Origin of the sequence: Shewanella seohaensis, from assembly GCF_023283775.1 — a bacterium.
Lineage (GTDB): Bacteria > Pseudomonadota > Gammaproteobacteria > Enterobacterales > Shewanellaceae > Shewanella > Shewanella seohaensis.
Genome location: NZ_JAKILE010000014.1, coordinates 57,672 through 155,393, shown reverse-complemented (window position 1 = coordinate 155,393; position 97,722 = coordinate 57,672). Strand labels below are relative to the sequence as shown.

At 48.0% G+C, this 97,722-nt stretch carries 82 protein-coding genes, 1 tRNA gene and 2 pseudogenes (1 of these 85 cut by a window edge); 45 read left to right on the top strand and 40 right to left on the bottom strand.

Annotated elements, in window-relative coordinates:
• The 4 genes and pseudogenes from L2713_RS16250 to L2713_RS16235 form a co-directional block, all read right to left on the bottom strand.
• Positions 1-70: pseudogene (locus tag L2713_RS16250) on the bottom strand (valyl-tRNA synthetase); the annotation flags it as partial.
• Between the two features lie 150 nt (positions 71-220).
• Positions 221-4,102 (bottom strand): ATP-dependent RNA helicase HrpA, encoded by a 3,882-nt coding sequence (gene hrpA, locus L2713_RS16245; protein WP_248968584.1) that lies wholly within the window; start codon positions 4,100-4,102, stop codon positions 221-223.
• Between the two features lie 128 nt (positions 4,103-4,230).
• Positions 4,231-4,647 carry a CBS domain-containing protein gene (locus L2713_RS16240; RefSeq protein WP_011716896.1) on the bottom strand — a complete coding sequence of 139 codons (417 nt, stop codon included), beginning with the start codon at positions 4,645-4,647 and terminating at the stop codon, positions 4,231-4,233.
• Positions 4,648-4,898: 251 nt separating this feature from the next.
• Positions 4,899-5,930 carry an isoaspartyl peptidase/L-asparaginase family protein gene (locus L2713_RS16235; RefSeq protein WP_086903498.1) on the bottom strand — a complete coding sequence of 344 codons (1,032 nt, stop codon included), beginning with the start codon at positions 5,928-5,930 and terminating at the stop codon, positions 4,899-4,901.
• Positions 5,931-6,050: 120 nt separating this feature from the next.
• Here L2713_RS16235 and L2713_RS16230 point away from each other — a divergent pair, with 120 nt between their 5' ends.
• Both L2713_RS16230 and L2713_RS16225 read left to right on the top strand, forming a co-directional pair.
• Entirely contained in the window at positions 6,051-7,907 is a 1,857-nt protein-coding gene (locus L2713_RS16230; RefSeq protein ID WP_248968583.1) for an autotransporter assembly complex protein TamA, read from the top strand.
• On the top strand, positions 7,904-12,184 hold the full coding sequence (locus L2713_RS16225; protein WP_248968582.1) for a translocation/assembly module TamB domain-containing protein: 4,281 nt from the start codon (positions 7,904-7,906) through the stop codon (positions 12,182-12,184). Before L2713_RS16230 ends, L2713_RS16225 begins: the two co-directional genes overlap by 4 nt.
• 109 nt (positions 12,185-12,293) lie before the next feature.
• Here L2713_RS16225 and rplY read toward each other — a convergent pair whose 3' ends face one another.
• Positions 12,294-12,581: a 50S ribosomal protein L25 gene (gene rplY, locus L2713_RS16220; protein ID WP_011622605.1), complete on the bottom strand. Its 288-nt coding sequence runs from the start codon at positions 12,579-12,581 to the stop codon at positions 12,294-12,296.
• 312 nt (positions 12,582-12,893) lie between these two features.
• On the opposite strand from rplY, the gene L2713_RS16215 reads away from it, so the two are divergent.
• Positions 12,894-13,328 (top strand): hypothetical protein, encoded by a 435-nt coding sequence (locus tag L2713_RS16215; RefSeq protein WP_248968581.1) that lies wholly within the window; start codon positions 12,894-12,896, stop codon positions 13,326-13,328.
• On the opposite strand, the gene mepK is transcribed toward L2713_RS16215, so the two are convergent.
• From mepK to L2713_RS16165, 10 genes are all read right to left on the bottom strand, one after another.
• Positions 13,279-13,827 carry a peptidoglycan L,D-endopeptidase MepK gene (gene mepK / locus L2713_RS16210; RefSeq protein ID WP_011622603.1) on the bottom strand — a complete coding sequence of 183 codons (549 nt, stop codon included), beginning with the start codon at positions 13,825-13,827 and terminating at the stop codon, positions 13,279-13,281. The two genes, L2713_RS16215 and mepK, sit on opposite strands and share 50 nt — an antisense overlap.
• A 123-nt stretch (positions 13,828-13,950) precedes the next feature.
• Positions 13,951-15,627, bottom strand: coding sequence for a L,D-transpeptidase family protein (locus tag L2713_RS16205; RefSeq protein ID WP_248968580.1), 1,677 nt, complete (start codon positions 15,625-15,627; stop codon positions 13,951-13,953).
• Between the two features lie 231 nt (positions 15,628-15,858).
• The gene (mdoH, locus tag L2713_RS16200) at positions 15,859-18,042 is read right to left on the bottom strand and encodes a glucans biosynthesis glucosyltransferase MdoH (protein ID WP_011716890.1); all 2,184 of its coding nucleotides are present in this window, start codon (positions 18,040-18,042) and stop codon (positions 15,859-15,861) included.
• A gap of 23 nt (positions 18,043-18,065) precedes the next feature.
• A complete protein-coding gene (locus L2713_RS16195) occupies positions 18,066-19,703 on the bottom strand; it encodes a glucan biosynthesis protein G (RefSeq protein WP_011716889.1) in 1,638 nt (545 codons plus the stop codon).
• Positions 19,704-20,147: 444 nt separating this feature from the next.
• A complete protein-coding gene (locus L2713_RS16190) occupies positions 20,148-21,542 on the bottom strand; it encodes an ATP-binding protein (protein WP_248968579.1) in 1,395 nt (464 codons plus the stop codon).
• A gap of 113 nt (positions 21,543-21,655) precedes the next feature.
• The gene (locus tag L2713_RS16185) at positions 21,656-22,315 is read right to left on the bottom strand and encodes a response regulator transcription factor (protein ID WP_248968578.1); all 660 of its coding nucleotides are present in this window, start codon (positions 22,313-22,315) and stop codon (positions 21,656-21,658) included.
• 10 nt (positions 22,316-22,325) lie between these two features.
• The gene (locus L2713_RS16180) at positions 22,326-23,228 is read right to left on the bottom strand and encodes an FAD:protein FMN transferase (protein ID WP_248968577.1); all 903 of its coding nucleotides are present in this window, start codon (positions 23,226-23,228) and stop codon (positions 22,326-22,328) included.
• 97 nt (positions 23,229-23,325) lie between these two features.
• On the bottom strand, positions 23,326-24,684 hold the full coding sequence (locus L2713_RS16175; RefSeq protein WP_248968576.1) for a DUF3570 domain-containing protein: 1,359 nt from the start codon (positions 24,682-24,684) through the stop codon (positions 23,326-23,328).
• 107 nt (positions 24,685-24,791) lie between these two features.
• Entirely contained in the window at positions 24,792-25,013 is a 222-nt protein-coding gene (locus tag L2713_RS16170) for a DUF4266 domain-containing protein (protein WP_086903676.1), read from the bottom strand.
• A 3-nt stretch (positions 25,014-25,016) separates the two neighbouring features.
• Positions 25,017-25,484: a TlpA disulfide reductase family protein gene (locus tag L2713_RS16165; RefSeq protein ID WP_086903675.1), complete on the bottom strand. Its 468-nt coding sequence runs from the start codon at positions 25,482-25,484 to the stop codon at positions 25,017-25,019.
• Positions 25,485-25,834: 350 nt separating this feature from the next.
• Here L2713_RS16165 and hyaA point away from each other — a divergent pair, with 350 nt between their 5' ends.
• The 6 genes from hyaA to hypF all read left to right on the top strand — a co-directional run bounded on the left by hyaA (position 25,835) and on the right by hypF (position 34,370).
• The gene (hyaA, locus tag L2713_RS16160; RefSeq protein ID WP_109285908.1) at positions 25,835-26,971 is read left to right on the top strand and encodes a nickel-dependent hydrogenase small subunit; all 1,137 of its coding nucleotides are present in this window, start codon (positions 25,835-25,837) and stop codon (positions 26,969-26,971) included.
• Between the two features lie 3 nt (positions 26,972-26,974).
• On the top strand, positions 26,975-28,678 hold the full coding sequence (hyaB, locus tag L2713_RS16155) for a nickel-dependent hydrogenase large subunit (protein ID WP_011626296.1): 1,704 nt from the start codon (positions 26,975-26,977) through the stop codon (positions 28,676-28,678).
• 21 nt (positions 28,679-28,699) lie between these two features.
• Positions 28,700-29,374, top strand: a complete 675-nt coding sequence (cybH, locus tag L2713_RS16150) for a Ni/Fe-hydrogenase, b-type cytochrome subunit (protein ID WP_248968575.1) — start codon at positions 28,700-28,702, stop codon at positions 29,372-29,374.
• A gap of 7 nt (positions 29,375-29,381) precedes the next feature.
• Positions 29,382-29,960 (top strand): HyaD/HybD family hydrogenase maturation endopeptidase, encoded by a 579-nt coding sequence (locus L2713_RS16145; RefSeq protein ID WP_248968574.1) that lies wholly within the window; start codon positions 29,382-29,384, stop codon positions 29,958-29,960.
• On the top strand, positions 29,941-31,791 hold the full coding sequence (locus L2713_RS16140) for a Kae1-like domain-containing protein (RefSeq protein WP_248968573.1): 1,851 nt from the start codon (positions 29,941-29,943) through the stop codon (positions 31,789-31,791). The genes L2713_RS16145 and L2713_RS16140 overlap by 20 nt, the downstream gene beginning before the upstream one ends.
• Before the next feature lie 71 nt (positions 31,792-31,862).
• Positions 31,863-34,370: a carbamoyltransferase HypF gene (gene hypF, locus L2713_RS16135; protein ID WP_248968572.1), complete on the top strand. Its 2,508-nt coding sequence runs from the start codon at positions 31,863-31,865 to the stop codon at positions 34,368-34,370.
• 4 nt (positions 34,371-34,374) lie between these two features.
• On the opposite strand, the gene L2713_RS16130 is transcribed toward hypF, so the two are convergent.
• Positions 34,375-35,253: a LysR family transcriptional regulator gene (locus L2713_RS16130; protein WP_109285904.1), complete on the bottom strand. Its 879-nt coding sequence runs from the start codon at positions 35,251-35,253 to the stop codon at positions 34,375-34,377.
• A gap of 171 nt (positions 35,254-35,424) precedes the next feature.
• Between L2713_RS16130 and fdhD the strand changes: the two genes are divergently transcribed.
• The 7 genes from fdhD (at position 35,425) to hypA (ending at position 42,376) form a co-directional block, all read left to right on the top strand.
• Positions 35,425-36,285, top strand: coding sequence for a formate dehydrogenase accessory sulfurtransferase FdhD (fdhD, locus tag L2713_RS16125; RefSeq protein WP_248968571.1), 861 nt, complete (start codon positions 35,425-35,427; stop codon positions 36,283-36,285).
• Positions 36,269-38,590 (top strand): FdhF/YdeP family oxidoreductase, encoded by a 2,322-nt coding sequence (locus tag L2713_RS16120; protein WP_248968570.1) that lies wholly within the window; start codon positions 36,269-36,271, stop codon positions 38,588-38,590. The genes fdhD and L2713_RS16120 overlap by 17 nt, the downstream gene beginning before the upstream one ends.
• Before the next feature lie 212 nt (positions 38,591-38,802).
• The gene (hypB, locus tag L2713_RS16115; RefSeq protein WP_248968569.1) at positions 38,803-39,564 is read left to right on the top strand and encodes a hydrogenase nickel incorporation protein HypB; all 762 of its coding nucleotides are present in this window, start codon (positions 38,803-38,805) and stop codon (positions 39,562-39,564) included.
• Positions 39,564-39,809, top strand: coding sequence for a HypC/HybG/HupF family hydrogenase formation chaperone (locus L2713_RS16110; protein ID WP_089067914.1), 246 nt, complete (start codon positions 39,564-39,566; stop codon positions 39,807-39,809). Before hypB ends, L2713_RS16110 begins: the two co-directional genes overlap by 1 nt.
• A gap of 59 nt (positions 39,810-39,868) precedes the next feature.
• Complete coding sequence (gene hypD, locus L2713_RS16105) at positions 39,869-41,008, top strand: hydrogenase formation protein HypD (RefSeq protein ID WP_011622585.1); 1,140 nt, start codon at positions 39,869-39,871, stop codon at positions 41,006-41,008.
• On the top strand, positions 41,001-42,020 hold the full coding sequence (hypE, locus tag L2713_RS16100) for a hydrogenase expression/formation protein HypE (protein ID WP_011626302.1): 1,020 nt from the start codon (positions 41,001-41,003) through the stop codon (positions 42,018-42,020). The genes hypD and hypE overlap by 8 nt, the downstream gene beginning before the upstream one ends.
• Positions 42,020-42,376, top strand: coding sequence for a hydrogenase/urease nickel incorporation protein HypA (gene hypA / locus L2713_RS16095; RefSeq protein ID WP_248968568.1), 357 nt, complete (start codon positions 42,020-42,022; stop codon positions 42,374-42,376). Before hypE ends, hypA begins: the two co-directional genes overlap by 1 nt.
• A 116-nt stretch (positions 42,377-42,492) precedes the next feature.
• On the opposite strand, the gene lpxM is transcribed toward hypA, so the two are convergent.
• The 4 genes from lpxM to pheS form a co-directional block, all read right to left on the bottom strand.
• Positions 42,493-43,431, bottom strand: coding sequence for a lauroyl-Kdo(2)-lipid IV(A) myristoyltransferase (gene lpxM, locus L2713_RS16090; RefSeq protein ID WP_248968567.1), 939 nt, complete (start codon positions 43,429-43,431; stop codon positions 42,493-42,495).
• Positions 43,432-43,527: 96 nt separating this feature from the next.
• Positions 43,528-43,824 carry an integration host factor subunit alpha gene (ihfA, locus tag L2713_RS16085; RefSeq protein ID WP_011716870.1) on the bottom strand — a complete coding sequence of 99 codons (297 nt, stop codon included), beginning with the start codon at positions 43,822-43,824 and terminating at the stop codon, positions 43,528-43,530.
• A 3-nt stretch (positions 43,825-43,827) separates the two neighbouring features.
• Positions 43,828-46,215, bottom strand: a complete 2,388-nt coding sequence (gene pheT / locus L2713_RS16080; protein ID WP_248968566.1) for a phenylalanine--tRNA ligase subunit beta — start codon at positions 46,213-46,215, stop codon at positions 43,828-43,830.
• A gap of 14 nt (positions 46,216-46,229) precedes the next feature.
• Positions 46,230-47,213 carry a phenylalanine--tRNA ligase subunit alpha gene (gene pheS, locus L2713_RS16075; RefSeq protein WP_041413005.1) on the bottom strand — a complete coding sequence of 328 codons (984 nt, stop codon included), beginning with the start codon at positions 47,211-47,213 and terminating at the stop codon, positions 46,230-46,232.
• Positions 47,214-47,683: 470 nt separating this feature from the next.
• Here pheS and L2713_RS16070 point away from each other — a divergent pair, with 470 nt between their 5' ends.
• Positions 47,684-49,201, top strand: a complete 1,518-nt coding sequence (locus L2713_RS16070) for a methyl-accepting chemotaxis protein (RefSeq protein WP_248968565.1) — start codon at positions 47,684-47,686, stop codon at positions 49,199-49,201.
• Positions 49,202-49,552: 351 nt separating this feature from the next.
• Positions 49,553-51,502: a TonB-dependent receptor domain-containing protein gene (locus L2713_RS16065; protein ID WP_248968564.1), complete on the top strand. Its 1,950-nt coding sequence runs from the start codon at positions 49,553-49,555 to the stop codon at positions 51,500-51,502.
• 74 nt (positions 51,503-51,576) lie between these two features.
• Here the strand turns inward: L2713_RS16065 and yoaA are convergent, their stop codons facing one another.
• Positions 51,577-53,499 (bottom strand): DNA repair helicase YoaA, encoded by a 1,923-nt coding sequence (gene yoaA, locus L2713_RS16060; protein ID WP_487250719.1) that lies wholly within the window; start codon positions 53,497-53,499, stop codon positions 51,577-51,579.
• Positions 53,500-53,859: 360 nt separating this feature from the next.
• Between yoaA and L2713_RS16055 the strand changes: the two genes are divergently transcribed.
• The 16 genes from L2713_RS16055 (at position 53,860) to L2713_RS15980 (ending at position 70,403) form a co-directional block, all read left to right on the top strand.
• A complete protein-coding gene (locus L2713_RS16055) occupies positions 53,860-54,201 on the top strand; it encodes a hypothetical protein (protein ID WP_248968563.1) in 342 nt (113 codons plus the stop codon).
• Between the two features lie 87 nt (positions 54,202-54,288).
• A complete protein-coding gene (locus tag L2713_RS16050; RefSeq protein ID WP_248968562.1) occupies positions 54,289-54,741 on the top strand; it encodes an acyltransferase in 453 nt (150 codons plus the stop codon).
• A gap of 54 nt (positions 54,742-54,795) precedes the next feature.
• Complete coding sequence (locus tag L2713_RS16045) at positions 54,796-55,122, top strand: DUF7716 domain-containing protein (RefSeq protein ID WP_248968561.1); 327 nt, start codon at positions 54,796-54,798, stop codon at positions 55,120-55,122.
• A gap of 66 nt (positions 55,123-55,188) precedes the next feature.
• Entirely contained in the window at positions 55,189-56,016 is an 828-nt protein-coding gene (locus tag L2713_RS16040; RefSeq protein ID WP_248968560.1) for a hypothetical protein, read from the top strand.
• Positions 56,017-56,677: 661 nt separating this feature from the next.
• Positions 56,678-57,577: an ATP phosphoribosyltransferase gene (gene hisG, locus L2713_RS16035; RefSeq protein ID WP_086903682.1), complete on the top strand. Its 900-nt coding sequence runs from the start codon at positions 56,678-56,680 to the stop codon at positions 57,575-57,577.
• A 3-nt stretch (positions 57,578-57,580) separates the two neighbouring features.
• Positions 57,581-58,882 (top strand): histidinol dehydrogenase, encoded by a 1,302-nt coding sequence (gene hisD, locus L2713_RS16030; protein ID WP_248968559.1) that lies wholly within the window; start codon positions 57,581-57,583, stop codon positions 58,880-58,882.
• 66 nt (positions 58,883-58,948) lie between these two features.
• A complete protein-coding gene (gene hisC / locus L2713_RS16025; RefSeq protein ID WP_248968558.1) occupies positions 58,949-60,139 on the top strand; it encodes a histidinol-phosphate transaminase in 1,191 nt (396 codons plus the stop codon).
• A gap of 82 nt (positions 60,140-60,221) precedes the next feature.
• Positions 60,222-61,313 carry a bifunctional histidinol-phosphatase/imidazoleglycerol-phosphate dehydratase HisB gene (gene hisB, locus L2713_RS16020; RefSeq protein ID WP_248968557.1) on the top strand — a complete coding sequence of 364 codons (1,092 nt, stop codon included), beginning with the start codon at positions 60,222-60,224 and terminating at the stop codon, positions 61,311-61,313.
• Positions 61,314-61,460: 147 nt separating this feature from the next.
• Entirely contained in the window at positions 61,461-62,111 is a 651-nt protein-coding gene (hisH, locus tag L2713_RS16015) for an imidazole glycerol phosphate synthase subunit HisH (RefSeq protein ID WP_248968556.1), read from the top strand.
• Between the two features lie 134 nt (positions 62,112-62,245).
• Positions 62,246-62,983, top strand: coding sequence for a 1-(5-phosphoribosyl)-5-[(5-phosphoribosylamino)methylideneamino]imidazole-4-carboxamide isomerase (hisA, locus tag L2713_RS16010; protein WP_248968555.1), 738 nt, complete (start codon positions 62,246-62,248; stop codon positions 62,981-62,983).
• On the top strand, positions 62,965-63,738 hold the full coding sequence (hisF, locus tag L2713_RS16005; RefSeq protein ID WP_011622565.1) for an imidazole glycerol phosphate synthase subunit HisF: 774 nt from the start codon (positions 62,965-62,967) through the stop codon (positions 63,736-63,738). Before hisA ends, hisF begins: the two co-directional genes overlap by 19 nt.
• A 44-nt stretch (positions 63,739-63,782) precedes the next feature.
• Complete coding sequence (gene hisIE / locus L2713_RS16000) at positions 63,783-64,442, top strand: bifunctional phosphoribosyl-AMP cyclohydrolase/phosphoribosyl-ATP diphosphatase HisIE (RefSeq protein WP_248968554.1); 660 nt, start codon at positions 63,783-63,785, stop codon at positions 64,440-64,442.
• A gap of 710 nt (positions 64,443-65,152) precedes the next feature.
• The gene (locus L2713_RS15995; RefSeq protein ID WP_248968553.1) at positions 65,153-66,340 is read left to right on the top strand and encodes an aromatic amino acid transport family protein; all 1,188 of its coding nucleotides are present in this window, start codon (positions 65,153-65,155) and stop codon (positions 66,338-66,340) included.
• Between the two features lie 258 nt (positions 66,341-66,598).
• The gene (locus L2713_RS15990; RefSeq protein ID WP_248968552.1) at positions 66,599-69,814 is read left to right on the top strand and encodes an intermembrane phospholipid transport YdbH family protein; all 3,216 of its coding nucleotides are present in this window, start codon (positions 66,599-66,601) and stop codon (positions 69,812-69,814) included.
• Between the two features lie 13 nt (positions 69,815-69,827).
• Positions 69,828-70,028, top strand: coding sequence for a YnbE family lipoprotein (locus tag L2713_RS15985; RefSeq protein WP_011622561.1), 201 nt, complete (start codon positions 69,828-69,830; stop codon positions 70,026-70,028).
• A gap of 24 nt (positions 70,029-70,052) precedes the next feature.
• A complete protein-coding gene (locus L2713_RS15980) occupies positions 70,053-70,403 on the top strand; it encodes a YdbL family probable chaperone protein (protein ID WP_248968551.1) in 351 nt (116 codons plus the stop codon).
• 144 nt (positions 70,404-70,547) lie between these two features.
• Here L2713_RS15980 and L2713_RS15975 read toward each other — a convergent pair whose 3' ends face one another.
• The 3 genes from L2713_RS15975 to L2713_RS15965 form a co-directional block, all read right to left on the bottom strand.
• Entirely contained in the window at positions 70,548-71,333 is a 786-nt protein-coding gene (locus L2713_RS15975) for a S1 family peptidase (protein ID WP_248968550.1), read from the bottom strand.
• Between the two features lie 289 nt (positions 71,334-71,622).
• A complete protein-coding gene (gene fghA / locus L2713_RS15970; protein WP_011622558.1) occupies positions 71,623-72,462 on the bottom strand; it encodes an S-formylglutathione hydrolase in 840 nt (279 codons plus the stop codon).
• A 127-nt stretch (positions 72,463-72,589) separates the two neighbouring features.
• Positions 72,590-73,729 (bottom strand): S-(hydroxymethyl)glutathione dehydrogenase/class III alcohol dehydrogenase, encoded by a 1,140-nt coding sequence (locus tag L2713_RS15965; protein ID WP_011622557.1) that lies wholly within the window; start codon positions 73,727-73,729, stop codon positions 72,590-72,592.
• 196 nt (positions 73,730-73,925) lie between these two features.
• On the opposite strand from L2713_RS15965, the gene L2713_RS15960 reads away from it, so the two are divergent.
• Positions 73,926-74,807: a LysR substrate-binding domain-containing protein gene (locus L2713_RS15960; protein ID WP_011622556.1), complete on the top strand. Its 882-nt coding sequence runs from the start codon at positions 73,926-73,928 to the stop codon at positions 74,805-74,807.
• Between the two features lie 83 nt (positions 74,808-74,890).
• Here the strand turns inward: L2713_RS15960 and L2713_RS15955 are convergent, their stop codons facing one another.
• On the bottom strand, positions 74,891-76,180 hold the full coding sequence (locus L2713_RS15955) for an NAD(P)/FAD-dependent oxidoreductase (protein WP_248968549.1): 1,290 nt from the start codon (positions 76,178-76,180) through the stop codon (positions 74,891-74,893).
• Between the two features lie 277 nt (positions 76,181-76,457).
• On the opposite strand from L2713_RS15955, the gene L2713_RS15950 reads away from it, so the two are divergent.
• The 4 genes and pseudogenes from L2713_RS15950 (at position 76,458) to L2713_RS15935 (ending at position 79,265) form a co-directional block, all read left to right on the top strand.
• A complete protein-coding gene (locus tag L2713_RS15950) occupies positions 76,458-77,102 on the top strand; it encodes a DUF938 domain-containing protein (RefSeq protein WP_248968548.1) in 645 nt (214 codons plus the stop codon).
• A gap of 139 nt (positions 77,103-77,241) precedes the next feature.
• Positions 77,242-77,628, top strand: a pseudogene (locus L2713_RS15945) (LexA family protein); the annotation flags it as partial.
• 24 nt (positions 77,629-77,652) lie between these two features.
• Positions 77,653-78,021: a LexA family protein gene (locus L2713_RS15940; RefSeq protein ID WP_248968588.1), complete on the top strand. Its 369-nt coding sequence runs from the start codon at positions 77,653-77,655 to the stop codon at positions 78,019-78,021.
• Positions 78,009-79,265, top strand: coding sequence for a Y-family DNA polymerase (locus L2713_RS15935; protein ID WP_248968547.1), 1,257 nt, complete (start codon positions 78,009-78,011; stop codon positions 79,263-79,265). Before L2713_RS15940 ends, L2713_RS15935 begins: the two co-directional genes overlap by 13 nt.
• Before the next feature lie 423 nt (positions 79,266-79,688).
• Here L2713_RS15935 and L2713_RS15930 read toward each other — a convergent pair whose 3' ends face one another.
• The 8 genes from L2713_RS15930 to radC form a co-directional block, all read right to left on the bottom strand.
• Positions 79,689-80,045, bottom strand: coding sequence for a hypothetical protein (locus tag L2713_RS15930; RefSeq protein WP_248968546.1), 357 nt, complete (start codon positions 80,043-80,045; stop codon positions 79,689-79,691).
• 155 nt (positions 80,046-80,200) lie between these two features.
• On the bottom strand, positions 80,201-80,584 hold the full coding sequence (locus L2713_RS15925) for a hypothetical protein (protein WP_248968545.1): 384 nt from the start codon (positions 80,582-80,584) through the stop codon (positions 80,201-80,203).
• 19 nt (positions 80,585-80,603) lie between these two features.
• Positions 80,604-81,146, bottom strand: coding sequence for a hypothetical protein (locus L2713_RS15920; protein ID WP_248968544.1), 543 nt, complete (start codon positions 81,144-81,146; stop codon positions 80,604-80,606).
• 283 nt (positions 81,147-81,429) lie between these two features.
• Positions 81,430-81,870: a hypothetical protein gene (locus L2713_RS15915; RefSeq protein ID WP_248968543.1), complete on the bottom strand. Its 441-nt coding sequence runs from the start codon at positions 81,868-81,870 to the stop codon at positions 81,430-81,432.
• A 47-nt stretch (positions 81,871-81,917) separates the two neighbouring features.
• Entirely contained in the window at positions 81,918-82,448 is a 531-nt protein-coding gene (locus L2713_RS15910; RefSeq protein ID WP_248968542.1) for a hypothetical protein, read from the bottom strand.
• Between the two features lie 2 nt (positions 82,449-82,450).
• Positions 82,451-83,005, bottom strand: a complete 555-nt coding sequence (locus L2713_RS15905; RefSeq protein ID WP_007647788.1) for a recombinase family protein — start codon at positions 83,003-83,005, stop codon at positions 82,451-82,453.
• A gap of 383 nt (positions 83,006-83,388) precedes the next feature.
• Complete coding sequence (locus L2713_RS15900) at positions 83,389-83,826, bottom strand: DUF2787 family protein (protein ID WP_248968541.1); 438 nt, start codon at positions 83,824-83,826, stop codon at positions 83,389-83,391.
• Positions 83,823-84,305 carry a RadC family protein gene (gene radC / locus L2713_RS15895; RefSeq protein ID WP_248968540.1) on the bottom strand — a complete coding sequence of 161 codons (483 nt, stop codon included), beginning with the start codon at positions 84,303-84,305 and terminating at the stop codon, positions 83,823-83,825. Before radC ends, L2713_RS15900 begins: the two co-directional genes overlap by 4 nt.
• Positions 84,306-84,461: 156 nt before the next feature.
• Between radC and L2713_RS15890 the strand changes: the two genes are divergently transcribed.
• A complete protein-coding gene (locus L2713_RS15890) occupies positions 84,462-84,872 on the top strand; it encodes a hypothetical protein (protein ID WP_248968539.1) in 411 nt (136 codons plus the stop codon).
• A 64-nt stretch (positions 84,873-84,936) separates the two neighbouring features.
• Here L2713_RS15890 and hepT read toward each other — a convergent pair whose 3' ends face one another.
• Together hepT and mntA are read right to left on the bottom strand one after the other, a co-directional pair.
• The gene (gene hepT, locus L2713_RS15885; protein ID WP_144374539.1) at positions 84,937-85,365 is read right to left on the bottom strand and encodes a type VII toxin-antitoxin system HepT family RNase toxin; all 429 of its coding nucleotides are present in this window, start codon (positions 85,363-85,365) and stop codon (positions 84,937-84,939) included.
• A gap of 15 nt (positions 85,366-85,380) precedes the next feature.
• A complete protein-coding gene (gene mntA, locus L2713_RS15880; protein ID WP_248968538.1) occupies positions 85,381-85,779 on the bottom strand; it encodes a type VII toxin-antitoxin system MntA family adenylyltransferase antitoxin in 399 nt (132 codons plus the stop codon).
• 549 nt (positions 85,780-86,328) lie between these two features.
• Between mntA and L2713_RS15875 the strand changes: the two genes are divergently transcribed.
• From L2713_RS15875 to L2713_RS15860, 4 genes are all read left to right on the top strand, one after another.
• Positions 86,329-86,652 carry a winged helix-turn-helix domain-containing protein gene (locus L2713_RS15875; RefSeq protein ID WP_248968537.1) on the top strand — a complete coding sequence of 108 codons (324 nt, stop codon included), beginning with the start codon at positions 86,329-86,331 and terminating at the stop codon, positions 86,650-86,652.
• Positions 86,653-86,798: 146 nt separating this feature from the next.
• A complete protein-coding gene (locus tag L2713_RS15870) occupies positions 86,799-89,513 on the top strand; it encodes a phage/plasmid primase, P4 family (protein WP_248968536.1) in 2,715 nt (904 codons plus the stop codon).
• A gap of 130 nt (positions 89,514-89,643) precedes the next feature.
• Entirely contained in the window at positions 89,644-91,221 is a 1,578-nt protein-coding gene (gene dgt / locus L2713_RS15865; protein WP_248968535.1) for a dGTP triphosphohydrolase, read from the top strand.
• Positions 91,222-91,224: 3 nt separating this feature from the next.
• Positions 91,225-92,142 (top strand): hypothetical protein, encoded by a 918-nt coding sequence (locus L2713_RS15860; protein ID WP_248968534.1) that lies wholly within the window; start codon positions 91,225-91,227, stop codon positions 92,140-92,142.
• A 103-nt stretch (positions 92,143-92,245) separates the two neighbouring features.
• On the opposite strand, the gene L2713_RS15855 is transcribed toward L2713_RS15860, so the two are convergent.
• The 5 genes from L2713_RS15855 to L2713_RS15835 form a co-directional block, all read right to left on the bottom strand.
• Entirely contained in the window at positions 92,246-93,622 is a 1,377-nt protein-coding gene (locus L2713_RS15855) for a site-specific integrase (RefSeq protein ID WP_248968533.1), read from the bottom strand.
• A gap of 72 nt (positions 93,623-93,694) precedes the next feature.
• Positions 93,695-94,060, bottom strand: a complete 366-nt coding sequence (locus tag L2713_RS15850; RefSeq protein WP_248968532.1) for a DUF6538 domain-containing protein — start codon at positions 94,058-94,060, stop codon at positions 93,695-93,697.
• Positions 94,061-94,199: 139 nt separating this feature from the next.
• Positions 94,200-94,287 (bottom strand) — tRNA-Ser (locus tag L2713_RS15845).
• A gap of 203 nt (positions 94,288-94,490) precedes the next feature.
• Entirely contained in the window at positions 94,491-96,485 is a 1,995-nt protein-coding gene (locus L2713_RS15840; protein WP_248968531.1) for a methyl-accepting chemotaxis protein, read from the bottom strand.
• Between the two features lie 255 nt (positions 96,486-96,740).
• Positions 96,741-97,373: a YchE family NAAT transporter gene (locus L2713_RS15835; RefSeq protein ID WP_011622460.1), complete on the bottom strand. Its 633-nt coding sequence runs from the start codon at positions 97,371-97,373 to the stop codon at positions 96,741-96,743.
• A gap of 317 nt (positions 97,374-97,690) precedes the next feature.
• On the opposite strand from L2713_RS15835, the gene adhE reads away from it, so the two are divergent.
• Positions 97,691-97,722: the start of a bifunctional acetaldehyde-CoA/alcohol dehydrogenase gene (gene adhE, locus L2713_RS15830; RefSeq protein WP_248968530.1), read on the top strand. The gene runs 2,569 nt beyond the window's last position; the window shows 32 of its 2,601 coding nt (coding positions 1-32); its start codon is at positions 97,691-97,693; the stop codon falls past the right edge of the window.

The window sequence follows — 97,722 nt, the reverse complement described above, 5'->3', positions numbered from 1 at the left end:
CGCCTAATTTAAAGGCTAAGGTGTAATCTCGTTGTGTGCGCTTACGGCTTGAGTTAATTGATGTTGTCATAAAGAAATCCTCTTTATGTCAACGTATTTCAGGACGAGACAATGATCAATAAAAAAGCCGAACCCTAAGGTTCGGCTTTTAATGCTAAAGATGACGCGTTACGCTCAACTCACTGAATCTACAGATTCAATCCGTAATGTATCAACATCATTAACTCAGCAGGATATGGTTTAAGATACGCTTCTCCGAGATCGGATAAGCCGTTCCTAGGGCCTGTGCAAAGCAAGACACCCGGTATTCTTCAATCATCCAACGGGCTTCAATCAGTGCCGCTGGCACGGGCTGTGAGCGCGGCACCTTGGCAAGTTGCGCCGCTAAGGCCTCCTGCACTTTCGTGATACTTTGCATATGCAAACGGTCACGGGTCGGATCCACGGGCAACTTATCGATACGGGTTTCAATCGCTTTTAAGTAACGCGCCACATCCGCTAAGCGATTCCAACCACAGGCTTCGACGAATCCCTTGAATACTAATTGGTCTAATTGGCTTTGAATATCACTCATCGCAAAAGCGATATCTAAGCTAATTTTTCCCTTAGTCCGTTTTTTAATGCCCTGATAGAGCGTCAAAATCTGCTCCACTTTTAGGGCAATTTGCTCAGCCGTTGGATTCAACTCTTGGCGCACCCAATCCTTGGCCTGCTCAAACTGGGCGGCATCGCGCACATCCAGCGCCTTTTCATCGAGTAATTGCTGCACCGCTGCGGCAATAATGTCATCAATCAGAATTTGCACTTGGCCAAATGGATTGAAATACATTGCTAATTTTGCCTTGTTCGGCAGCGCCTGTTGCAGGTGTTTTACCGGCGATGGAATATTGAGTAACAGCAAGCGACGTAGACCTTGACGATGCGCCGCCAGCGCCTCAAATTCATCATCAAATAATTTGATGGCAACTGAGTCTTTATTATCAATCAGCGCGGGGAAAGCCCGCACTTGATAGTTACCCTTACGCTGTTCAAATTGTTTCGGCAAGTCGCCAAAGGACCACTCGGTGAGCGCATCTTTCTCTATGCCCTTATCCGCCACTTGACGAATCGCCTTAGCGACCACGCCCTGTAACTCGGCCTTTAAGGTATCGAGTACTCGCCCCTGTGCGACTAACTTGCCCTTGTCGTCCTCAATCTTAAAGTTCATCTGCAAATGCGCTGGCATCTGCGTGACATCAAAATCTTCAGGATTGACGCGGGTGCCACTCATACGCAAAAGCTGTTTGCACATGGCGTCGAGTAAACTGGCGCTAAAGGGCTGCATCGCCTGTACGCAGGCTCGGGCATAATCGGGCGCAGGCACAAAGTTACGTCTTAGTCCCTTAGGCAAAGACTTAATCAGAGCGACACATTTCTCCTCACGCATCCCCGCCACCAGCCAATCGAAATCTGTATCATCGATTTGATTGAGTAGCGCCACTGGGATATGCACAGAAACGCCATCATCACTCGCCGCAGGATCAAAGTGATAACTCAGTTGCAAGCGAATATTGCCCTTGTGCCAAGTGTCGGGGAAATCGAGCGCCGAGATGTGATCGGCACTGCGCTGCATCAATAGTGACTTATTAAAATCGAGTAAATCGGGCTGAGTTCGGCGCGCTTCTTTCCACCAGCTAAAGAACTTAGGCGCGTTATAGATGCCTTCGGGAATGCGCGGCTCGTAAAAGTCCATCAACACTTGTTCATCAACCAAAATATCGCGGCGACGGGACTTATGCTCGAGCGCTTCGACATCCTCCAATAACTTTTGGTTTGCGATAAAGAAGGCTTCTTTGGTCTGTAATTGCCCTTCGGCAAGTGCGCTACGGATAAAGATTTCCCGCGCTTCAACAGGATTAATCGGCCCATATTGCACGCGGCGGCGATGCACCACGGTCAAACCGTAGAGTACTTGGTTTTCAAAGGCAATCACACTGCCCTGTTTTGCCTCAAAATGCGGCTCTAGGTGATTCTTTTTAATCAGATGCGCCGCTAACGGCTCAAGCCACTCAGGCTCAATTTTGGCGCAGCAGCGGGCAAATAGCTTAGAGGTTTCGGTCAGCTCCGCCGCCATGATCCATTTCGGGCCTTTTTTCGCCAGCGGTGAACCTGGGAACACAAAAAACTTACGATTGCGCGCGCCTAAGTACTCGTTGTTATTGTCCTTAAAGCCGATATGACTCAGCAGACCCGATAACAACGCACGGTGCAGCGCATCGTAGTTGGCTGGCGTCTCGTTTAAGCGCCACTTTAAATCGTGAACCGCTTGTTTTAGCTGAGTATATAAATCCTGCCATTCACGTACACGCAGGTAGGCTAAGTACTCGTCGCGGCATTTTTTACGGAACTGGCTGGCGGATAATTCCTTTTGCTGCTCTTTTAAGTGCTGCCATAGGTTCACCCAACTGACAAAATCTGAATGGGGATCGGCAAAACGGCGATGGGCCTCATCGGACGCCTGCTTTTTATCCATGGGACGCTCGCGGGGATCTTGAATCGACAGACCCGCGGCGATCACTAACACTTCCTGCAAACAGCCCAGCTGATGACTCTCCACCACCATACGCGCTAAACGCGGATCTACCGGGATCTGCGATAACTGTCGCCCAAGCGGCGTTAACACAATATTGCCCTTCTGCTGCTTAACGGCTTGTAATTCCTCAAGCAGTAAGAAGCCATCGCGAATATGGCGCTGATCGGGCGGCTCAATAAAGGGGAACGCCGCAATATCGCCAAGTCCAATGGCGAGCATCTGCAAAATCACCGAGGCTAAGTTTGTGCGTAGGATTTCTGGATCGGTAAACGCGGGACGACTGTTAAAGTCCGCCTCATCGTATAAGCGAATACAAATACCCGGGCCAACGCGGCCACAGCGGCCTTGACGCTGATTGGCACTGGCCTGTGAAATGGGCTCGATGGGCAGGCGCTGCACCTTAGTGCGATAACTGTAGCGGCTGATCCGCGCTGTGCCTGGGTCAATGACATAACGAATACCAGGGACTGTCAGCGACGTTTCCGCCACGTTAGTGGCAAGCACGATGCGACGCCCAGTATGGCTGCTGAATACCTTGGACTGCTCGCCGTAGGAGAGGCGCGCATACAGCGGCAAAATCTCGGTATCGCGGTAATTGCGACGGTTAAGCTGCTCGGCGGTATCACGAATTTCCCGCTCGCCGTTCATAAAGATCAGAATATCGCCCAAGCCTTCGGCGACTAATTCGTCAACGGCAGCAAAAATCCCTTCGATTTGGTCGAGATCCGCTTCGGTATCTTGCACCAGCGGGCGATAACGGGTTTCCACCGGATACGTCCGGCCAGAGACTTCGATAATAGGTGCATTATTGAAATGCTTAGAAAAACGCTCAACATCGATAGTCGCCGAGGTGATGATGATCTTAAGATCGGGGCGTTTTTTTAAAATTTGCTTGAGGTAACCCAAGATAAAATCGATGTTGAGGCTGCGTTCGTGCGCCTCGTCGATAATGATAGTATCGTATTGATCTAAATAGCGGTCTGAGGTGAGCTCCGCCAGTAAAATCCCGTCAGTCATCAGCTTGATATAGGATTCACTCTTTAAGGCATCGGCAAAACGCACCTTAAAGCCCACCACTTCGCCGAGCGGACTTTGTAATTCTTCGGCAACACGTGTCGCCACGCTGCGCGCCGCTAACCGTCGCGGCTGGGTATGGCCAATAAAGCCGCGACTACCAAGGCCCAGTTCTAAACAGATTTTCGGGAGCTGAGTGGTTTTACCCGAACCGGTTTCACCCGCGATGATCACCACTTGGTTTTCACTGATGGCTTTAGCGATCTCTTCGCGCATGCCGCTAACGGGCAGATTATCTGGATATTGGATTTTCGGGCGCGCCTTAAGGCGCTGCTCGACCTTTTCGAACGCTGCTTGCGCCTGCTCGGCAAGTTTGGCTAACTCTTGGGTTTTCTTATCAGAATCGGCTTCTTTATTGAGCTTAAATAAACGGCGGCGGATCCGCGAGGCATCACTTTGAAAGCACTGCTTGAGAAAGTCGCTCGATAGCGGATGTTTGTCAGAGTTCAAAACCAAATTCCATTGCTAGCATCGAAAACAGCGATCCTAGCAAGGAACGGAACGTATTGGTACGACTAATTTGGCCTCAAAAGGATGAAAAATAGGCAAATTAATCACCTTTTGAAGGGCTTAGCGCTTAGAGCTTAGGCGGGTGCTAAGTAACATTGCTGCATATACACATTCATGGCGCGCAGCACATTCGTGCGGTTAATGGTGCCGACGACTTTGCCCTGCTCAACCACGGGATAAATCTTAGGTTTAGAGCCAAGCATTTGCTCTGCTAATTGCAAAATGCTGTCATCGGGACCGACATACAAGACTTCGGTGCGCATACAATCTTTTACCACTGAGGTCATATCACAGTGATAACTGCTCTTTAGCATCACGGCTAAACAATCTTGCTGGGATAAAAAGCCCACTAAATCGCCGTTATCATCCACGACGGCGGCACCCATCTTGTTATTGTCTAACAGTTTTTCAACCGCAGTGGCCAGCGACATATTGGCGCGTAGCAATACGGGTTGACGATCCATATGGTCGCGTATTTTTATTGAATCCATAGCAATCTCCCCAATCTATCCTTTACCAACTCAACTCGGCTTACGCTTTGAGTCTAGTCAAAATCTCGCAAGTGGTAAGCGATTAATATCGATTGGAGTTATCTATTTACTTAGCGGGAAGGAAATTGGGCGAATAAAAACGGTGATTTAGAGGGGTAACACTGGACCTACAAACGCCATTTTGAGTGGGATAGCTAAGAGATATTGCCTTAGCGCATGTTAAGCACGCGCTAAGGCATTAGGCTGTAACCTTATTGGTCTTGCCAAATCATCACTTGGGCAGGCTCACCATTACTACGGGTGGCGCGGTACATGCCTTCGGTGTTAAATGGCGTAGCAATATTGCCCCTGTGGTCGACCGCTATCACACCACCAGAGCCGCCAGCGGTGATAAGGCGTTGATTAATCACTTCATCTGCCGCTTGAATAATGGATTTTTGCTGGTATTTCACCTTAGCGCAGATATCGCCCGCCACTTGGTAGCGAATAAAAAACTCGCCGTGGCCCGTGGCAGACACAGCGCAAACGCCGTTTTCGGCATAGGTGCCAGCCCCAATCACGGGCGAGTCACCAATGCGACCAAAACGCTTAGCCGTCATACCACCAGTGGAAGTACCCGCCGCTAAGTTACCGTTTTTATCTAAGGCGACAGCTCCAACGGTACCAAATTTATAATCGAGATCTTTCATCTCAATACCCGCAATTTGATCTGATTTTTCAGCCGCCTGCAGTTTTTGTCTGGCATCGAGTAATTGCTGATAACGGGCATCGCTATCGAAATGGCTATTAGGTACCAGTTTAAAACCTTGGGTTAAGGCAAACTCCTCGGCGCCTGCGCCCGACAGCATGACATGCTCGGACTTATTCATTACGGCTAAGGCCAAATCGATGGGATTAGCGATATGGCGCACGCCTGCTACGGCGCCCGCATTCATGGTTTTACCATCCATAATCGACGCATCTAACTCGTGGCCGCCATCATAGGTGTAAACCGAACCGACGCCGGCGTTAAACAGCGGACTATTTTCTAATACATTGATAGCGGTTTGCACCGCGACTAAGCTATCACCGCCCTGCTCGAGCACTTTTGAGCCTTTATCGACGGCCTCTTTAAGCTTGTCTTTGTAAGCCTGACGCAGCTCTGGCGTGAGGTTGGCCTTAGAAATCGTGCCAGCGCCACCGTGGATCGCAATGGCAAAAGGTTTTTCATTCGCTTGGGTATTTTGTGACATAAAAAGTGCACTCGAGAGAATTAAACTAAAGGTGGCTAATTTTATTTTCATTATTTACATCCCCTTAAACAGTAACGTCCTTTGTAACCATTTCAATGACTAATTTCAATCATCTCCTTGCCTGTTGCGGCTATTCTGGCGACAATGAACTCACATCACAGGGATTATAAAGTGCAGCGATACTTGCAAATAACGTCATTATCTTTTCGTCTTCATTTGCTACTTGGCCTGAGTTTAGTGACATCGGGGGCGATGGCCGCCGATAACTTGTTAACGCTTTCAGTGAACGGGGTCGACGAAGCCCTAAAGCGTAATATTCTCGCCCACTTAGGTGCTATGCCCGACTCCGAAGTGCAGCGCCGAGCCTTCTTATTTAACGTGGAAGACAATGTCTCCACCGCCCTCGAGTCCATGGGCTATTACCATGGTGAAGTGGAAGAACAGTTAGTCGAAAAAGAAAAAGGCCCGTGGGAATTAAAGCTCACGGTCAAAGCGGGCGAACCGGTAAAGATTCAATGGGTTGATATTAATTTCTCTGGTGAGATGCTCGACGATCGCGCCTTCGATAAGTGGCTTGCAGAGGTCAACATCAAGCCTGGGGATACGCTCAACCATGGGGTGTATTCCGATGTTAAATCCCAACTGGTGACGCTTGCCTTGGCAAGGGGCTATTTCGATGGCGAATTCACTGAGTCGCAAATCAAAATCAACCGCGATTTAAACACTGCGCAAATTAGCCTGCATTTTAACTCAGGCGCACGTTACCATTTTGGACAAGTGAGCTTTGATGGGCAGACCTTAGAGCCGGATATTCTCACTAAACTTATCCCCTTCAAGGAAGATGCCGCCTATTCGACCCGTAGGGTCAGCGCTCTAAACCGCCAGTTGTTGGATACGGGTTATTTCGCCAATATCAAGGTCATACCACAAATCGATCAGGCAAAGGATAACCAGTTGCCCGTCAAGGTGGAACTCACCAATAAGGCCAGCCACTCAATTGAATTAGGTCTCGGTGGCGACATAGGTCAAAGCGCAGATAAAACCTTCGATCCGCGAGTACGGGTCACTTGGCGTACGCCACAAATCAATAAATACGGTCACTCCCAAGAGACCAGTTTAGAGTGGTCGCCTGACAGGCCTAAGTTTTTAACCACTTATACGATTCCGCTGACTCATCCCTTAGACGATCAACTGAAAATTCGCCTAGGCTTGCTGCGGGATAAATACGGGGTAACCCAGATTTACGAGCCCGAGAACCGCGATTTTCGTAACACAGGACAATTGGAGTCGACTAAGTATTTGCTCGGGCTACTCAGGCAGCAACGCTTAGATAATCAATGGCTGATGACCTATTCCCTCGATGCGATTCGCGAGGAATATACTCAGTCCGATACTGATTACAGCCCCAGTTTTTATCTGGCGGGAATTAACTTTTCTAAAACGACCCGTGGGGATAACTCACTCGATCCTAAGTCCGGTTTCAGGCAAATGTATAGCCTAGATTATGCCGATCCTTATCTTGGCTCCGAGACACGCCTTGCCCGCTTACAGGCCAAGTTTAAGTGGATTGACACCTTTTTTGATAACCACAGAATCGTGGCGCGTATGGATCTCGCCGCCAACCTAGCCAATGAAAATGAGCTGGCCTTTATCCCACCATCACTGCGCTATTTTGCCGGTGGCGACCAAACCATACGTGGTTATGGCTACCAAGAACTTGGGCCTTATCTCGATTACATCGATGCCGATGGCAAAGTCAATCGTGAAGTTATCGGTGGTCGTTATCTCATGGTTGGCAGTTTGGAATATCAATATTACGTCACCCCAACTTGGCGTGTTGCTACCTTTGTGGATGCGGGTAACGCCTTTGATAACAATCAGTTTGAACCCGTAGTCTCAGTGGGTGGTGGTATCCATTGGATCTCCCCCATTGGCCCAATTAAGTTAGATTTAGGGGTTGGTTTGAAAGAGACAGACACCATTGACCGTTCATGGCGTATTCACTTAACCATGGGGACAGAGCTATGAGCAAGCCCCCTATTCATGAGCCTAATGCAACGGCTCAACAAGAGAATCAAACGCCTGAACAATTGTCTTTGGAACAAAATCCAACGTGCGTGCAGCCCAAAACACTTAAGCTGCGCATTTGGCAAATATTTAAACTCTGCACGCGGATTATTGTTTACGTTCCCTTAAGTCTTTTGGTGTTAACTGCATTACTGCTCGGGACTGAAATTGGCTCTCGGATAACTGTGGGTTTAGCCGATAAGTTTGTGCCCGATCTGGCGCTCACCTACACCTCTGGCTCGTTAAATAAAGATCTCACCTTAGCCCACGCCAGTTGGTCGATGGATGGGATTAAGGTCGAGCTCAAGGATTTACATTTGGCATGGCAACCCACTTGCCTACTACAAAAGCAGCTGTGCGTGAATGCCTTAACGGCGAGCCAAATCGATGTCAATATCGATACCGAGGCCTTAAGCTCAGGTTCCACTGAAGTCGACGTAACCCCCGAAAATGATCAGCCGAGTGAACTGGTTCTGCCCTTTGGCATAAAGCTCGACAGCGCCGAACTGAACAACATCAATATTGCGGTCGATAAGATGCGCTTTTCGGCCAATCATATTCAAACCGCTGCCACTTGGTTTGCCGAAGGACTGACGGTCGAGCAGCTTAGCAGTGAAGGCTTGGCTGTATTAATTCCTACCGACGACAGCCCTGCGCCAGACACACAGGCCACCGTTCCTCAAGTCGATAGCACACAAGTCACTGACACCAAGGCAGCCGAGACAGCTGCAACTTCTGCGGCAGAAACCACGACCGCAGCGGCGAGCACTCAGCCTGAGACCGAAAAATCAGCAACCATAGCGGCGACAGGAAGTGCTAAAGCTTCAGCGGACAAGCCAATTGTCGGTAATGACTCGGAAAAAACTGCCGCAAATCCTCAAGCAGATAAACAAACGGAAGAAAACGCCGATAAGCAAGCATCTACAGAGGAATGGGCACTTGCCCATTTACCACAGGTTTTTATGCCTTTCCCGGTGGATGTCAAGCATCTCAGTTTAGACAACAGCCGTTTACAGATTGGTCCGCGCGAAGATCTGTTTAGCCATATCGAGCTTCAAGGTCAATTTGCCAAGTATCAGTTAACCCTAGAAAAACTGCTGCTTGCCCATCGTTATGGCGAAGTGTCTGTGGTGGGTCAACTCGCCCTCGAACAGGACTACCCGCTCGCGCTTGAGGTTCAGGCCAATGTCACTCAGGTTGCCGAGTTGCCAGAACTGACCCATCAACAATTAAGCCTAACCCTTAGCCAAAGCGTCGGACAACTCGGGCTCCATGCCCTTGCCAAAGGGGATGTGGATTTTAGTCTCAATGGACAATTGACCCTCAAAGATCCCACGCTGCCCTACAAGGTCAAACTGGAAAAAGTGCGCGCACAGTGGCCGCTGCAACATGCCGAGTATCTCGTCAGCGACCTCAATCTCGACAGCCAAGGCTCCCTCACTCAACAGGCCGCGACGCTTAATGGAAATGTCATCACACCTTTCCATAAAGTGTTAGCCATTAGCAGTGAGCTTCATCATCAGGATGCAAAGCTCGATATTAAGCAGTTTACTGCGAAGGGCGAACTAGGTTCGGTCGATGTGACTGGTGAGCTAGATTACGCTAAGGCGATCACTTGGAAAGCCAAGGTACTGCTCGATAACCTGAAATTACAGGAAATCACTCTGCCGGAAACTGCACAGACTCCAGAATCAACACCGACAAAGGACGCTAAAGCGCCGAGCACAAATACCGATAAGCCGGCGCCGGCAACTACAAATGCTCCAACCCCTGCTCCTGCGACAACAACTGCAACTACAAATGCAAAAGCAAGTGCAAGTGCAACGAGCAGCTTGCCAAACAGTTTAATCTCGGGCCAATTGCAGACCACTGGGCGCCTGTTAGATAAACAATGGCAAGTGGCGCTAACGGACACCCAACTGTCAGGCACAATGCAGGGTTATCCGTTTGATATCACTGCCGATGTCAGCATCAACGATAAACTGTATATCAGCGCAAAAGGTGTCAATGCCAAGGTATTGGGTTCCACCTTAACCTTAGCGGGCGAAACCAACAAAACCTGGAACCTTGAGGGTAAACTGCAAGTCCCCGATTTCGGTTTATGGTTGCCCCAAGCCAGTGGTCAATTGCAGGCCGATATCAATGTCACTGGGGAAGAGAAACATCCACAAGTCGAGTTAACCGCGCAACTGGTCGATCTGGTGCATCAAAATATTAAGCTCAGGGAGTCAACACTCAAGGCTTACTATAAGCCTTTGGATGCCCATGAGTTTGCCCTATCACTCAAATCAAAGGCGCTGCAACTTGGCTCACAGAGTTTAGATACCGTAACCTTGGGCAGTAAGGGCGATATTCAAAACCAAAAACTCACCCTCAGTGCCACAGGGGATCTTGGGCTCGAGCTTGGCGTCACTAGCCAATACGATATGAAAAAATCCCAACTGCAGGCGCAGGTGAATAAAATCAACTTGGCAACCCCCGTCGGACGTTGGGAGATTGATAAGGATATTCTTGTCGGCTGGGATCAAAATAAGTCCAAAGGTAATATCAGCCCTTTCTGTCTAGTGAATCCCAACAGTAAGGTTTGCCTCGACAATCAAGTGACCATTGGCAAAACTGGTGATGCTCAGCTCAGTTATGCGGGCAATCTAGGCAAACTATTAGTGCCTGTATTACCAAACAATATGCAGTGGGACGGCAGTTCTTCACTGTTGGCAAACTTTGCTTGGGCGGCGGGACGTAAACCCACGGCCAATGTAGACTTTAATTTTACTCCCGGTAGCATCAAGCTTAAACGAGCCAAAAACCGTGAAGTCACCATTAATTATCAACAGCTTGATTTCAAAGCTAACTTAGATGCTAAACGACTCCTCTCGTCAATTAGCTTTGAATCGGAAGATGTCGCCAGTTGGCAGAGTGAGGTCACGGTCAACGTGACGCCGGACAGAACCTTGTCGGGTTATGCCAATATCAAGCAAATTAACCTGCAACCTTTAGGCGAGTTTTTCCCACAGCTCAATACCCTCGAAGGCTTGCTAACCAGCAGATTAAACTTTGCTGGCACCTTGGATGCGCCAGAAGTGTCGGGCAATGTGTCCTTAACCCAAGGCGCCCTCGCATTGACCGCCAACCCTACGCTTATCAATAAAATAGACATGTCGATGGACTTGGGTGGCCAACAGGCATCCCTCAAAGGCCGCTGGATGATGGGCAATGGTTTGGGGCGTGTTACAGGTGATATGCGCTGGCCTCAGGGACAATTCAGTGGCGAGCTTGCGATTAAGGGCGACAAATTAGCCGTAATCCAACCGCCACTTGCGCTACTTGATGTCTCGCCCGATCTCACCATCGCCTTTAGCAGTCAACAACTCGAAGTCAAAGGGGTTGTCGATGTGCCTTCGGGTAATATCAAGATAGTCCAGCTCGCCGAGGGCGGTGTTGCCCTGTCGGAAGATGTGGTCTTCGATGACTCTATTGCCGCGGCGCAACCTAAAGCAAGCCCCTATGCCATTGTGGCTGATCTGAACATTAATGTCGGTAACGACTTAAAAGTAGATGGCATGGGCCTTAAAGGTAAACTGCAAGGAACCTTAAAACTGCAGCAACAGGCGTTCCGCCCACCACTGCTGTTTGGCGATATTAAAGTCAAACAAGGCAGCTATAAGTTTATGGGACAAACCCTGAAAATCCGTACAGGTGAAGTGCAGTTTGTCGGCCCGACCTCAGTGCCTAACTTAAATATCGAAGCTATTCGTGAAATTAAGAGTGAAGATCTGGTCGCAGGAGTCCGTGTCACAGGCACACCTGCCCGCCCAGTGGTGACCCTGTTCTCTAACCCTGCTAAGGAGCAAGCGGAGATCCTGTCTTACATTATCAAAGGCAGCGGTTTTAACAGCAGCAATAACGAGCAAAATAATTCGTTGATGATGGGGGCGGCGCTGGGCTTAGGTTCACAGGTCGGCGGCGGTGGCGCCATCAATAACATTGGCAGTACCGCCACGGGGATTATTGAAGAGTTTGGCTTCTCGAACGTACAACTGGACACCAACGATGAGGGCCGCGTGGCGATCAGTGGCTTTATCGGTGATAACCTGATGGTGAAATATGGCGTTGGAGTATTTAACCCAGGGTATGAGATGACGGTTAGATACTACCTGTTATCGCAACTCTATCTGGAAACAGTATCGGGCACCTTAGGCCAATCTCTCGATATCTATTACAACTTCAATATCAAGTGATGCTCCCCCGCGTAGCTAGGTTGCGCGGGGATACTTTTATGTTCTTGTTCGTTAAAAAACAGCCACAAAAAAAGCGCCCTATAGGCGCTTTTTTGCTCCAATCACGCAATTAAGCGTAAACGAAGTCAACGTGCTCGATCATTGGCTTGAACGCGTGACGTTGCATAGCTTGTGCACGAACACCAACTTCTTTGCCATCTAAAACGATAGTTACAACAGAAGTGTAGAAGTCTTCGTTAGTTTGAATGTTGATGATGTCTTTGTGATCAAAAACAATAGAAACTGGCTCTTTGCCTGCGCCGTAGATAACAGCAGGAACTTTACCTGCATGACGTAGGCGGCGGCTCGAACCTTTCCCTATTTCAGTGCGGGTTTGTGCTTGGATAGTGTAAGACATGTGTTTCTCACTTAAATTTAGAGTAAAAACCGTCACCATTTTCGACCAATGGTGACTCATATAAAGCGCGCGCATACTAACACAGTTACTCGGCAGGTACAAGAACAGCCCCACTCTTAAAGCTGAATGATACCGAGCGGCTATCGTTATAAATCACAAAGAGTATTTATTGAATTGGAAAACTTGTTTGTGGGCTGTTAAATAGCCGAAGCGGCTTTGATCTGAATCAAAAAACCCGCGATCTTGATCACACTTAAGCCAGTCGATGCCTGCTAAGCTCGGGCAAATTTTGTCACTTTAGTCTTGTCAAACATGCGTCACGAGCTGTATTTATTGCAACAAGAAAATCGTCTTTCATGCCAATTAGCCCGTGAACTCGTCACACTTATCGAAACTGTACCCTATCAGCAGACCACGATCGAATTGAAACTGTTAGAGCTGCTCGCCTGCACTCAACAAAAAAATCGTAGCTTACTGATGTTGATGCAGCTTTGTGAATCATCCGCCGTTGAAGGCCAACGACTCAGGCAATTTAAGTTTTCACAGTGCCTCAATCAGCATGTGAACGACTGGCAACAACACCGGGAAATGAACAAGCTTGGGCAACTCTTTTTGCCGCTGTTAAAACATTATTTGCAGGATATTCAAGCACTCGAGCTGCAGTTTTATCAGCAGCTCTCAGTGCAAAACGATAAGACTACCAGTGGCGGACTGGGCCACAGTCAACATGCACAAAACCTGACTTAGGGTAATAACCCACTCCTCCTAATTTAAGCGATAACGCCGCATCACGAAGGGTCTTTAGGTTCACACCCGGGATAGCGATGTCCATTGCCATGCCTTGCATGTGATAACTTTTCTTTGCCACCCCACTGCTCTTACCCGCCAACATGGCGTTGGTCTTAGGTGAACGATAGCCAGAAATCACATGGATCTCATTCTCCGTATTGAGGGTACTCTTGAGGGTGTAGAGCAGATCGAATAAGCGTTTATCCATGGGCGCCGCCACATTCTGGCGATGATCCCGCAGCAAGTGACTAAAATCATTCAACACTTCGCTCTGGTAATGGCCGTCAATCCAATAACTGCCATTGTTATGCTCGCCCGTGTGGCGATTGTAGAGGCTGAGATCGCGAACCCCTTTGGTCGACCGACTTGCAAACGCTTTAGAAGGAATTAAAGAACACAATGCCACACCACTGAGGCCTAACAACAACTGCCTACGGGCAGGACAAAGTAACGTCACATCATCACCTTTTGTTCGTTTTTTGGACACTAAAACCGCAAATTATACTGAATCGCCATTCAGATCAAGCCTTGACTGGCTCACAAGATTTCAGATTTCAAAATCTCTTAAAAGTTCAGGTCGTTATAGAATGTAAAAAATTGATGCTGGCACCGCCTGGGTAAACTCAGCTTCTAAGTGATAAATATCATTGCGATATTGAATTTGCCCAGCATCATCAAGCCATGCTGTCCAATAAACCGTGTAGACAGGCATGGTATCTGACAGCGCGAACCATTGGGATTGAGTGGTATTAGGCGTTAATTTCTCCCAAAGGCGCGTATCTTTAACTAAGTGAGTTTGAAACCAGCGGGCCAGCTCCTCGACCTTTTCAACCCGAATGCAACCCGATGATAAGGCCCTATCGGTCTTTTTAAAGAGACTTGGCTCAGAAGTTCCGTGCAAATACACGCTAAAACTGTTATCGAAATGAAATTTATATCGACCTAAGGCGTTTTTCGCCCCGGGGCGTTGCACTAAACGATAGGGAAAATGGCTGGACGCCAACTCTTGCCACTCCTGTGGCGAATGTTCGACTCGCGCGCCGTCATAGTCGTAAACATCAAACCCGCGGTCCTGCAGGTAATGGCCATCTCGGCGTATATGGGGCAAGATATCGCGCCGCACTATGGTGCGTGGCACGCGCCACTGTGGATTGAGCACCACGCTGGAGATATGACTACTTAGCAGCGGTGTTGGCCGAGATGCTTTGCCTACTATCACTTTTGAATTGAGGATCACCTTCCCCGCCTCGACGAATTGCAACTCAAATGCTGGGATGTTTATCACCAGATAGCTTGCAGGTAAGGTGCGAGTAAAAAGCTGCTGCCTAAGGGTATTTTTCGCCAGCAGCTTTGCCCGAACATAAGGGGATTGATTAAGCCAATACAGGGTTTGCTTACCTATCACCCCATCCGCCTGTAAGCCATGCTGGGTTTGAAAGTCTTTTATTGCAATAACCAGTTCATCATCATAACGCATGGGATTGTTATCAGTTGCAGCCTGCTCAGTCCGTGCAACTGTTTCAGTTTGATTTGTTGCGTCTGACGAAATTCTGTCTGACTTAATGACTGGCTCAGATCCTAGTTCAGATACTGGCAAAGCTGCTTTATCGGCTACAGACTCGAAAGCCGTGCTAGGCATCTCTGCTAGAAAACCTAATAGGAAAAGGCGCTGTGCAATCGGCGCAATGAGCGGGCTCTCTTGCCCTGGACTAAGCTTATCTTCGAGGATGAGTGTCTCCCACGAAGAGGATCCCGCTAACGCCATCAATTGCTTCAACTTGAGGACCACAGCGCGAAAATACGTATCCTTAGGGATCAGTGCTGCCGATGAGCATGGCGCCGTGCATTCAGCTTGGACCTCGAGATACTGCCAATAGTTATCCAATTGCAGCTTCATTTGGCGAAGCATCGATTGCTCCTCATTATTCAGCGCCCTATGCTGCCACTGGATCAACTGTTGATAATTGGCGCTAAAAACCGGGCTAACATCGGCAAGACTCAAAAGTAAGGTTTGCCCTAGAATTTGCTCAACTGCAGTGTCTGGGTCAGCGACTTCAGCGGAGGTCGTCAGCACGGGCAGCTCAACCGTTTGTGGTTCAACGCTTAGAGGTGCTGTTACGAGTGGCTCGGCAGCATAGGATTCTATGACAGCAAGCGAAAGTCCCATCAACAATGCACCGAGTGGCCAGCGCTTAAGTGAGCTAAAGCTGCGGTTGGATGTATTAGGATTTAGCGTTAATCGACTCACAGGCATCATAAACGTCCCCTGTCACAGCAGATTCTTGACCGTAAAATTACCGCAAGTGCAAACATCGATACTCAATTCAGCAGTAATCTTGTGTTCACTATAGCTGAAGCCGTTGACGAAATGCAGGCGAGCAAAGGGATAAAACAAAAATGCCACTGACAGACGTCAGTGGCATTTCAATTCTTTGACAACAATTAAGCCCATTAAGCGGGGTGAATTGTTACCCTAAAAACGTGTTACCTAGCAGAAAGAGACCAAGTCTTCAGGCACAAACTGCTCGGGCAGCTTTTGCAAGCTTCGCAGCATCAGCGGATTGGCCAGCACCAGCGCCATTTCCTGACGGTTAAATAACGCCAAGGCACTCTGTTGGCACTGCGCCTCATGCACTTTTACGTGCACAATGGCTTCAACCGGTTCAATCGGTGTACCCGCCGCACGCAGTGGCTGCTTATCAACCATAGCCAAGTGCAGTTCCATTAACGCTGGATCTTTTAACACTTGCGCTAATGTCCAAGGTTGCTCGATGTGTGCCTGATAAGCAGCACGCGCCTCTTGAGCACGAATACAGATAGGCGCAGGATTACGCTCCTCTGGCGTGGCCAAAATGCCAATGCGTTTGAAGAACTCACCAATCTTGATAGAACCCGTCCACGCCGAAATCGGCACGGCTAACCACAGACCAATCAAGGCGGGGCTCATCCACGCAAGCAATGTTAAGGAGTCCAAAATGGCCGCATATCCTAACATCACGCCCGCCAACATATGCCAGCGGTGGCGATAGATCAGGGTTAACCAAGGCATGCTGCCATCGTCACGGCGCTGTGGAGACCAGCCACTGTCACGTCCCATCAGAATCGACATCACCGCACCACAGTGGATGAACATCATGATAGGTGCGATTAGCGCAGAGAGGATCACCTCAAATATCACGCTCAAAATCGCCTTGATGCGACCACCGACACTGCGGGCAAAGTTGCCATCTTTTAGCAGCAATAATACGCCGAAAATCTTAGGTCCGAACAACACGCCCATTGTGATATAGAACAATCTTAATGCCCTATCCGAGTCCATGATTGGCCATGTCGGGAACAGCGAGAATTGGTCGGTAAAATACTCAGGACGAATAAAGTGTGCCTGCAACGCGAGCATCAAACCGGTCAAAATCAATAATAACCAGAATGGCGATGACAGATACGCCATAATGCCCGTCATTAAGTGTAAACGGCTGACCCAATGCAAACCTTTGGTCGGCAGGATACGGGAATGCTGTAAGTTACCTTGACACCAACGGCGATCGCGCACGGCTAAATCGACAATTGATGGCGGACATTCTTCATAAGAGCCAGGTAAGTCGTAGGCAATGACCACACTCCAGCCCGCACGGCGAATAAGCGCCGCTTCGACGAAGTCATGGCTTAGGATATGACCACCAAATGGCGGTTTACCCTTAAGGTTTGGTAGACCTGCTGCGCCCATAAAGGCTTCGGTACGAATAATGGCGTTATGGCCCCAGAAGTTACCTTCTTTTTGTACCCACCAACCTAGCCCAGTACCAATCACAGGACCATAAATACGCGCCGCAAACTGCTGCAGACGCGCCATTAAGGTAGTGCCATTGATGAGCGATGGAATCGTCTGGATAAGTCCGGCGTCAGGATCGGCCTGCATACGTTGTGCTAAGCCAGTGATGGTCGATGACTCCATCAAACTGTCAGCGTCGAGCACCAATAAGTGATCGTAACGAGAGCCCCAACGGCGGCAGAAATCCGCCACGTTACCCGCTTTACGCGCCACGTTCTTACGACGGCGGCGGTAATACACGCGAGAATGTTTATGGGTTTCTTGGCGCAGCACTAAAAACGCCTGTTCTTCTAACAGGGCGATTTCAGGATCTGTAGTATCACTTAAGATAAACCAATCGAACGCATGACCATGCCCCGTTTGGGATAAGGCTTCCGCCATCACAGATACCGCGGAGAACACCCGATCAGGCGACTCGTTATAGGTTGGCATCAAAATCGCGGTGCGGGTATGTAGCTCGGTCTGCTCAAGCTCGTTTGGCTTGGGCTTTTTCAGCAACATGAAGAAGCCTGCGATACCACTACAAAACGCCAAGGCAATCCAGCAGAAATTAATCGCAAACAGCGCCAACATCAGATATTCGAGGGGAGTGATCCCTCCGATACTGAATACAGCGCCCATTTCGTAGATAGCAAAAGCAGACAGCGCCAGAGCTCCGCCCACGACAAAGAATCGACGGGATACCTTAGAACGTACACCATTGGCAACGGTGCTACGACGCGGAAATCCTTCAGGCATTTGGCTTAAGCTTTGGGGTTCCATTGCGCCTGGCCTTTCATTAGGCATAGCGCTACCACCCACGAGCACTTCAGTCTCAAGAACCGAATTCTCGGATACAGTCATATTATGTCGCTCCGTCATGGACCTTAAAGCGTCCAGCGATAGAGCCAGGTTTCAACCTGACGCGGTGTTGAGAACTTGAGTTCGGCACGTAATTCGATAAGTTCCTTATCTTCTGGCTCCAACTCAAACGCGAGGCGATAACCATTGTTAGCCGCGTTACGCGCAATAACCACATTTGAAATCACCCCACCGGAAGACTCAACCTTCGCGAGCGGTAATTCATCGGGCATGGCGCCGTTAAGATGATAATCCACGACAAACAAACGTCTTGGGGTCGCTTTTGCGATGTCGGCACGACCACTTGCAGTACGACTCACCACGACAGAATTGGTTTTCGCCACTGGCTCCTCGCCCCAGCTCATACGGTAAGCAAAATGATATTCGCTGCCCGCAGGAATAGGCTGACGCGGCTTCCAGAAGCTCACGATATTATCATGAATTTCTGATTCTGTTGGAATTTCTGTCAGAACGACTGCACCTTGGCCCCAGTTACCCACAGGTTCAATCCACAAACTTGGACGACGCTCATAGTGGGCTTCGAGATCTTGATAAGAGGCATAATTGCGTTCACGTTGAATTAACCCAAAACCCTGTGGCGAGTTGTCAGAAAACGCACTTACCTGTAATTGGCGTGGGTTAGCCAGTGGGCGCCATAGGTGCTCACCGCGGCCGTTAAACATCAACAAACCGTCTGAATCGTGGACTTCGGGTCTAAAGTCGTCGGTATCGTGGCGGCCATTGAGTGAATGTAAGAACATGCTAGTGCTTGGCGCTAGACCCACTTTGCTGAGTTCGACGCGAGGGAATAAGGTCGCTTCAACGTCGATTTGGGTGTTGTCACCAGGACGTACCGAGAAACGATACGCGCCCGCTACACTTGGACTATCGAGCAGAGCATGAACCACGATCAAGTTGCTGTCGTAGGAAGGACGTTCAACCCAAAAAGCGCGGAAAATCGGGAACTCTTCCCCTTCAGGGTCTGCGGTTTTCAAGGCTAAACCACGGGCAGATAAACCATAGGAGTTACCTTTACCTAAGGCACGGAAATAGCTCGCACCTTGGAACACCATCAGCTCATCATAAACGCCATTAGTGTTTAACTGGTTATGAATGCGAAAACCTGAGTAACCAATGTCATCATTTGGCAACGCTTGAGTGATAACCTCACCCGCAGTGAAATACTTAGGCTCGTAGGCTAAGTGAGTCGCTTGGTTAGCTTCAACAATGGCAATTTCGATTAAATCTTGGAAATAGAAGCCACGGTGAAACATTTGCATTTGGAATGGTAAACCTTGGTCACGCCAAATCGACGAAATCGGGTTAAAGCGAATGTCACGGTATTCATCGTAGGTTAACTTAGCGAGGCCTGCTGGCAGCGGATCCTTTAATACCACATAAGGTTTAGAAGCCAACTTGCGAGCTAACTTCACGACTGAGTCGCCATCAAAGGTGCCCGTTTTAGTAAATCTCACTTGATTTTTGTTCGCCGGCTGAGCCGTCGCCTTAGGTGGACTCACCACAGGTGTGGCGGGTTTGTTTTCAGCAGGCTTTGTCTCTTCAGCAAATGCCGAGCTCGACAGCGCAAATGCTGCGCTAAGCGCCAGTGAGCAAATGAGTGAAGAAGAAGGTTTAAACGATTGGCAACGCAACAAGCTAACCATAGGATAGGTAACCTAAAAATAAACTAAGAAATCAACGTTTTTTGTGTGCACAGTGAAATTTTTTTACCGCTGTTTGAACGAAAAAAAACACAGGCTGTTACATATCGCGAAAGATATCAGAAGGAGTAAAAAACTCATAAATAAAGATGCAGTTAACTCCTTTTGCACGATACTATTTAGCAATATACTTATACCAATAAAGAATATCAAATTCGAATTAACAGACCAATTTGATCTTTAAAGGTTACAAGTGCTAATAAAGTGCTGCCAAGTTCGCATAATAGAAACAAAATCAATCTGTTTTGCAAATTTGCGATATCACTCATCTTAGCGATTTGCCCTAACTACAAATCTTAGATGATGCCTGCCAATACGCGAGCCAGCGGGCATAAAATAATTATGCTAAGGCTGCGAATTGCGTAGAAATACCATTTGGAATGTGGGTTACAGGGGGAGCGCAAGCGTGACCACTAAACCGCCATTTTCACGGGGCGTGATCGTCAATTCTCCTTGGTGTAAATCAATGATGTGGTGGCAAATGGACAGCCCCAATCCCGCGCCTATTCCTTCGTTTTCATTGACGCGGTAAAAACGCTCCGTCGCGCTGGCGATTTGCTCCAGAGTCATGCCCTGCCCGCGGTCGGCGATCTTTATCTCGACATGGGTGTGGGTGACTGCGGCACTGATACTAATCTCAGTTTCGACAGGACTGTATTTACAGGCATTTTCGATGATGTTTTTTAGCACAATCAGCAGGTAAAACCGATCGCAGTTGAGCGTTAATGCCGCATCGATCTCGATATGCCATTCATAGTCGGTGATCAGTGGCATTAGCTCATTCAGTGCATCTTCCACCATTGGCAGTAACGGATGAGGCTGCACATTGAGTTCGGCAATCGAATCGACCCGTGCAAGCAACAAAAGCTGCTCAACGGTGTGACTCATATGCTTCACACCGGCATCGATGGCTGCGAGGTGGATCCGCTCCGCATCACCCTCGCCCACTAAACCTTCTAAACCCTGTTGATGTAATTTAATCACGGATAAGGGGGTTTTTAACTCATGGGCCGCATCGGCACTAAAGCGACGTTCCCTGGCAATAAAGTGCGCAATGCTGCTGATATATTGGTTTAGCGCGCGGCGCACGGGCACGAGTTCCTTAGGCAGTGACATAGTGAGCGGCGTGAGATCGTTAGGCGAACGCGCCATTAACTCGCGCTCGAAGGACTTCAACGGCCGGAACAAGATGTAAAACAGCAAGCTGACGATAAGTAAGGTTAAGGGCACAACGATCAGCGGCACGATTACGGCATTGTGCATAATTTGCGAGACCAGCTCTTGGCGCACTTCATCTTGCTGGGCTGTGATGATCCAGACTTTGTGTTTAACCGAAAAAAAGCTGAACACATGCCACAGCTCCCCTTCAAACACTTTTTTGCTATAGCCTTGGACAAACTTAGTTATGGGTTGTCGGCCGATATTGTCTGAAAACACCAGCGCTTGCCCCGCCTCGCTCCAGATCTGAAATGCGAGTTTATGCTCATAGGCCAGCTTTAACGCATCGGCTTTTTGAGCAAAGGTACTGATCTGGCTATCGGGGACATGGAGAATTTGCGGCAGCTCTTGTGGCGCTTTGAAGTCGGCCTCATCGTGATAAAAAAGCTCAAGCATTTTCGCGCTTTGCAGCATTTGCGCATCAAATAACTCTTCGATTTGATGCTTAGAATCCCGGGTGCTGAACCAGCTTGAAATACCCACGGAAACCGAAATCCCCGAGAGCATCAGCAAGGTTAATAACAAACGTAATGAGTACACATCCAGCACCTTGAGTCGATTCACCCCGTAGTCCCCGTCGTTTATGGTGAGAGTAAACATGCCTAAAAGGCTGTTACTAAATACCGATAAACGCCGAGTTTGTCACTTAAATCCTGACTCTCGCGTTAATTTTCAGGTTAATTGACTTCGGTTAGGGTATAGCCAATGCCGCGTACGGTCTTAATCAAGTCATTGGCTAACTTTTTACGTAAATGGTGGATATGGACCTCAATCGAGTTGCTGCCAACCTCATCCCAGCCATAGGTTAACTGCTCGAGTTGATTACGGGTTAACACTCGGCCAGCGGATTGCGCCAGTTCGAGCAGCAGCTGAAACTCCCGACGTGATAGCGGCACATTTTGATCGCGAAAACTCACCTCACGGGTGTTGAGGTCAATACTTAATGCACCGATATTCAAACTGTTATTATCCAGACCATATTGCCGGCGGACGATCGCCCGAATACGCGCGGCTAACTCACGCACATCGAAGGGTTTACCTAAATAATCGTCGGCGCCAATATCGAGGCACTCGAGTTTGGTATCAAAATCCGTGTTGGCCGTGAGCACTATGGTCGGAATCGACACGCCCTCTGCCCGCCACGCTTTGAGTAGCTCCTTACCATTGCCGTCGGGTAAGCCTAAATCGAGCACTATGGCGCTAAAGGTTTCATTCTTAATGCCCACTAATGCTTGCTGATAACTATTTAGGTGGTCGACCTGCATTCCCATTTTGGCAAGGCTCAGGCAGATCCCTTGGGCTAATAACTCGTTGTCTTCCACTAACATGATACGCATTGATAATGCCCTATCGAAAAATACTAGATTGCACCGATTGCTCGGCTAAAAAGGCTTCGGCCTGCTCACCCTGTAACATGGCCATAGTGGCCAACATGCCTGCGGTGACGCAGTTTGGCCCAAGTACCGTCACCGAGCGCGGCGCCCCGCTCACTGGATAGCCGGTGCGCGGATCGACAATATGCCCATAACGCTTGTCATCAACTTCAATAAATCGCCGTGTATCACCACTGGTGGCTAAAGCACCTTGGGTTATTGCCAGCACTTTCGCGGCATGGTCGAGCTGCTGCGGATCTTCAATCCCCACCTGCCAAGGCACGGCATTTGCCACTGGACAAGCGATATCACCGCCAAAATTGACCAATACCGAAATCCCCGCATAGGACTCGGCAAGCTCATAGGCGACCCTATCGACCGCATATTCTTTGGCGATACCGCCAAAATCGAGCTGCATGCCTTGGGGCATCAACAACTCATGGGAATTAAATTCGATACGCTCAAAGCCAACTAAGGCTCGTGTTGCCTCGATATCCGCTTTGTCGGGCATCTTGGCATCGGCCGTAAAACGCCACAGCTGCATCAATGGGCACGCCGAAATATCGAAGAGCCCACCACTTAACTCAAAGCATTGTTTCGCAAAAGCCAACAGTTGCCAGGTTTCTTCATCGATGGCGCTGCGTTGCCCCTGAGCATGATTAAGCCGCCATAGCGGGTTACCCTCGATAAAGCGGCTGTATTTCTGCTCGATTCTTTGCGCCTCGCGCGCAGCCATATCGAGCATATCGTAGGCTATAGCCTCATCATGGCTTGCGATTAATAGCTCACACGGGCTAGCCATCGCCCTAAATTCGCCTAAATACCCCCAATCTCGACGCACGAGTCGATATGGCGGATTAGGGAAAACTGCTGGCATCTTCGTATCCTTATTCTGTGACTTCGCGTAACGCTCAATATGGGCAACACCTCCCATATTGAGCGCTTTGTTTGCGGCTCAGTAACAGAGTATACCTTTAAAAAGAATAACTAAACTGCGCCGTTATCGCCTTTTGGGTCGGGAATAAGTCGTAGTTTTGCAGCTCACCTGGGATCGTTGTGCCATTGTTTTTCGGATCCTGTTGGTAATATTCCAAGCGATATGTCATTTCATGGCCGCCCGACAGACGGTGACCAAACTTAACGCCAATGGTATAGGCACTCATATCACCAATCCGGTAGTCTGCACTGGCAAATTCGGGTAACGGCGTATCGGCAAGCAGGAACGGTTGATAAAAATTCACCGCCGACTGTTGGTAATAGCGTAAATGCAATTGCCCGTAGAAACTGCCGCTAAAGTAATAGCGATAGTGGGTTTCTAAGGTGTGCGAAGTTAAATCCCAATCATCCGTGTTATAGCGGTAGGAGAAGTCCACAACGCCGGAATCGAGTGCCCCTTTGGTCATCACATAAAAACTGTGTTTCAGGCGCGAATCGGGGCGATTCTCGTAGACTATATCCTCGGTCGTGCCGTTATTGTCCACCACGCTCAACACTTTATAGGGATCGGTCAGGTAGCCGCTGACACTGGATAATCCATAGTTCGCCTGTAATAACCAACGTTGATTTAGTACTTGGGTGATCCCTAGCATCAAATCGACGGTTTGTTTATCGTCACTGCCCGTTTGGCGAGTGGCATCGAATGCAGTGCGGTAAGCTTCATCACTGGTAAAATTGTCGCGAATAGCCATAGAGGATAAGGCCACGGGTCTGCCTCCGACGGGGTCAACCACATCGAAGCTGTAGGCCGTGCCCAAAAACAGGGTGGTATTGTCCTTGTTAAAACCACGTTCTACCCCGGCATTGATGCCCATCGACATATAGTCGAATTCTTTAGATCCATACACGCCGCCATTGACTTTCCAATCGGAATTGAGCGCCTGTGACCAATTGGCACTGCCCTGCACTCGGGTATCGTGGAAGGTATCATCGAGCGGAGTCTCACCGGCCGCCACTTTATATTGGCCATTACCGGAAGGACGGGTGAAGGTTTGGCTGTCGCTTTGGGCGACCGCACCGGAGGCCGAGGCACCCGTTAAGCTGTCGACCACCAGCTTTAAATCCAGCACACTGTCGTCGCCAAAGTTTTTCTGCGCCGTACCTATGGCTTCAACCGCCTGTACCCTGTCTTGCTCGCCGTAGTACATCAGCGCGGCATCGACTTTCCAATCATCGGCATTTTTTGCAATTTCAGTGGCATGGCCGCTTGAGACAAACAAGCCACAACTGGCTAAGGCTAAGGCGCTGGCAATATGTTTAGTCTGGGGTTTTACCTGTGCTGTTACTTGCAGCGATTGTGGGGCGATTGAGTCTAACTTATTGTTATTATTTGTCATGGCAGACAACACCTTTATGTCATTAACGCGTTTTTAGACTAAAAACCTAATTTATGCTAAACCTCAGTAGGCTAAACCTCAGGTACCACTTGTTGAATGTACAAGGCTTAGTTACAACCGCAGCCGCCGCCCGCAAACGCGCGACCACCGCTACTGCCTTCCTTACTGAAGTAGATATGATCGTCTAACGCCTGATCTAACTTTTCACTGTCAAGGGCCATATCCGCCCGCGCGAGTTGTCCTTTCTCCCAAGGCTGCACCCCAAGGCTCGAACACCCACTCACCCCTAACATCACTAACGACATGGTAACTAACGCGATGTTACGCATAACTTACTCCTTCAACAGATTCACGAGTTCTTGTTCATAATCGGCGGCATTATCTTGGTAAAAGCCCACATGGCTTTTGACTAATTCACCTTGGCGATTGAACATAAAGCTGCTGGGCATGCCCAGTAAATCAAAGCTTCGTGCCACATCCCCCTCAGGGTTAAAACGCACTGTAAAGGTCGCAGGTACCTGCTTTAAAAATTCATCGGCGAGCGCCTTATCGGTATCTAGGTTAATCGCCACCACGGCTAAACCTTGCTCGCGATACTTTTGCGCCATCGCATTCATCCAAGGGAAAGACTTACGGCACGGACCACACCAAGACGCCCAAAAATCGACGTAGACCACTTTGCCCTTAAACTCAGTCAAGGAAACACTTTGGTTATTTGCATCAAACACCTGATGCTCCAGCGACGGTGCAGCCTGGGCGCCAAGACTTAACAAACTGAGTAACAACAAGAGTTTTTTCATACTAGGTCCATCCATCACAATTGCGTTTGAATTTATTAACTGAATCTTAAGGTTTGCTTAAACTGTAGAAGAATAAATTTAAGCTCGCGTTGGCGGTTATTGTTTGCCGTATCAATTGATTACAAAGTGAGCTACAACAGAAAAAAGGTTAAAAGTGCGACATTTTGTCCCATTAGCAAAATCGAAATTAGATCTGCATCATGTTAATTAAATGTCAAAATCAGTTTCATCACATCTCTTGAAAATTCTTGATATGCATCAAGAATTCTGTATCGCCTAAGGCCTAAACTGGCAGTGTCAATTATGTAAACCCTTACCAATTTACATTCAAATAACAAAAAGGTTGACCCATGGACACACATGCAGCCCTCTATGAACAGGGAAAGGCGCGCTTAGACGCACTGCGCCAACTCGCTCCCCGTCAACAGCAAACATTAATCGAAAAATTACAACAACACGGCATCACCCGTCGTGACTTTATGAAGTGGAGCGCCATGGTGACGGGCATGCTCGCCCTACCACTGCCCTTTAGTAACTTAGTTGCCGAAGCCGCCGAACTCGCCGACCGTGTACCCTTAATCTGGTTACACATGGCCGAATGTACTGGCTGCTCTGAATCCTTAGTGCGCGCCGATACGCCTAATTTAGATTCGCTGATCTTCGACCATATCTCGTTGGAATATCACGAAACCTTAATGGCCGCTGCCGGCTGGCAAGCAGAGGAAAACCTCGAGCACGCACTCGAAACCTACAAGGGCCGTTATCTACTCGCCGTTGAAGGTGCCGTACCGACCGCTAATAACGGCAGCTTCTTAACCGTGGGCTGTAAAGGTCATACCGGCTTAGAAATTATCAAGCATGCCGCCGAAGGCGCCGCGGCGATTATTTCTGTGGGCACCTGCGCTTCCTTCGGTGGCGTGCAAGCCGCCTACCCTAACCCCACAGGGGCGAAAGGGGTACACGAAGTCGTGAGCAAGCCTGTGATCAACTTAGGTGGCTGTCCGCCGAGTGAGAAAAACATCGTCGGCACCCTGATGTATTTCATCATGTTCGGCAAATTACCCGCGCTGGATATGTTTAATCGTCCTAAATGGGCTTATGGCGCACGGGTGCACGATAACTGTGAACGCCGCGGCCGTTTCGATGCCGGTGAGTTCGTTGAAGAGTTTGGCGATCACGGTGCGAAGGAAGGTTACTGCCTCTACAAAGTGGGCTGTAAAGGACCTTATACCTATAACAACTGCCCCACAGAGCGCTTTAACCACCATACCAGTTGGCCAGTGTTAGCGGGCCACGGTTGTATGGGCTGCTCAGAACCTAACTTCTGGGATGATATGGCCGACTTTGAAAAACCCCTTGGCCGTCAACTACTCCATGGATTGGATGCTACCGCAGACACAGTCGGTGCGGTGATTTTAGGCGCGACCGTCGTCGGCATTGGAGCCCACGCCGTTGCCAGTATTTTTGCCAAGCCGCTGGAGGAATAACCCATGAGCAAGCGCGTTGTTATCGACCCTATCACCCGTATTGAGGGTCATTTACGTATCGAAGTCGAAGTTGATGAGAATAATGTCATCAACAAAGCATGGTCATCCTCTACCCTGTGGCGTGGTATTGAAGTCATCCTCAAGGGCCGCACGCCAATGGACGTGGGGCTGATTGTGCAGCGGATCTGCGGTGTTTGTACTTATTCCCACTATCGCTGTGGTACCGAAGCGGTGGAAAATGCCTTAGGCATTCAAATCCCGTTAAACGCGAAATACCTGCGCTCCTTGATGCAAACCTCGCTCTATATGCATGACCATATAGTGCACTTCTATCATCTACACGGTTTAGACTGGGTGGATGTGGTGTCAGCTTTAAGCGCCGATCCCGCCAAGGCTGCACAGGTTGCCCTCAAATATACCGACAAGCCGATTGCCGCGGGCGAAGGCGAATTAAGAGCGGTGCAAGAGCGGGTTAAAGGCTTTGTCGAAACCGGCAAACTCGGCCCCTTCGCTAACGCTTACTGGGGCAATGGCACCTATAAATTTACCCCAGAGCAAAACCTGATTGCCCTGTCGCATTACCTCAAAGCCCTTGAAGTACAACGGGTTGCCGCCGAAATGCTGGCGATTTTTGGGGGTAAACAACCGCATCCACAATCATTGGTTGTGGGCGGTGTCACCTCAGTGCGCGATATGTTAAGCCCTGCGCGCCTGCAGGAATGGAAACAAAAACACGCGATTGTGACTGACTTTATTCTGCGTGCCTATCAAGCAGATATCGTCATGGCGGCGGAAGCCTTTGGTGGTGAAGCCAGCGTACTTGGCGGCGTTAACGTTAAAAACTTCATGGCGACCAATGACTTTGTACTCGCCAATGGCGAATACCTGTTCGACCAAGGCGTGATCATGAAGGGCGACCTAGCGGGCGTGAGCGACATCAACCCAGAGCTTATCGCCGAAGACGTCAGCCATGCCTGGTATAGCGCCGATGCGCCGCAGCATCCCTACGATGGCACGACTATCCCCAACTACACCGGCTTTGTTGAGCGCGATACGGTTTACGGCAAACTGCCCACCTTAGATGGCGATGGCAAATACTCTTGGGTGAAATCGCCCCGCTATCAAGGCGAGCCGGTCGAAGTGGGTCCATTGTCCTGTCTGCTGGTGAGCTATGCCCGTGGCAACAAAGTGGTCGTAGATGCCGTCAATGCGCTGCTGGCTCGCACGGGTCTACCGGTTGAAGCCCTGTTCACCACCTTAGGCCGCACCGCCGCGCGGATGCTGCAAACGGTTATCGTGGCGCAGGAAGGTTTGAAAACCTTCGATGCCCTGTTAACCAATATTCAATCTGATGAAACCACCTATGTGAAACCCCATATCGACCCAAGTCGTGAATATGTGGGTCACGCCATGATTGAAGCGCCACGCGGCATGTTAAGCCACTGGATCCGCATCAAAAACGGTGTCATTGAAAACTATCAAGCCGTGGTGCCCACCACGTGGAACGCAGGCCCTGTGGATGCTAATGGCAAGATTGGTCCCTACGAAGCCTCACTCATTGGTTTGAAACTGGAAGATCCCACTAAGCCCCTTGAGGTGATACGCATTATTCACTCATTCGACCCTTGCATGGCGTGTTCAGTACACGTGATGGATTTCAAAGGTCAAGCACTGAGCGAGTTCCGTGTCAGCCCCAATGGTCAATAACAACGAGGGAGGGAACGCAACATGAACCATTCTGAAACCCGCATTCGGACACTGGTTTTTAGTACCGCGATACGGATTTTCCACTGGCTACGGGCACTGTCGATTTTAGTGCTGGTGATCACCGGATTCTATATCGCTTGGCCGTTTCTTGTGGCGCCCGACAGCACGGATGTATTGGTACAAGGTTGGGTGCGATTTGCCCATCTGATCTGCGGTTTTGTGTTGACCGCAGTCACCTTGGTCCGCTTCTACCTGTATTTTTTCAGTCGAAGCGATATCGAGCGACGCTCATTCCGTGACGTGATGAGCGTTAAGAGCTGGATCACCCAACTGAAATCCTACATTTGGATGGGACACTTGCATAAAGCCGGTGTTTACGGACCGCTGCAATTTGTGACCTACGTAGCAATCTCCTTCGTAGCACTTGTGATATGTATTACTGGACTCGTGCTGTATGCCAACGTCTACCATGAAGGTTTAGGTGGCATGCTTTGGAGCAGCGCAGCTTGGATCACGGCGCAAATGGGTGGACTGGCACAGGTGAGAATTTGGCACCATTACCTCACTTGGGCTTTCGTTATCTTTGTGGTTATCCACGTCTATATGGCGGTTTGGTCAGGGATACGCTTCAAACATAACTCCGTCGACTCAATTGTCTCTGGTTACGACTACCCGAAACCAGACTCACACCACTAGGAGTCCAATGAAGATATTGCTACTGGGTATTGGCAATGTCCTGTACGCCGATGAAGGCATCGGCGTACATTTTGTCAATTACATCGCTGAGAATTATCAGTTCACACACGAGTCCCACCAGCTGGAGATGCTCGATGGCGGCACCTTAGCCCAGGGACTCATTCCGATTATTTGCCAATACGATTATTTGATCGTAGTCGATACCGTCAATGCCAACGGCGTCGAGGCTGGCCAAGTGTATTTCTTCGATTTTGATAAAGCCCCGCAGGAAATCGACTGGCAAGGCAGTGCCCATGAAGTCGAAATGCTGCAAACCCTCAATATGATGGAAATGGTGGGCGACAGACCCAAAACCTTTGTGTTAGGCGTCACCCCTACCGTGTTAGAACCGATGACACTGGGACTGACCACTAAGGTGGCCGCCGCCGTCCCCTTGATGGAACAAACCCTGTTAACCCACTTAGCCTCCCTCGGGTTCACCGCGACACGCATTGCCGAGCATAGTATCGATTCGCTGATCCCCAATTCTTACAAACGTGGCGTCACTACTGGTGAAAATATAGAAGATGAAACACATCAGATTTGAGTTTACCTGCTCGCGTCAGGTGCCTTTGTATGCGCATTTATGTAATCAATACCTAAATTACGATGCGCTCAATATCAGCATCGGCTGCGACAGCCAGCAGGATTTTGGTTCGCACACTTATTTTATTGAGGCCCAAGGCGAACAAACGCAGCTGGAACAATTAGCCGAGGCGATCGCCGCCGACTTTTTAATTTCAGTCTGGCTGGTCGACTCAGGCATTCATGCGATTGAGGCGCCGCAGGGACAACGGACATTATTGACCGTCCCATCCACTGCGGGAGCGCTTGACGTGCAATCGGTCGCGGCATTTTGCCAGCAGTGTTATCCCCGATTTGGTGATAATCAGGCGGCGCAATTTGGTCAGCTCGATTTAACCTGTACTTGCTGCCACGGTGAAAAGCGCTTAACCAGTGCTCAAAAGGCGTTAACGCTGTCCGATCTCAAGGCGATGGCCGCGCAGCTTATCAGCCAAGGCTCACTAGATTTAGCCAGCGAAGGCGTGCAATTAAGCCTAACGCCCTTTGCCCATACAACAGCGTCCAGACCGCAACTGCTTATTTGTAATCCCAATACCCTCAACGCGCATTTTTGCCTGAAGGATAATCAAGTCCTCGCCCTATCCAGTATCGAAAAACCGCTGATGTGTGTCAGACCAACCCAAGATAATCAAAAGCTGCCCGCACCACTCTACGATATCTGCTTTGGTTACAGCCGAGTGGTGTTAGTGCTGAGTGAAATCCTGCGGCAAAAAGGTATCGATTGGGTGTATCTTGAGGGGGCGCACCAGAGGCCAGCGCTAGCCTGGGTCGATGGCGCTTGGGCTCAGTTAGGCAGCCACACAACCGAAAGTACAGCGCCGCAAACCATTAAGCAATTCAGTGCGCCGGAGCCTCTGCGGGAAGACATCCACTTTTTAGGCTTTAAGGCCAAATGGCAAGCCAATAAGAAAACCCGTTCACACCAAGGTTTATTGACTGTGCAGGCCATGCCAAATGAGGCCAATACAGCTGAATATGTAGCGAATGAGGAAGACCATACCATAGCGGATGCAGTCCTGTTTGCAGCGCTGCTTAATGGTAAATTTACGACCCATAAGCAGGCTAAAAATGCGGCGGTGATTTACTTAAGCCATCACCACACTGGGCAAATCGTTACCTGCGACAATAAGGGAGACACCTCACTGTTTTTCGCCCTGCCCGAACTGCCCGACAATGGTTACGAGATTTTCCATTGCCTCGACAGCAGTCCACAAAAAGCCGTCGCGCAAAAATTTAAGAGCTTGTTTCCAGAAGACTACTTAAAGCTGCTGAGCCTAAAACTTAACGGTAGACGCGATAATCTTCAGAGTCTGTGGGCGATTGCTGCAGTATTGATTGGCCTAAATCCGCAGGAAGAAACCCAATCGCAAGCCTATTTGAGCGATGCACTGCTCGCCGCCGCCATGCGTTACCATGGTGCGAATGCGCCGCGCATCGATTATCCCCTCACCAAAGGTGAGGCCCACCGCAGCCTGAATTGGTGTAAAACCCTAGGCACGCTGCTGAGTTTTCGCGTTGCAGGGCACAGCGATCCGAGTCAACTGGCCTTTGCAATGCAGGATTCCCTCGCCGACTACCTCGCTAATTGGCTGGAACACATTGACTTAAATATCGGTGTACACAACATTGCTTTAGCGGGCAATGAGTTAGCTAACGAAACCCTCTGTAAGCGTATTAGCCTGCGGCTCGGGAAAAACTTCCCGCTATTAGTCAATCGCAGTCTAGATTTAGAGGGCGACAACCTGGCCGTAGGCGCGCTCTATGTAAAGCAGCGGCAGTTAAATAGCCTTTAACAACACCCGCTCACCGCTAGCCTTACATTCAGATAGCGCTAACGCATGGAGGATAAAATGTTTTATCTTCCATGCAGATGCCGCCAGATAAGCGAAGAATACCGAGATTGAAAAAAACCACCTCACCCACTAATCAAACCGATCAACTCGAGCGCCGCCAGCTGCATATCACGGGCATAGTGCAAGGCGTGGGCTTTCGCCCCTTTGTTTACCGCTGGGCGAGTGAGCTTAAATTAACCGGCACAGTGCTAAATAATGCCAATGGCGTGATGATTGAGCTGCAAGGCCCCACCGCTCAGTTGTATAGCTTTGTGCGTGAGTTAACCACCAATCCGCCGCCGCTGGCGCGCATCGATCAGATTACCCAGAGTCCGTTAGCGGTAAACCTTGAAGAGACTAGCTTCGATATTATTCAAAGTGATAGCCAAAGTGATGAATCTGGTGAGCATAACTTTGCAGCGCTGGTTGCCGTATCGGCCGACAAGAGTACCTGTCAGGATTGCTTAGGCGATATGCATAACCCGCAGGATCGCCACTTTGGCTATGCCTTTACCAATTGCACTAACTGCGGACCAAGATACACCATTATCAATGCCTTACCCTACGATCGCCATCATACCGCTATGGCGGATTTCGCTATGTGTCCCGACTGCGCCAAGGCTTATCAAGATCCGCTAAATCGCAGATACCACGCTCAGCCTGTGAGTTGCCCTAAGTGTGGTCCTCAATTGAGTTTAAAATCGCCTCAGGGCGAGTTACTTGCACCTAATTCCTTGTCCGCTTTGCAAGATAACAGCCTTGCAGTATTGTCGGCGGCGGCCGAGAAACTGGCTCAAGGGCAGATTCTTGCGATAAAGGGTTTAGGTGGCTTCCACTTAATGTGCGATGCAACCAACACTTTAGCCGTCAATCAATTAAGGCAACGCAAGCAACGAAAAGCCAAGCCGCTAGCGGTGATGATGCCGAGCATCGAAGTGGCAAAACGCTATGTAACGGGTACACAGGCAGAGTGGCAAACCTTAAGTTCGCAGGAGCGGCCCATCGTACTGATGCAGGCGCTGGATAAACACAATCTGAGCCATCAGATTGCTCCTAATATCCCAAAACTCGGGATATTTTTGCCCTACACACCGCTGCATCATTTACTGCTCGGGCAATTTAATGGCCCACTGGTTGCGACCAGTGCGAATGTCTCTGGCGAGCCGATTATCACCGATTGTGATGAGCTTATCAGTCAACTAGGCCATGTGGTGGATGCCATAGTCGATCACAACCGTCCCATCCTCAACGGCTGTGATGACAGCGTGGTGCAACTTATCCAACCGCCAAATGGCTGTGCACCACAGGTGCAAGTGCTGCGTTTAGCGCGGGGATATGCGCCCTTAAGCTTCCCATTACCCAAGCCGCTGAGTCACTCCATTCTTGCCGTGGGCGCCCAACAAAAAAATGCCATTGCGTTAGGTTTTGGCTCGAATGTGTTTTTAAGCCCGCATATTGGCGATCTCTTTAGTATCAGCGCTGAGCAGTATTTCGAGCGCACCTTAGCGACCTTCGCCCGTCTGTATCATTTCAGCCCCGAGCTGATTGTCCACGATAAGCACCCAGACTACGCACCATCGCGCTGGGCAGAGACGCAGCAACAGCACAGCCTGGATACACAAAGCCAAGACACACAGCCTATCCAAACCTTAAGTGTGCAGCATCACCATGCCCATGTGCTCAGCGTGATGGCCATCAATCAATATCAAGAGCCAGTATTAGGCTTTAGTTTCGATGGCACAGGGCTTGGAAACGATGGCAGCCTCTGGGGCGGTGAAGTCTTACTGACCACCCTTAACGGCGCCGAGCGGCTTGCCCATTTCGAGGCAATTTCCCTGCTCGGTGGAGAACAGGCAATTAAGCAACCTGTGCGATTGCTGCTGGCACTGCTGTTTCAGCAGATGAGTCTCGAGGAAGTGCAAGCCCTTAAGTTGCCGATTCTGACAACCTTAAGCCCCATCACCTTAAGCAATCTGCATCGGATCTGGCAAAACGGTCATGGGATTAATAGCTCCTCGGTGGGACGCTTGTTCGATGCCCTCGCCTGCGCCTTAGGCTTTATCGACACCACCCAATTTGAAGGCCAAGCGGGCATGTTAATTGAAGCAGCGGCAAGACGGGCCGACTCCAAACAACTGCCGACGCTGATGCTCGACTTGCCCTTGGAAATCTCGGATATGCCCAGTGACAGCTCGATGCACGAACCGCATATCTGGCGAAGTAGCCAGCTCTTTAAGCAGATAATCACGCTGATCACCGAAGCGCCGCTCACTGACGTTCTGCAAGCGCAGTTAGCCCGCGCCTTTTTACATAGTATGGGGGATGCCGTTTGTGGTTATGCTGCGCGCTATCCTGCCCTGCCTGTAGTGCTGTGCGGCGGCGTGTTTCAAAACCAATATTTGCTCGAATATTGCCTCAGTAAACTGCACCAACAGGGCAATACCGTGCTGCCCAACAAACATATTCCCGTCAACGATGGCGGTATCGCCCTCGGGCAGCTTTGGTATGGTATCCATCAAAGCGCGGGCAACGACAAATGATGGTTTAAGACTCAAGCTGGTTCATAAAGGCTTTCATTGCGGGCGTAATGCTGTGCTTACGGGTCATAAAGACCGTTTGCCCTGAACTGACACCGTCTAACAGCTGATACGGGATCCCAAAGAGTTGCGCCACCGATTCGGCAATACCGCGGCTGACAATAGCACTGCCTAAACCATGCTTTACCGCGCCGATTAAGTGAAATAATGAGTCGGTTTCCAGCACCAAATTAAAATCAATCCCCGCCTGCGCCATCGCATTATCTATGTATTTTCTAAACTGCATATTTTGACTCAGCAGCACTAAGGGACGCGTACCTATGTCCGCTAAAGACAAGGATTTGCTTGCACTGCCATCAACCGAATCACAGGACAACAGCGCCATTTGATTGGCCCGCTGCGGATAAAACACGAAGCTACGCCGATTAGCCTCGGTGAGTTGTTCGTCAAACCCAAGTCCGATATCGGTTTTATGCAAACTAAGATTTTCAATCAATTGCCCATTGGTCATTACAGATAACTTGATGCTGATATTGGGATAAGCCTGATTAAACAGCTTAATCAACGGCATGATGTCGATACTCGATTGCGGCACTATGCCAATCCGTAACGAACCCGTGAGCTGGCCGCGAAACAGACTCAACTCCTGCTTTAACGCTGCCTGTTCCTGCAACATTCTCTCGGCGTATTGCAGCATGATCTGTCCCGCATCCGTGAGCGCCACAAACTGGCTCCCCCGCACCACAAGCTCTGTGCCTACGCTTTTTTCAAGGGCGCTTATCCCCGCGGAGAGTGTCGGTTGCGTCACATGGCAGGCGTTCGCCGCTTTGGCAAAATGCTGTAATTGTGCGAGTTGTTGGAAATAATGCAGGTGGCGAATATTCATAGTGTTTTCGACATAGTTAGATACAGTGCTTTAGACAAATCTGAAAAATCAAACCCTATTGGTATCCATAGTTTAATAGAAATCTTCTATCAATCCATAAAATAGTTTGATTGGCCTAGCGCGTAAACCCTCCCTAGAATGTGATCAACATCCAATTTCAGGTTGAAATGCGTGCTAACTCACCCACTCGATTCGGCGAATGATCCAAGGCTCTGCCCTGGATCTCAACACAGCCCAAACGCGGCTCAACAGCCTAACACCCGTTACTCGCATCTGGTTGAAGAGGTCGCAGCCGCCATCAACCTCAATGGCATCAGCTATGCGGTGATGATGATAACGCCCGATCACTTTGAGGATTTTGTGATTGGCTTCTTATTCGCCGAAGGCATTATCAGCCAAGACCAAGATGTGCATGAGATTGATATCACTCCCGTCCAAGACGGGGTAATGCTCGATGTCACCTTAGCCAATCGTTGTTTCATCGCCCTTAAACAACGCAAAAGACGGCTCGTTGGCGCAACTGGCTGTGGGATCTGCGGTGTGGAAGCCCTAGGTCATGCCCTACCAGATTTACCGCCATTACCCGCCTGCGCTCCCTTAGTGCTTGAGCATGTCGACAGCCTCAAACAGCAAATACATACACATCAGCTTAAGGCGCAGCGCAGCGGCGCTATCCATGCGGCTTTTGCCTTAGATGAGGCTGGGAATATCCTTGAGTGTCGTGAAGATATCGGTCGTCACAATGCGTTAGATAAGCTTATTGGCGCGCTGCTGCGGCAAAAACGCAGCGCCAAGGCTATGCTGATGACCAGTCGCTGCAGCAGCGAGTTAATCCAAAAGGCGGTGCGTTATGGAGCCAACCATTTGATTAGTCTCGCGTCACCGAGCCAGCTCGCGGTAAAACTGGCGCTGAAATACCAGCTTAATCTTGTCCATATTCCTAAGTTTGATCCGCCAATCCACTACTCCATATTTGATGAAAGCATTGCATCCCAATGCAATCGCGGAGAATTTTATGCCTGTTCATATTGAAAAACCGACCAAAGCCGGCGGCTTCCCCTCACTGCAATCGACCTTAAAGCATGTGCTGCGTAGCCAAAAGACCCAGCAAAATATCAAAAATCTGCTCAGGGTAAACCAAACCGATGGCTTTGACTGCCCGGGTTGTGCCTGGGGCGATAACAAGGCTGGTGCTTTTCAGTTTTGCGAAAATGGCGCCAAAGCCGTGGCGTGGGAGTCGACGGGCAAGATTGTTGACCGCAACTTTTTCGCCGAGTATTCGGTGCGCCAGTTAGCTAAGCAGACCGACTATTGGCTCGAATATCAGGGCCGCTTGGCCGAACCTATGCGTTATAACGCCGCGACCGATCACTATGAACCCATCAGCTGGGATGATGCCTTTCAGCTGATTGCTGATACGCTCAATGGCCTTAGCGATCCCAATCAAGTGGAGTTTTACACCTCGGGCCGCGCCAGCAACGAGGCCTCCTATCTCTATCAATTGTTTGGCCGACTGTATGGCACCAATAACTTCCCCGATTGTTCGAATATGTGCCACGAGGCCAGCGGCGTTGCACTCAACCAAGCCATTGGTGTCGGTAAAGGCACAGTCGTCTTAAGCGATTTCGATGCGGCCGAAGCGATTTTTGTCTTCGGGCAAAATCCCGGCACCAACCATCCTCGGATGATGAATGCCCTACGTAAAGCCGCCAGACAGGGTTGTAAAATTGTCACCTTCAATAACTTAAAAGAAGTGGCGCTGGAGCGATTCGCCAGCCCGCAAAGTCCAACTGAGTTATTAACTCCCGCTGCGACCACCATTAGTCATCAATACCTGACGCCGCTACTTGGCGGCGATATGGCGGCCATTCGCGGCATGGCAAAGCATATTCTTGAGTCGAACTCAAAGTGTATCGACCGGGAGTTTATCGCCACCCACAGTGCGTTTTTCGCAGACTATGAGCAGAGCGTCCGTCATACCGACTGGCAACAGATAGAAGCCCAATCGGGCTTGTCCAAGGCCGATATTATTCAAGCCGCCACAGTCTTTAGCCAAAGTAAGACGGTGATCAGCTGCTGGGCCATGGGCATCACTCAGCATAAACATTCGGTCGATACCATCCGTGAAATCATCAACCTGCATCTGCTCTGCGGCCAAATTGGCAAAGCAGGCTCAGGGCTTTGCCCAGTGCGCGGTCACAGCAATGTGCAGGGTAACCGCACAATGGGTATTAACGAAAAACCCAAAGCCGAGTTTATTGACCGTTTAGAGCAGTATTTGGGCTGCCAATTACCCCGCGCCGCGGGTCATAACGTGGTTGAAGCCTTAAAGGCCCTAGATAGTGAGCAAAGCAAAGTACTTATCTGCCTCGGTGGAAACCTCGCCGCCGCCGCGCCAGACAGCGCTTTTACCTATAACGCCATGGGAAAAGCGCGCTTAAATGTGCAAATAAGCACTAAGCTCAATCGTAGTCACTTACAGGTCGGCAAAGATGCGCTGATCTTACCTTGCCTTGGCCGCACCGAACTCGATAAGCAAAAACACGGCATTCAAAAAATCACCGTCGAAGATACCTTTAGCATGGTGCACGCCTCAACTGGGATGAACGATGCGGTATCGCCACTCTGCCTGTCGGAAATTGATATTGTGGCGCGCATGGCACATGCCACCTTGGCTGTGAAACCATCCTCAATGAATGCAACCAGTGCCAAGTCAATTGACTGGTTAGCCCTAAGGGATGATTACAACCTGATCCGCGATTTGATTGAGCAAACCATTGCAGGTTTTGAAGACTACAATCAAAAAATTAACGTCCCTGCGGGATTCCATTTAACCAATAATGCCGCGCAGCTCGACTGGCATACTCAAAGCCACAAGGCTGAATTTAACGCCTGTGCTTTACCCGACTCCATCATCGCCGATTGTTCGAGTCAGGCCTTGACCAGTACGCTGCCAGTGTTACTGCTGCAGAGTCTGCGCTCACACGATCAATACAACACCACCATCTACGGCATGGATGACAGATACCGCGGCATTAAGGGCAAGCGCAATGTGCTGTTTATGAACAGTGATGATGCCAAAGCGCAGGGGTTTAGCGACGGCCAGTTAGTCGATATCCAATCGCTCACTAACGATGGAAAATTACGCAAAGTATATGACTTTATGGTGATTTATTACGAGATCCCCAAGGGCAATATCGCCGCCTATTACCCCGAGACTAATCCCTTAGTCGCCATCGACAGTGTGGGCGTGGGCTCCTACACCCCGACCTCAAAATCGGTTCCCGTTATCTTAACCCCCGCGAGCAGCAACAAAATCAACATCCTTCAACGCTAAGCCACGCAAACGCATTATCCCCACTGGCCAAAGAAATTTTCTTTGGCCTTTGTTTATCCAAATAAACCTGACGAACATCAAAGAATCCACAGCCGATTTGTATCACACTTAACATTAGCGTAATCAAATTAACCCTATTTAATAGCATCAGCATATTGTCAGGCTAATACCGCCCAAAGAGGCATTTTGCCTAGGACAAGGAGAAATATAAGATGTGTAAAGACTGCGGCTGCTCCTTACCCCGCCATTCCCATGATCACGGCCATCTGCATCACCATCAGGAATTGCACACAAATCCTCAGCTTAACGATAAAAAAACCTTGTCGGTGATCCATAAAATTCTCGATAAAAACGATGTTGAAGCCGCCCATAACCGCGCGCATTTTGAGGCGCACAATATCACCGCCTTCAATTTAATGAGTAGCCCAGGCAGTGGCAAAACCACCTTGCTCGAACACTTAAAAGAGTACACCGCCCTCAACTACGCCGTCATTGAAGGGGATTTAGAGACCTCCCGCGATGCCGACCGCTTAATCGCCAAAGGCATTCAGGCCCATCAAATTCAAACTGGCAGCGCCTGCCACCTCGACGCCTTTATGGTGCACGGCGCTTTACATCACTTGCCACTCGAAGGCTTAGATATTTGTTTTGTCGAAAACGTGGGAAACCTCGTCTGCCCCGCCAGTTACGATGTCGGCACCCATAAAAATATCGTGCTGCTCTCGGTTCCCGAAGGCGATGATAAGATTGAGAAATATCCCGTCATGTTCCGCCGCGCCGATCTTGTGCTCATCACCAAATGTGACCTCTTGCCCTACTTCGATTTCAGCGTCGACGAGGCCAAAGCCCAACTTAAGAAGCTCAACCCCGACACACAGATTTTGGAAGTCTCGATTAAGGATGGCGATTCCATGCGAGCCGTCGTTGCATGGCTGAACAACAACCTTCACCACGCTTCGGGAGAGCCACAATAATGTGCCTGTCTATTCCCTCCCAAGTGGTGGCCGTCGATAACGAGCGTCAATCGGTCACCGTCGATACGCTAGGTGTCAGGCGCGATGTGAGCAGTCATTTAATGACTGAGCCTTTAGCCATTGGTGACTATGTGCTTATCCATATTGGTTTTGTGATGAATAAAATTGATCGCAATGATGCACTACAAAGCCTTGAATTATATAAAGAGATAGTTTCAAAACTTGAAGCTGAGACCACGCATTAAGTAATCACCGCAGTAAAAGTGATAACAAATAACAGCCAAAAACTGCGCAAGGACTGAAGATGCTTGACCTAAAACAACTTTATCAAGGCTTTCGCGACCCCGATACTATAGCCTCGTTTGCGGAGGATATCGCTAAATGCGCCCGCACGCTTAAAGAGCCTATTAATATCATGGAGGTCTGTGGCGGCCATACCCACACCATCATGAAATACGGCTTACTGGATTTATTGCCAGAAAATATTGAATTTATCCACGGTCCCGGCTGCCCAGTGTGCGTGATGCCCAAGGAGCGAATTGACCAAGCCGCAGTGCTCGCCCAGCAAGAGAATGTGATTTTAGTGACCCTGGGGGATATGATCCGCGTCCCCGGCTCCCAAGGCTCACTTGCCAGTTTCAGGGCCAAGGGCTGTGATATTCGCCCTATCTATGACCCTTTAGACACGCTCAAAATCGCCCGCGACAATCCCGATAAAACCGTGGTGTTTTTCGCCATTGGCTTTGAAACCTCGACCCCAATGACCGCTGTGCTGCTACAACTGGCTGAGCAGGAAAAGCTGGCTAATTTGTTGTTTCATATCAACCACGTCTTAGTACCACCCGCAATTGATGCTGTGATGCACGACCCTAAAGCCAGAGTAAACGCCTTTATTGGCCCTGCCCATGTCAGTGTGATCAGTGGGGCCAAAATCTATCGCCCCGCCGTCGAGCAATACGGCACGCCTGTGGTGGTATCGGGGTTCGAACCCGTCGATGTGATGGAATCCATCCTGCGTATCGTACGGCAAAAGGTGGCGGGAACGGCGCTATTAGATATCCAATACAGCCGCGCCGTATCAGAGGAAGGCAATCTTGCCGCTCAGGCCAAGGTGGATCAATTTTTCCAGACTCGGCCGCAATTTCGTTGGCGCGGGCTTGGGCCCATTCCCAACTCGGCGCTTGAGTTAAGACCCGAATACGCCCACAGGGACGCCGAGAAGTACTTTAAGGACAGATTACCCGTCAAAGAGATTGACGATCATAAGGCTTGCCAATGCGGCGATATTCTTCGCGGGCTCGCCAAACCTAAGGACTGTAAAGTCTTTGGCCGCGGCTGCAATCCCGAAACTCCTCTCGGTAGCTGTATGGTTAGCTCCGAAGGCGCGTGTAATGCGTATTACCGCTATCAAGGTATAGATAGCAAGGAGCCACACCATGGCTGATTTCCAACCCAAAGATAAAGCGATTCAACTCAGCCACGGTGGTGGCGGCAAAGAGATGAATAAACTCATTCGCGAACTGTTTTTTGCAGAGTTCGATAACCCGATCCTGCGTAGCGAAGAAGATGCGGCCAAGCTTGAATTGCAAGGCGCGACCGCCTTTACCACAGATTCCTTTACCGTATCACCGCTGTTTTTTGCCGGCGGAGATATTGGCAAGTTGGCGATCGCCGGCACTGTGAATGATCTTGCCATGATGGGCGCCGAGCCACAGTATTTAAGTTGCAGCGTGATCATCGAAGAAGGCTTTTCGCTCAATCAGTTAACCACTATTGTGCGCAGCATGGCCAAGGAGCTTAAACAGAGCGGCGCCAGAATCGTCTGTGGCGATACTAAAGTCGTGCCTAAGGGCTGTGCCGATGGCTTGTTTATCAATACCTCAGGCGTTGGGCGCATTTTACGTCCGAATATCTCGGCGGCAAATGTCGCACCGGGGGATGCAATCATTGTCTCCCGCGATGTGGGTTGCCATGGCGCCGCGATTCTGATGGCGCGCGAAGGTCTGACCCTCGAATCGGCTTTACAAAGCGATTGTGCCACTCTTTGGCCCGTGGTTGAGCAGCTTATTGCGGCGAATATTCCCATTCATGCGATGCGTGATGCGACCCGTGGCGGGCTCTCTGCCGTGTTAAACGAGTGGGCGGCGGCCGCCAATGTCGGGATTACCGTCAATGAGGCCAGTATTCCGGTTTGCGATGAAGTCAAAGGCTTGTGCGAACTCTATGGCTTTGAGGCCATGGATTTAGCCAATGAAGGCACCTTTATCTTGGCGGTCCCTAACGATATCGCCCTAGGCGCCTTAGAAATCATGCAGCGCTTTGGTCATTGCGAGCAGGCGGCGATCATCGGCACCGTCAGCGACGAACTTCCAGGAAAAGTGATCTTAAGAACGCCATGGAATACCAAACGTTACTTAGACCTGCCCCAGGGTGAACTGCTGCCAAGGATTTGTTAATGCACGAATATTCCATCGTCAGCGCCTTGATTGAGCAATGCGAGCAACATGCTAAGGCCAATCGAGCCAATAAAATCACCCGCGTCGATATCAAACTCGGGGTGATGAGCGGGGTCGAGCCCGCCTTGCTTGAGACCGCTTTTGAGACCTTTAAACTCGATGGGATCTGCCGTGATGCTGAACTGCGGATGACACTGCAATCCTTAGTGATTGCCTGTTTGGATTGCCACCAAGAGTCTGAGCTTACTGAGCGCTCTATCGTCTGCCCTGCTTGTCACAGCTACCATACGCGGGTTTTAGATGGCGAAGATATGCTGCTGATGCAGCTCGAAATGGAGCAAGAGGACGAGCACTGAGTGGCTGTAAGCCTCTTACTTAAGCATCTGCACTTGATAAAAAATGGGCTTTAAGTATTCCACTTAAAGCCCATTTTATTGGTCTGCGAGCCGCGACTTTCACTATGGACAAGTCGCTATTGATAAATCGAAGCTTGCCCTTCGGGACGGGTCTTAAGCAGTCTTAAGAACCACATATATTGCTCAGGGTAAGCGAGGATCACTTGCTCAACCGCTTTATTCAGCGCCAACGCTTCGTTTTCTTTACCGACCATGTCTTCGGAGGCAATGGCGGGCATCACAGTTAAATCAAACTGGCGTGAAGCTTGGTTATAGCCAATTTTTACTGGTAGCACTTGGGCATTTCCCGCCTGAGCTAAGCGGCCAACCACGGGTAATGTCGCTTTAACTGTGCCTAAAAACGGGGTAAACACGCTCTGATCTGGGCCTAAATCTTCATCGGGCAGGTAGAAAAAGCTATTGTTCTGCTTCAATTCGGCCAACAAGGCGCGGATCCCCGCCTCTCGCATATAAACATGGCCACCGCCACTGCTACGTACCCTATTATTAAACCAGTTAAATAGCGCGTTTTTATGGGCCTTTGCCATAGTCACCATGGGCAAGTCGAGGTTTAACCTCAGTCCCGCATAATCGATGGGCCACACATGGGGCATGATAAATATCACAGGCTGCCCTTCCGCTTGTGCCGCTTGAACATGCTCAAAGCCCATAAGATTCACACGGCGGCGTAAATGCGCCTTTGAGCGTACCAACAGCTCACCTTGAGATAACAGCACTAAGACGAAGTTCTGCACGTTCTCATCGATTAAGGCTTCAATCTCTGCGGCGGATTTTTCAGGGAAACACGCCTTTAAGTTCGCTCTGGCAATGCCTATCGGCTTTTTCGCAATAGGCGCCACCAGTTTGGCCAAGGTTCTGGCGATAGGATCACGCAGCCACGCGGGCATGATCCCAAAAATCACTAATAGGCCGATCGCCAACCACGTGACCCAATATTTAGGGTGCAATAAGGCCAGTTGAAAACGTCGGTCAAAATGTTTGGGCTGTCTTGACAAAGAAATCACCTCAGACAGTAAAAGACTGAATTCACATAGGAAGAAAATAGGAAAGCCACTCGCGATGGAGTGGCTTTCCTATCAAACTTTAAGAAATTACTTGCCCGCGTTAGCAGCTTCTACGCGAGTTTTCAGTTTCTGGCCGGGACGGAAGGTCACGACACGGCGAGCGGAAATCGGGATATCCTCGCCTGTTTTTGGGTTCCTTCCCGGTCTTTGATTCTTATCCCTAAGGTCAAAGTTGCCAAAGCCAGATAACTTGACCTGCTCACCACTTTCAAGTGCGCCTCGAATTTCTTCAAAGAACGACTCAACCATCTCTTTGGCGACACGCTTGTTAATGCCTAGTGTTTCAAAAAGATGTTCTGCCATTTCGGCTTTGGTAAGTGCCATACTTTAATCCCTCAACGATGCGTTGAACTCGGTCTTCAGGGCAGAAACAACTGAATCTACTGTCTCAGCGATCTCTTTTTCCTCAAGTGTACGAGTAGTGTCTTGTAATGTAAGTGCTATCGCCAAGCTCTTCTTGCCGGGCTCAACACCTTTACCTAAGTATACATCGAACAAGTTTATGCCAACCAACTGATTTTCGCCAACTTTTCTTATCAATTTCATTACATCGCCTGCAGATACACTTTCATCTACGACTACTGCGATGTCACGACGATTAGCCGGGAACTTAGATACAGCTTGGGCTAGCGGTAAACTGGTATGCAATAAAGCATCCAATTCCAACTCAAAAACGATGGTTTTACCATTGAGTCCAAAAGGCTTCTCCAAACTAGGATGGATAGCACCTATATGACCGATCACTCGATCATTTCTCAATATTTCAGCACATTGCCCTGGATGAAGAGCAGAATGCGTCGCTACTCTAAAGCTAAATTCTGATGCGGAAACTGTCAAGCCGATAATTGCTTCTAAATCGCCTTTAAGGTCGAAAAAATCAACAGTTTTCGATTCCATAGCCCAATGTTCGTCATTTTGGAGGCCAGTTATGACGCAACCGAGCATAGCTTGCTGTCTTACACCTGATTCTGCATTAATATCAGGAACAAAGCGAAGGCCAGTTTCAAAAAGTCTCACACGACCCTGTTGACGACTTTGGTTGTAGCCAACCGCAGTCAATAATCCTGTGAACATCGACAAACGCATGGCCGACATTTCACTAGAAATCGGGTTCGGTAACACCATGGCTTGCTCACCTGGGTGAACCAGATTTTGCAGCTTAGGATCGACGAAACTGTAAGTCACAGCTTCTTGGAAACCACGGGCCACTAACAGCGAACGTACGCGCTTGAGGCTTAAGTCGGTTTCTTTATGGTCTGACATCCGCAGTGACGCCACAGGCGCAACGTTTGGAATGTTGTTGTAACCGTAGATACGGGCGACTTCTTCGATTAAGTCTTCTTCAATCGCCATATCGAAGCGGTAAGTCGCGGTGGTAACCTGCCAGCTACCCTCAGCTGCAACGACGCCAAAACCTAAACGTTCGAGGATTTCAACCACGTCGCTATCGGGAACATGGTGACCCAGAATTTTATCTAACTTACTGCGACGCAATAGAATTTGCGCAGGCTTTGGTAAGTCAGCGTCAGATTTGGCTTCAACCACAGGACCCGCTTCACCGCCGCAAATATCCAGCACTAAGCGAGTCGCACGGTCCATAACCTTATGCTGCATCTCAGGGTCAACACCACGTTCGAAACGGTGTGATGAATCGGTATGCAGACCTAAACGGCGTGACTTACCCATAATCGCTAACGGTGCGAAGAAGGCACATTCCAGCAGAATGTCTTGCGTGGTGTCACTCACACCCGAATATTCGCCACCAAATACGCCAGCAAGCGCTAATGGGCGTGCATCGTCGGCAATCACTAGGGTATCGCTTGGAATGGTCACTTCGCTGCCATCGAGCAGAGTAATTTTCTCTTCGCCATTACCTAAACGCACTTGGATATCGCCAGTGAGCTTGGCAAGGTCGAAGGCATGCATAGGTTGACCGAATTCAACTAACACGAAGTTAGTGATATCGACGATAGGATCGATAGAACGGATACCGCTGCGACGCAGTTTTTCCTGCATCCATAATGGCGTAGCCGCTTTCACGTTCACATTCTTCACCACACGACCTAAGTAGCGTGGGCAAGCTGCGTTTTCCTTCACATTGATAGCCACTTTGGCATCAATCGTTGGCGTAACAGCTTGCCATTGTGGCTCAGTCACAGCAGCACGGTTTAACACGCCGACTTCACGTGCCAGACCCACCATGCCTAAACAGTCGGCACGGTTAGCGGTTAAATCCACTTCAATCACAGCATCATCAAGCTGGAGATACTCACGTAAATCCGTGCCTAATGGCGCATCTAATGGCAGTTCGATAATGCCATCGCTGTCGATGTCGATGCCTAGCTCGCTGTATGAACACAGCATGCCTTCTGAAGGCATACCACGCAGCTTAGCCTTTTTAATTTTAAAATCGCCTGGCAATACAGCGCCAACCATGGCAACGGCAACGCGTAGACCTTGGCGGCAGTTAGGTGCACCGCAAACGATATCGATAAGTTCACCACTGCCGACACTGACTTTAGTCACGCGCAGTTTGTCTGCATCTGGATGCTGGCCACATTCGACCACTTCACCAATCACAACGCCGTTGAACTCGGCAGCCACGGCATCAACGCCATCGACTTCGAGGCCAGCCATAGTGATCTGGTGGGATAATGCTTCACGGCTAACGGCAGGATTGACCCACTCACGAAGCCAAGATTCGCTAAATTTCATGCTATACAGCTCCGTTATTTAAATTGCTTCAGGAAACGCAGGTCGTTTTCGAAAAACGCACGTAAATCGTTTACGCCGTAACGCAGCATAGTTAAACGCTCAACGCCCATACCAAAAGCAAAACCAGAGTATTTTTCTGGATCGATGCCCACGCTACGTAGCACGTTCGGGTGCACCATACCGCAGCCTAACACTTCTAACCATTTGCCGTTTTTACCCATCACGTCTACTTCGGCTGAAGGTTCAGTGAATGGGAAATAAGAAGGACGGAAACGCACCTGCAAATCTTCCTCGAAGAAGTTACGCAGGAAGTCGTGTAACACGCCTTTTAATTCGGCGAAGTTAACGTTTTCATCCACCAGCAAACCTTCCACTTGGTGGAACATTGGCGTGTGAGTTTGGTCGTAGTCGTTACGATACACACGACCCGGTGAAATAATCCGCAATGGCGGCTTTTCAGTTTCCATAGTACGGATCTGCACGCCCGACGTTTGGGTACGCAGCATCAGCTTAGGATTAAAATAGAACGTATCGTGGTCGGCACGCGCTGGGTGGTGCTCAGAGATATTCAAGGCGTCGAAGTTATGGAAGTCATCTTCGATTTCTGGCCCTTGTTTTACCGTAAACCCTAATTCCCCAAAAAAGGTTTCGATACGTTCAATGGTGCGCGTCACTGGGTGTAAGCCGCCGATATCGATAGTGCGGCCTGGTAGCGTCACATCAATCTTCTCGGCGATTAACTTGGCTTCCAGTTCGGCACTTTTCAGGCCGTCGATGCGCTCAGTTAATTTCTGTTGAATGGCCTGCTTCGCATCATTGACCGCCTGACCAAAAGCGGGTTTTTCTTCAGGACTTAAGCTACCCATCATTTTCATCATGTCGGTGATCTTACCCTTCTTACCCAGGTAATCGACACGGATATCATCCAGTGCTTTTAGATCACTGGCCTGGTCAATAATGACTAAGGCTTGTTCTACGATCTCAGTTAACTGCTGCATTTTCTCTTCCACTGCATAGTCGCGCTTGATAAACAAGTGCTATGGGCGCCAAACTTTCAGGCTATTTGGGTGCTCAGGTTATCGGGCGTTAATGCCAGACGCTTTGCTAGCTATAACGAAATAAAAGGAGAGAAATTTTACGCGAGCGAGCGGCATATTACTAGGGTTTATTCGGGGTTTTTATCATGCAAATTCATGTGTTACCCCAACAAATCCTTCGAGTTTGACAGCTTGGAAAAACATTTGCTGATTTTTACAGCAAACGACTCATCGGACACTAACCACTAGCGACGCATGTAACTAAACTGTAAACTTATGTTTGTACCTTGCCAAAATTGCTGCAAAACAAACAAAAATGCCGCAATTGGACAACAATAATACAAGCAACTGCTTACTAAACAGAAAATCATAAAGTCTATGGCAAACCGACCGATATCCATTTGGTCACAGCCCAATTTATCGAGGCGCTAATGAAAGAAGTTAAATTTCGCTGGATAGATCAATATCTTATCCACATGACCTTAAAAACCAAGTTTGCAATTCTCGCCCTAGTTCCCATGTTTATGATTGTGGGATTAGCGGTCTTTTTAAATACTCAGTTTAGGGACACCCTGCTCGAAAGCCATTTGAACGGCATTCAGGACTCGTCACAGAAAATCAATCAACTCGCGGCGCAGGTCTATAACAAACTGCCCGAACAAGAACAGCAAAATCTCCCTAATCTGTTAAGCCAAGGGATGCAGAATGTTCGAATTATCACGATTTCAGAGGCCGACAGCCGCGCGCAAACTATTGCACGCAGCGGTGGCGGTATCGATACCAGCAGTTCACCTCAGAGGGCGATAAGCTCAGTGAACGAGCACAATATGCTAACCATTATTCCCGTGGACGAGCGTCAACTCGATGCCCTGCTATCTGCCGATAATCTCTTGGTTTATAGCGTGATGGCGGTGCTGTTATTCGTGCTCTTCCTCTTTAGCTATTACATTTCCACCTTTGTGGGCGGCGCACTCTATACCACAGTCATGGCGCTCAAACGTGCCGCTTCGGGGGATTTGACTGGCCGATTAAACTTCTTCGAAGTGAAAGATGAGTTCAGCATTCTTGCGATCAGCATCGACACTCTCGTTGAACGTCAACATACCCTAGTGAAGCAAATCGCTGAATCCACCAGCAAAATTCGGGAAGTGGTTTCATCTTTTAGAAGCACGGCGCAGCAAGGACAAGCCCTTGCGGTCAATCAACGTCAGCATCTCGATTCCTTAGCCACGGCAATGGAAGAAATGACCGCCGCGGTTAAAGAAGTGGCGCGTAACGCCGAGCAATCCTCCGCCGAAACCCAAGAAGCCAATCAGCAGGTGAATGCAGGCTCTAAGGATATTGAAACCACAGTAAGCGCGATTGATGTACTGTCGGATGAAATTTCTGAGGCCTCGGATGCGGTGAATGTCCTCAATGAAAACGCCAGTAAAATTGATGAAGTGGTGTCGACCATTAATGCCATTTCGCAGCAGACTAACCTACTCGCCCTCAATGCCGCGATTGAAGCGGCGCGTGCAGGCGAACAGGGCCGAGGTTTTGCGGTGGTTGCCGATGAGGTAAGAACCCTTGCTGGCCGCACGCAAGCTGCAACGGTAGAAATTAAATCTATGATTGAGTCGCTGCAACAAGGCACACGTAACCTCACCCAAGTGATGTCGCGCACCGTTAGCCAAGCGAGTGAAGGTAAGCAACATGTGCTGCAAACGGGTAAAGATCTCGAGTCGATTGCCCACCACAGCAGCCGTGTGTTCGAAATGAGTGTACTGATCGCAACATCAGCCGAAGAACAATCTGCCGTGGCTAACGAAATCGCGACCAATCTGATGGAAATTCGCAATCAATCCCACGATGTCGAGCAATCGGCGAACCAATCTGTGTCGGGTTGTGATGAACTGCAAGCAACTGCGGGACAACTTGACCAACTAATGGTTGGCCTAAAAGTCTAATCGCCCCACTCAAGAAGAAGGGATAGGTGTATCCCTTCTTTCTTCTGTATTTCTTTTGTAACGGCCACTTCCCTTTTCCCACGCTTGCGTATTTGATTTTTAAGTTTCTCTAACACCGTCTTATTGCGCTGGATACCAGACAAATTCATGGGTTGGAGCGCCAGTCGTTTGTATCGGTGATTGGCTAGTCATTCTGTTATCACGACCCACAAGATAACCGCACCTGATACCATATCCTATTGTTATTCATATAAATATTTACACTAGCTTTACACGATTCTTGGCGAGAGCAACTTGCTGGCGCATTTAAGAATAATTATCATTCGCCAAAATTTTACAAGGAAGAATGAAATGCCTGCACAACCTGATACCCGCCTGCCGCGATTTTCCCGTAACGCCCTCACCTGCGCCATCGCCCTAACTCTGAGCGCAGCCGCCACACTCGCTCAAGCACAAGATGCGCCCGAGATGGAACGCATGGTCATCACTGCCACTCAAACAAAACACTCCGAGCTCTCGGCGCCAGCATCGGTTTCGGTGATCAATCGCAGTGAGCTTGAGGCTTTAGTGATTGACGATCTCGCCAGCGCCGTTCGCTATTTACAGGGGGTGAATATCAGCGAAGGGACGCCCTATGGCCGTAACGAAATCAGCCTTCGTGGCCTAGATTCGGACTACACCTTAATCTTAATCAATGGCCGCCGTGTCAATTCCCGCGAGGCGCTGACCTCCAACTATGGCAATGACTTCGACCTATCGTCTATCCCCATGTCAGCCATCGAGCGCATCGAACTTGTCCGTGGCCCCATGTCGTCCCTCTATGGCTCCGAAGCTTTGGGCGGTGTAGTCAACGTCATCCTACGTCAACCAACCGAAAGCTGGCAAACCAGTGTTGGCGTGCAATACGACACGCCAACCAGTGGTGAAGGCGGCGATAGCACTAAATACAACTTCTACAGCAGCGGTGCGCTCATTAAAGATAAACTGCTGGCGAACTTGATTGTGGACAGCAATAAACGTGATGCATGGCGTTCTGACTTAAAACCAACCATAGATGCGCTTGAAGACAGGGATGAAATCAGCGCCCTAGCCAATCTACAATGGTTAATCGACACGCAGCAGGATCTGCAATTTGATATCAGTTACGCCAACGATGAGCGTGAATCCGATTGGAATAACTATGGCACTATCCTGACCAACAACCAGCAGGCAGAACGGATTAGTTCAGGCCTTACCCATAATGGCCGTTGGGATTGGGGCGATACGCGCCTACGCTATTATTATGAAAATGTCGAAGTGACCGATGATTCGGCGCTGATCGCACAAATCGGCCATATTACTCAAACAAACCATAATCTTGATGGGCAAACCACAGTGTTACTCGGCGAACATATGCTCACTGGCGGCGCCGAATACCGTTGGACCAAACTTGAGAACAGCCGCAATATTTTAGGCGATGGCACCCTAGACGATAGCCAAGCGGCGCTATATCTGCAGGACGAATTCAGTTTAGGGGAGCTTAGCCTCACCCTCGGCGGACGAGTCGATCACCACGATGTGTATGGCACCGAATTTAGCCCTCGTCTGTATCTGGTTTATCCGCTCAGCTCCGAATGGGTGATCAAAGGTGGTGGGGGTAAAGCCTTTAAAGCTCCGAATATGTCGCAGTCTCAAGCCGATTATATTATCCCAGCCTGTCGCGGCGCCTGCTCTGTGGCCGGTAATGGCGACTTACAACCCGAAACCTCGGTCAACTACGAGCTATCGACCCAATATCAAGCGGACGATTTTGGCGGTTCAGTCACCTATTTCCGCAATGATGTGGAAAACAAAATCATCACCGAAACCTGGGACAGAACCCCAGGCGCGGTACTCACTTATCAAAACGTTAATGAAGCTAAGATTACCGGTTGGGAATTGCAGGCATGGTACGACTTAACCGACAGCTTAAGCCTGAGTGGCAACTACAGTAAAACCGATGCCAAGGATAAGCAAAATGGCGCGCCTTTTACCCTAACACCCGAAGATAGCTACAACCTCAAACTGCAATGGCAAGCGCTGGAGGGATTATCCACCTTTATCGCCTACCACTACACGGGTGAACAATATCTGCGAACTAAGGTCAAGTCTGATGGTTATGGCTCATTAGATATCGGCGTTAATTATCAAATAAACCCAATGTTTAGGGTCAAACTAGGAGTAACTAACTTGACGGACGCCGAACGCGATCAAATTGCCACCGATTTGGATTACATTCAAAAGAGCCGCAGCGTCTATGCTGGGGTAACGGCAAGCTTTTAATCCTTAACGGCCTGCAACTGCAGGCCTTTTTCATCCGTTGTTCGGCCAGCGTGACGAATTAGATCACTAGGCGATTAAGGGATTTTCCTTAAAAATTGCAGGGCTTGGTCTAAATCTCGCGTACGCGCCATCGGCGGCAGGGAGTTTAAAAATGCCTGTCCGTAGGCGCGATTCACAATCCGATTATCACAAAGAATGAGTACGCCGCAGTCCTTTTCGTCACGGATCAAACGTCCAACCCCTTGTTTGAGCGCAATAATCGCCTGAGGTAATGACACTTGAGTAAAAGGATCGCCGCCCTGACGGCTAATATTGTCGGCGCGGGCACGGTAAAGCGGCTCATCGGGTGACACAAAGGGCAGCTTATCGATTATCACGCAGCTTAATAACTTGCCGCGCACGTCCACCCCTTCCCAAAAACTGCTCGTCCCCAGTAATACCGCATTCCCCAGTTGGCGAAACTTGGTCAGCAGACTCTGCTTGCCCGCCTGCCCTTGCACCAAGAGTGGATATTGAGTTCGTGTGCGCAATGCCATTGCGGTTTGCTCGAGCATTTTATGGCTGGTAAACAGAATAAAGGTTCGCCCCTGCGCCGCCTCAATCGCTTTGACACACACATCGACTAACTGCTTAAGCGCTTGCTGCTGATTCGCCACATTTCCCAGTTGCCTAGGCACACAAAATAACGCCTGACGCGGATAATCGAAGGGACTGTCTAAAATATGCGCCTTGGCATCGCTTATCCCAAGCTCCTGTGCAAAATGCCCTAGGCTGCGGTTCACTTGCAAGGTCGCCGAGGTAAAAATCCAGCTAGTATTGGCCACAAATAACTGCTGGCACTCGCGGGCAATATTGATGGGTGACATTCGTAGCATGACAAATCGGCTACCAAACTCAACGCTGTACGCCGCCTGCGGGTTATCACAATTAAAAAATTGATTCAGTTTATGATTAAGCTCAGTCAGCTTTACCGCAATATCATCCAATAATTCACTGCGCCCAACGTGCACAAGTAACAGCTTTTGCAGTGCGGTTAATTCAGCCAATAAATCCCAAGAGGCTAAGGCGATGGATTTATTGCCAAGTTGCATCCGCCAGTCCGACTCACCGCTCGAAAATAACGCATTATGCCAATCACTTAACTTGGTTAAACAGCGCTGACAAAATTGAGCAATCTGTCCCGTGTCGCTGAGCTCAGTTTGATAAATCTGCAATAACTTTTGCAGATAATCATCGATGGTGCGACTCGACGATTGCTGCCCAAAGTAACTGACGCAGATGTCTGGCAACAAATGCGCCTCATCGAAGATCACAACATCGGGATCGGGCAACAGCTCGGCAAACCCCGTATCCTTTAACACGCTGTCGGCAAAGAATAAGTGATGATTCACCACAATGATTTTTGCCTCCATGGCGCGGCTGCGGGCCTTGCGGGTAAAGCAGGCATCATAAAATTCACAGCGCTGGCCAAGACAGGTCTCTTTGGTACTGACCACTAAGGGAAGCGCGGGTGAGTTTTCGGCAACAGAGGTTAAGCCACCGATATCGCCATCTTTACTCATACCCGCCCATTGATTGATTTTGAGTAAATCATCCAATAAGCGCGCCTCAATATGGCTGGCCTCCTGCATCTGCCTATCGAGTCGATGCTGGCATAAATAGTTATTACGGCCTTTTAATAACGCAAGCTTGGGCGCAATCCCAAGCATAGATGTCAACGCGGGTAAATCCTTTAAAAACAATTGCTCCTGCAGGTTTTTACTGCCCGTACTCACGATCACTTGCTTGCCACTTAAGATGGCCGGAATTAAATACGCGAAGGTTTTACCGACCCCAGTTCCCGCTTCAATCAGTGCATTGCCCTTACTGGCAATCGCTTCACTGATGATTTGTGCCATTTCAACCTGACTCTGACGCGCACTAAACCCTTGAATATGTTTAGCGAGCACCCCATCGCTGGCAAAAGCGCGCAGCACTTCACTCGCCAATCGGCTCATTGGACGTTGAGCGTCGCTCGACTGCAGATTGGATTGCTGAAGTTTGGCTTGCCGCATCGCTGGGCGTCGGGAATGATTCAAGGGCGTGCGAGGTCCTTTAATAGGGTTAACATAATACGGTTCAGAGATGGCGGACTGTGGCTTAAGTCGTAAACAATTATTAAGGAGCCTGACTCCGTAAAGCCGCAGTGTAATTAAGCCCGACTAATAATACCAATAGTTTCAGTCCTGCGCCGAATTCAACATGCACATAGTTCTATGCGAGAATATTGCGAAGTTTGGCGGCCAGTCGAAACCCCGCTTTAAAAGATTGGTGCTCCTTGCCACGGATGAAGGTTTATAACGCGACTGGATGATTCAATGAAATACCTTTCTGGTTTTTTACTATTGTTGGCTTTTAACCCCGCCTCATGGGCTGGTTGTGATGAGGTGACTTCACAATGCCTCGTTATTAATGGGCAGGAAGAACGATCTGAATCCTGTGATATCGCGATTTGCGCCAATATGAGCGAATACCTAGTTGATGTCTCGCTCGAAAATGGAGGTACCATTTTTATGAAACAGGATAATCAATCGCAGCTGATTCGTGTTAATGGCAACCCAGGTATCTTCATTAGGCCGTCCCCCGAAAAAAGTGACCAAACCTGTTATGCTATGGCAGATAAAAGCATAACTTACTGCTTGCCTGATGCAGTGCTGTAATCAATATTGATAACGGTATATTTTAGATAGCAAAACAGACTGCAGATCACTCACTATGAAGGTAAGCGTGGAGCATAGAGGTTAACCATGCAAACGACATTAACTTTGTCACAATATGTGAAAAAGCGAAATGGTGTGCCACTGGGTGCCAATCACTCGATGAGGAATATGCTATCCCGCGCCCTTGGCGCTAAGTCATTCCCCATTTTTTGGCATTATTGGAATCCGATTTGGGGTTATTATTTATCACGTAATGTCATGCGTCCTAGCAGTCAGTTTCTGCCCATGTGGCTCGCCGTACTTGTCACCTTTTTGGTCAGCGGTGCGCTACATGATCTCGCCATCGCTCTGATTAAATGGCAAGCCATGTTCTTTTTTACCCCCTGGTTTGGCATCATGGGAATTATCGTGATTGCCTCAAATAAATATGGCCTTTCCTACGGCGCATTACCTTGGGTTATGCGGGCCTTGATTAATTTACTGTTTATTTTCTCATCATTTTCGTTAACCGAATTCATGCTGGATCTATTGAATCCTTAACCCTAATTAACTCGCCCTAATGATGTAAATGATGCTCGCTCAAAAGGATATTTCATGCGATTAACATTAACCTTGGAAACCCTATTATCTCAACTTGGTTCTTTTTCGTGGCACTTGGATATGTACAAAGCCCTAGATCAACCATTAAGTCCTACAATGTCGGTGTTAATCATTGACGATGAGCTTGAAGAGGAGCGCTACCAACAGGATGAGCCTCTCTACCCGCAAAACCAAGGCTATCAATACGTTTTGAGCATTGCCGATTTACAAATCATCAAGGCTAACTTAGTGCAACAGCTGCCAAATGCTACCTTGCATGACTTAATTCATGCTGTCAGTTATTACTATCAAAACGATGCTTATATAAATGTAGAGTGTTAACCGCTTTAATTAAGATTTTTTAAGATATATCAAACCCAATTATTAAAAGATAAAAAAGAATCAGATATGGATAAAAAAGCAAAAAGGATTTTATTCTCCACCTATTGGAAGAATGGTTGGATTGACGCAAAAAATAGAAGTCTCTCCGAGTCCGACTTTAACTACGCCAAATCGAAAGGATTAATGTTTGATCCTTTAACTATCTCCCACGATGAATGCATCATTGCCATCACAGCGCTAGTAAAAGGCATTTCGCAAAAACAAGTAACAAAAGGATTTTTAAGCAGTCTAACCTCTAGGCGACTGGATTGGCGCTCATCCCTTGCATCCTATGCGATCGCCCAAAAAATTCCATCACACCAATATGCGCCCGTCATTTCAGGCACTTCCTACACGGATGGCAAACCAACGGCACACTCCTATACCTGTGGCATTTGCCGAGACAGTCAATATGGCATCCGAGGAAGTCAATCCTATATCGAAATGGATATTAACGTATTCAATTTCGAGCGCATTAAATGGGGCGGCGTGCGCCATGGGGATATTTTGTATACCTATTTTGATTTAAGCCAATTTATCAATGCAGATATTCCAGAGCCGACAACAGATGATATTGCCTGTTTTAGGGAGATATTAACGATTATCGAAACATCTGAGCCGAGCGATTATCCCAGCGCATTGGAGAAAAGATTAGCGAGTGTAATAAAATCGAGTAAAGCTGAGCGACAAATATTAATCGAAATATTAGCCAGTCTGGGAATATTAAAACCCTATACTGTCGATAGACAACGCCAAGGCAAAAATGACTGGGTATTTGCCGAATATTGGCGTGGTGAAGATAAATATTGCCAACAGACAGTTGAACAACTGTTTGGAGAATATTTAGCACAATAAAACGGATGTCACAGCACTAATTCGGCATTAGCGCTGTGACTGACACTCATCCGCACTCGCCAGTCCAGAGGATGCTGCTAGATAAAATCTGCCATCCTTGCCGCTATTCTAGCTGCCGAACGGTTCTAAACGTAGAGTCAGCTTTCTGCCCACCCCTAGCAAACCTCAAGTAGTCCCCTCTTGCGATCGGTTGATTTACCTCCAGCGACCACCAAGATGAAACATTTTCATAAAGCGCATAAATATTCTTATTTAGTTAAAATTAGCTGTTGCAAACGGCACAGAAAGCGGTTAGCTTAAAAAAACGTTCGATGGATAAGTATCCATCAACACCGAATTCAACAGAATAGAGTATAGAGAGTCATATGAGCCCATTACTGAACGCTATCCACCATCATCACCACCATATGCGGTAGCCTTCGGACGCTCACTGCCGGAGGACTGTATCCTTCTGGCGGACTGATTCAAAGATGATCACTAACCCCTGGAAGGAATTCCGGGGGTTTTTGCTTTTAGGCTTTTTAACTTACAACTTAACCCGTTTTTAGTATGTAATTTCAATATGTTAGCTAGATAAATACCGGCCAAACATAGAAACCAGTTAAACCATGCGACAAAAGAATATCATTTTGAATTTGTTAACTTTGAGCGAGACAAGACTATGACTGAATCAAACCGTTTACGCATCGCCATCCAAAAATCTGGCCGTTTATCCACCGACTCACAGCAATTACTCAAGAGCTGCGGTGTTAAGTTTTCCATTAACGAACAACGTCTTATCGCGCACGCAGACAACATGCCTATCGATTTACTCAGAGTGCGTGACGATGATATTCCAGGGCTGGTGATGGATGGTGTGGTCGATTTAGGCATTATTGGTGAGAACGTGCTCGAAGAAGAGCAGATTGAGCGTCAAACCTTAAATAAACCTGCGGAGTTTGTGAAATTACGCCAACTTGATTTCGGTGCCTGTCGCCTGTCGTTAGCTGTGCCAACCGAATTTAGCTATGCCGATGCCTCATCCTTGGAAGGCTTGCGAATTGCCACCTCCTACCCCAATCTGCTTCGCCGTTTTATGCAACAAAAAGGCATAAGTTATCGCGACTGTATGTTGAAAGGCTCGGTTGAAGTCGCGCCGCGTGCCGGGCTTGCCGATGGCATTTGTGACTTAGTCTCCACCGGCGCCACCCTTGAGGCCAACGGTTTATACGAAACCGAAGTCATCTATCGCTCCATGGCCTGTGTTATCCAATCGACCCAAACTCAAACGCCGAGCAAACAAGCCTTAATCGACAGAATTTTATCCCGCGTAAACGGCGTGATCCGCGCCCGTGAAAGTAAATATATTTTGCTGCACGCGCCCACTGAAACCTTAGATCAAATTGTCGCCCTGCTGCCCGGTGCCGAAAACCCCACTGTATTGCCATTAAACGACGATACTAATCGAGTGGCCATCCACGCCGTCAGTACTGAAGATTTATTCTGGGACACCATGGAGCAACTCACCGCGCTCGGCGCCAGCTCTATCCTCGTAATGCCAATTGAAAAAATGATGGGGTGATCTATGGATATTTTGACTTGGGCAGCATTATCCACCGATGAACAAAAAGCCGCGCTCCAACGCTCACCTTTAATTGGTGACAGCGGCTTAGAACAAAGTGTTCGGGCGATTGTCGATGCCGTGGCTAACCGTGGCGATGCGGCGCTGAAAGAGTTTAATCAAAAGTTTGATGGCTTCAATAGTGCCAATATCGACAGTCTGCGTTTAAGTGAAAGTGAGATTAGCGCCGCCAGCGCACGAGTCTCGGCAGAACTTAAAGCCGCCATTGCCCAAGCGATGGCCAATATTGATGTGTTTCACAGCGCGCAGCAATTTCGCCCCATAGAGATTGAAACCCAAGCGGGTGTTCGCTGCGAGCTTCGTAGCGAACCGATTGAAAAAGTCGGTTTATATATTCCCGGCGGCAGCGCGCCCCTCATTTCGACCGTGATGATGTTGGCCCTGCCAGCAAAAATCGCCGGCTGCGAAAAACGCGTATTGGTGAGTCCGCCGCCGATTAACGATGCGATTGTGTATGCGGCAAACGCCTGTGGGATCACTGAAATTTATCAAGTGGGCGGCGCACAGGCCATTGCCGCACTCGCTTTTGGTACTGAAACGATTCCTAGCGTCGATAAGATTTTCGGCCCAGGCAACCGTTATGTCACCGAAGCCAAACGCTTAGTCTCCCAAGATGGTCGCTGCACTGTGTCTATCGATATGCCCGCAGGCCCTTCCGAGGTGTTGGTGATTGCCGATAGCGATGCCAATGCGCAGTTTATTGCCGCGGATTTACTCTCGCAAGCGGAGCATGGCCCTGATTCGCAGGTCATTTTAGTCACGGATTCTGAGCCATTAGCACAAGCTGTCAATCAAGCGCTCGAGTCACAACTGGCCGCCCTGCCGCGCCAAGAGATTGCCGCGACCGCCCTAAAAGGCAGCCGCACCATTTTGGTAAAAGATACGCAAGAAGCGGCGCTCGTGTCGAATCGCTATGGACCCGAACACTTAATTATTCAAACCCGCTTCCCACGGGACGTACTAAATCATATTCGCGCCGCAGGCTCAGTGTTTTTAGGGGCCTATACACCTGAATCGGTTGGGGATTATGCCAGTGGGACTAACCATGTATTGCCAACTTACGGTTATAGCCGCGCGGTATCTAGCCTCTCCTTGGCAGACTTTAGCCGCCGCTTTACGGTGCAAGAGCTCAGCGCTAAGGGCCTGCTCGGACTCGGGCAAGCGGTGATGACCCTTGCCAACAATGAGTTACTCGATGCCCATAAAAATGCGGTCGCGATACGCTTAGCCAGTCTTAAGGACTGATGGAAATAAGTAACGCAATCAACAGTACGCTTAATTAAAGCCATAGCAAGACTTAGGACGAATAGGATGAGCCAAGTGCCAACTAGCCAAGCACCAACGAGCCCAGCAACAACGAGCAATGTGCCTGTGACAAATATTCCAAGCGCCAATTGCGCCAGCAATACTCTCGAAAGCACAAGCATCGAGCCAACAACCCTTGCCGCACGTCTTGCTCGGCCCGAACTGCTCGAGTTAACGCCTTACCAAAGTGCTCGCAGGCTGGGTGGTCGTGGGGATATTTGGATCAACGCTAACGAATCGCCCTTCAATAATGTGGCCGTTGCCGAACTCGATTTATCTAAGTTAAATCGTTACCCCGAGTGCCAACCACCCGCGTTAATCAATGCCTATAGCCAATATAGCGGTGTTGCGAAGAGCAGAATTGTCGCCAGTCGCGGCGCCGATGAGGCCATCGAACTGCTGATCCGTGCCTTTTGTGTTCCAGGCATCGACTCCATTGCCACCTTTGGGCCCACTTACGGCATGTACGCCATTAGCGCGCAAACCTTTAATGTGGGCGTTAAGGCATTAAGCTTAACGGCTCAGTACTGTCTCCCAAGTGACTTTGCGACCGCCGCACGCGGCGCTAAGTTAGTGTTTATCTGTAATCCCAATAACCCAACTGGCACTGTGATTGAGAAGGCGCGCATAGAGCAAGCCATCCAAGCCCTACCCGACGCCATCGTTGTCGTCGATGAGGCTTATATCGAGTTTTGCCCCGAATATAGCGTCGCCGATTTACTCGAGTCTTACCCAAACCTTGTGGTGCTACGCACTCTTTCAAAGGCCTTTGCCTTAGCGGGCGCCCGCTGCGGCTTTTTGCTCGCCAATGAAGAGATTATCGAAATCATCATGCGGGTGATTGCGCCCTATCCCGTGCCATTGCCCGTGAGTGAAGTGGCCGTGCAAGCGCTATCCGCTGCTGGGATTGCACGGATGAAAACCCAAGTCAAAGAACTCAATGCTCAGGGCGAGCGACTCGCGGCGGCGCTGAATTTGTACTGCGAGCAATGGGGCGGCGCCGTGCTAACACCCAATGGCAACTATGTGCTCGCCGAATTCGACGATGTGGCAAAAGTGGCAAAGCTACTTATCGACAATGGCATTGTCGCGCGGGCTTATAAGGACCCAAGGCTGGCTAAAGCCATTCGTTTTAGTTTTAGCTCTCAGGCTGACACCGACCGCTTAGTGTCGCTATTTGAATCGCAAAAGTTGTGAGCATTTGATGCAAGTATTAACGCAGCATTGGCCTAATAGACTGATTTTATAAAGATAACAAACTGAATTGAAAGGTAGCAGCATGAACCCAGTATTTACCCCAAATGTCGCCCAGAAAATACTTTTTATCGACCGCGATGGCACCTTAATTGAAGAGCCCATCACCGACAAACAGGTCGATAGCCTCGCCAAACTGGTATTCGAGCCCCAAGTGATCCCCGCCTTACTGCGCCTGCAAAAAGCTGGGTTTAGGTTGGTGATGGTCAGCAATCAGGACGGACTCGGTACCCCTTCCTTTCCGCAGGAAGATTTTGATGCGCCGCACAATATGATGATGCAAATCCTGTCTAGCCAAGGGGTTAAGTTTGAAGATGTACTCATCTGCCCGCACTTTAACGATGAAAATTGCAGCTGCCGCAAACCAAAACTAGGGCTAGTGAAAGACTTTTTGACCCAAGGCACCATCGATTTCACTCAATCTGCCGTGATTGGTGACAGACACACAGATGTGGAACTGGGCAATGCCATGGGGATTAAAAGCTTTCAATATCAGCGTGGCAGCCTAGGCTGGGACGCGATTGCCGATGCCTTACTCAACAAGGGCCGCACCGCGACTGTGGTACGCACAACCAAGGAAACCGATATTCGCGTGACTGTCGATCTCGACAATGCCAGCAAAGGCGCCATCAACACTGGCATCGGTTTCTTCGACCATATGCTGGATCAAATCGCCACCCACGGAAACTTCAAAATGGAGGTGAATGTCGATGGTGATCTGGAGATAGACGATCACCACAGCGTAGAAGACACCGCATTGGCGATTGGGGATGCACTACGCCAAGCGCTGGGCGATAAACGCGGTATTGCCCGTTTTGGTTTTAGTTTGCCGATGGATGAGGCCAAGGGCGAATGCTTACTCGATCTCTCCGGCAGGCCTTTTATTAAATTCGCCGCCCAATTTGAACGGGAAAAAGTCGGTGAAATGGCCACCGAAATGATACCGCACTTTTTCCGCTCCTTTGCCGATGGCTTGCGTTGTACCTTGCATGTAGCCGCCGAGGGAGACAACGATCACCACAAGGTCGAAGCGTTATTTAAAGTGCTGGGCCGCGCGCTGCGTCAGGCCGTCAAAGTTGAAGGTGATGTCTTACCATCGAGTAAAGGCGTGCTCTAACGCCGTGTTAAATCTGAGTTAGGTACTTAATGACCTGATGCAGGTTGATTAGCGAATAATACAAAGCCTGATGATTTTAACGAGGGTCAGTTTCGGAAATGTGGCGACAAACCACTTCCCCCACTGACCCATCAATAGGAAAACCCAATGTCAGCAAACATAGATGAATTTGATGTTGTCATCATAGACACAGGTTGCGCCAACTTAAGCTCGGTCCGTTTCGCCTTTGAGCGCCTCGGCGCTAAGGTGTTAGTCACCGATGACAAGGCCAGCATTAAAGCCGCTAAACGTGTGGTACTGCCAGGTGTCGGCAGCGCTGGCGCTGCGATGGCTTCCTTATCTGAAAAAGCCTTAGTCGAATTAATTCAAGGGTTAACTCAACCCGTGCTGGGGGTCTGCTTAGGGATGCAAATGCTCACCCTGCTCTCTAAAGAACGCGGCGGCCAAGCGCTGGATTGCCAATGCTTAGGCATTATTCCAACGGAGATCGACGAGCTAGACCGTCAAACACTTAAGGCCGAAGGTTTACCTCTGCCGCACATGGGCTGGAACCAACTGACCTTTAGCAATCCGTCTCAGGTTCACCCGCTGTTTGTCGGTGTTCCAGCCGGCAGTTATGTGTATTTTGTGCACAGCTACCGCGCGCCATTAAGCGACTACACCTTGGCACAATGCCGTTATGGTGAAGACTTTAGCGCAGCCATCGGTAAAGACAACTTTATGGGCGTGCAATTTCACCCCGAGAAGAGCGCAGCCGTGGGCGCACAAATCCTAGGTAACTTTTTAAAAATGCAGTAAATGCAATCGCTTATTAGCTTTTGACTGAGCTAAGTTTGGGGAGGCTAAGTTTGGCTAAGCCAGCTTGTTTCAGCCACAACATGCAGCAATAAAGCGCGGCAGCAAATGCAGCAAAAAGAATTTAAGGACAACAGATGATCATTCCAGCAATTGATTTAATTGATGGCAAGGTAGTTAGGCTCTACCAAGGGGATTATGGGCAGCAAACTACCTTCGATTTAAGCCCACTGGCCCAGTTGCAATCCTACCAAGACCAAGGGGCAAGCTGGCTGCATATCGTGGATTTAACTGGCGCCAAAGAACCCGCTAAACGCCAAACGGCTTTGATTGCTAAGCTGACTGCAGGGCTAAGTGCCAATATTCAAGTGGGCGGCGGGATCCGCACTGAAGAACAAGTCGCCGAGTTATTATCCCTTGGGGTTAAACGCGTGGTGATAGGCTCGCTCGCCGTCAAAGAGCCCGAGTTAGTCAAAGGCTGGTTTAACAAGTTTGGCAGCGAGGCAATTTGCCTCGCACTGGATGTGAATATCAATCAGAGCGGCGAGAAAATCGTCGCGGTTTCCGGCTGGCAAAGCGGTGGCGGTAAGAGTCTAGAATCTATCGTCGAAGACTTTAGCCAAGTTGGACTAAAACATGCGCTGGTGACTGACATCAGCCGCGATGGCACCCTCACAGGCGCCAATACCGCACTCTACCGTGAGCTATCCAGCCGCTATCCCGATATCGCTTGGCAAGCCTCGGGCGGCATTGCCACCCTTGAGGATGTTGCCGCCGTCAGAGACAGTGGCGCCGCGGGCATCATTATCGGTAAAGCTTTACTTATCAATCAGTTTAATGTTGCGGAGGCAATACAATGCTGGCCAAACGAATAGTCCCCTGTTTAGATGTGAAAGATGGCTGCGTGGTCAAGGGCGTACAGTTTCGCAACCATGAAATTGTTGGCGACATAGTGCCACTCGCGGCGCGTTACGCCGCAGAGGGCGCCGACGAACTGGTGTTTTACGATATCACCGCCAGTGCCCATGACCGTGTGGTCGATAAGTCTTGGGTGAGCCGAGTGGCGGAGCAAATCGATATCCCCTTCTGCGTCGCCGGCGGCATTAAAACCATCGGCCAAGCCCGAGAGTTATTGGCCTTTGGCGCGGATAAGATTTCGGTCAACTCACCCGCTCTTAGCGATCCGAGTTTAATCTCACGCCTGCAGGATGAATTTGGCCGTCAATGCATAGTGATCGGCATAGACTCTTTTTATGATGCGGCAAGCGACAGTTATAAGGTAAAGCAATTTACCGGCGATGAAGCCGCCACCAAAGAAACCGCTTGGTACACTCAGGATTGGGTCGAAGAAGTACAAAAACGCGGCTGCGGCGAAATCGTGCTCAACGTGATGAACCAAGATGGCGTGCGCGGGGGCTATGATATCAAACAGTTAAGCCTAGTACGCCAGCTGTGCGACGTGCCCTTAATCGCCTCGGGCGGCGCTGGCACTATGGCGCATTTTCGCGATGTGTTTATCGAGGCTAAGGTGGATGCAGCGCTGGCGGCCAGCGTGTTCCATAAAGCCATTATCAATATCGGCGAGTTGAAACAGTATTTAGCGGCCGAAGGCATCGCCATTCGCCAGTAACTCAACATCAGTAGCGATTGATAGAAATAATAAGGTATGCAGATATGACAACTGGAACCACTTCAAGCTGTTGCCAAGGCCCTGCAAGCGCAGAGCTGGTCAATAACCTCGACTGGGAAAAACAACAGGGGCTTATCCCTGCGGTTATCCAAAATCACCTATCGGGTAAGGTGCTAATGCTCGGATTTATGGATAAAGCCGCGCTGCAGCACACGCTGGCGACCGGTGATGTGACGTTTTTTAGCCGCTCTAAGCAACGTTTATGGACCAAGGGCGAAACCTCAGGCCATACCCTAAAATTGGTCGCCATCGATAAAGACTGTGATAACGACAGCCTGCTGGTGCAGGTATTGCCCAATGGCCCAACCTGCCATAAAGGCACCGAAAGCTGCTGGCTCGATGGCAATGCGCACCCGTTTTTAAACAATCTAGCCGAGCTTATCGGCTCACGTAAGGGGCAAAACCCTGAGTCGAGCTACACCGCCTCTTTATTTGCCCGAGGCACCAAACGCATTGCCCAAAAAGTCGGTGAAGAAGGATTAGAAACCGCCTTGGCCGCAGCAACTCACGATAAAGAGGAGCTGATTAACGAGGCATCGGATCTGATGTATCACTTGCTAGTTTTGCTTGAAGATCAATCACTAAGCTTAAGTGATATTAACGCCAACTTGCTTGCCCGCCATCAAAAAGCGCAGCAAAAGTAGTCCGCTTTCAAATATCATAGTACCTCTCTGCCGTATTCCTTTTGGTCTGCGGCAGAGTACTCTTCATTTACATTCAGTTACGGCCTATTCACCTGCTATAGCTAACCCCAGCAGTTCTCCCCCCTGCTGTTGCCAACCCCTTCTCGTGCTAGCCAAAGCCTCGCCTCCACAGTCCGTCTTGTCCCCCTTAGCTTCAGCTAAAAACGGCACAACGTCACACAAATTGTACACTTGGCCCCTGACAAAAAATCAGCAAAATACTGTTGTAATGGTTGACAAGTACACCTTAACTGCCTATCGTAGCCTGCGTCCTCGAACCCGCACGAGGCATTGACGCAACTTATTAACATTTAAGACAAATTTAAAAACAAGCGAATTGCCTTCGTTATGTGATGTGATCAAGCCATTAGATGTGCCCAAATCACTCGATGTTATTAAGTGCCGAATTAACCCCAAGCAAAGGCGAGTTTTATGCGTATTACCACAGCTTATTATCCCTATCTGTAGCCGCAATGGCATAGATAGGCACACTCGCCTGACCTTCCATTGTGGCCATATCCCCAACGATCCGCAGATTGCGCCACGATCACAATACAGGTACATCACGTACCCTTTAGTTCCCAGTATCACGCGCCACTCTGCACAGCTCCTCAATAAAGCACTCATCTGAGACAGTTGAGCCATTAATAAAGACGTTTGAGCGTAAAGTTATGACACAAAATAAATTTTTCGGTAGTTTGCTACTGATTGCAGGCACCACCATTGGCGCGGGTATGCTCGCACTCCCTATCGCCTCGGCAGGACTCGGTTTTGGTGTATCCAGCCTGATTATGTTGCTCCTCTGGGCGCTGATGGCCTACACCGCCCTGCTGATGGTTGAAATCCATCAATTTGCTCCGAGCGATGCGAGCCTGAACCAATTAGCCCGCACGCTTTTGGGCGCTAAGGGCCAAGTGATTGCCAGTGTTGCCCTGATGTTTTTACTCTACGCCCTGTGCGCCGCCTATATCGCGGGTGGCGGCGAGCAAGTCAATCAAAAGCTCAATGCTTGGTTAGGGTTAGATCTGCCGCCACAGGCCGGCGCCATCTTCTTTACCCTGTTAGTCGGCACCATAGTCGGCTTAGGCACCCATTGTGTCGATTTGATCAATCGCGTGCTATTTAGTTTGAAAATCATTGCGTTAATCCTAATGCTGGCCCTATTACTGCCGCAGGTTGAAGGCACACATTTACTCGAACTGCCACTAGAGCAAGGGCTTATCGTGTCGGCCATTCCAGTGATTTTTACCTCCTTTGGTTTTCATGGCTCGATTCCGTCCGTGGTGCGCTACTTAGGCGTTGAGGTAAAAAGCCTGCGTAAAATCATGCTGCTCGGCTCGGCGTTACCGCTACTGATTTACCTGCTGTGGCAACTGGGCAGCCAAGGCGTACTCAACCAAAGCCAACTGATGACGAATCAGAGTCTTTCAGGCTTTATCAATCAGTTAGCCAGTGTACTGCACAGCCAATACTTAAGTTCTGCCATCAGTGTTTTTGCCGATCTGGCGCTGGCCACCTCCTTTTTAGGGGTCAGCCTTGGTCTGTTTGACTTTATGGCGGCGAATTTAAGGCAGCAGGATAATGCCGCGGGTCGCAGTGTTACCGCCGCCATTACCTTCGTGCCTCCTCTGGGGTTTGCCCTCTTTTACCCGCAGGGATTTATTACCGCCCTCGGCTATGCGGCAATCGCCCTCGTGATCCTCGCGATTTTTTTACCCGTTGCCATGGTGTGGGTACAAAGACAAACGCGCGATAAGGCAAACCAGCCTCAAGGTTACCGCGTCGCGGGGGGAAAGCTCGGTTTATTGTTAGCGATGCTCTGCGGAGTGGCCGTGATTGGCGCTCAGCTCTTGGGATAAGCGACGCGGATAAACAATCGGGATAAACGCTATTTTACTTTAAGCCGTATAAGTGCCTGTAAAATCAAGATGAATAATGACAGGCACTCAGTCTTGCTTCGCGCAAGATTGCCAAGTTCTTTATTAGTCAGCCAGCGGCTTGAGTGTTAAACTGCCGCTAATCCCGCTTGCCGCTCAGCATCGGCAGCCCCAAATCGCCTCACGCTCCCACGGGGAACAATAGCAAGGCGCTGATGATAAGGATGACATTCGAACCCCATGGTTAACACGCCGACATCGCCAGATCAGGAGACTGCTGAGCACGCGCATCGGGCGATGACTCAAGAAGCGACTACGGCCGCAGCGCCAGATTCGGCGGCGTACCGCCGCGGTTCTACACTCAAAAAGCGCTTAAAACAAAGCCTGATTGCCACCACTGTGGCCGGCCTGTTAGCTGGCGCGGCGCTAACCATTTGGATAATAAACAGCCAAACCGAAGCCCTGATCCTTCGCGTTGCAAATTATGCCTTAAGCGGTATGGACGGTGAGCTTAGCGATATTCGTTTAGGCCCCATGGGTTTAGAACATTGGCAAATTCGCTCTGCGAGCCTGCGTGTACATGACTCGCATTTAGTGATCAATAATCTGGATATTCAGCTTGAACTCAACTGGCCCAAAAGCCTTGAAGAACTGAAGCAACTTGTCCAAGTTGAGAGCTTGACTCAAAAAATCAAGCGCATTAGCACGGGCGAGATAGACGTTGAACTCGGCGCATCGCTGCTGGAGCGAAGCCCCACCATCGCCGATGAACAAACGCCAGCGTTGGCGTTAAATATCAAATCTTTACCTTTAATTGATATAGGTAAAACCACACTCAGATTAGCGCCGCAAGCAGAGCTTCCGGCATATCAGCTGGTGATGGATAAACTCAGCCTGAATCATCAAGCTGAATTAACCACAGCCTTTAGCAGCCCTGAGGGTGAACCGTTAGCCCACCTTACCGCGACGCTTGGCAACGAACAATGGCGCTTGAAGAGCGAACTGAATATCGCGCCGCTACTGGAAAACCTGCATCAAATTGGTCTGCGCCAAACCCAAGGAAGCATCCTCAACCAATTAACCCAGTGGGATCAACAGTGGCAACAACTTGGGATAGGATTAAGTGGGCAACTCAGTTCTGAGAGCACGATGACACTCGCCAGCGGCGAAATCACAAGCCGACACCGCATTCAGCAGCCCAGCATCAGCTTAAGCCATTTTGCCGACTTAACGCTCGCGCCCCAGCCAGCTTTGGGATTTGAGCTTAGTGGATCACTTGCCTCGCTTAATCTCACCCTCGAGCCTTTTCGTCTTGAGCTCACACCCAATGCGGCACAACATACGCAGCTATTAGCCGCACTTAATCAGTCACTGCAATTGAGCGATGAAAACTCTCAAGCGCTCCTTACCCTGCTGTCGGGGCTTAAAAGCACCGAGGCGCCCGTGGGCCTTGCCTTTTCGATGACAACGCCACTGCATTATACGCTGACATCTCAAGCGAGCAGCCATGAACCCATAGCGCTGCCCGCATTCGAGTTAAGCACCCTAGACAGTAAGCTTGAGACGCGTATTCACTTACAAGATATCCAGTTAACGCCCACGCCAGATGATTGGAAGGTCGCGAGCCGCTGGCAACTGGCGCTTACGCAAACGACCCCGCTGTCGCTGCGGGAGCTTTGGCACGCAGCACCGCAGGATCTCAGTTGGGGCGCTGGAATGCTGCAAACGGCGGGTCATATCAGTGTTGCTCAGTCGGCTCAAGGGCTGAATTGGCAAGTGAGCACAGCGCCAGTGACGAGTAACTCGAGTGTCTCAAGTGTTTCAAGCGATACTTTACAATTTGCACTTGAAGATCTGCAGCTACAGCAAACTGCGCAAGCCGCCGAGCATCAAACTAAACAGACGCAGTTAAGCCTTGGCAGTATTCAACTCAACGCTAAGGCTCCCATGGCCGCGAGTGCAACCCCGTTGGCGGCTCAGGATACGACTGGCGCACAATCGACCGAGTTTGCGTTCAAGCTGCCGCCGCTCTCGCTCGCCCTATCGCAGCTGCGCGTGAGCCAAGCGGTAGACAATCTTACTGGCAACAACAGCGCCACTACCGCAATACAGAGCAGTCGCAACGATATTAGCCTCAAGGCGTTCTCCCTTGAGACATCAAAGGCGATGACGCTCGATTACTCCTCGTTGCAATCCATTGAAAATGCAATCCAATCGAGTCAGTTGAGTAATCAAGTTGACTGGCAAGCGCAGCAGCTCTTGATTGAAAAGCAGCTCAGTGCCAAAGGCCGCACACGTAAACAGACTGTGCTTAAACTGGATAATTTGGCACTCGCGCAGACGTTAAACTGGCAAAACCAACGTCTTCACGGCCATGAACAGTGGCAAGTCGGCACGATTGAGCTGCAAAGCGACCATCAATTACAGTTCGCCGCGCCTAACAAGCCACTGCTGTTAACGGGCCAGTGGGTTGTCGATACTAGCATGACAGAAGCGCTATCTTTGCTTAATCAAACCCAGCCCTTGCCCGCTGAGTTAAATGTGACAGGCCATAACCAATTACAGGCACAATTTAAGCTGACACATGAGCCAGAGCAGACCCAATTTGCCATGCAAATTACCCAGTCGATGACAGAGCTAGAAGGTTTTTATCAAGACACAACCTTTGAAGGCGGGAAATTACAGGCCCAATGCGAGTTCACTTGGGGGCAATCCTATAAGGCGCCGCAAGCGCCAGGCTATTTCAGCAGTTTAAGCCGACTGAACTGCCCGCAGACCGTGATGACCTTTAACTTGTTCGATCCCGGCTTTCCCTTGACCGATATCGAAGTGGAGGCCGATATTGCCCTTGCCAAGGATGCCAAAAAGCTTCCCGACAATTGGCTGCAACAACTCACGGGCTTGAGTGATACCGACGTGTCGATGACCGCCAAGGGCAAAGTATTGAGCGGCCAGTTCTTACTGCCTGATTTTAATTTAAAATTACAGGACAAATCCCACGCCTATCTATTATTGCAGGGCATGAGCCTTGAGGAAGTGCTGCGCATTCAGCCACAAATTGGTATCTATGCCGATGGTATTTTCGATGGTGTATTACCCGTGGATTTAGTCGATGGCAAAGTCTCGATCAGCGGTGGCCAGTTGGCGGCCCGTGCGCCCGGTGGCCTTATTGCGATTTCGGGTAATCCAGCAGTCGATCAAATGCGTCAATCGCAGCCTTATCTCGACTTTGTATTTTCAGCACTAGAACATTTAGAATACAGCCAGTTATCCAGTAGTTTCGATATGGATCAAACCGGTGATGCCAAGCTCTTAGTGGAAGTCAAAGGCCGCAGCCAAGGGATTGAACGCCCCATCCACTTGAATTACTCTCATGAAGAGAACATGCTGCAATTATTCAGGAGTCTTCAGATTGGTAACGATCTGCAGGACAGAATCGAAAAATCCGTGAAGTAACAAGGAAACCTCAGTGAAGATCATTCAATTACAGCAAGTGAGTTTAGGTGCATTGCTGCTACTGGCGGCATTGCAAGGCTGTGCGCCAACGGTAAAGATTGAGCCGCCTGATAAACCGATTGTGATTAATCTCAATGTGAAAATTGAACACGAGATAAAAATCAAAGTGGATAAGGAGCTAGATCAGCTTCTATCAGATGATAAGTTGTTCTAATCACTAAGAATTGAGGAATATACAATGAAATCAATGCCACTCAAAACCCTGCTAAAAAAGCCAACATTACTCCTGTTGCTCGGCCTGAGTTTATTCAGCTTAAATGCCTTTGCCATGTCACTACAGGAAGCCAAATCCCAAGGTTACTTAGGTGAGCAGCTCAATGGCTATCTGGGACTAGTGCAAAATAATAGCGAGGCCAAAGCCGTGATGGACGATGTGAACAACAAACGCCGCGCCCATTACGAAACCATCGCGAAAAAGAACAATATCTCCGCCGCCGATGTGGCCAAACTTGCCGGTGAAAAAGCTATCGCCGCCACAGATAAAGGCAACTATGTGCAAAACGCCCAAGGAAAATGGGTTAAAAAGTAGAGAGTTAGCACTACTAAGCGACTAAGCACTGACAAAAACGCCTGCAATCGCAGGCGTTTCTGTCTCTATCATTGATCACGGAATGAAAAACGTACCTGTTTTATGCTGAGGCTGTACGCCCATATCGCATCGATTGCAGCATTTTTAGCTATCAGAGCAGCCAGCGAGCACAATCTTTGATGCCTGAAATAAGGTTTGCTCAATCCAATCCCGAAAATATGAAATACGTGAGTAATGTTCAATCACGCCATACTTGCCCTCTTCCCAATTGGTTGACTCGGCATTTTGCCATGAGCTGACACCGATAAGACAAACTGAATCGGCCGATGTGAGATACGCGGGGCCGCCCGAATCTCCTGGGCCACTAATCCCCTCCAATGGTAAGGCATTCGCGTCACGGTCAAAGATAAATTGCAGCCATTGCTCCTGCACCCCGACCACGGCATTGTGTGCTGCGCGTAATTGTTTGTCGGCCCCCGCAACGCCCACCAGCCCATTACCATAATCGCCACGTCCGACGAAGGTGGCGATTTTGCCCGTTTCGGTTGAGGCATGATTCAATCTAGCGAGTGTTGCATCTTCAATGGGAGAAGCCAATTGAACCAAGGCAATATCGTAGGGAAAGTGCCTTTCTTTCCAAAGTGGATGTTTTATCACGTCTTTAATCGGGTAAAAATGCGTTTTAAATTGCACCTTATTGCCGACCGTTAGCTCATTAGCCACGTGCGCCGCCGTCACAATCCATTGCTTATCGATAAGGCTGCCAGTACCAAGCACGATTTCATCGCCTTTATAAAGTCCTAAAAAGCTGACCGTCGAATTATCACTTTGCGCCGCCGCTTGATATTTCGCGTCATCCACATCATGCCTGAAAATCATGGCATTGGCGGCACTGGTTATCGCCAGTAACAGTACGAACATCCATTTCATATTGAACTCCTATCCTTGCGTCTATTTATTCGCCAATATTGCGTGATGAGAATATAGAGAATGAATCATCATTAATGTCGAGAACTTAACAGCTTTTCCTCATTTGAGATATAGCCGCAGCATTCATATCATTCAGGCGCAATTGGTCAATTTGGCATGTTGAATGACATCGAGATTTATTCGTAGAAAACAAAAGCGCAGCGAACTTGATGTTCACCGCGCTTTTTAATATTTACCCTAGGCTTTAACTCTAAAGTTTAATCCTGAAAGGGGTTAACGATAGGCAGCCTTATTTAAAATACAAGCTATGGAATTTAAGGTGCTCTTCAATAAAGCTCGCAATAAAATAATAGCTATGGTCGTACCCCGCCTGCATACGCAAATCTAAGGGGTAGCCTTTTGCTTTGGCGATATCACTAAGCGTTTGTGGCATCAGTTGCGCCTCTAAAAAGCTGTCGGCGTCACCTTGGTCGACTAACACAGGCACTTCATTAATCGCCAGTTTTAGCAACTCACAGGCATCGTATTGGCGCCAGTGCTCACGATTTTCCCCTAAATACTCGGTAAAGGCTTTAATCCCCCAAGGCGCATTGCTTGGATTGCTGATAGGACTAAAGGCCGAGATTGAACTGTATCTGTGGGGATTGGTTAACCCTATCACTAACGCGCCGTGCCCGCCCATGGAGTGGCCAGAAATAGCGCGCTGCCCTGTTACGGGGAAATTCGCTTCAATCAGCGCTGGCAGCTCATGCACTATATAGTCGTACATTTTATAGTGGCGATTCCAAGGCGCTCTGGTCGCGTTTAAATAAAACCCCGCGCCAAGACCTAAGTCATAGGCTTTATCCGGCGCATCGGCGACATCATCGCCACGGGGACTCGTATCGGGGGCGACGATAGCCATTCCCAACTGAGCCGCAATACGCTGCGCGCCCGCCTTCTGCATAAAGTTTTCGTCGGTACAGGTGAGACCCGATAGCCAATACAACACAGGCACAGGTTTGTTGGCCGCCTCGGGTGGCAGGTAAATCGCAAAGCGCATCTCGCAATTCAGCGCCTGAGATTGATGGCGATACTGTTTGTGCCAACCACCAAAACTCTTGTTACAGCTGATATTTTCTATGGTCATTTCAATCCCTTTCCTGTTCACTTTCAGCGTTTAGCTTGCCGTTCAAAATCCTATCACAAGCTTAAAACGCATAAGCAGCAGATAAGCCGTTAGCGGTTATCTGCTGCTGTGATGGCAAACCGAGCGTTTATTTATCGAAATGGATCACGCTGCGAATGCTCTTGCCTTCATGCATCAAGTCGAAGGCTTCGTTGACTTGCTCAAGTCCCATAGTGTGGGTAATAAAGTCATCGAGCTTAAACTCACCTGCAAGGTATTGTTCAACGATTTTAGGTAATTGCGAACGTCCTTTCACGCCACCGAAGGCAGAACCGCGCCATACACGGCCCGTCACCAGTTGGAATGGACGGGTGGAGATCTCCTGCCCTGCGCCCGCAACACCAATGATCACTGATTCACCCCAGCCCTTGTGGCAACACTCGAGCGCGCTGCGCATCACATTGACATTACCGATACATTCGAAGGAATAATCCACGCCGCCATCGGTCATCTCGACAATCACCTCTTGAATGGGTTTGTCGAAATGTTTCGGATTAATACAATCGGTTGCACCTAACTTACGGGCAAGTTCGAATTTAGATTCGTTAATATCGATGGCAATAATTCGGCTGGCTTTAGCCATGGTCGCACCAATAATGGCCGAAAGACCAATACCACCTAGGCCGAAAATCGCCACGGTCGCGCCTTCTTCCACCTTAGCAGTGTTCATTACGGCGCCCATACCTGTTGTCACACCACAACCTAGCAGACAGATCTCTTCTAATGGCGCAGTTTTATTAACCTTAGCCAATGAAATTTCAGGCAATACAGTGTATTCAGAGAAGGTAGAACAGCCCATGTAATGGAAAATGGGTTGGCCATCTTTATAGAAACGCGTGGTGCCATCTGGCATTAAACCTTTGCCTTGGGTCGCACGGATCTTCTGGCACAGGTTTGTTTTACCCGATAAACAGAATTTACATTCGCCACACTCAGGCGTGTAGAGAGGGATCACATGATCGCCCACCTGTACGCTGGTCACGCCTTCGCCCACTTGCTCAACAATACCACCGCCCTCATGGCCGAGGATCGCTGGGAATACCCCTTCTGGATCGTCACCACTTAAGGTAAACGCATCGGTATGGCAAACCCCAGTCGCCACGATGCGAACTAACACTTCGCCAGCTTTAGGTAACATCACATCGACTTCTTCAATCTTGAGCGGCTGTCCCGGCCCCCAGGCCACGGCGGCCTTTGACTTGATAAACTGTGGTTTTTCGTTCGACATGCTTGTCTTTCCTTCTTTTAATCAATGGGCTTATCGATTTACGGCTTACCTCATGCCCTACTTGCTTGTAAGCATAGATTGAGGCGGATGGATAAGCTTAAAAATAGTGTGCGGTAATGCAGTCACTAGATTGTATTTATTTCCTGAGGATTGATAATCTAGCATTTTGGCAATTCATTTTTACTGAGAAGCAACAATGTACCTTTGGGATGGCATATCAGAATTTGTAGCAGTGGCCGAGGCCGAGAACTTTACCTTGGCCGCACAGCGCCTTAATGTGTCCACCGCCCACGTGAGTCGGCAAATCGGCGCGCTGGAAAATCGCCTCGGCACTAAGCTGTTTTATCGTACAACTCGCAAGGTATCGCTCACCGAAGAAGGCACGATTTATTATCGCCATTGCCGCCAATTGCAAACAGGCCTCGAGGAGGCCGAGCGGGCGATTACCGATCTAAAAGGTTCGCCCCAAGGATTGGTAAAACTCACCGCGCCCGTGGCCTACGGCGAAAAATTTATCATGCCGTTACTCAATGATTTTATGGTGCAATATCCCAGCGTGGAATTTAATGTCGACTTGACCAATAGAACCTTAGATTTGATTGAAGGCGGTTACGATTTAGCCATTCGCCTTGGCAAACTCGCCGACTCCAGCCTGATGGCCAAACCCTTGAGTAGCCGCACCCATTATGTGGCTGCCTCGCCCAGTTACGTTGAAAAATACGGTGAGCCCCACACGCTTTCGGAGTTAAATCAACATAATTGCCTGATCGGGAATCACAATTACTGGCGCTTTATTGAAAATGGCCGCGAGCGCAATATCAAGGTACGTGGCAACCTTATCTGCAACAGCGGTTACGCCCTGCGAGATGCAGCATTAAAGGGCATAGGAATAGTGCAACTCCCTGATTATTACATTGAAGAAGATATACATGCAGGTAGACTCATCTCCTTTCTCGACGCGCACCGCGAAGCTAAAGAAGGCATTTGGGCGCTCTATCCGCAGAATCGTCACCTGAGCGCCAAAGTAAGGGTATTAGTGGATTATCTCGCAGAAAAACTGGCGATGGAGAATACGTAGTAACGAGTCCATTGCAGCGAACCAGAGTAACAAATCACCCATGCTACTAATAATGCGCTTGAGCTTGACGGATTACTCGCTATTTAGCGCCAGTTTTCCCTCAGGGTGTAGTACAACATCCCTAGCGCAAGGGCCTGATTACCAAACCATTCATTCAATGGGATCCGGATATGACGCATGGCGGAGAAGAGATCGAACTCTCGCATTTGACCATCGATCGCCTGCCCCATGATCTCGGCCATAATATGGGAAGTCGCCACGCCATGGCCCGAATATCCCTGACAATAGAAGATATTCGGCGCTATCTTGCCCAGTTGGGGAATACGGTTAATCACTATCCCTGCCATGCCTGCCCAGGCAAATTCAATGTCGACGCCCTTTAACTGGGGGAAAGTGCGTTCAATCGCCGGACGCAGCTCGGCGGCAACATTTTTAGGATCGCGGCCGCTGTAATTGGTGCCGCCCCCAAACATCAAACGGTTATCGGCGGTTAAGCGGTAATAATCCAGCACAAAGCGGCAATCATACACAGCTAAATCCTGCGGATTGAGTTGCTTAGCTAAATCTGGCGGCAATTGGGCTGTCGCACAATTGCCAAGGGAGGCGGGAAATAACATGCCCCGCAGCTGAGGCCGGCCCAATTTGTGATAAGCATTACCGGCGATAAGCACACTGTTTGCCTTCACCCTGCCCTTTGGCGTGACCACAGTTGCAAGCTCTCCTTGCTGAATATCCAGCACCTGCGAATGTTCAAAAATCTTAGCGCCCAATGAAGCCGCCGCTCGCGCCTCACCAAGACATAAATTCACCGAATGCAGATGCATATTCCGCCGATTGACCAGCCCACCGTGGTACAAGGGCGAAGCTAAGTAGGCGGGCATCTCCTGCGCTGGCACGAAGGTCATCAATTCCCCCATGCCACGGCGATTAGCTTCATCAAACATTTGCAGTAACTCGACCATATGTGCGGGGCGATACGCCGTTTGGATATGGCCAAATTTTAAATCACAATCAATGCCATACTTCGCCACTCTGTTTTTGATAATATCGTGGCCGCGCCAACGAAGGTTCCACACATAATCTTCAGCCTCCTGACCAAGCTGACGCCGCAATTGCTTGGTCATGGCGGCATCGCCGGACAAACTCCCCGTCACTTGGCCGCCATTTCGCCCTGTGGCCCCCCAGGCAATCTTATTGGCCTCAAGTAACGCCACTTGGTAACCCTTTTCGGCCAATTCGACCGCCGTCGCCACACCCGTAAATCCGCCGCCAATAATGGCCACATCGACCCGAATATCGCCTTCAAGTTCTGGATAATCAGACTCTTGCTTGATGGTGGCATTGTAATAAGACGCGCAGCGTTTAGCAGACATAGGGATCCTTTGAACAGATTTAAGCTGTTTTTGTTTTATATTTTTTACATTTGTTCAGAATTTTCGAGTATATCTAAGCTAATATCGTGGTCAACAGAAGATTGTAGAGCCGAATAAAACTCAACCCGTGCGGCCATCCCAAATCGTGCTTATCAATAGAATTTGCCGCCGCATTGGCTTAAGCTACAGGCCATTACGACCGCGATGCAGACTGACACCGCGTGTTTATCAGACAAACACTTTGCCAGCCTCCGCAAGGACAAATTTAGGACATACCATGTTTCAGGATCCTCAAACGCCGCCTAGCTTGCTGCCTTTTTCTCAAGCCTGTGAAAATAACAAAGGGCCAATACTCGCCGTGCTACAAACCGCCTTTGCCAGCGCCAAACAGGTGCTGGAAATTGGCAGCGGCACGGGACAACATGCCGTTTATTTTGCTGAAAATCTACCTCAGCTTTTCTGGCAAACCAGCGATCAAGCCGCTTACCTTGAGGGCATTAGCGCAAGATGCCACCAACAAGGGCATCAAAAAGGCATCAACAACCTCGGCTTGCCCTTCGCACTCGATGTCACCCAACCTTGGCCCATCAATAACACCCGCATCGACGCCGTGTTTAGCGCCAATACCTTGCATATTATGAGTCAAACCATGGTTGAAGCCTTTTTTGCTGGCTTGGGCCAATACTTGCCACAACTCAATACCCTCTGTATTTACGGCCCTTTTAACTACCAAGGTCAGTTTACCAGCGACAGTAATCGTCAATTCGATCAGTATTTAAAACAAAGAGATAGTGAGAGTGGTATTCGGGACATAGAATGGATTATTCAGCTCGCCCAAGCGCAAGCCTTCACATTGGTTGCAGATACCGCCATGCCCGCCAATAATCGGCTACTGCATTTTTCAAAACGTGCCACAGACTGATACTAAACAAAAACTCTAACCAGACCATGGGGTTAATCAAGATAGGCTGACTAACAAGCCAATTTAATCCTCAGCCCCATTTGCGAATAGAACAATGCTCGCTATAATAACTGTATTTATATACAGTAATCGTCTTGCTATGCGTGTTTATCCTATCATTCCTTGGCCCGCTCACGCGGGGATTAGCGGCTTTGAAAGCCCTGCAGCAGAATACACTCAGCTTGGATTGCGCCTCGATGAATTACTCGTATTGCACCCCAGTGCAACACGGCTTTGTATCGCTCAAGGCGACGCTATGAAAGGTGTCGGTATATTCGATGGTGATCTGCTGATCATCGACCGCCATATTAAGCCTCAAACTGGGAGTGTAGTTTATGGCCAACTCAATGGTGAGTTCATCTGCAAAATCTATGATGAAAAACGGAGAATGCTGCTCACTTCCGATGAAAAATGCCAAGCCATAACGATACACGATTACGATGATTTTTGCGTTGAAGGGGTCGTGATTCGAACCTTAAGACAACATCTCTACCTCAATGATTTTATTAACATGACTTCAGACTACTCTGAGCTTAGAACAAACCTTGATGATCTTTTAGTGTTACACCCTTGTGCAACTTGGTTTGGGGTCGCCCAAGGGGACTCGATGCGAAATGAAGGGATATATGATGGAGATGTATTGATTGTTGACCGACAAGTCAACGCATCACAGGGAGCCGTTATCGTCGCCCAACTCAATGGTGAGTTTATCTGCAAAATTTTTGATAAAAAACGCAAAATGTTGCTGTCTGCCAACCCGCAATACCATGCCGTGCCGATACGAGATTGCGACACCTTTAGCGTAGAAGGTGTTGTTATTCGTTCGATTAGAATGCATTTTCAATCCTCGTTACTGAGCCAGTGGTCATGTACGCATTAGTCGATGCAAACTCGTTTTACTGCTCTGCTGAGCAAGTGTTCCGCCCCGATTGGCGCGGTAAACCGATTATCGTCCTAAGCAATAACGATGGCTGTATCGTGGCAGCCAACCGCCAGGCCAGAGAACTTGGGATCCCCAAATTTGCTCCGTACTTTCATGTCAAAGAGCAGTGCGCCAAACTGGGGGTGATAGTGTGCTCAAGCAACTACGAACTTTATGCCGATTTGTCGGCAAAAATGATGGAAATCATCGGCCGCTTCGCTCCCGACCAACATATTTATTCGATTGACGAATCGTTTTTATCCTTTAAACACTGCCACGCCAGCATTCCCTGCTTAAAAACACACGGCCTGCGCATCCGCCAAACCGTTTGGAAAGAAGCTCGTTTACCCGTTTGTGTTGGTATAGGCGCAACACTCACGCTGGCTAAAATCGCCAACCATGCCGCCAAAAAATTACCTGGCTATAATGGGGTTTGTCTCATTGATAATGATCTACAACGGATTGAGATTCTTAAGCAACTTTTAGCCGCTGACGTGTGGGGAATTGGGCGACGCCTCAGCAAAAAGCTTACGAGTATGGGCATTCATACCGCTTACGAGCTGGCACAAATGCCAACAGGCCTTGCTCGCAAGCTATTCAGCATAGAGATAGAGCGAACCGTCCGAGAACTTAATGGCACGGCCTGTAAACAATGGGACCATACTCGGGCGGATAAACAACAGATATTTTCCACTCGCTCCGTAGGTGAGCGCATTATGGATTTTGATTCGCTACGGCAAGCATTGAGCAAACACATCGGGATTGCAGCAGCAAAAGCCAGAGCTCAAGGCTCATGCTGCAGGTCGATGCTGATTTTTGCGAATAACTCCCCTTACGATGAACAACCCGTTGGTTTTAAATCCCTTATCCATTTCCCCACGGCAACCAATTGCACGATTGAAATGACGCATGCAATGTCTTTAGCTGCACCAACATTATTTAAACCCGGGGTGAAGTACTACAAGATAGGTATCGGTTTACTCAATCTCGAACCAGATAAATATCTGCAACTCGATTTGTTTAATCACATTAACACTCACCCCACGCTAATGAAGGCATTTGATGGAATAAATGCCCGTTATGGACGCGATACCTTATTTTTGGCCGCGCAAGGCATAGAACAAAAATGGGCAATGCGCCGAGCATTACTCACACCACAATACACCACGCTGTGGGGCTGTATACCAAGGGTAAAATGCTAGTCCCTCAAAGCAAGAATTGTATTTATCCAATAGGAGCAAAACATCAGTAACATACTAATTTTCAATATATAAATTGAATGGTAGGTACGTAACACGTGACAAGTCATATATCTGAGAAATGATGGGCTTTAATGCGGACATAAACGGACAAGAAAACGCAGATTTTGCCCAGAAGCAACAAAGGGAATCAGTAAACTACTGATTCCCTTTGCTTAAATGTGGCGGTGAGAGAGGGAGTCGAACCCTCGAATCACACACCTTTCTAACAAACCCTATAAAATCATAGTGTTATGCACCTTGATTTTTTATATTGTACCAGCTTTTTGTACCACAAAAAATCCTAAAGGAGCACGACTAGCAGGTCGACTCCTTCAAAACGTCATATCGGCTATGCTGTTTGGAGTGATTATTTGTTATCTCTCATTACATTCTTTCTTGATCGTAGCGGCAAATTTGACATTTAAAATCTTCTTCTAAGTAACTCTGATACAAAGACTCATCGTCAATAATTCCACCATTCACGCAACTAGAGACCCAGTTTCCATCTTCATCATCCATCATTCCAATTGGACCTTCACACTGGACATTTTCCAATAATGGCCTAATAACTCTTTCATAGTGATAGGTTTGTTTTCCTTTGAGAATAGAGAGATTGCCACCATTCACATAGAGTAATTTGGCAATACCTATACTTATACTAGAGTCAATATTGGCACTTTCAGCCATATCTTCAATATAGCTTTCGTTTTCAATCAAAAAGCCTAAAACGTCCAAGTTCATTTTCTATCCTTAAGTTGATGAATTTTAGCTAAATTCAGTTAGACAATTAGAGACGTCAGAAAATCATACGTAACACAAATATGATAATTTACGAGCTCTTACCTTAAAAAGGTATACAGCCATTGTTTCAATAGACAAAATATGGAAAATATAATCTACTCAATTTCAACCAGCCAAACAGGGATGTCATCTATAGTTTGGCCGATGTTCCAACCAGTTTTCTTCAAAATATCTTTAGATGTAGTATTTGGAACCTCGAACCAATAGCTGTATGTTGTTTCTTCAGAACTGCCTGCATTAGCGTTCAGCTCTACTCCCATTTCTTCCCAGTCTTCATCCGTAATTCCCAAAAACTGAGATAATTGACTCTCAGGAATCTTGAGGAGAGTCTCTTGAAACCAGCCTGTAGTACGTTCTTCACGAATAGTTTTCTTGCAATTAGGGCAATCTATAGGTTCACGGCAAGCACCACAAATGCCACCACCAGACATTTCAGTTACAGTAAAAAGTGCTCCACAAAAAGGACATTTTTCCGACATGAATTTCCCTCCTGACAATCTAATTTCCTTTATAGTTTGACGTTCTAATCTCTTCTTCAAGCTTTTTCAGTAATAGTTCAATATTCTGTTCCTGAAGATTCTGATCTATATGGATTTGTAAATTGTGTTCAGTTTTGAGTTTTACTTTAACAATCAAATCTTCACCATCATCCTTCTTCTCAATTTCATCAATGATAAATCCATCAAAATTCCATGCTTCGAAAACACGGTCGAAACACCTATCTATCACCACTCTCCTGACTTTTGGCTTAGAAAGATAATCCACCAGTCTGTGGTGAAATTCGCTGAGTTTCCAAGCCTCTTTAATTGATTCTCCTAGGGTATTTACAAGCAACCAGAGAGCACTAGCAGTTAATGCACTTTCAATAAGTATGCTCCCCTTTTCAATCCGCCTCACATAGTAAGCGTCAATATGATTAAGGGGGGCCTTCAAACGATCTCGTAAAGATTGCTTTTCTGGTGGAGATAAATCACTGCTATTAATCAGATAAAAGACTTCTTGATACTGAATTTCTCTAAGGAGCTTTGAAAACTTTTTCAAAATAGATCGAAGTGTTCTATCGGAAACAATGTCTAAATGAGGGTGGTAAATCTCGAATGTTATGTTTTTCATAATATTGAGTTGGGGCTAGAGTCTAGGCATCTATAACTTTTGGTATTTATAGATTTTTCATAGCTAGGACGAATCTTTTTGCCACTCACATGAGTTTTCGGCAGATTCATAGTCCAAAGCATACGGCTCTAAACCGCTAGCCGATTCCTTTTTAAACAAATTATGGTATTAAGTCAATTTAATGTTCAGTTCCATAAATTTCAATGAATTGTTAAAGATATTTGGAGATTTCCAAAACTTGCTCACTTGCATCTTTAAATGCAGGATCTGACACCATTACCCTAACCGCTCTGTCTTTATCAGCAGTATTACAAGACATCCGGTCCAACGCACCTCTTGCCAGTACGTCAGCACTCCATTTCAGATCATCAAAAACAGATCTAATCTGTGGTTCAGTTCGACCACCGGAACGTAATACTGCACTGATGTTCCCCTCCCATAATGCCGCCTCTGCATATACGATCATTTCGATCACAGTCCATTCTTGCTTGAGTTCTGTTGGTGACTTGGTTTTACATGCGGAGGCAAGTTTCTCCCACATATAGAGTTTTTGTAGGTTGCTTGCCATATCCTCAATTCCAGCCCTTACCGACAATGAGAATACAGTTCCTACTAGGAGTAATAGGATGACGAAATCTCTTGGTTTCCGCATAATTTCTCCAAAAAAAAGCCATCAATAGAATCTGATGGCCTTGTCGATTAGTTACTTAGAGTGTTGCTATCTGATTGTTCGGCTTTCCCCTGCTCTTCTGCCATCCACTCTAACCTTAGCTGAAGCTGCCAAATGGCAATCCCTGAAAGAAGGCAGAGTAAAAACCCAACCAACCCCGCTCCTGAAGTGGCAATCTTGAAGATATTTCCATCGTGATAACTGAGGATCGAGAACATCAAAATGACACCATAAATCAACAGATATGCGGCTCCACCAATCCCTGTTTTGATGGACAGTTTTTTCTCTCGATAGTTAACTTCACTATCTGATGGTGCTTTTTGAGCATCCTCCTTCAACCAATCCAATCTCTCGGAGAGATACCACATCCCGATATAGCCCACACCCATCACCACAACGGAGATAGTCCCTTGGAGTGTTAGTGACATCTTGAGGATGAAATAGTCCAAAGAGCCGCCAATCGAATCCTCAAGAGCAACCAGTGATAAGGCACTCAAGATTGTTAGGGCTATCAATATTACAAAGTACATCTCTAAGCGGTTTTTCTGTTTCTTACTCATAACTAATCCTTAGATGTTAACTGTTTTGCTATCCGTTGAACGCTGGACAAGCTGATATTCAACCTCTTAGCCACTTCTGGCTTAGGCAAACCTTCCGCAAGCAATGGGGCTGCTTCTTTCGCCTTAGTGATTGCCGTGGGTTTACGTCCTTTATATTTTCCCCGCTGTTTTGCGAGTGCTATCCCTTCCGCTTGTCGCTCTAACATTAGCTCTCGCTCAAATGTTGCGATGGCACCTACCATAGTCAGCATGAGCTTGCCTGTTGGGGTTGCTGTATCTATGCCTAGATTCTGGATTTGCAGTGAAACCTGTTTCTTGGCCAAGAACTCAGCTATCTCCAACAAGTGACGAGTGTTACGAGCAAGCCTGTCGAGCTTTGTGACAATCACAATGTCACCCTCTCTGACAAACTCGAGCATGAGTTGCAGTTGTGGACGGTCATCCTTTGCACCACTTACCTTTTCTTGGAACACTTTGTCGCAGCTCATCAATGCCTTTAGCTGGGCATCGAGGCTTTGTCCCGTGGTCGAGACTCGGGCATATCCGATTTCTGCCATGTATGACTCCTGTTCAATAGAGCAAGGTATACTGACCAAGCCCTTCAAAAGGTCGAAAACGACCCATGTGACATGGTGTTTGAGGTATTTCTCAACGTGTCACATGGGCTTGGTTTATTGGTTATTAATACAAGGAGTTACTCAGCTTCTTGATCTGAGTCACTCCCTTCGTTTTCCCATCGTTCCTCGTCTGATAAATACCGCTCGACAAAGGCTTGGATGAGGATCGGCACTATGGTCAGTAGTGCAGCTTTAGCGACCTTCTTGAGTAACTCGCTAATGATGTTTCTCCTGTATGGCTGGCATTCAGGCAGCCGAAAGCCCACCACATGAACCCATGTAGTGATTTTCTGCTTTGTTCTGAATGGAATCGTGTGGGGGGATCAGTCCCAGTTGATGTTTATCTGATAAAGATCATCAACCACATAACTTCTGAAGTTGGCTTCCCATAACCGATAAAGACCACTGAAATGGCTTAGCGGGTGAAATCCAACATAAGCCTGATACCCTGAACCCTCAGCGAAATTGAAGTCGATGTCCTTTTCGAGTTCTGGGTAGTATCGGCCTTGGTAGGCAAAGTCGGTGATATAGCAAACTTGCCACATGCTGGTGGCCTGTGAGTATTCCAAGCGGATTTCGACTGGATGAAAGCCACCAGCATCGGCTGAGTAACTAGGGTCACGAAAGTTAACCGTCACACCGTTACTCACAATTGGCGGCAGATTCTTGAGGAGTAACCGCCGAATGATTTGCATCAAGCTTAATGTCATCGGCAATAAACTTCTCGCGGCCTTAAGATCTATCTGAATTGTGGTGGTCATATCCAGTCCCTCTCAGCAAAAGACACTACTTCATGGTGCCCAATCACTAGATGATCTAAGGCTGGAACATCAATAGTTGCTAAAGCTGTCTTTAAACGCTCTGTAATGCGTCTATCGGCTTGTGATGGTTCAGGTATGCCAGAGGGATGGTTATGGGCAAATATCGCAGCAGCGGCGTTTCTATGCAGGACCAATTTTACCACCTCTCGAGGATAAACTGAGGCGGCATCAATGGTGCCAAAGAAAAGCTCTTCATAGGCAATCAAACGGTGCTGACTATCAAGCAATAGTACTGCAAAAACTTCCCGCTCATAGGCGGCCATCCTCAGCCTTAGATAGTCCTTAACAATCTGTGGCGAACTAAAAACCCCATGATTAACTCCGAGGCTATAGCGAGTCTCTAAGATGGCTATTGCCTCCCGAATAACTGAGTCTTGAGCGTTATCGTGCTGTTGATTCTTGAATGTATGAATAGACATATTCTCTCCTGTGCATTTGATTTACATCAGGTTTCTTATGCCTTAGTTCATGGTGAAAAATGACGGTATAAGTGAGTTGAAACGGTTACCCACCGATTAAAATAGAAATATGGGGGTGACATATTATGCCCCACTCAACTTTCATCGGAGAAAACCATGCAAAACGAACAAGCCCTACCTTATCCAGTATTACTTGTAGAAGGCCGTTTTACCCCTGAAACCAGAAATCATCAGGTTCAAGAAGCCAAAGAGTGCCAAGGCCTTTTCTTTACTGCCGAGATTGTCCCTGATAAACGTGGCACCGATCAGAAGATGATGCACCTTCAAGGGGAAGTGGCAATGGGGAACGGTGTCTTTAGGGAACCAGAGGCAATCAGGGCGTTTCTTATCGATAAAGGCTTTATCCCTGAATCCATTTTCGTAAATAAGGATGGCACTCTGTACGCTACACACCCGCGAGAGCATTTACCTTTCATGCACTGGATTGTCAGGTTGTTAGTCCATTTTCAGACATTTGGGGAGTGGCTTGCGGTAAAGTACTGGTACGGTGATTACCCTGATAAATAATCTCATTCCCTTGATAGACTCACCTATCCAGCCTTTAGGTGAGTCTATGAAATCCAATCAAACATTAGCTATTCTTCAAAGATAACCATTCTAGTCCCTGCTCCGCAAAGACAAATAATCTATCGCTGTAACCTTGAGAAATCACACTGCGGATTATCTCAGGGTCGATATTCAAGTAATCATGTACCAATGCATTACGAAGACCTATCACTTTACGCCAGCCACTCAATTCATCAGCTGGTTGTGCCCCTCGTTGACACAGGATCTCAAATGCTTGATAAGCATCCTGAGGACTATGCCCTGCAAGGGCCTTAGCCCAATGTTTCGCAATGCCAATGCAAGCTTCAATAGAGACCTGTAACGTCCTCTCAGCGGCACGATATTCGAGATTCGATAAGGGACGTTGACAGAGTAATTGGCGCAATTCTCCAAGTTCGGCCTGATACCGGCTAAGGCTTAAACGCAATGACGTGATATAGGCATTATCCGACATGATACAGCAGTCCCCTTATTGGCTCTGAGTTAGGTAATCGAGTTCCATTTGCGACATAATGCGGGATTCTTCTTGCATTCTTCGACCTTCATCTCGACTAAAGATTAGTTTGTTGGCGTTAATGATACCGAAGGCTAAAGGGATAGGTGCTAGATTGATATCGACAACAGACAACTTTCCTTCGGGTAGCCCCAATGCCCTTTGCCAATCCATAGCAAGCAGCTCAGCTCTAATACGTGTATCAAGCACACTCTCAGCCTTTACGGGGTCGAATGCGACGGCTAAATCCCAATCGCTATACTCGCTAGCATTACCTTTAGCTTGCGAACCATATAGCCACAAAACCGCCACCTCAGGATGGCTTGCAGCTAAAGCTCTTAGTTGGTGGAAATACTGGCTCTGCTTGATCGTCATTAGTTAGGCTGCTAGATGGTCATGTTGTAAGTGTACCAATCCTGAGTCGGAGTGAACAGGTCAGATTGAGTAACACTCCCCCTAACCTTTTGTCCATGCTCAATAATCTTCCTGCCGATTTCGCTGCCGATTTTCCTCAACACCCATTCCCACAAAACAAAGCAATCTTGCCCCTAATGATTGATTTATAGAATTACTATGCTGATTTTTATTAGATTTACTAAAAAGTACTAAAGGAAAAGTAAGTAGAAATACTTTAGTCCGTCTGCTGATTTATTGGCAGTGGATAGAGCTTAGGGGAATCGATGGTGAAGCCAATGGCAGTAACGCGAAGAAATATCGAAGTTTCATAGAGATAAGTTGTATATACCCAAAAGAAATAACCACAAAAATTTAATAGCAACAAATTCTATAAGTTATCACCCGCAATAATTCACCACTATCTCGGATTTGTCATTTTTAAGGGAAATCAAGGTGCTTAGCTCTCCAAAAGAAACACTAAATTATAGATATGGGTGTGACACATTATGTCATCCAGAGGAGATCCAAGTGCGAAATCAAGACATTAGCGAAGACAACATTATCCATCCCACTAGCAGCCATCAGGCCCCTTATCGACTGCCCTTTGAGCTGTTCAATGACCAGTTTAGGCAGACCGTTTATGAGATCAGCAGAATGCCGATTGTTGATGGCTACTTGCTAGGAGAAGAAGTGAGTCTTGCGAGTGCCTTGGTAAGACGTTGCGGTTACTCATTGAGAACGGCAAGAAGACATATTCGACGCTTGGAACAATCAGGGCTGATTGTCAGCACCCCAAAACCAACCCTTACTGGATTGCAAGGGATTCATCTCTATCGTCGATTATTCGACTAGGAGACAAATGCCCCGACGGCTCATTGCTGGAAACAATGAACTATCGGGGAAGAGCCAAAATGTAGGCTCGATGGCCAAGCAACAGACTAAATCAATTCCATATCTATTTTAGTCTGCGGCCACTCATTTATTTGGAGATGACCAACATGGCATCACAATTATTTTTTTCGTCTAATAATCAAGTAGTAAAATCTAAGCGTATCGACTTTGCGGAAGTAAAGAGCCAGTTCTTTTTACCAGAGGTAATATCAGCCGCACTTGGCACCAGCTACAAGTCATGCGGGAATGACCTCTATCACCTTGATCCTGATGAGTGTCCATTCTGTGAGCATAAAGGGTGCTTTAAGTTGCATTGTGCAGAGAGCGAAGATGAACATTATCATTGCTACTCATGTGATGCTCATGGAGATATTTTTACTTTTCTGGTCGATTTAGAGCTTGCTACATCTCCCTTAGATGCCGCCAGAAAGCTTATCCAAGGTGAAATTGAAGACATCACAGTTCTACCCGCTTCAAGAGCTAATAAGCCCAAAGTTGAAGCTGAAACAGTAGAACTTACGGCTGAACAGTTTGCTCGTCGTCAAGCCTTGTACCATGCTGCTTGGGAGTATTACTTTGAGCCAATGTTTGTCGATGGTAGCACCCCGCTCCAGTCACTTATGGATAAGCGAAAACTAAGCCAAAACGTACTAATTGGTTATGAGGTAGGTTACTCTCGCGGGGCTCTTTGGCGTCATTTAATTGAGCATAGATTCACGCTTGAGGAAATGTACGCATCAGGGCTCGTTAAGGAAAGTCCTCAATCACCACATGATTTCTTTCCTAGGGGTGTCTATATCTTCCCGCATTATGATGAGACTGGGGCGATTTGTCGTTTCACCTTCAAAGACCCTGAGAAAAAAGTGGCATACCAGCTCTCTAAACTGTTTTGGCTGAACAATATCCAGTTTTATGGGCAACATACGATGAACCAGCAAGGTACTGTCGCAATTGTTGAGGGTGAATTTGACTTACTGGCTCTAAAGGATCATGGATGGCAAGGTCCTGCAATCGCAACAAACGGGCAAATTAGCCAAGCACAACTGGAGTGGATTAAGGAAAAACTGCATGACAGAGATGTAGTGACCTTCTTCGACAGTGATGCCGCAGGTGATAAGTACAGAGAGAAGCTAGCTCAACTTGGTTTACCATCACTTATCCAAGTCACCTTACCAGAAGGCCAAGGTAAGGATATTGATGATTATTTGCGGCAGGAAAATGCTCTTGGTATCGAAGCATTAGTCGAACAATTCGGTGTTGCTGTCACGCAAGAATCGAATCAGGAAACTTCTGAATCGGCACAGGATGAAAGCCCAACTGTCCACCAGCAAGCTAAAGAGCCTAAGCAACTCGATTCACCTTTTAATGTTTTTGATGAGAACACGCTAAATGATGTGGGTAATGCGGATAGACTGGCAAAATTAACTGACAGAAAATTATTCTATGTGCCAGAACTCAACTGTATGTATGTGTTTGATGAGCAGCGTTGGAGGCCAATAGGCGATAAAGAACTGGCACTAGCTCGATGTATTGGTGAGGGAATTATCACTCAAGCAAATCGTATGCTAGAAGATCCAGCAACAATTAAGGACAACGCCAAACGACAACAAGTAGAGAAGTTACTGGCGTTTGGTAGACAGTCGCTAAATCGCAAAAAGCTTGCCGATATGTTGGAAGTTTTTAAATCTAGCAACCAGATTTCGGCAAAAAACTTTGATGCAGACAACATTCTAATGGGGATTAGCAATGGTGTGCTCGATCTTGCAACCGGAAAACTGCTTGCTGCGAGGAAGGAGATGTATATCAGCCGTTATAGTGATATTAGTTACAAGCAAGACGTCACTTGTCCACGTTGGCTTCGGTTTATCAATGAGATCACCTGTGGCGATGTCGAGTACGCTAAATTTTTGCAGCGAATGGTAGGCTATATCCTTACTGGACGGACTGATGAGCAAGTTTTGTTTTTCCTCTACGGTCATGGCTGTAATGGTAAGAGTACCTTTATGAATATCATTCAGCGGCTAATGGGAAGCTATTATCATCAGATAAGCAGCGATGTCTTACTGCAATCGAATAACAGCGGTAAGGGCCCTAACCCATCCTTAGCCAAGCTAAATGGTAGCCGACTTGTGGTTGCCAATGAGTTACCCGAAGGCTCTCGAATGGACGAGAACCTAGTAAAGTCGATGACAGGTAATGATGTAATTGTTGCCCGCCAGCTGTATGCCAAGGTAGAGCTTGAGTATATCCCCATGTTTAAGCTCATCATGGTCGGCAACCATAAGCCCGTCATTCGAGATACCAGCCCCGGCATGTGGCGACGGATGATTTTACTGCCCTTTAACGCCAGTTTCAGCCAGCAACAAATGGACCCGCAATTAATGGATAAGTTGTATGCGGAGCTATCAGGAATCCTTAATTGGGCACTTGAAGGCGTTCAGATGTGGCTAAAGGATGGCATTAAGGCATCAATCCCTAACTCGATTAAGTCTGGAATTGCCGAATATCGCCATGAGTCAGACTTACTTGCGATGTTCTTAGAGGAATGTACAGGCAAAGGTGATTTTGTGTATACCGATGAGCTTTATGATGCCTTTAGGAAGTGGGCTGAACGGGATGGAGACTGGAAAATGACCCGTAATATCATGACCAAACGGCTGGTGGAGAAAGGCTTCGAAAAAGGCCGCCACAATAGCAAAGCCATGATTAAGGGGATTAAGTTGAAGTCTGCGTTTGATGATATCCCTGAGTCAATACCAGAAGCTAGCATGGGGATGAGGCATGTAGCAGTTACTGTTACTCCAGAAAGCTTCAGCGTGTAACGGGTATACACAGTAAGACAAGAGAGGTTTAGGACTTCTTTTGTCTTTTGATGTGAGTAGTCTCACTAGCAAATTTTACAGATATGTATACTATTTCCTCACTATTATTCTGATTATATGGAGCATAATTTTGAACTGGGACAAGTTACTGCATAACGGAAGAAGAAAAGACAAATCGGATTCAGAGTTAACTTTTGGGAAGGAAAACTGGGGATTAAAGGAACAAATTAGTGCCCGAGAGGAGATCGAAAGGGACTTTGATAGGATTTTATTTCTTGCCCCTACTCGTCGTTTAGCAGATAAAACCCAAGTTTTTCCATTGGAACAAAATGATAGTGTTAGAACCAGATTAACTCATTCATATGAGGTTTCCAATTTAGCCAGAAGCGTTGGTACCCAACTAGCTTATGACTATGCGAATTTATTTTCAGATGAAGAAGGTCTGAAACGAGAAGGTAAATTAACACGTACTTTGCCATCCCTATTAGCTGCAATAGGGTTAGCACATGACTTGGGAAATCCACCTTTTGGTCATCAAGGTGAAAGTGCGATCCAAGATTGGTTTGCTACTAATGCAGAGATGATTTTCCCCAAAGAAGATGGAAAAATCTCGCACATATACAATGACTTTATACAATTTGATGGAAACTCTCAGACAATTAGATTGTTGACCCAACTACAGGTTCTGAATGACAAATTTGGGATAAACCTAACTTATGCCACACTGTCTGCAATGCTGAAATACCCACAATCATCGGCGTATGTAGCAAGAAAAAATGAAGCGATTCAATCATGGACAGAAGAAAACAAAAATAACTCGAAGGACTGTCCTTATTCGAAAGCCACATGGAAAAAACATGGCTATTGCTATTCTGAAGCAAGAATTATAGAAGATGTTTGGGCTGAAACTGGGTTGGCAGAAGGGATAAGACACCCACTTACATACATAATGGAAGCATGTGATGATATTGCTTACTCAGTCCTTGATGCAGAAGATATTATCAAAAAAGGGTTAGCCTCTTTTCATGACCTGATAAACCACCTTAAGCATTATATGGTATGTGAAAGAGATAAAAGTAATATCGATACGGACGTTGGTAAAGAGCAACAAGAGACCAAGCTTGCGGTCATCGACAGATTAGTCCAAAAGAGCGTAACAAAGCACTACGACTTCTCTAAACCATCCTTAGATTTAACTCCCGCAGAGTTGAATGACGTAAGCATGCAAATGTTCAGAGTTTTTGCAATGAACGAACTAGTTGCATCCGTTACAACGTCATTTGCTCAGAATTTAGACCGACTGATGTCAAAAGACAAACCGATAAAAGACCTAATGTCCCTTTGTGACGCTAGTATACTATGTGATGCACTGAAGGATTTTGACAAAAAATGGGGGTACAAAAATAAATCTGTCCTAAGATTAGAGTTGGAAGGACACAACTACATACACAACTTGATGGACATGCTTTGGATTGGAATTCATGGTAGACTAAACAAGTCTGACCCAAAGAAATCAAAAACTCCATTTGGTGAATATGCATATGGTCGTATTTCAGAGAATTACAGGCGAGTTTTTAAAGACGAAAGTAATAGCCTTCCCAACGCCTACAAAGAAGCTCAGTTACTTACAGATGCTATCTCTGGCATGACTGATAGTTATCTAATTGATTTACATAACGAACTTAAAGCTTTGTACAAGAAACCTTGAATCATGAAAAATCATGCAGCGCCACACAAAGATGCTCTTAAGAAGCGTGTAAACCGCTTCTTTCAAAGTTCTACGCAACTAAGAGCTGATGTATATGGTTTTGTGGACGCTGTGACAGAAAACGATCAATTTGATGTATATGTCTTTGGCGGCTTAGTTCGTGACATTGGACTATTTGGTCTACGTGATTTTAGTTCTGATATTGACTTAGTTGTTGAAACCGATAGGAAATCGCTAGTAAATGCCTTATCCAAGCTAAACAATCAGACGGTAGTTGAAAACAAGTTTGGAGGCTTTAGAATTGCACATGGAGCTTGGTGCTTTGATATTTGGTGTGCTAGAGATACTTGGGCAATAAAAAATAGACTAGTAAAGTATGATGATATTACAAGTCTACTGAAAACGACTTTTTTGAGTTGGGATTCAGCGCTATTTGATGTTAGAAAACAGAACCTTATTTGTAATAATGACTATCTTGAAAATTTAGTAAATGGTAGTCTTGATATCGTTCTTCAGGACTCTCCAAATGAATTGGGCTCTATGGTTAGACTGACTAGAGCTATATATGGAAAGGGAGCTAAGGAACTGAAAGTTAATGCTTTAGATACTCTAAAGACATACTTTAAGAAGTATTCATTTGAAGAAATCATTTCTTACGAATGTCAATCTTACTCGAAGCTATTTTTAGATCTTTCCAAATTAGAAAGTCTTAGAAATGACGTTGAATCTATGCCTAGTGGTTCTTCATTGAGAATAAAAGATGTACAGCTTGCATTGCCTTTACAAGACATTGTAAGTGTTCCTAATACATTACACACTAAAAATATTAGAAATGGCCTTCATACGAGTAGTCAATTGAGCTATAGAGCCCAAATGGGAACCTCAATAGCAAACTATCAATTAACGCTCACCTTAACTTAGATGTAATCATAATACTTATCATAAAGTTACATATCATTTCGCTTTTGAATACAGTAATCAACTAAGGCTAATACTAAGCCTTAGCGATTACGCTGTGGTATTGTTATGACTCAAGACACCACTTCGGAATATCTAGCACTGGCATCTTATCAATCGCTTGATGTAGCTCTGCGTAGATACCATAGTTACGCCCCGTACTGCCAGCATTTGAGTGCCCTGTTATCGCATTTTGGACATCCTCTCGCATGACCTTTCTGGCTTCGGTGATAAAGCGATGGCGGAATGCATGTAGCGGTTTTAGGGCGTTAAAATGCTCGATATCGAGTGTCATAAAGGCATCTTTCAGATAACGTGCAACCGCGAGGTGATACTTAGCCCTCTTATTGGCCTTAAGTGATGGGAATAATCGCCCTTCTGCTGGCAAGCTATTCAGGTAATCCAGCAGCCCTAACTGAATAAGAGCCTGACAAACTGGCACCCTTCTCGACTCCCCCGTTTTAACGGATTGGTCATCGCGTAGCTCCTGAATATGGAAATACCATTGCTCGCTATTATCGCTATCTTGTTTGATATCTTTCACGTAAAGCTGAGCAATCTCCTCTGCCCTTGCTCCTGTATAGGCCAGAATAACAGGCAACCAGTAAGGAGCTTCACCGTATCTTGCCTTTTGAGCATAGGTACGTTGCCTAAAGAGTGGCAGGGAGAAAATCTTTGTCAGTTCCGCATTTGAGTAGCCCGGATCTCTAATCACCCTCACCGTTTCTTTGCCGGGCGATACTTGATGGCAAGGATTCTTCGGCAAGATGTCTAACTTGACAGCCTGTTGGAAGTAGCCCGAAATCAGCTTAAGTTCCTTGTCAGCAGTATTGATACTCACTCGAGCCAATCCACGCTTATCAGCGATATCGATTTGCTTCTTGAAGGATAATGCTCGTATCTCTTGGCTCGGTTTACTCGGGCAACGGATGATCCAATTGAAGAAATTACGCATGTCTAGCTTTTGGATTTGACCAATAGGTTTATCGGCAAAAAACTCTATCAGTCGCTCACAAGGGCGATTGCGGTCACCTTGCCATGATCTAAAGGCAACCTCTGAGCTCACAATCTTCTTCTGATTATTCACCCAGTCAATCAGTTGTGAAACGCTAGAAGATGCAGATAATTCACCTTCTCTTTGTTTGCTTGGAGTTGTACTGCTGGTGGATATATCGACAAAACCTAAATCCTTAAGCTGCTGTAACGCATCACCGCTCGGATCTGTCGGTTCGATATTTGTATCAGGTAGATTTGGCTCAAAGCCTCGTTTTAGATCCCGCCGAGTGAGCCCTTGTTTACGCCGAGCGAGTTCTTCATGGTCGATTGCAGAATTACAGAGCCTGATACAAGCTTTTGCTAATTGGGTAGCAAGATACAGTCTTACTGAATGTTCATGGAGTTGACATTGTGAAAGTTCAAGAGCTTCATCAATAAATGCACTCATGTACCGCACAAAGAGTTGTTCTTCTGCCTGTTGACGGCTTGTGCCTCTTGCAGCATAGAGCACTACTAGCGGCTAACTAAACCACTCCGTCATCGCTTCGAGTCCATCGGGAGTCTCGAGCAGATATCTTGCTTGAATGTCAGCCAACCTCAGCCGACCATGCTCACGAGCCACCCAGTAGCTGACAATAGTATCTAACTGAGCAGGCGTTATTTTCAGCTCGTTCTCTTGATTATCATAACGTGACTGAGCCAGAGCAATAATAGACTCGAACTCCGCGATCACTTCAGCAGCCTTTGCTTTGGCTTCATGGGCATCTTGAGTTTTTAGGCTTCGCTTAAGCTCGGATTTGTCATCAAGGAACGGACGTAAATGCTTAGGAACACCCTTGCGGATTTTCCAGATTCCAGACTCTGGATCGCGGTATGGTTGAGTCATAAATGCCATCGTTTTGTACCACCCTTTTGTACCACCTTAAGGTGCCAAAGGTTGGTAAGCCATTGGATGAAGCAACTATAATTCATAGGTTTATGATAGAAAAGAAAAAACCCGACCATATGATCGGGTTCTTAGAATGTGGCGGTGAGAGAGGGAGTCGAACCCTCGATACGTTTCCGTATACACACTTTCCAGGCGTGCTCCTTCGGCCACTCGGACATCTCACCAGATTGTTGTGATTCGTTTTACGTGTTAATCATCCACGCTGCTACAACGTTATAAGCTTTACTCGTAAGCTTTCGTCGTTAACGGAGCGGTACTGTACGCAAAAGCCTGTGGGTGGTCAAGTAAAAAAGAGTTGATTTCAGGCGGTTGCGCAATTGCTAAACAAACCGCCTGATAAATTGAGATTTATGTCCGACTTTCGCCGTTAATTGACGTTGAACTTGTTCACTTCCTTGGACATTAACGCCGCGTCGTAGGTCAGTGCCTTGGTCAATTCCCGTAATTCATCCGAAATCCTCTGGGTATTGAGGTAAATTTCACTGATCTTCAATGCATTGCGATTCACATCCTCAGACACGGCTGACTGCTCATGGGTTGCCGTGGCAATTTGCTCATTCATGCGGTCGATAATATCCACTTGCTCGACGATACGTTTAAGCTCAATCCCCGCCTGCTCGGCTTCGTGCACGCTGTTATTGGCCTGCGCAAGTCCGCGCTCCATGGCTTTAACGGCAATGCTGGCGCCCGATTTCAGTCGATCCGTCATATTCTTAATATCCGAGGTCGAGGTTTGTGAGCGCTGCGCGAGACTTCTCACCTCATCGGCCACTACGGCAAAGCCCCGTCCCATCTCGCCTGCCCTTGCCGCTTCAATCGCCGCATTAAGTGCGAGTAGATTTGTTTGTTCGGCAATGCCGCTGATCACATCGAGTACCACCACAATACCGTGGATTTCACGGTCGAGTTCATTAATAGCTTTAGAGGCGCCATCAATATCATCGGCTAAAGCCTTAATCGCGGCACTGGTACGACCCACTTCGATATTACCCGCTTTCGCCTCATGGTTCGCCGCGGTGGAGGCTTCCGATGCATTAACGGCGTTACTGGCGATTTCTGCCACTGTCGCACTCATCTCTGTCATTGCAGAGGCCACTTGCTCGGCCTCACTGTGCCCTGCCATCACATCTTGCTCCATTGCGTGGGTGCACACATCCATTTGCTCTACCGCTTGCTGTAACTTGCTGGCACTGGCACGCACTTGCAGGATCACACTCTCGAAATCATTCATCATGTCGTTGAATGCAATGGCTAATTCCCCAAATTCATCCGAGCTGTTTTGGGTTAAACGCACACTGAGATCATAATGTTTTCTGGCTTTTGTCACCGTCGAATACACATGGTGCACACTGTCGTGTAGGTAACGGATAACCGACAGACTCAACAGCAGCACTAACACTAACACCACGGTTAATGTCACGAGCACGAAGAACATATGCTCGTTGGCTGTGTAGAGTCGGTCTGTGGTGGTCTTAACCAGATCGGTTGAAACTTCTTGCTCAAAATCCCGTAAACGGTCGATACGCGCTGTGGATTTCGCAAACCAGTCCTCAGGGTTTTGTTGCTGAATTTTTTGATTGTCTTGGTCGATTGCTATTTGTCTCAGGGCTTCAACTTCTTTAACTTCGTTACCACTTTGCAGCTGACGAATACCTTCGACTAGATTAGGCGTGGCAAGCGCCAAGAAGCGCTCCAGATAAGTATTTTGCTCAGAGACCAAGGTTATAAACTTGGCATAAACCTTAGGTTTAAAACCTGCTTGACCGAAGGTTGAACTCAGTACCGCACGCTCAATCCCCGCCCGCTCCTTCATTTGTAGATAGGCACTGAATGCCGCTGCCTTAATGGCAATTTCTTGGTTAGCGCCCGCCTTTGCCGTTTCATCGACTATGGCTAATAACTGTTTATTGAGATCGGTGTAATAGGCCACTTCATCGGCCACACTGATGGATAAACTGTCGATTTGCGAACGGATCCCCGAAAGGCGACCAAGCTGAGTGTTGATCTCCCGTAATTTAGGCGCAAACACTTCGGGTAACGCATTGTTTGAAATGAAATCTTGGAATTGTTTTAACTGGCTATCCGTCAGTTGTCTTTGACTTGGGATTTTGCCTGCAAAGGCTTTACCCGCTGAGCCAATAAAGCCTGCGCTCATGCCACGCTCTTTTTGTAGCTCATGCACCAGATTACTGTTGGTGACCGCCAATTCACTCAATTGGACGATAAGCTTAAGCTCTTGGCGATACTCATATTTTTCAATGAGAAACAAAGCACCATATAAAAAACATGCAAATAAGGGCGGCAATACAACCATGAGTAATTTTTGTTTCAAGCTGAGGTTGCCAATCCATTGCCATTTCATAGTGATTTCCTTATTAAAGCGAGGTTAAGAGATAAGACAAAATAGGTATAGCATAGGATTTACGCGAGAACGACCATTTTTACCTAATTTAGCCATTACTAAACACCTAAAAAACAGATGCTTGCATAAGCTTTTTCGGCGGTACCCCATCTTCTACAGATAATAAACTGTGTGAGAAATAGAGATTGAAAAAGTATCAATTGCAGATACACAACCAAAACAAGGGAGGACATACTCCTCCCCCGATAAGGTCAATTAGCTAAAGAGTTGTGGGAACAGCCCTTTAATACCAGCGGCAATCACCTCAATCCCGATCGACAGCATTAATAGCCCCATCAAACGGGTAATAACGTTAATGCCTGTTTTACCAAGAATTTTGTAGATGATTGACGCCATTCTGAACAGGGCGAAACTCACCAAGCCAAAAATGATCACTGTGATAAACATCGCCACAAAATTGGAGAAGGAATTATGCTCTGCGGCAAACACGATGACCGAGCTAATCGCACCGGGGCCTGCCATTAACGGCAAGGCTAACGGCACCACCGCCACGGACTCCATCGCCGAAGATTCGCGGTCTTCCTCTTGGTTGCGTTTTACTTCACCCAATTTACCCTGCAGCATCGACATCGCAATAATGGCGATCAGTGTGCCGCCGGCAATCCTAAAGGCCGAGAGTGAAATACTAAACATATTCAAAATATGTTGTCCCGCCACTATGGTCACTAGCAGGATCACCACCACCGCAAAGTTAGCCACTTTACCCGTATGGTTACGCTCGGCTTCGGTTTGATGACTGGTTAAGCTCACAAACACTGGCAACAAACCAATGGGGTTGATAATGGCAACGAGGCCAAGAAAAAATTTAACGTAAAGTGTTAACTCCAAGTTGCTATCCTTATTGAGCGTGTCACGCCAATTTCATCAAACTAACCGTAAGGGCAAGTATAGTAGCTTAAGCACAGATGACTGAAAAATGAGATTTTTGAGGTTAAATCACAAGTTTGAGTAATAGCTGCTGGCAATCCTCGGCGGATTCTAAGCCAAAGAGGGTAAAACAGATCATAGTTACTGTATCTTTATTACATAAAAGCGCCAAACTGATTGGATGATCACACTTTCACTGCGGCTTTAGGTGTAATTTTTTACCATAAAGAAGATTTAGCGAATCGCGCATTCCCTAAATCTTTTTAGGAGTCTTAATCATGACAGTAACTAATGCTCAAGAACTGGATCT

What these genes read in the sequence shown, in the direction of transcription:
- L2713_RS16240 (WP_011716896.1), bottom strand. Translation starts at nt 4,647, where the DNA reads ATGGATTCAATAAAAATACGCGACCATATGGATCGTCAACCCGTATTG.
- L2713_RS16235 (WP_086903498.1), bottom strand. Translation starts at nt 5,930, where the DNA reads ATGAAAATAAAATTAGCCACCTTTAGTTTAATTCTCTCGAGTGCACTT.
- L2713_RS16225 (WP_248968582.1), top strand. Translation starts at nt 7,904, where the DNA reads ATGAGCAAGCCCCCTATTCATGAGCCTAATGCAACGGCTCAACAAGAG.
- rplY (WP_011622605.1), bottom strand. Translation starts at nt 12,581, where the DNA reads ATGTCTTACACTATCCAAGCACAAACCCGCACTGAAATAGGGAAAGGT.
- L2713_RS16215 (WP_248968581.1), top strand. Translation starts at nt 12,894, where the DNA reads ATGCGTCACGAGCTGTATTTATTGCAACAAGAAAATCGTCTTTCATGC.
- L2713_RS16205 (WP_248968580.1), bottom strand. Translation starts at nt 15,627, where the DNA reads ATGATGCCTGTGAGTCGATTAACGCTAAATCCTAATACATCCAACCGC.
- mdoH (WP_011716890.1), bottom strand. Translation starts at nt 18,042, where the DNA reads ATGACTGTATCCGAGAATTCGGTTCTTGAGACTGAAGTGCTCGTGGGT.
- L2713_RS16195 (WP_011716889.1), bottom strand. Translation starts at nt 19,703, where the DNA reads ATGGTTAGCTTGTTGCGTTGCCAATCGTTTAAACCTTCTTCTTCACTC.
- L2713_RS16185 (WP_248968578.1), bottom strand. Translation starts at nt 22,315, where the DNA reads ATGCGTATCATGTTAGTGGAAGACAACGAGTTATTAGCCCAAGGGATC.
- L2713_RS16180 (WP_248968577.1), bottom strand. Translation starts at nt 23,228, where the DNA reads ATGCCAGCAGTTTTCCCTAATCCGCCATATCGACTCGTGCGTCGAGAT.
- L2713_RS16175 (WP_248968576.1), bottom strand. Translation starts at nt 24,684, where the DNA reads ATGACAAATAATAACAATAAGTTAGACTCAATCGCCCCACAATCGCTG.
- L2713_RS16170 (WP_086903676.1), bottom strand. Translation starts at nt 25,013, where the DNA reads ATGCGTAACATCGCGTTAGTTACCATGTCGTTAGTGATGTTAGGGGTG.
- L2713_RS16165 (WP_086903675.1), bottom strand. Translation starts at nt 25,484, where the DNA reads ATGAAAAAACTCTTGTTGTTACTCAGTTTGTTAAGTCTTGGCGCCCAG.
- hyaA (WP_109285908.1), top strand. Translation starts at nt 25,835, where the DNA reads ATGGACACACATGCAGCCCTCTATGAACAGGGAAAGGCGCGCTTAGAC.
- hyaB (WP_011626296.1), top strand. Translation starts at nt 26,975, where the DNA reads ATGAGCAAGCGCGTTGTTATCGACCCTATCACCCGTATTGAGGGTCAT.
- cybH (WP_248968575.1), top strand. Translation starts at nt 28,700, where the DNA reads ATGAACCATTCTGAAACCCGCATTCGGACACTGGTTTTTAGTACCGCG.
- L2713_RS16145 (WP_248968574.1), top strand. Translation starts at nt 29,382, where the DNA reads ATGAAGATATTGCTACTGGGTATTGGCAATGTCCTGTACGCCGATGAA.
- L2713_RS16140 (WP_248968573.1), top strand. Translation starts at nt 29,941, where the DNA reads ATGAAACACATCAGATTTGAGTTTACCTGCTCGCGTCAGGTGCCTTTG.
- hypF (WP_248968572.1), top strand. Translation starts at nt 31,863, where the DNA reads ATGCAGATGCCGCCAGATAAGCGAAGAATACCGAGATTGAAAAAAACC.
- L2713_RS16130 (WP_109285904.1), bottom strand. Translation starts at nt 35,253, where the DNA reads ATGAATATTCGCCACCTGCATTATTTCCAACAACTCGCACAATTACAG.
- L2713_RS16120 (WP_248968570.1), top strand. Translation starts at nt 36,269, where the DNA reads ATGCCTGTTCATATTGAAAAACCGACCAAAGCCGGCGGCTTCCCCTCA.
- hypB (WP_248968569.1), top strand. Translation starts at nt 38,803, where the DNA reads ATGTGTAAAGACTGCGGCTGCTCCTTACCCCGCCATTCCCATGATCAC.
- L2713_RS16110 (WP_089067914.1), top strand. Translation starts at nt 39,564, where the DNA reads ATGTGCCTGTCTATTCCCTCCCAAGTGGTGGCCGTCGATAACGAGCGT.
- hypD (WP_011622585.1), top strand. Translation starts at nt 39,869, where the DNA reads ATGCTTGACCTAAAACAACTTTATCAAGGCTTTCGCGACCCCGATACT.
- hypE (WP_011626302.1), top strand. Translation starts at nt 41,001, where the DNA reads ATGGCTGATTTCCAACCCAAAGATAAAGCGATTCAACTCAGCCACGGT.
- hypA (WP_248968568.1), top strand. Translation starts at nt 42,020, where the DNA reads ATGCACGAATATTCCATCGTCAGCGCCTTGATTGAGCAATGCGAGCAA.
- ihfA (WP_011716870.1), bottom strand. Translation starts at nt 43,824, where the DNA reads ATGGCACTTACCAAAGCCGAAATGGCAGAACATCTTTTTGAAACACTA.
- pheT (WP_248968566.1), bottom strand. Translation starts at nt 46,215, where the DNA reads ATGAAATTTAGCGAATCTTGGCTTCGTGAGTGGGTCAATCCTGCCGTT.
- pheS (WP_041413005.1), bottom strand. Translation starts at nt 47,213, where the DNA reads ATGCAGCAGTTAACTGAGATCGTAGAACAAGCCTTAGTCATTATTGAC.
- L2713_RS16070 (WP_248968565.1), top strand. Translation starts at nt 47,684, where the DNA reads ATGAAAGAAGTTAAATTTCGCTGGATAGATCAATATCTTATCCACATG.
- L2713_RS16065 (WP_248968564.1), top strand. Translation starts at nt 49,553, where the DNA reads ATGCCTGCACAACCTGATACCCGCCTGCCGCGATTTTCCCGTAACGCC.
- yoaA (WP_487250719.1), bottom strand. Translation starts at nt 53,499, where the DNA reads ATGAGCCGATTGGCGAGTGAAGTGCTGCGCGCTTTTGCCAGCGATGGG.
- L2713_RS16055 (WP_248968563.1), top strand. Translation starts at nt 53,860, where the DNA reads ATGAAATACCTTTCTGGTTTTTTACTATTGTTGGCTTTTAACCCCGCC.
- L2713_RS16050 (WP_248968562.1), top strand. Translation starts at nt 54,289, where the DNA reads ATGCAAACGACATTAACTTTGTCACAATATGTGAAAAAGCGAAATGGT.
- L2713_RS16045 (WP_248968561.1), top strand. Translation starts at nt 54,796, where the DNA reads ATGCGATTAACATTAACCTTGGAAACCCTATTATCTCAACTTGGTTCT.
- L2713_RS16040 (WP_248968560.1), top strand. Translation starts at nt 55,189, where the DNA reads ATGGATAAAAAAGCAAAAAGGATTTTATTCTCCACCTATTGGAAGAAT.
- hisG (WP_086903682.1), top strand. Translation starts at nt 56,678, where the DNA reads ATGACTGAATCAAACCGTTTACGCATCGCCATCCAAAAATCTGGCCGT.
- hisD (WP_248968559.1), top strand. Translation starts at nt 57,581, where the DNA reads ATGGATATTTTGACTTGGGCAGCATTATCCACCGATGAACAAAAAGCC.
- hisC (WP_248968558.1), top strand. Translation starts at nt 58,949, where the DNA reads ATGAGCCAAGTGCCAACTAGCCAAGCACCAACGAGCCCAGCAACAACG.
- hisB (WP_248968557.1), top strand. Translation starts at nt 60,222, where the DNA reads ATGAACCCAGTATTTACCCCAAATGTCGCCCAGAAAATACTTTTTATC.
- hisH (WP_248968556.1), top strand. Translation starts at nt 61,461, where the DNA reads ATGTCAGCAAACATAGATGAATTTGATGTTGTCATCATAGACACAGGT.
- hisA (WP_248968555.1), top strand. Translation starts at nt 62,246, where the DNA reads ATGATCATTCCAGCAATTGATTTAATTGATGGCAAGGTAGTTAGGCTC.
- hisF (WP_011622565.1), top strand. Translation starts at nt 62,965, where the DNA reads ATGCTGGCCAAACGAATAGTCCCCTGTTTAGATGTGAAAGATGGCTGC.
- hisIE (WP_248968554.1), top strand. Translation starts at nt 63,783, where the DNA reads ATGACAACTGGAACCACTTCAAGCTGTTGCCAAGGCCCTGCAAGCGCA.
- L2713_RS15995 (WP_248968553.1), top strand. Translation starts at nt 65,153, where the DNA reads ATGACACAAAATAAATTTTTCGGTAGTTTGCTACTGATTGCAGGCACC.
- L2713_RS15990 (WP_248968552.1), top strand. Translation starts at nt 66,599, where the DNA reads ATGGTTAACACGCCGACATCGCCAGATCAGGAGACTGCTGAGCACGCG.
- L2713_RS15980 (WP_248968551.1), top strand. Translation starts at nt 70,053, where the DNA reads ATGAAATCAATGCCACTCAAAACCCTGCTAAAAAAGCCAACATTACTC.
- L2713_RS15975 (WP_248968550.1), bottom strand. Translation starts at nt 71,333, where the DNA reads ATGAAATGGATGTTCGTACTGTTACTGGCGATAACCAGTGCCGCCAAT.
- fghA (WP_011622558.1), bottom strand. Translation starts at nt 72,462, where the DNA reads ATGACCATAGAAAATATCAGCTGTAACAAGAGTTTTGGTGGTTGGCAC.
- L2713_RS15965 (WP_011622557.1), bottom strand. Translation starts at nt 73,729, where the DNA reads ATGTCGAACGAAAAACCACAGTTTATCAAGTCAAAGGCCGCCGTGGCC.
- L2713_RS15960 (WP_011622556.1), top strand. Translation starts at nt 73,926, where the DNA reads ATGTACCTTTGGGATGGCATATCAGAATTTGTAGCAGTGGCCGAGGCC.
- L2713_RS15955 (WP_248968549.1), bottom strand. Translation starts at nt 76,180, where the DNA reads ATGTCTGCTAAACGCTGCGCGTCTTATTACAATGCCACCATCAAGCAA.
- L2713_RS15950 (WP_248968548.1), top strand. Translation starts at nt 76,458, where the DNA reads ATGTTTCAGGATCCTCAAACGCCGCCTAGCTTGCTGCCTTTTTCTCAA.
- L2713_RS15940 (WP_248968588.1), top strand. Translation starts at nt 77,653, where the DNA reads ATGACTTCAGACTACTCTGAGCTTAGAACAAACCTTGATGATCTTTTA.
- L2713_RS15935 (WP_248968547.1), top strand. Translation starts at nt 78,009, where the DNA reads ATGTACGCATTAGTCGATGCAAACTCGTTTTACTGCTCTGCTGAGCAA.
- L2713_RS15930 (WP_248968546.1), bottom strand. Translation starts at nt 80,045, where the DNA reads ATGAACTTGGACGTTTTAGGCTTTTTGATTGAAAACGAAAGCTATATT.
- L2713_RS15925 (WP_248968545.1), bottom strand. Translation starts at nt 80,584, where the DNA reads ATGTCGGAAAAATGTCCTTTTTGTGGAGCACTTTTTACTGTAACTGAA.
- L2713_RS15915 (WP_248968543.1), bottom strand. Translation starts at nt 81,870, where the DNA reads ATGCGGAAACCAAGAGATTTCGTCATCCTATTACTCCTAGTAGGAACT.
- L2713_RS15910 (WP_248968542.1), bottom strand. Translation starts at nt 82,448, where the DNA reads ATGAGTAAGAAACAGAAAAACCGCTTAGAGATGTACTTTGTAATATTG.
- L2713_RS15905 (WP_007647788.1), bottom strand. Translation starts at nt 83,005, where the DNA reads ATGGCAGAAATCGGATATGCCCGAGTCTCGACCACGGGACAAAGCCTC.
- L2713_RS15900 (WP_248968541.1), bottom strand. Translation starts at nt 83,826, where the DNA reads ATGACCACCACAATTCAGATAGATCTTAAGGCCGCGAGAAGTTTATTG.
- radC (WP_248968540.1), bottom strand. Translation starts at nt 84,305, where the DNA reads ATGTCTATTCATACATTCAAGAATCAACAGCACGATAACGCTCAAGAC.
- L2713_RS15890 (WP_248968539.1), top strand. Translation starts at nt 84,462, where the DNA reads ATGCAAAACGAACAAGCCCTACCTTATCCAGTATTACTTGTAGAAGGC.
- hepT (WP_144374539.1), bottom strand. Translation starts at nt 85,365, where the DNA reads ATGTCGGATAATGCCTATATCACGTCATTGCGTTTAAGCCTTAGCCGG.
- mntA (WP_248968538.1), bottom strand. Translation starts at nt 85,779, where the DNA reads ATGACGATCAAGCAGAGCCAGTATTTCCACCAACTAAGAGCTTTAGCT.
- L2713_RS15870 (WP_248968536.1), top strand. Translation starts at nt 86,799, where the DNA reads ATGGCATCACAATTATTTTTTTCGTCTAATAATCAAGTAGTAAAATCT.
- L2713_RS15860 (WP_248968534.1), top strand. Translation starts at nt 91,225, where the DNA reads ATGAAAAATCATGCAGCGCCACACAAAGATGCTCTTAAGAAGCGTGTA.
- L2713_RS15855 (WP_248968533.1), bottom strand. Translation starts at nt 93,622, where the DNA reads ATGAGTGCATTTATTGATGAAGCTCTTGAACTTTCACAATGTCAACTC.
- L2713_RS15850 (WP_248968532.1), bottom strand. Translation starts at nt 94,060, where the DNA reads ATGACTCAACCATACCGCGATCCAGAGTCTGGAATCTGGAAAATCCGC.
- L2713_RS15840 (WP_248968531.1), bottom strand. Translation starts at nt 96,485, where the DNA reads ATGAAATGGCAATGGATTGGCAACCTCAGCTTGAAACAAAAATTACTC.